The sequence below is a fragment of the Sphingobacterium deserti genome (assembly GCF_000757725.1).
GTDB classification, from domain to species: domain Bacteria; phylum Bacteroidota; class Bacteroidia; order Sphingobacteriales; family Sphingobacteriaceae; genus Sphingobacterium; species Sphingobacterium deserti.
Genome location: NZ_JJMU01000033.1, coordinates 1 through 95,403 on the forward strand (window position 1 = coordinate 1; position 95,403 = coordinate 95,403).

Sequence of the window (95,403 nt, forward strand, 5' to 3'; positions counted from 1 at the left end):
CTATCTCAATACCCACTACGCACTACGCAATACTGAAAATTGCCGCGTCGTCGTATCTCCTCCTCGCAATGATTCCGGCTCTTCTGTCAGACTTACTATCTCAATACCCACTACGCACTACGCAATACTGAAAATTGCCGCGCCGTCGTTCCTCCTCCTCGCAATGCTTCTGGCTCTTCTTTCAGACTTACTATCTCAATACGCACTACGCAATACTGAAAATTGCCGCGTCGTCGTTCCTCCTCCTCGCAAAGACGGTGATTTTCGCATTACGCAATACCTATTACCCAATTCCAAATACTAAGTACTATAATCTATCTACTACTATCTATTCTCACTACGCATTACCCCACTACGCATTTCTCCTTTTAACTAATATCAACTAATATTTATATCCACTGCCATTTTGTGTTAAGATTTTTACAAGTCGATTCGAGCAATTTGCGGTATCTTGTGCCATATTTTCAAAACCTTTTGTCCACATAAGACAGCCATGAGTAAGAAAGTTTCTATAGTGTTGATTGCCGTTCTTGTTATAATAGGAAGCTTGGTGGCGTACCGTATAATGGTCAATAATAAAAAGGCTAATAGCGGCGGCGGCGGGGGCAGATCGTCAGAATCAAAGGTTTACGGTTTCGTCGTACAGGGCAAACCTTTCTCCGATTTTCTATCATTGACCGGTTCTATAGAGCCAAATGAAATCGTCAGTTTACGTTCTGAAATTTCAGGTATTGTGGAAGAATTAAACTTTTCTGAAGGAGGTAAAGTCGGAGAAGGTCAAGTATTGATTCGTATTAATGATGGTGAGCTCCGTGCGCAATTAGCACAAGCAAAGACACAAAATATGCTTTCTGCCGAAAATGAAAGACGGGCTAAATTACTATTAGAGAAAGAAGCAATTAGTCAGGAAGAGTATGACATTGCAAGTGCCGAGTTTCGAACAGCACAATCTCAGATACAGTTGATAGAAGCCCAATTAAGACGAACGGCGATTAGAGCACCATTTTCGGGAACCATCGGATTACGAAACATTTCTAAAGGAAGCTATATAACACCTACGACAGATATTGCACAGCTTGTGAATATAAGCAAGGTAAAATTACAATTTTCCATTCCAGAGAAGTATGCCAGTAAGGTGAAGATAGGGAGTAATGTGCGGTTTACTGTTCAGGAAATTGCGAAGGAATTTTCAGCTCGGGTGTATGCAATAGAACCTATTGTAGAGTCGGCGACGCGTACGCTAAGGGTGCGAGCACTAGCAGATAATGGCGACAGCCAGTTGATTCCTGGTACATTTGCTAATGTAGTTTTTCCTTTGGAGACGATTGAAACGGGTTTATTGGTGCCAACAGAAGCATTGATCCCCATCCAAAATGGCAAGAAATTATTCGTTCAGAAGGCCGGTAAAGCTTCCGAAGTTTTGGTGGAGACTGGCGGAAGGACCGATGCAGAGGTTCTTATTTTGAAAGGTATCAGGGCAGGTGATACGGTATTGACATCAGGAGTAATGTCCTTGCGGGACGGCAGTCCGGTTACCGTTACACTTCGATAAAAAGCAGCGAAATGAGTTTATCGACACTAAGCATAAAGCGGCCGGTTCTAGCAATTGTAATGAACCTCATGCTGATTCTATTCGGAATCATAGGCTATACATTTCTGGGAATCCGAGAATATCCATCCATAGATCCTGCGCAGATATCTGTACGTACCAACTACTCCGGTGCGAATGCAGATATCATTGAATCGCAGATCACAGAGCCCTTAGAGAAGTCCATCAATTCGATAGATGGTATCCGTAATATTTCTTCCTCAAGTAATCAGGGGAGCAGCAACATCACCATCGAATTTAATTTGGGCAAAAACCTCGAAGAAGCGGCTAATGACGTTCGCGATAAAGTGTCGCAGGCATTGCGAAACTTACCACAGGATATTGATGCTGCACCTGTTGTTTCAAAAGCTGATGCGGATTCGGAACCCATTATTACTATGACGGTGCAGAGCACAACGAAAAATGTGCTTGAGCTATCTGATTACGCTGAAAATGTTATTTCCCAACGGCTACAAACTATTCCAGGGGTGAGTTCCGTGCAGATATGGGGTCAGCGAAAGTATGCCATGCGTCTATGGATCGATCCGAACCGCTTAGCAGCATATGGACTAACGGTGCTGGATGTCCGTACCGCGTTAAATAGTCAAAACGTGGAGCTGCCATCAGGCAAACTTACGGGTGCAAATACCGAATTGGCGGTGAAGACGATGGGCAACCTTGCCACTGAAGCTGAATTCAACAATATTATTATTAAATCGGATGATAACAGAATCATTCGTATGGGCGACGTGGGAACTGCTGCTTTAGAAGCAGAAAATTTCGAGACCAAGATGTCCGACTCTGGCTATCCAATGGTTAGCTTAGCGATTATCCCGCAGCCGGGAACAAACTATTTGGATATAGCAGATCAATTTTATTTGGAGTATGATAAGTTACAGAATGACCTGCCACCGGGGTTTGATTTAAACATTGCCATAGACAACACCCAGTTTGTAAAAAAAGCAGTGCTTGAGGTTTTAGAAACATTGGCGATAGCCATCGTCCTCGTTGTATTGATAATCTATTTGTTTTTCAGAAATTGGGCCATTGCGTTTCGACCGTTGATTGATATTCCAGTGTCACTGATTGCTACATTTTTCATTATGTATCTTTGCGGCTTCTCCGTCAATGTATTGACACTTTTGGCAATTGTTCTGGCGACGGGTTTGGTGGTGGATGATGGTATTGTCGTCACGGAGAACATTTTTAAAAAGGTGGAAGAAGGCATGTCGCCAATCGAAGCAGCGATAAAAGGCTCTAATGAGATTTTCTTTGCGGTAATCTCCATTTCTATTACATTGGCCGCGGTTTTCTTACCTGTTATCTTTTTAGAAGGTTTTGTAGGTCGGCTCTTTCGGGAGTTTGGCGTTGTCATCGGTGCTGCCGTACTTATCTCTGCGTTTGTGTCTCTGTCGCTCACCCCGATGCTCAATGCTTACCTCATGAAGGGTGGTGAACAACGCGTATCGAAGTTTTACGAAAAAACAGAGCGATACTTCGTCATGATGAACAAAGAATATGAGGAGTCTTTACGGGGATTTCTTCGTTTCAAATGGCTAAGTTTTGCGGTGATTGCAGGCTGTTTTGTTTTGATATATTTTTTCTATTCGGTGCTTCCGAAAGAGACGGCTCCATATGACGATCGAAGTTATTTGAGTTTACGTGTGACAGCGCCAGAGGGAGCCTCGTATGACTATATGGATCGATTTATGACGGATCTTACGCTCCTGATTAATGATTCTATTCCCGAGAAAAAAGTTAGTTTGGTCATCACATCTCCCGGCTTTGGTTCCTCATCGGTTAACAGCGGGATTGTTCGGTTGGGGCTTGTTCAGCCAGATGAGCGAGCGCGTTCGCAGGAAGAAATCAGTAACCATCTGTCTGGAATTACTAAACAATATTCCGAAGCTCGGGTGGCAGTATCGCAGCAGCCTACTATTTCAGTGAATAGGCGTGGTGGTCTTCCGATACAGTATATTATCCAGGCGCCTAATTTCCAGCAACTCGAAGAAAAGATACCTGTTTTCATGGATGAGCTAAGTAACAACAATACGTTTTCTATGGTTGATGTTAATCTGAAATTTAATAAGCCCGAAATATTTGTTACGATAGACCGTGTTAAAGCGCAATCTTTAGGCGTTTCTGTTCTTGATGTCGCTCAAACCTTGCAGATGTCTCTTTCAGGGCAACGTTTCGGCTATTTTATGATGAATGGCAAGCAGTACCAAGTGATGGGGCAGTTTGACAGGAAAGACCGTGCTACCCCAATGGACCTAGCCTCCATGTTTGTGAAAAGTCAAAGCGGGCAGTTAATACAGATGGATAACATCGTGACTATGGAGGAGCGAAGTAGCCCGCCGCAGCTTTATCATAACAACAGATATATGTCTGCAACGGTATCTGCGGGCTTGGCACCGGGCAAGAGCATGGGTGATGGCATCGAGGCGATGGACGCTACGAAGGAGAAAGTTCTGGACGCAAGTTTCACAACGGATCTAGGTGGTGAAGCACGTGATTTTGTGGAAAGTGGATCGAATACGATGTTTGCGTTTGGTTTGGCTGTATTGCTTATCTTCCTGATTCTTGCCGCGCAGTTTGAAAGCTTTATCGACCCAATTATTATTTTGCTCACGGTACCGATGGCTGTAGGTGGTGCCTTATTTTCACTGTGGCTGTTCGGACAAACTTGGAATATCTTTAGTCAGATAGGTACCATTATGCTTATCGGACTAGTAACGAAGAATGGAATCTTAATTGTTGAATTTGCGAATCAACTTCGGGATCAAGGGTTGGATAAATACCAGGCTGTGGTCACCGCCTCAGAAGCGCGTTTGCGTCCTATTCTGATGACTTCGTTGGCTATAGCCTTGGGCGCACTTCCTATCGCACTTTCCTTAGGTGCAGCATCCACAAGCCGTATAGGTATGGGGGTTGTTATCGTGGGTGGAACGATGTTTTCCCTTATATTAACCTTGTACGTTATCCCAGCTTTTTATTTAATGATGTCAAAAGCAAGGAAGAGGAGACCAGAATTTGATGAGATTGAAGCATAATGTCATGAGTAAAGTATTTTTTTTATTTTTTTTGTCGTTCGGCTTGTGTGGAAAAATGGCTTGGAGCCAAGAGATACTGCCTGTGCGTGAAGCAGTAGATATCGCTCTTGAAAACAATTACAATATCCGCCTGGCAAAAAACACGCAACGTATTGCGAAAGAGAATAATACCTATGGTACAGCCGGCATATTACCTACAGTAACCGGAAACTTAACACAGAATAATAGTATTCAAAACTCCAATCAAATTCAAAATAATGGCTTAGAGCGAGCTTTGGATAATGCAAGAAATAATAACTTAACCTACGGAGTGAACATTGGCTGGACAGTTTTTGACGGATTAGGCATGTTCGCTAGATTGGATAGACTGCAGGAACTGGAGAAGCAAGGTGACCTCGAAATGAAGCGCGCTGTGCTAACTACCGTAGGTGATGTCATTACCTTGTATTACACTATTGTCGAGCAACAGAATATGTTGTCAGCATTGGATTCCAATATCCATATATCAAATGAACGTTTGCGAACCGCACAGAATAGATTTTCAATAGGTAAAGCAGCCAAGCTCGAGGTTTTAAATGTGCAAGTAAATTTAAATGAAGACGTTTCTATGCGCTTACGCCAAGCGGAAACCGTAAAAAATTTAAAAACATCGCTAAATGGACTTTTGGCGAGGGAGTTAGACATTGATTTTTCTGTGGATACACTTGTCACTATTGATGGTGCGTTGGTATACGCGGATTTGTTGGATCAGGCCGATAGGTTTAATCCCGATTTGCAGCTTATCGTCCTTAATAAGAGATTAGCGGAGCTCGACTTAAAGAATATAAAAGCAGCTCGATATCCGGTAATACGCTTGAATACCGGCTATAACTTTTCACAGTCGGAATCCAGTTTGGGATTTGTTGCCCAATCCAATTCAAGGGGATTCAATTACGGTGTCACGGCGGCCGTGAATATCTTCGACGGCTTTAATCAAAGGCGTAACGAACGCATAGCCAAAATACAAATTGATAACGCGGGTTTATTGATTGAACAACAACGGCTTTTGGTTCAAACGAACCTTAGGACAGCTTACGAAACTTATCTCACCAACTTGGAGTTGGTAAAACTGGAAGAAAAAAACGAAGATATCGCCCGGCAAAACTTAAACATCACGCTGGCCAAATACACCATTGGCTCTATTAGTGCTGTAGAATTTCGGGACGCGCAGGAGAATTTCATTGCCGCGCTCTCTCGATTCAATACTGCACAACTGCAGGCGAAGTTATCCGAAGTACAACTAAAAGAATTGATCGGTCAGATCGATATCTGAGCAATACAAAATAGCTCCTTTTTCTCGTAAGAAAGCGCGGACGACCTGCTCAGAAAAATTGAGCAAACGTTTGCTTTACAATTTCATTTCTATTTCATTTTTAATAAAACTATACTTGTATAACAAAGCTGGTAAATAGCTTTTTACAATACCATTTATATCCCTTTTCATCGACATGTGAATAGGTTGTATTGAACTGTTTAGTTTGTTTTAAAATAGGTGATTTAAGGGGGGCGCTTATTGCCCCCTTTAATGTACATGAAATTATCAACTATGAACTCCAATAGAAGAGATTTTTTAAAGAAGGCTTCGTTACTATCTAGTGTCGCCGTTTCGTTACCTGCACTCCATCAAAATGCTTTCGGGGCGCAGGGAGGTTTTAATATGAGCGGATATGCAGCGCCAAAAATCGAGAAGGTGAGGGTTGCTGTCATCGGCTTGGGGATGCGTGGCCCAGGCGCTGTTGACCGATTATCCTATATCGAGGGCGCAGAGATCGTGGCCCTGTGCGATAAGCATGCAGATCGCGTAGCGAAAGCTCAAAAGATATTGACGAATAAGGGTCTGAAGGAAGCTCAATCATTTTCTGGTGAAGATGGCTGGCAACAGATGCTGAAAGAGGTTGAGCTGGACTTGGTATATATCTGTACACCGTGGCCTTACCATGCGCCTATGAGTATCGCCGCCATGAAATCAGGAGCGCATGCCGCATGCGAAGTGCCCATTGGCCTTACTGTAAAAGAGTGTTGGGAAGTAGTTAAAACCTCCGAGGAAACGAAGAAACATTGCATGATGCTGGAAAATTGCTGCTATGACTTCTTTGAGATGCTGACATTGAACATGGTCCGACAAGGACTATTTGGCGAATTGATTCACGCAGAGGGCGCTTATATCCATGATCTATTGGATCTTAATTTCAACAAAAATGGGTATGACAACATGTGGCGCCTTCGGGAAAATATCAAGATGAATGGTAATTTATATCCTACACATGGCTTAGGACCGATCGCGCAGTGCATGAATATCAACAGAGGAGATCGCATGGCACACCTTGTCGCTATGCAGTCGAATGACTTTATGATGGCTGATAAGGCGCGTGAACTGGCTGCGTCAGATGCTTTTTATCAGGAATTTGTTGGTAAGAAATATCGTGGAAATATGGATACCACTTTGATTAAAACGGAGAAAGGAAAAACGATGATGCTGCAACATGATGTGACATCACCAAGACCTTATTCTCGTCTTCATGTGGTCAGTGGTACCAAGGCTTTTGCCCAAAAATACCCAGAAGAACGCATTGCCTTCGGACACAGTTTTATAAAAGAAGACGAGTTAAAAGGATTGTACGAAAAGTATACGCCGGAACTGATTTCCTATATCGGTGAACAAGCTAAACAAGTAGGTGGGCATGGCGGCATGGACTTTATGATGGACTGGCGACTGATCGATTGTCTACGAAACGGCTTACCACTCGATCAAGATGTCTATGACGGGGCTTCATGGAGTGTGATCGTGCCTTTAAGTTGTGAGTCTGTTGCAAGAAATAGTAAAACAGTGGCTATTCCAGACTTTACGAAAGGAGCTTGGAAAACAAATAAACCCCACGATCTAACATTGAACGGTGGAGGCAATACGGGTATTCGACCAAAAGTCAATAAAACGCAAGATAATCAGTTAAACGTGAAGTAAGAAGGATTCACGCATTGCGCTGACTGCTATCCCCCCAGAGTGAGTGCCCTCCTGAATCGTTGTATTCTTGGAGGGCATTTGTTATTTTATTGCTTTTTATTTTCCGTGTAAATAATGGTATATTGGAAGCTATGAATCGCATAACCTACCTCGTCTTTATTTCCCTGGTTGCTTGTACGGGACGCAACTCTGGGACGAATCAGACAAGTACAACTTTTCCTTCAGACTCTGTCGCTGTTTGCCATATTGGGGGCATACCATCTCGGTTTACGTTGGCTCGACAAGATTCAATAGTGGTCAGAAAAGGTGCAGACGATGCAAATATGGTATTCATTCAAGGAGGGAAATTCCAGATGGGGTCGGCTTCTTTTCAAGATGCGCAGCCTATTCACGAGGTATCACTTCACTCATTTTATATGGATGAGCATGAAGTAACCAATGCGCAATATGCCAAATTTGTTAAGGAAACAGGCTATGTGACGGTAGCAGAGCAACCGCTGAATCCCGAAGAATTTCCCGGAGTAGATCCAGCTTTGTTAGTGCCGGGAGCCGCGGTATTTACACCCAACAAAGATATATCTGGCCTTAACGACCATTTGCAATGGTGGACTTATGTACCAGGCGCGAATTGGAAACATCCGGAAGGACCCCATAGCTCAATAAAAGGAAAAGAGAGCCATCCTGTTACGCAACTGGCCTACCAAGATGCCGAAGCTTATGCAAAATGGGCAGGAAAAAGACTTCCCACAGAGGCGGAATGGGAGTATGCCGCCAAAGCGGGAAAGCACACTAACGAACCTTATTATTGGGGAAATGAAAAAAAAGAAGATGGAAAATGGCTGGCAAATATTTTTCAAGGGACATTTCCTGCTAGCAATACTTTAGAAGACGGTTTTGAGACGACAGCGCCTGTTCGCTCATTCCCGGCCAATGCTTGGGGTTTGTACGATATGGAAGGAAATGTTTGGGAATGGTGTTCGGATTTTTACCGCGCCGACGCTTATTTTGCCAACAATAGTAAGGTCAACCCAACAGGACCGAAAGAATCTTATGATCCGCAGGAACCTGGTTTAGTAAAACGCGTGCAACGTGGCGGCTCCTTTCTGTGTAATGATGCATACTGTGAGCGATACAAAGCAGGAAGCCGAGGTAAGGGTGAAGTGAACAGCCCAACCAACAACGTAGGCTTTCGATGTGTAAAAGATATCGAGTAGGAAAGAATAGGCTATGGTGTGTCAACAAAGCTAACACACCACAGCTAATGCTACTTATTTATTAAATTCCTTCGCTCCTTCGATGATAGATTCCACCACAGTAGGGTCTTGTAAGGTAGACGTATCACCCAGATTTTGCGTTTCGCCCTCCGCTATTTTCCGTAAAATTCTACGCATAATTTTTCCGGAACGTGTTTTTGGTAGGTCAGCTACAAATTGGATAATATCAGGCTTGGCAATAGCGCCGATAAGGCGGGATATCGTTTGTAGGATATCTTTTCTGGTGCTTTCCGCATCAATATGATGATTAGCGATCACATAAGCATAAATTCCTTGTCCCTTTACCGGATGCGGATATCCTACAATTGCAGACTCCACCACATCAGCATGCATGTTGATTGCATTTTCCACTTCGGCTGTGCCAATACGGTGCCCTGAAACGTTTAATACATCATCTACACGACCGGTTATTTTATAATAGCCCTCGGGATTTCTATAACATCCATCACCCGTAAAATACTTATCTGCATAGGTTGAAAAATAGGTTTGTTTGCAGCGTTCATGGTCACCCCAAGTCGTGCGCAACATCCCCGGCCAAGGAAATTTAATACACAGATTTCCAGAAACATCATTTCCTTCAATTTCTTGTCCCTGTTCGTCCATCAAGCAAGGTTGTACTCCTGGTAATGGCAACATGGCATAGCCTGGTATGGTGGGAGAGATACCCGCCAAAGCAGAAATTAAAATACCACCATTTTCGGTTTGCCACCATGTGTCTGCGATGGGGGCCTTTCCTTTGCCCACTTTATCATGATACCAATGCCAAGCCTCCTCGTTTATTGGCTCGCCTACAGATCCTAATTTCTTGATGCTGCTTAGGTCTTTGTCTGCGATAAACTCATCGCCAAAGGCCATTAATGAGCGTATGGCGGTAGGGGCGGTGTAGAGAATGTTTACTTTATGCTTTTCTACGATATCCCAAAGACGGCCAGCATCTGGATAAGTAGGCGTGCCCTCAAAAAGTACAGAAACAGCGCCCTGTGATAGTGGGCCATAAACAATATAGCTATGGCCGGTGATCCAGCCTATATCTGCTGTACAGAAATAAACTTCCCCAGGCTGGTATTGAAATACATTGGAAAAGGTGTAACCGGTATAGACCATGTAACCACCTGTGGTATGGACCACGCCCTTAGGTTTACCAGTAGAGCCAGATGTGTAGAGGATAAACAAGGGGTCTTCAGCATCCATTTCTTCAGCTGGGCAAGGCGGATTGCCTTGTGTCTCTACCTTTTTTATTTCATCTTCCCACCACACATCGCGGCCCTTTATCATAGACACCGGCGTGCGTGTTCTTGTTAATACAATAACCCGTTCTACTGATTTACATTGCATCAAAGCATCATCGACAATAGACTTGAGCTCTAACACTTTGCCCGCCCGAAAGCCCCCATCTGAAGTCACAACAAGTTTGCACTCAGCATCGCTAATGCGGTCGGCAATAGATTGTGCGGAGAACCCGCCAAATACAACGGAATGGATAGCACCTATGCGTGCGCAGGCTAAAACGGCAATAACAAGCTCAGGCACCATCGGTAGATAGATGCATACCCTATCGCCTTTACTTATATTATTGTTTTTAAGTACATTCGCAAAAGTCTCTACTTTATCCAATAACTGCTTGTAAGTTAAAATGCGGTGTGCCTCATTTGGATCATTTGGTTCCCAGATAATGGCTGGCTTGTCACCCATATTATATATGTGACGATCCAGGCAGTTTTCAGTGATATTTACCTTTCCACCTTCAAACCATTTAATGTCAGGTTCGGAGAAGTTCCAGTTTAGGACATTCGTCCACTTCCTTTTCCAAAAGAATTTTTCTGCAATTTCTCCCCAAAATCCTTCTGGGTTTTCGACGCTATGCTTGTATGCGTCTTGATATTCCTCAAAACTTTTAATCTGTAGGTTCATATTATGTGGTGCAAAATAATTTTACTTATTCAATAAAGACATCTATTTATCTGTATATGTCTGTTATGAATACGTATAAGCTAATTTAGTTTTTTTTGCCATGAATGCCAATCTTTTTGTCGGATAATTGATGCCTGTAAAGGCACATTAGCTAACTATTGGTATATTTAGCTATGAATGCGTTGCGGCAAAGCTATTACTTCCTTATCCATACGAACTTGCTTATCGCGGGAGCAGCAATGGCCCAGTGTGCATTAACCTATCTTTTTTTTAATGTGCCGTTCGACTACGCGATGATAGCGATCGAGGGTTCCGCTACCTTGGTATTATACAACTTCAGTTTGCTCCTTTCACGACCCAAAGATCCAAGCAAGTCCATATATAAACGAACTCGCTGGGTATTTAAGAATGAATGGGTGCTATGGTTGAATAGCTTGATAGCCATCTTGATTTTGGGCTATTCGGTTTTCTATATACATTTCTACAGCCTCCTCTTTTTGGGCGCGATTGGCTTATTTAGCATCGCCTATTCTTTTCCGGTGTTTCCCTATCAGGGGAAGAAGGTAGGCCTGAGGCAGTTGCCAGCGATGAAGATATTTCATATTGCGCTCGTGTGGACATTGAGTTCAGTTTGTCTTCCAGCTTTCGAGTTATTCCTGAACGATGTACATATCGATAGCCATCGTTTGGTGCTACTGTTCGCACTTAAGTTTATTTTTCTACTTATATGTACATTGCCCTTCGATATTCGAGACATCAAACAAGATTCTTATTACCACTTAAAAACCATACCTAATATCATTGGTGCGCAACGCGCTATCCGATTGTGTTACATGTTGTTGGGTTTGCATAGCTTTTTTGTAGCGTTGACGATATTTCCACTGCCTCTTAAATTAGGAATTCTTAGCACAAATTTTTTGATAGGAATTACATTGCGCACGGTAGTTTTTCGCAATGCTGACCGGTACCACAATGCGTATCTGTTAGATTTTGCATTGGTGGTACAGTTCATTATGGTTTTCTTCGCTTTTAGACTATTTGATTAAATGCAATGATTTTATCTGCCAGGATAGCCGATAGCTTATAGTAACTTTCGAAGGTCCAGCCCGCAACATGCGGACTTAGCAATACGTTATCACGGCTGATCAGGTCGTCAAACCAAGCTTGCTCGCTCAGGGCTGGGAATTTTTCAACAGGCAAAACATCAAACGCTGCGCCCAGAATTTTTCCATTATCCAGGTAATGTAACACAGCTGAAATGTCAGCAATGCCGCCGCGCGCGCCCATCAAAAAGAATATTGGCTTTCGGAAATGGAAAAGGTATTCCCTGTCGACCATACCTTTTGTTTCGCGGGTGAGTGGAATGTGAAAACTAACTATGTCTGCAAGTTTTACTACTTCTTCCATAGAGACTTCTCGCGCGTACTGATCGGAAAATCCAGTCTTGTATTTATCATACGCAATAATTTGAACATCAAAACCGGACAGCTTTTTGGCCATAGCTTGGCCGTTATGGCCATAACCGATAAGCGCCACCGTTCGGCCTTTGAGTTCGTAACCTCTATTTTCTTCTCTAAGCCACTGCTGCTTGCAGATTTCGCGATGGCCCCGATTTAGATTGTTCATTAAACTTAAAAGCATGCCTATCATATGTTCGCCTACGGCATCTCGGTTGCCTTCATTTGCCGGGATAAGTGTTATTCCCTTCGTACGTGCATAGTCTTCATCAATATTATCCATTCCCGCACCTGCGCGTGCTATAAATTGCAGGTTTGTAGCTTTATCAATAAAGTCCTTATCGACCTGAAATTTAGAGCGTATGATGAGTCCTGTATACTTACTAACGACTTGTTCGGCTTTCGTTTTATTACATTCTGGTTGGTAGTCAAAACGGATAGCTGCGCCTTCCAATTTCTCCAGCAGTACCTCATGTACATCATCAACGATTAAAATAGATTTTTGCATTACTTTTTGTTAATAGACATAAAATCTTCCTTCAGTAATTTTTGCAACTGAATTTGTTTGATTTTTTCCGGCAGCATACGCATAGCTGTATTCCTGATCGTGATAAACAATGGGTTGTCCCATTGGGCGATCTTGCCTATTTGCCACGAGGTATTTGTGATATAGCGGGTGCGCTGCAGCCGGCGGCGGTTGAAGTTTTTAAAAGCATCCACGAAGTCGGGCTTATGGCGCAGCTCATCGACAAGAACTGCGACGTCTTCAATCGCCTGACAGGCGCCCTGCCCTAAGTTAGGCGTGGTAGCATGCCCAGCATCGCCAATATAGAGTATGCGGCCGTCAGCAAGATTGTCCAATGGCTTTATATCGATAATATCGTTCCACAGAAGGTCTTCATCTGACGTATGTGCCAATATCTCACTAACATCGGAATGGTAGGTGCTAAAGTGCTTTTGTAGATCTGCGACGCGATAGTTTCGGTAGGTATTGCTATTGGGCGCGGCATTGATACAGGCATACCAATAAAGCTTGTTATTGACTAGCGGTGTCATGCCAAAGCGGCCTTTCGCTCCCCATGTTTCCGAACCTCGTTTAATATTGACTGAGCTATTGTCTATAACAGCGCGCCAGCAGGTATAGCCAGAATACCGCGGTTTCGAGGAGGGAATCATTTGCTGACGAATAGGCGACTTAACGCCGTCGGCTACAATTAATGCGTCCGCTTCCACGCTACTTCCGTCAGTAAAATTGATGACGACTGTTCTGTCCTTTTTACGAACATGTGTAGCCTCTTTCCCTAAGTTGAGCGTGTCTGCTGGCAGCTGTGCCAATAAAAATTGATGGAGGTCGCCGCGATGGATAGAAAAGTTTTTTTGATGATAGTTTTGGGTGATATCTCCCGTTGATGGCGTTACCAAAACCCTTCCGTCTTGGTCGAGAATATTGTAGGAAGGAAGAAAGTGTCCGATCTGCTCAACGCCTTCGCGGAGGCCGAGGTAGTCAAACGCTTGCATGGCATTGGCCGCTAGTCCAAATCCAGCGCCGATCCCGCGCAATAACTGTACGCGTTCAAAGACTTGTGCGCGAATGCCAAGTTTATGCAATCCTATTGCTGCGGTCAATCCGGCAACGCCTCCGCCTATAATTGCTACCTTCGACTCCATGGATATATATTATAGCACCGCGCTGATTTCTCTTGTAAGGCTTTCAAAGTCGGCTACGGAAAGGCGCTCAGCGCGCAATTCATATAGTGGGTTATCACTCATTTTGTCCTTTGGAACAACGGCTGATAGCGAATTGCGCAGTGTTTTGCGACGCTGATTAAAGGAAGCTTTGACAACCCTCCAAAATAATTTTTCGTCGCAATCTAGCGTATCCCGTTTGTTCCTGGTCATCTGCATCACACCGGAAAGTACTTTCGGCGGCGGATTAAATGCGCCGGCTTTGACGGTGAAAAGGTATTGCACATCGTAGTAAGCTTGTAAAAAAACGCTTAAAATTCCATATTCTTTGCTTCCCGGTTTCGCCACACAACGCTCGGCGACTTCTTTTTGAAACATACCCACCATTTGCACGACGCGGTGTCGCTCGTCTAAAATCTTGAAAAGGATCTGGGAGGAAATATTATAAGGGAAATTACCAATGATAGCCATCGGAGACTCAAAATGCTGTCCGAAATCCAGATTTAGAAAGTCGCCGTGTATAAGTCGATGCGCTAACTGTGGGTATCTATCTGCCAAATAACGTATAGATTCATCATCGATATCAATAAGCCAAGTTTCGTAAGCATCCTTTTCCAACAAAAAATCAGACAAAACACCCATACCCGGACCTACCTCCAAAACTTGTCTGAAGCCTAGTGCCGGATCCAATGCTTCCACGATTTTCTGGGCTGCACCCTTGTCGTTTAGAAAATGTTGTCCGAGATGTTTTTTTGCGCGTACTGTACTCATATTCTTTGTTTGTACAAAGATACTATTTTTTACTTTCTGGTCTTAGCGGCTCCAGCGGTAACGCCTTTTGGTATTCAACTTCCTTGGCGGAGGATTACGGAGCGTCGGCATCTTTCGATTGTGGAGATTAGCGTGCAGCTGTCTACAGGAGACACTTTTTTATTAGCCTAAAATTTGTAATTTTGATTTAAAGCTTGAAAAAATGAGTGAAAAACTGAAAATTGGTATTACCATAGGGGATGTTAACGGAATAGGGTTAGAAGTGGTCATTAAATCGTTAATGGATAGCCGTGTGTTTGAATTCTTTACGCCTATTGTTTATGGTAATACAAAAGTTGCTTCTTTTCATCGCAAAGCGATTGGGATTCAGGATTTCAGCTTTAACGTCATCAATAGCGCTGATCAAGCCAATCCGAAACGTGCCAACATGATAAATTGCTGGCAAGAGGATGTAAAAATAACGCTTGGCGAGGAGAATGAGATAGGAGGGAAATATGCGTTTTTATCATTAGATAAAGCCGTGGAAGACCTTAATGCCGGTCGCATAGATGCACTTGTCACAGCACCTATTAACAAGCACAATATACAGCAAGAAGGATTTAATTTCCCAGGCCATACAGAATTTTTGCAAGCAAAGTCGGCGGCGGGCGACGTTTTAATGTTTATGATCGCGGACGAACTCCGTATTGGAGTGGTAACAGGGCATATTCCAGTAAAGGATATAGCAACGTCCGTTACGAAGGAGGCTATTGTAGCGAAATTAAAGATGATGCATGACAGTTTAAAAAAAGACTTTTGGATTCAAAAGCCGAAAATAGCGGTCTTGGGGCTTAATCCACATGCGGGAGATAATGGATTGATCGGCACGGAAGACGAAGAGATTGTTAAACCGGCCATCGAGCAAGCTAAAGCGGAAGGCGTTTTCTGTTTTGGCCCCTATCCGGCTGACGGCTTTTTTGCAAGCGAAACGTATACGAAGTTTGACGGCGTCTTGGCGATGTACCACGATCAGGGACTTATTCCATTTAAACATATAGCTTCCCGTAAGGGCGTAAATTTTACTGCTGGCCTTCCCATCGTGCGTACCTCTCCAGATCATGGAACAGGATATGACATCGCCGGGAAAAATATAGCTTCGCATGAATCTTTCTTAGAAGCAATCTTTGCAGCCGTACATATCGTTGAAAGGCGCCGGGAACAAGCGGAGCTTACGGCGAACCCACTTGCATTTCGAAGATTGTCAAAGGATCGGGATTAACGCTTTCTTTCTTCTGAATTGCTTTTTCCAACGCGCATCTCTTCCGTCCTAAGCTCGGATAGGGCGTTCCTTTTGCAGGGGTGGGAAGTGAAAAGTGAAAAGTAAAAAGTAAAAATTAAAAAGTTAGAAGTGAAAAGTGAAAAGTGAAAAGTGAAAAGTGAGAAACGAAGAATCGCGGTTTTGACTCGGTAAACCTTATTCGCACGAATTGACCTCATAAAAATCACACATCAAAAGCAAGTTATGTAGGGTATGAACCGACTGTTGGTAGGTCGGATATTTTTTATAATTGCTGCAGGTGTACGAACACGAAGGAGCCGAACTCATTCCAGATATTTTAATATATATATATATGACCATGATGGAAGCATTCTAGGAAAACTTTCTCCTTACGCATTACGCATTACACTGTACGCACTGCCCAACACGCTGCCCCTTCTTCACTTTATCGCCCATTTTCTACCAAATAATCCTTATTTTTGCTGGCTGATAGGTTCCGGCCTACGAGAAGATTGCTATGCGAGAATACTTACAACATCCTATTTTTCAAATAATCAGAGATTTAGCGGATACTGAGAAAATTGAGTGCTTTGTTATTGGCGGGTATGTGCGTGACCGGATTATGGGAAGGCCATTTAACAATGATGTGGATATTGTGGTATTGGGAAGTGGGATAGACTTCGCTACTAAGTTGGGCGAAATATTAAAAACCAAAGTTGCCGTTTATAAAAGCTTTGGTACAGCAATGCTTGTCCATGATCACATTAATATCGAGTTTGTCGGTGCTCGTAAGGAATCTTACCGCTCGAATTCTAGAAACCCGATCGTGGAAGATGGAACGTTAGAGGATGATCAGAATCGGCGGGATTTCACAATTAATGCTATGGCATTTAGTTTGAATGGCACAACCTTCGGGGAGTTGGTTGATCCATTTGATGGGGTGAAGGATATTGAGCAGCGCATCATTCGAACACCCTTAGATCCGGCCATTACCTTTTCTGATGATCCGCTCCGTATGATGCGCGCTATACGCTTTGCTACGCAACTAGGTTTTAAGATAGATGTGCAGGCCATACTTGCTATCTCAGCCTATGCGGACCGTATCAAAATAATCTCCAAAGAGCGAATTACGGACGAGCTCAACAAGATTATTCAATCGCCAAAACCTTCCATTGGCTTTCGTTACTTATTTGATACAGGCCTACTACCTCTGATTTTCCCGGCTATGCAAAATTTGCACGGCGTCGACATCATCGACGGACGTGGACACAAAGATAATTTCTACCATACACTGGAGGTGCTGGATAATGTGGCATCTTTATCAACCGATTTATGGCTGCGATGGGCAGCAATTATGCATGATATTGCCAAGCCTGCAACTAAAAGGTATGATAAAAAGGTGGGCTGGACATTCCACGGTCATGAAGATAGGGGCGCTAAAATGGTACCCAAGCTATTTGCTGAGCTCAAATTACCGCTAAACGAAAAGATGAAGTTCGTTCAAAAGCTGGTACAGCTTCACCTGCGGCCAATTGTGTTGGCGCAAGATATCGTGACGGATTCGGCAGTGAGAAGGTTACTATTTGATGCCGGCGACGACGTGGATGCATTGATGATGCTATGTCATGCAGACGTAACCACGAAAAATGAATTTAAAAAGCGGAAGTACAGGGATAACTTTGAGTTGGTTAAGCAGAAACTTAAAGACGTTGAAGAACGCGATCAGATACGAAATTGGCAGCCTCCGGTTTCTGGAGAAGACATTATGCGGCTTTTTGATCTTAACCCTGGACGAACGATTGGTATAATAAAAAATGCTATGCGGGAAGCAATCCTTGAAGGAGAGATTGCAAATAGCAGAGAAGACGCCCTCAAGTACGTTGCGCAAAAAGGAGAGAGCTTGGGATTGCAACTTAAGAACGCAGGCGTGTTATAAGTTTTTTAAAAATTATTGTATTTTTATCTTTTGATTGATGAAATACTAAAACGATAAGATTAAGAATGGCTATTTACAGATTTCGAGTAACTTTTGAGGACTACGAGGATATATATCGGGAAATTGACATGCCGTCCAGAGCGACTTTTTTAGAGCTGCACGAGGCTATACACAATTCCACCGGCTACAGATCCGATGTTTCTTCTTCATTCTATGTGAGTAATGACCAGTGGAAGAAAGGCACAGAAATATCGTTGCTACCATCGCAGCGCAAAGCAGAGACGGGTGTGCTTACTATGGAAGCTATCCGTTTAAGTAAGTTTATCGATGATCCACACCAAAAATTCTATTACGTATATAACTTCGATAGACCCTATGATTTTCACGTCGAATTAGTGAAGATTTTGAAAGAGGAAGATGGCAAAATCTACCCATTAATTTCTAAAACAGTCGGCGAAGCTCCTAAAAATGCATCAGCATCTGCCTTTCCGCTATCAACTGGAATTGATGATGAGGATGACGACGAAGATGATGTAGTGGCTGATGAAACAGAGTATGGAGTGGATGATGAAGAGGAGTTTGATATGTTTGATGACGAGGGGAGCGAAGGCGATAGTGAAGAGCAATCCCAAAAATCAAACGGTTACGAAGATGAATTTTAGGAAGTTCACAAAGCATATATGATTATAGATACCTTAAGTTAATCGCTTAAGGTATTTTTATGAGCGCATGATGGGTAATAAAAAAAAGTTAATAGTCGTTGTTGGCCCCACTGCTGTCGGTAAGACAGCGATGGCCATTCAACTGGCCCGCCATTTCAATACGGAGATACTTTCTGCAGATTCGCGTCAATTTTATACAGAGATGTCTATCGGAACTGCGAAACCTTCAGAAGAAGAGCTTGGATTAGCGAAACACCATTTTATTAATTCGCATTCCATAGTTACCGAATATTCCGCCGGTGACTATGAGCGAGATGCATTAACTCTATTAGAGAAACTGTTTGAGCATCATGATTACGTGATTATGGTCGGCGGTTCTGGCCTATTTGTTCGAGCAGTGTGTGAAGGATTGGATGATCTGCCCCGTGCACCGGCGGAAGTTAGGGAGCAGCTAAATAGGCTGCATGAGGAGGAGGGCATAGGTGTATTGCAGGAAAAGTTGCGGTCACTTGATCCGGTATATTATGAAAGCGCAGATATACAAAATCCACAACGTGTAATCCGTGCGCTCGAAGTTATTGAGGCAACTGGCCTTCCTTTCAGCTCTTTTCATAGAAGAATCCACGAAAAAAGATCATTTGATGTGCTTACAATAGGGCTTAATATGGATCGCGCGCGCCTGTATGAACGTATTAACCAGCGAGTAGATGGAATGATGGCCCAAGGGCTACTTGCTGAGGTAAAAGCTTTACAAGATTTTCGAAACAAACCGGCATTATTGACCGTAGGCTATGCCGAACTATTTGCATATTTAGATGGGGAAATAGCGCTTGATGAGGCGATAGATCGCATTAAGCAAAATTCGCGGCGATATGCGAAACGACAGATAACTTGGTTCAAGAAGTATGGTAATACCGAGTGGTTCGCGCCAGCAGAATGGGAACAGGTGGTCAGGTTTGCAGAAAAGAAATAGCGGAAAGCATTCGAAAGGTTGACACATACCAAAAAAAAGTCATTGCGAGGAAGGATGGTAACTGGCGAAGTTGACCAATCAAGATTTTTGCAACACATGATTGTTTCGCTTTTATTCCTCCGTCTCGCAATGACCTTGAAGGCATGCTTTTAGGCAGTCCTTCTGTATCTTATACTATGAAGTTCCATCCAAATGGATCTTCTATTTTACCATAACGAAGTTGATTGAGGTAGTCCAAAACTTTGTTTGAAAACTCACGGCCTTCCACGGGAGGTAGATCATAATCTTGTCCTTCAAAGCCTATCTTCGAAATATGTGTCACTGTCGCTGCAGTACCAGCAGCAAAGGCCTCAGATACGCTGCCATTTTTGATGCCATCGATTAATTCCTGTACGGAGACTTTGCGCTGTTCGGCCTTGAAACCCCATTTCTCGGCAAGCTCCATGATGGTTCGCCTCGTAACCCCATGTAAAATGGTGTCCCCGTGCGGAGTGATAATGGTATCGCCTATACGAAAAATCAAATTGGCGGTACCAGCTTCTTCAATGTATTTATGCTCGGCAGCATCAGTCCACATGATTTGATCATAGCCTTCTTGGTTCGCCAATTGCGTAGGGTACAACGACAAGGCGTAGTTGCCTGCATTTTTGGAGAAACCCACACCGCCGTCAGCAGCACGTGTGTAATATGTTTCTACTTTTAAGCTAATCGGCTTGCTGTAGTAGGCACCTACGGGGCATGTGATAATCACAAATTTATACGATGCAGATGGATGTACACCTAAGGCAGCTTCCGTAGCAAACATAAACGGACGAATATAAAGCGATGTGCCCTCAACCGAAGGAACCCAAGCCTCATCGACTTGTAGCAACTCTTTTAGGCCGCCCATGAAAATTTCCTCCGGAACTTCAGGCATCTGCAGACGTGCAGCAGATTTGTTGAATCGTTCCCAGTTTTTATCAGGTCGGAAAATACTTACCGTACCATCCGGAAACTTGTAACCTTTTACACCTTCGAAAATAGACTGCCCATAGTGTAGCGCTGACATAGAAGGGCTAATGGTCAAATCGCCATAAGGTACAATACTGACATCCGTCCATGCGCCATCCTCGTAGTTAGCCACGAGCATATGGTCTGACATAATCTGCCCAAATTTCAAATTGTTGAAATCTACCTGCGAGAGTCTTGATTGTTTTGTCGGCTCTACGCGAATTAAGTAAGTATTCGTCTCGCTCATCCCTTTAAAATTAAGAATGTGCAATTTAGAAAAAAGAATCAATAGATGAGAAACGGAAGAGTTTAAAATGTTTAGCTATGAATCATGCTAAGCAATTCTTCCAAGTAGATGCGGTCGTTAGCCAAACGAGGAACTTTATTCTGCCCGCCTAGTTTTCCCCGATTTTTCATCCATTTATAAAAAATATCTTTCTGCGCATTATGGACAATTGGAAAGCCTAAGGCCATGTTTTTGTATCGCTTTGCATCGTAATCGGAGTTGATTTCGCGCAGCGTGTTGTCGAGAATTTCGCAAAATTGTTGAAAGTCGTTTGGTTGCTTCTCGAATTCTATAATCCATTCATGAGCGCCGGCTTCCTTGTTTTTGAAATAGACGGGGCCTGCTGTGTAATCTTTAATCACTGCATATGTTTTCTTACACGCTTGTTGCAAGGCTTGGTCCGCATTATCGACAATCAGTTCTTCACCAAATGTATTAATATAGTGTTTTGTTCTGCCGGAAATTTGGAAGCGATAAGGTGAAAGAGAGGTGAAGCGTATGGTATCGCCGATTTTATAGCGCCATAACCCTGCATTGGTCGAAATGATGATTGCATAGTTTTTGTGAAGCTCTACCTCATGGAGCCCCAAGGTTTTTGGATGCTCGTCGTGAATATTTTCCATCGGTAGAAATTCATAATAGATACCATAGTCTAGCATCAGGAGTAAATCATCCGCATCTGATTGATCTTGCAAGCCGAAATACCCTTCTGACGCATTGTAGTTTTCCAGATAGTACATATTCTCCGATGGAATCAGCGCACTGAATTGCTCCCTGTAGGGCTTAAAGCTGACACCCCCATGTCCATAAAATTCCAGGTTTGGCCATACTTCCAAAAGGTTATCTTTACCTGTTATTTCCAGCACGCGTTTTGCCATAACGATGTTCCAAGTAGGCACACCGGCAAGGCTGGTCACGTTTTCTTTAATAGTGATTTCCGCTATCTGGTCGATCTTTTCTTCGAAATTTGGGTTTAAGGTGACTTCCAAATTTGGAGTACGCTTAAATTCTGCCCAGAATGGAAGGTTCCGGATGAGTATGGAGGAAAGGTCTCCATAATACGAATCGGGACTGAAATTATTGATTTGTGAAGAGCCCCCGATGATAACAGATTTGCCGGTAAAAATTTTGTTCTCAGGTTTGTTGTGGCAATAGATTGAGAGCATATCTTTACCACCTTGGTAATGGCAATCTTCCAAAGCCTCCATACTAACGGGAATAAACTTTGAGCGATCTGACGTGGTGCCTGATGATTTGGCAAACCATTTCACATCCGTAGGCCAGAGCAGGTTCTGCTCGCCTTTAATCATGCGGTCTACATACCCCTTAATATCATCATAGTCCTGTATAGGTACCCGGCTTTTGTATTCTTCTGGGGTAAGGATGCTGTGATAGTCATATTTCTTTCCCCATTCGGTAGCCTCTGCTGTTGCTATTAAACTTTGGAACCACTCTTCCTGCACATCGTGCGGATATTTCATGAAAAGCTCAATCTGATGAATGCGCTTCTTCATAATCCACGTAAATAGAGAATTGAGTAATTCCATGGTCTATAGTATCAAGTTGGCTCTGCTGTTATAGTTTTTTTCTTCGTAGCTCGAAATGGCGGCCCAAATAGAACTTCCGGGCGAGTTCATTATCAGCAATCTCTTCCGGAGTCCCCGTTAGCATAATTTTCCCTTCCGTAAGCAAGTATGCTCTATCTGTTATGGAAAGCGTTTCCTGCACATTATGGTCGGTGATGAGCACACCAATGTTTTTACGTTTCAACTTAGAAACAATTGTTTGGATCTCTTCAACAGCAATAGGGTCTACACCGGCAAAAGGTTCATCTAAAAGTATGAAATGCGGATTAGCAGCCAGTGCGCGTGCTATCTCCGTACGGCGTCTTTCACCTCCAGATAAGAGATCTCCCCGGTTTTTGCGCACACGGTGCAGACTAAATTCGGTAAGCAGTTCTTCTAACTTTGCTAAGCGCTCTTCTTTATTGGGGTAGTGAATTTCCAGAACAGCCAGGATGTTATTCTCCACGGATAATTTTCTAAAAACAGAAGCTTCCTGTGCTAGATAACCTATTCCCTTCTGCGCACGCTGGAACATAGCGTCCTGCGTAATCTCTTGATCATCGAGGAATACGTGACCATCGTTTGGTTTGATGAGGCCTACGATCATGTAAAAAGAAGTAGTCTTCCCAGCACCATTTGGGCCCAGTAAACCGACAATTTCTCCCTGTTCCACATGAAAGGATACATCATTCACAACAGTACGTTGTTTGTATTTCTTGATCAAATGTTCCGCCTTTAAAATCATCAGCTCCTTAATCGTTTGATTACAAATATATTTTAATATCGAATTGCTTTGATATTTAATTGCAAATTCTTTTTACCACGCCAAGTGTTTTCCTCGATCGTATAGCAAATATCAAATGCGTGGCCTGTATTGATGTGGCTTATATGCTCTGCTAGACCAAAACCAATACATTCGAATGCAGCACTGCCTTCTTGGCGTACAGTTATTTTGATGTGGTTGTTACCCACAATATAACCGGTTCCATATACTCTTTTCGTCAGGAGAATGGGCGCTTCGTTTTGGGGACCAAACGGTTCGAACTGTTTGAGTAATCTATGAAATTTGGCGTCAATTTCTTTGAGTTCAAGTTCTGCCTCGATCAGTACCTCCTGCTGCAACATTTCTGGTTTAATACTGTTGCTTACCACCAACTCAAACTTTTCCTGAAAGGCAGGTACGTTTTCCAAACGCATCGTCAAGCCTGCGGCATATTTATGCCCGCCATATTGTTCCAGCAATTCGCTACATTCACTTAGTGCTTCGTATAGATCAAAGCCAATGACAGAACGTGCAGAACCTGCGATATGGCCGTTGGTTTGCGTCAATATAATCGTAGGGCGGTAGTATTTTTCAGTTAGACGAGACGCGACAATGCCGATCACGCCTTTATGCCAATCTTCCTTAAAAAGCACAGTTGATTTTCTTGCCTGAAGTATTTCATCTTTCCCAATGATCGCCAAGGCTTCTTCGGTAATTTTTAAATCAAAATCTTTACGGAGATTGTTTTGGTCATCAACAGTTTCAGAATAGTCTTTCGCCTCTGGCAACGACTTAGATATTAATAATTTAACGGCATCTTTTGCATGCTCTATCCTTCCGGCAGCATTGATGCGTGGGCCTATTTGGAAAACGATGTCGTTAACAGAAAACTGTCCGGTTTTATTGGAAGAAAGGTTGATCAGTGCTTGCAACCCGCAATTTGGATTGCTATTGAGCTTGCGAAGTCCGAAATGGGTGAGGATACGATTTTCGCCCGTAATCGGGACAATGTCTGATGCAATACTTACCGCTACCAAATCTAAATATTGATAAGCAAGCTGTATGTCCATCCCATTCTTTTGTATAAACGCCTGAATGATTTTGAAGCCGATGCCACAGCCTGACAGCTCTTTGTAAGGGTAGGGGCAGTCTACACGTTTAGGATCGAGAACGGCTACCGCATCAGGAATGGTGGGACCCGGTAGATGGTGGTCGCCGATGATAAAGTCGATGCCTTTTGATTTTGCATAATTTACTTTGTCAATAGCTTTGATACCACAATCTAGCGCGATAATCAGCGAGAATCCGTTTTCGTGCGCATAGTCGATGCCTTTGGTCGAAATGCCATAGCCTTCGAGGTACCTATCCGGTATGTAAAACTCCAGTCCAGAATGAAAATCCCGAAAAAAGCTATAGACTACCGAAACAGCTGTTGTGCCGTCCACGTCGTAGTCGCCATAAATAAGAATCTTCTCTTTATTGCCAATGGCGCGCTCAATACGGGAGATCGCTTTATCCATATCACACATTAAAAATGGATCGTGGAGCATGTCTAAAGATGGGCGGAAGAAAGTTTTAGCGGATTCAAAGGTGTCGATATTGCGATGTAGAAGCAACGCCGCGATGGTAGGGCTTATACCCAGCTCATCGCGCATTTTATTGGTTTTCAGGACATCATTTTTTGGCTTTACGACCCACCTTTTTTGCATATCTTTGCAGCTGTATTAACGTGTAAATATACGTTTTGTAAATTGGTTTACCTAATAGATGCCCGTCCGGCAAGGCGAAGCCCTTGGGGCTTACGGGATTACAAAAAAATAAAAAATGATTAAAGCTTATTCACTTTATGAGGGGTCGTTTTCTGTCGATGCTTCCAAAGCATTCGTTCCATTCGATCCTGAAAAAGACGATCCACTTACGCGCAAAGGTTCTATTTTCGTGCACGTTCACCCTTTTTTGGTTGTTTCTGACGATGGACTTATTCTTTGTGACACGGGGCTAGGCTTTTCCGACGAAGGAGGACTTCTGCTACATCAAAATATCCGAAAATTAGGCTACGATCCTGATGATGTTAAATATGTGTTGATGTCCCATCTTCATAAAGATCATACGGGTGGGATGGTAGATTTTAAGGATGGCGTTGCGCGGATTGCGTTTCCTAACGCGGAGTACTTCGTTCAACGTGGCGAATGGGAGTATGCCTTCAGTGGAGAAAACTCGTCCTACCGCACGGAGATTTTTGATGTCATTCAGCGTAGCGGAAACTTGGTCTTGCTTGATGGAGATGGCCAGATCAATCCTCAAATACGCTATGAAGTTAATGGCGCTCATACACCTCATCATCAAGCATTTCATATCCATGTTGATGATGAACATTACTTTTTCGGTGGCGATGTTCTGCCAGATCCGGTAGAGATTTTTAAGAATTTTATCGCGAAGTATGATTATGATGGGCGTAAGGCTCGAGATCTACGAAATGAATATTGGGAAAAAGGACGCGCAGACAACTGGACCTACCTTTTCTATCACTCTAAAAGTATTGCCATAGGGAAGGGCGAACAGCGTGAAGATGGTTCGTACCACATTGTGGATGTTGCCAAAAAATAACAAAAGAGAGCACCTGCTCTCTTTTGTTATTTTTTGGCTTTTATTTTAACATCCAACGTAAACTCATCTTCGATAGCGCGGTTCCCTAGATCGGAGAAAAAGCTTGCCGATCGGTATTTAATATCGAAATCGAGCCTGTTTACTTTGACGCCCATTGCCTCAGCTTCCAAAGCGCCTGCTTCAGACTTCGTAACTTTTGCAGGAAAGGATATTGCTTTTGTCTTGTCTTTTATTGTAAGGTTTCCGTGCAGTACTGGCGTTACTTTGCTGTTGTCGACCTTAGTGATAACAAACTTTGCTGTACTGTATTGTGGCACGTTAAAAAAATCCTCATTCTTCAAATGACCGGTCAATTTAGGAGCATCTGTACAAACCATCGAATTCATATCGATGACAAAGTCTCCACCTACAATTTTACCTTTCTCGGTCTGTAAAGATCCACTTTTAAGATTTATTGTGCCCTCATGGCCACCTACCACTTTTTTTGCCGTCCAATGAACGGTCGATGTTTTGGTGTCTATGGGCATGTTTGTACGCTGCGCCATCGCTGCTGTCATGATGCTTAAAAAAGCCATCATTAAAATTGATTTTTTCATTGTCTGATGCGTTTGCTTTGAAAGTGATGAAGTGTTAAATCCTGTCGTTCCGCGCTGCGGTCAACAAAACGTTATTCCCATCTTGTTTACGGACTCAAACATAGGTAAAAATCAGATTCGATTATAACGGTTATATGATAAAAACGTCGGGTACTGAGCGTATTTTTACAGCTCAGGCTTTTTGGAGTATTCCCAAAAATATTTTCGCTAAATGCTAGAAGGGCATTGGCTAGGGCGGGACGGACTTAATGTGTAATATTTTTAGTAATTTTGTAGCCAAATGTTTGTAGTATTTACAGATACAAAAGCAACTAAATTTTTTTACTATGTCTATAGTTAGAGAAAGTGACTTGATTGGTATTGGGAAAAAGTACCAGATTGAGACGGAAGCGGGCGATAACATGGTTGTTGTGATACACGATGACGGCAGACGGGAACTTTACCGTTCCGAGGATGACGACAGTGAAACGCACTGTGTAATGACGTTGTCAGACGAAGAGTCTCGTCAAGTTGCCGGAATTATTGGTGGTTTGTCATACAAACCCAAAGCTCTTGAAACCATGGAAGTCGCGTTAGATGACTTGCGTATTGAATGGTACAAGGTGGGTGCATCCAGTGATGGTGTGCACAAAAGCATCGGGGAGCTAGGGGTTCGTCAGCGAACTGGCGCTTCCATCATCGCTGCCATCCAAGAAGATGAAACGATTATCAACCCAGGGCCTGAGTTTATCATTAGTGAGGGTACAACATTGGTTGTTGCGGGAAAAAAAACAAATATTAAACTATTGAAGGAAATTCTAATTTGATTCTATGCTGTCACCTACCTTAGTACTAGAAGTTGGTATTGCTGTTTTCTTGGTTGCGGTTGTTGGTTTATTGGCCAATAGATTGCGCTTTTCGGTAATTCCCTTTTTTATCATTATTGGTATGGTGGTGGGTCAGCATGCCCCGCAATTCTGGCATATAGATCTGACATTCACGGAAAGCAAGCCTTTTATTGATTTCATGGGAAGGCTGGGGGTGTTATTTCTGTTGTTTTACTTGGGGTTGGAGTTTTCCGTTGGCAGATTAATGAAATCAGGGAAGGCGATCGTCACCGGTGGTTCGATATACGTGTTCCTGAATTTTGTGTCGGGATTGCTCATCGGGTGGTTGATGGATTTGCCGTTTAAAGAGATGATGGTGTTGTGCGGTGTGATGACAAGCTCGTCTACGGCAATAGTCGCGAAAGTATTGACAGACCTGAAACGAACAGCTAATGCCGAAACAGAGATTATTATGGGAATGATTATGTTTGACGATCTTTTTATCGCCATGCATATTTCGTTTTTATCGGGGCTAATCCTAACCGGAGGCACGTCATTTTGGTCGGTTGCCGGCACCTCGCTACTGGCCTTAGGGTTTATCTTGACCTTTCTTGTGCTGGGCAGAAAACTCGTTCCAGCAATTGATAGACTATTACAGGATAAATCTTCCGAGCTATTTATCCTTATTGTGTTTAGCCTATTGTTTATTATTGCCGGTTTTTCGGAAACAATCCATGTCGCAGAAGCTATTGGTGCGCTAATGGCTGGATTAGTGTTTGCGGATTCGAAATATATCAAGAAAATTGAGGGGATGATTGCTCCATATCGTGATTTTTTTGGCGCAATGTTCTTCTTCAGCTTCGGATTGTCTATCGATATGTACACATTAAGTGGCGCTGTAGGCTGGGCCGCTCTGGCTGCATTCATAACTATTCTCGGCAATTTAGCATCGGGTTATTTTGCGGCTAAGTTTTCAGGAAGAAAGCCAAAGGCATCCTTTGATATTGGCTTCACGCTATCTGCGCGCGGTGAATTTTCGATCATTATGGCTAACATTGGAAAGGCCGGCGCATTGTTGCCGATTATTCAATCTTTCGTCGTCGTGTATGTTCTCATTCTTTCCATTATATCACCTTTGTTGACGAAGGAGTCTCGGAATCTATGGCAAGTGCTTTTTGGGAAAGATCAAGCGCCTGTCAAAGCCAAAAAGACACTTGAACAGTTGGAAGAATCCGTTAATCGATCCACTTAAGTATACAATGATTTGTTAATAAGTAAGGCGTAGCACCCGCTACGCCTTACTTATTAATTATTGATAGTCTTAAAGGAAGCCAAGCTCTAACTTCGCTTCTTCAGACATCATGTCCTTTGTCCAAGGCGGATCGAAGGTTAATTCTACCAGCGCCTCGCTGATACCAGGCACGGCGGCAACTTTTTCTTGAACTTCATTCATAATTTCACCCGCAACAGGGCAGCCTGGTGCCGTCAATGTCATAATGATTTTAGCAAGCCCACCTTCTTTTGTAATGATTTCATATACTAAGCCTAGATCCACGATGTTGGCAGGGCGTAGCTCTGGGTCATACACCGTTTCGAGTTGCGCCTGAATCTCTTTTGCCAGATTCAGCTTATCCATAATAATTATACTCATACCTTTACTTGTTTTTGTGTTCGGTTGTTACCGCGCTATAAATTGCTAATAGCCGTTCCATATTTTTTGCCAGCGTATAATGCTGCGCATATTCATTTCGGCAATTTATCCTGATTTCGTCCTTTTTGTCGGTGTTAAGCTCTTTCCATTCGCTGATGCACCGCTGTATATCCTGTTTACGAAAAGGGTTGAAATGCATACCCGTATACAAAGGTAGCACCATTTCCTTTAAAATGCCAATGTCGCTGGCGATGACCGCCGTACCCTGGGCAAAGGCTTCAATGATCGTCATCGGCATTCCCTCATAACATACAGAAGGTACAACAAGAGCATCTGCCTCAGCAATGGCTTTCGTTAAAACGTCCTGGCTTTGATAACCCTTGTATTGGATATGTGGGTGTGACGCTATCAATTGCTTTACAAGATCTAATTGCGGTCCCGTGCCATAGATATCCAAGGAGATATCCGTTTCACTGAGCGCTTTTAAAAGAGGAACAATACCTTTCTCCGCCGATAATCGACCTATATAGACCAAACGCCCATTCTTATCTGCTCCGGTTGGGTGGAGCTCAATACTGTTTGGTCTGACGACAAACTGCCCCGTATCAACCGGGAAAGTGCTGTCCGAGAACATCTTTTTTGCAAAATCAGATAGCACGATATAGCGGTCAACCTTTGCCCAGGTGCCTAGTTTTCGGTGTAGCCAATATACGAAGGCTGTGAGGAAGGTCTTTGCTAAAGAATGGTCTAGTGCGCGCTTTCTTACGGCAGTCCAGGGGAAATCTTGCCTCAAACTATCCGTAAAAATTGCACCTTCAACAAATAGGCTGGCGGAAGGGCAGAGCAAACGGAAGTTGTGCAAGGTCATCACTACTGGAAATCCCCGACGCTTTAACTGGCGTATGATCAAGGGCCCAATGCTGTAATGGAGATTATGGATATGCACGACATCGGGCTGAAAGCCGTCTACGCGTGCTACTATCTTTTGGCTTTCTTGAAAATTCCACGCATAGCTCAAAAACTGTACGAGCCCTTTTAGACCTTTGACATTTTTAACAGTGTAGGTCATTACATCATGGCTTTTTGATAGCTCGCTCACTTCCTGTGCGAAAACCTGGTCTTCACCGCCAGCATGTTGATAAAAGTTGTGAATGACGAAAATACGCATGGATGCATGGGTTTACACAAAGATACTATTTAAGTGAGAATCCGTATCTTCGCCTATCATTTTTTAGCTATGTTCCATAAATCAGTACACGCGCAAATTTTTCAGGACTATACGAATGCGGTAGAATTTCCATCCTCTCCAGCTAATCTTTACGATCCGATACGCTACATCCTTTCCCTTTCGGGGAAACGTATCCGCCCGTTGTTGGTAAATATGGGCGTGGAATTGTTTGACGCTTCACATGTGCCCGCATCACTACCAGCCAGCGCAGCCATTGAATATTTTCATAACTTCTCATTGATACATGATGATATTATGGACAAAGCGCCGCTGCGCAGAGGCATGGAAACTGTGCATCAGAAATGGAATGATAGCGTGGCTATTCTCTCTGGCGATGCATTGCTTGTGAAGGCTTATGAGGAGCTTGTGAAATGCCCGACAGATAAGTTGGCGCCGCTGCTGCGCTTGTTTAACAGGACAGCCTTAGAAGTGTGTGAAGGCCAGCAATATGATATGGATTTCGAGGAAAGGAATACGGTTACTCAAGATGAATATATCAATATGATTCGCTTGAAGACATCGGTTTTGTTAGGGTGTGCGTTGCAAATGGGCGCAATAATTGGTAACGCTGAGGAGTCAGCACAAGAACTGCTTTATGAATTCGGTGTGAACTTAGGTATTGCCTTTCAACTCCAAGATGATTTACTTGACGTTTATGGCGATCCCAAAACCTTTGGTAAACAAGTAGGTGGTGATATTATATCAAATAAGAAGACGCTCTTATTTATCAAGCTTCGGGAGTTGCTGACAGCGGACGACGAAGCTGAATTTGTGCAGCTTCAAGCTAGCAATTTGGAAAATGAACCTGATAAGGTTGCAAAAATGAAGGCGCTTTACGCTAAATACGATATTCAAGCGTTAGCAATATATCAAAAAGAGAAATTCACGGCGATAGCCTACGAAAAATTGCGGGCCATCAGGGTAGAGGAATCAAGAAAGGATGCTCTTTTTTCTTTGGCAGATGCACTTATGAACCGAGAGCAATAGTAATTTGGTCTAATCATTGCTAAACAAATAGTTTTTTAGTAATTTGTCAAAACATCAATTTTAAATTTAGAGCGATCGCGCATGGCAGGTATGGAACCGATAAAGATTACAACATTTCAAGCATATTTATTTTGGGAAAACGTGGAGAAAAATTTGCAGAATTTATCTTTACGGTTGTCAGGGTTGAAGGAAAAGACAGATTTAATCATCCTACCGGAAATGTTTAATACGGGCTTCACTATGAACGTAGAGAAGTGTGCAGAGACTATGAATGGCCGAACGATGCATTGGATGTATGAGCACGCGAAATCATATGATTGTACAGTTGCCGGGACCTTGATCATTGCCGAAAACGGGAACTATTACAACCGGTTTGTTTGGATGTCACCAGATGGTAGCTTCGTGCACTATGATAAAAGACACCTTTTTGGTATGGCGAATGAAGATCAAGTTTTTACGGCTGGCAATTCTCGTATTGTCTTAGATCTAAAAGGTTGGAGAGTGTGTCCAATGATCTGTTATGACTTACGTTTTCCGGTGTGGTCTCGCAATTTTGGTACTGCTTACGACTTATTGGTGTATACAGCAAGCTGGCCCGACAAGCGATCTGGACATTGGAGAGCGCTTATACCTGCACGTGCTATTGAAAATCAAGCTTATGTTATCGGTGTAAACCGTGTAGGCTATGATGGTAATGAAATTTACTACTCTGGTGGTTCGATGTGTATATCACCGATGGGCGACGTGGTTTACTATAAACCGGAGGATGAAGACTTATATACGTTTACATTAAACCCTGCAGATCTTATTAAATCCCGCGAACAACTTCCTTTTCTTAAAGATGCAGATCAGTTTTCTATGTAATAGCTAGAATAATCTGCGTTAACCGACCTTCCGCCTTGAGTTTTTTAATACGAGCACAATATATCCATTGAAAGCGTCACCACATTTTGTAGGTGCATGATCAGGATCAAACAACAATTGAAGTTTAGCCTCTGACCTTGGATACTTAAATTAACTTAATCCCGATATGGACGCTCCAAGATAGCGGATTGCATAACGGCTTTACGCAAATCAAAATCGATATGTTGTTCCGTAAGAATTTCCAGCTTCGGGGCTTCTATCGCTTCTATTCGTTGTTTCTCTCGCCGAACTTTCTTTTGTTCTTGAACTTTGGTGACCTCCAGTGGACGTTGTTGCATTTCCACCTTTTTTATCGCTGGCTTTGGCGGTGTTACGGACCGGGCTGGCGTTGGAAACGCGGGCACGGCAGGCTTTTTATATTGCTGTGGATTTGGAATAGGGGGGACGGTATTCGCTGGAACGGCAGGAGGAATGTTCGGTCGGCGTTTCCGCGCTTTTTCCTGCTCCTTTTGGTATTCTGTGTAAATCTTATAGATCACCCCAGCAACGATCAGTAATACAGGTAAAAAGTTTTCCATAGGAGGAAAATAGAAAAAAGTGGGTGAAAATCAAAATTTATTTGCATTGTAAAAGCTTTTTTGTTTTGTTTGCGTAAACAACTAACCTAACAACCATCCTATATGACTGGAAATTTTGAATATGCCGATGAGTTCTTTTCTTTTCTAACTGGGAAAGCCACAGCTGCCTTGGCAAGAAGACTGCAAAGAAATCTTAAGGAAGAAGGGATAAATATTACCTCGGAGCAATGGTCGCTATTATACTATCTGTGGATAGAAGAAGGACGGACGCAGCAAGAATTGGCCTGCTTAACCTTCCGAGATAAGCCTAGCGTATCTCGCCTTATCAATAATCTAGAAAAAATAAAGTTGGTCATGCGTGTGAACGACAAAGATGATAAGCGTTCTAATTTAATATTTCTGACGAAGCAGGGGCGTCAGTTACGCGAAGCTTGCATGCGGCAGGCAAAACGCACCATAGGCCAAGCCTTGGAAGGATTGGCCTATGAGGAAATGCTTCGTGCGAAAAATACGTTGGAAGTCTTGTATTGCAATTTAAAATAAGCTCTTTCGTGGATAGGATGCGGTTTTACACTCGCTAATGCTGGAGCATTATTTTAAAATTCCTGTACCTCGAATGCGCTATGGCTATTCACTAATTTTCCAGTGTCCTTAAAGTAGATCTCCTGAAAACTTAGCGTATTCACACTATCTACTTTGCGGAAGAATTTGTCTGCTGAAACATCATCCAATGTTTTAAAGCCACAGGCTTCCATAATTTCGACGGTGGCGCGCAATGTGTTGCGGTGAAACTGCGCTACGCGTATATATTTGTCCTGTACATCTAAAGCCTTGTAAAGCTGCGGTTTTTGCGTGGCAACACCGACAGGACAAACATCTTCATTGCACTTCAGCGCTTGTATACAGCCCAAGGCAAACATCATTCCACGTGCACTGTAGCATGCATCTGCTCCTAATGCAATGACTTTAAGCAAGTCAAATCCGGTGATAATACGGCTAGAAACAATGAGCTTAATGTGTTTTTTCAAACCAAATTTGATCAGTGTCGTTGTTACGAAGGTCAAAGCGTCATATAATGGCATTCCGATGTTGTCTGTGAATTCCAAGGGCGCTGCCCCCGTGCCCCCCTCGGAGCCATCAATAGAAATAAAATCTGGAAATATTTGGGTGCTTAACATCGCGTTGCAGATGTCGATGAACTCTTGCTTATCGCCAACGCACATTTTAAAACCTACTGGCTTATAGCCTGATAGCTCTCGGAGCTGCTGGATAAATTCCATCATCTCGTGGGCAGAACGGAAAGCGCTATGAGCAGGCGGCGACATGACGTCTGTGCCGGGAACAACGTGGCGGATAGCCGCTACTTCCGGTGTGTTTTTTGCCGCCGGCAGTATACCCCCATGGCCTGGCTTGGCGCCCTGCGATAGTTTCACCTCAATCATTTTTACATAAGGCCGAGTCGCCTTTTCTGCGAAGAGTGCCGCATCAAACATGCCCATATCATTTCGGCATCCAAAGTATCCGGTACCTACTTGCCAAATGAGATCGCCACCACTGATATGGTAGGGACTAATTCCTCCTTCACCAGTGTTGTGTGCAAAATTTTGTAATGCAGCTCCTTTATTCAGCGCGCGTATAGCCGTTTGGCTCAACGCCCCGTAGCTCATCGCCGAAATGTTAAATACGCTAAGGCTGTATGGCTGTTTACAAAGGTGATTCCCAACTGTGGTGCGCAAATCGTGATCCTCAATATGGCAGGGAAATACAGAGTGGGCTACCCATTCATTGCCAACGGCTTGCGGATCTGTTTGCATACCAAAAGCAACCGTCTCACGTTCGTTTTTTGCTCGCTGGTATACAATAGAGCGTTGACGACGATTGAAGGGGCGTCCGTCGGTATCAGACTCCCAAAAATATTGCCTCATTTCCGGACGTATGCTCTCAAAGAAAAAGCGGAAGTAGCCTACCACAGGGTAATTCCGAAGTATAGCATGTTTGGTTTGAAAGCTATTGATAAATGCCAGTATCATCAAGGGAAAAGGTACCAGCAAAAGCCAAAACCAACTTTTGGTAAAAATAATTCCAAAAGAAATGATGATCAGGTTGATGAGAACTATCGTTGCGAGAATTAGTTTTCTAACTGTCATATGTGTCTAAAATAGTATCGGATGTATCTGTTCATTTCCGTCGATTATCAAGTAATCATGCACCTATCGGTCAGCAAAATGCGAGCCACTATACGCTAACTTTTCGCTCGCTTAAACCTTATAATCTACGAACGATGCAAAATTAGAAACTAATTACATTATTTTGAAAAAAGAATCTTATTCGGTAAAGATTTGTTTGTTTGATAATTTATTGGTCAATTCCCCTTTTTACTCGTTATTTCTTCAGTAAGTTGTTGATAGATTTTGACCCAATTGGGCTTTTCACTAATAAAGTTCAAATGCTTTTCAATCGTCACATGGTCGCCCCGTTGCGCCGGGCCAGTCTGTACTGTACGCGGTTCATGCTGCGTCGCCTTTTGAACAGTTTCCTGCATAATGGGATGTAGTAGATCAAAAGGCAATCCCTGTGCTTGTAACAGCTCGTAACTAATCTGGAATAAGCTGTTCGTAAAGTTGTTTGCAAACACTGCAGCCGTGTGCAAGGCTAAGCGCTGTTGACTGTTGCAACGGAAAGAATTTGGGGCAAACTCGTGGACAAGCTGATGCAGCAAGTCTTCTGTTGCGCTCGGGTATCCTTCGATTCCAAAAGCGATGGCAGCCATCTGCGTATCGTTTTCTTTTTTCAGTGTCTGGGGAGGGTAGATTACGCCATATTGCTCGAAACGACCCAGCACATCTATCGATGTAGCGCCAGAGCAATGGACCGCGATGCCGCGTAAGGTACTAGGCAACTGCGAAGTTACTGTTTCGATAGCATGGTCGCTGACGGCTATAAGATAGATGTCAGCATCGTCGGCTAGCGAGGCAAGGTTGTCAATTGCTTTCGCATTTAATAGCAAAGCCAATGCTTGCGCATTGGCCAAATTTCTGCTGTACACTTCACTGATGCAGTGACCAGCCTTAAACAAAGCTTTTCCGAGATGGGTTGCTACATTTCCGCTTCCAAGTATCGTTATCTTCATTCAGTATCAAAAATCTACCTACTATTATCTACCTACTATTATCTATATACTACTATCTATCTTCTAAACCTAGCATCTTTCAGGCGTCTGTAAATAGACATTCCGAAGCCGATAGTCATGATAATTGTTCCTGCCCAGAAAAAGTTGATGAAAGGGAACTTAATTGCTTTAAATACGACCCATTTTTTTTCTGGAAGTGGCTTTTGATAAAGCATAATTTCCAGCTTATCTTCTTTAGGAAGAATATTCGTAAAACGGAACCGTAAGCCCTGCTCATTTACATCCTTATTAAAATCGTAACTGTTGCCATCTTTTATTACGAATACAGGCTCTACAGGAAACGCCTTGTTATCGCTAGAAACAACCTTGATTTTAAGACCTACGATAATATCCTCCGGACCTTTCGGAATATTGTTCAGCTTCGCATCTTTGTTTATTCCTTCAATCACGTAATAGCCGTTGCGATAGCGCAATGTATCGCCTATGCTCACTTGATAGGTCGCAGGCTCTTCGTAATCTTCATAGCCCGTTTTTTCTTCCTCCGGAACGTTAGCGGCTTTTGCCTGCGAATCCGACGCTGCTGCGGTGATGAGCGTATAAATATCGTGCGTAAACTCATGGTGTGTACCCGGCGTACCGATTAATCCGCCCATGTCTGGGTTGTTTTGTGCGTATGGACTTAGCGTAAAAGACTTCGTTACCTTTCCACTTTCTTCATCAATCCGATCATACTTGATATTGTAATATACGTTTGGCGGAGCGACACTATCACCTACGTAGGTAACGCGGTATTCGCCCATTTGCACGGGCTCGCCCTCTGTCAAAAACAAGTTCTCGCCCGGATCGGAGAACTTATCGCCCTCCTTACCAAAATTTTGAACGGCAATATACTTGCTTTCGTTTATAGACATGACTTCATTTGTTGCCGCCGCGATCAAGGCGCCCAGCAAAAGTAGGGCGAAACCAATGTGTGCTACCGCTGACCCGGCTAAGCGCCATTTGCCTTTTAATGCATCACCCAATACGCGCATATTTGCCAACAGACAGAATACGCAGGTTAATGTCAGCAAGATATACATGGCATTCGTATACACCTTTGCGAAGTACACAATGATACCTGCAATAATTAATGCGACAACGAAGCTGGCTAACGTTGCGGCCCAAAACTTGCGTGTATCTGTGCGCTTGTATTTTAAGAATTGCGTAAATGCGGTCAGTAACATGACGACAACAGCGAATGCTCCCTGATACTTGTTGTAATGCGGAATAGGATCGATCGGAGGGGCTACTTTTGTACCGAAAAGTGCGTTAAAAACCGGGATAGATGTGGTTGCGATCATCTGTACACAAGCTACTGATAGAACCAATCCGCCAATAAACAACCAAAATTCCCTTGAATAGATGTCTTCTTCTTTTTGTGTCGATGGCATTTCTTTGTTGCGTGTTACCAAAAACACAATCATCAGTATTAAAAAGCAGAGGTTGAAAGCTATTAATTGCCCAGACATACCTAAGCTGGTAAATGAGTGAACTGACGTTTCACCGAGAACACCGCTTCTTGTCAGATAGGATGCATAGATCACCAAAACGAAGCTGATGAGCGCTAAAAATGTTGCCGTGAAGAAACCATGTCCCGAGTTTTTAAAAGCAACCATAACGTGCACAGCAGCAATTAGGGTAAGCCAAGGGATAATCGACACATTTTCTACTGGGTCCCAAGCCCAAAAGCCGCCGAAGTTTAACGCTTCGTAGGCCCAAAACGAACCCATAATGATACCAGCACCTAAGACCATAACAGCAAACAATGCCCATGGCAGTCCTGGCGTAATCCATTCCTTGAAGCGCTTTGTCCATAGGCCCGCCGCGGCATACGCAAAGGGAACTATCATCGAAGCGAAACCGAGGAACAGTGTAGGGGGGTGGATGACCATCCAGTAATTTTGTAACGTGGCGTTTAATCCGCTGCCATCGGCTATCATGGATAGGTAGTTCGGATCCTTAAATATTGGTGCCTGGAGCGCATCACGAAGCAAGATAAATGGAGAGCTGCCAAATCTCGACCCTAAAATCTCTACACCGATCAGCATGGACGCTAGAAAAGTTTGGCTTAGCATCACAAATGTCATTACAGGCGCTTCCCAGCTTTTTGCTCGGAAAAGAAGAACCGTTCCCAAAAGGACTTGCCAGAACATCCAAAGCCAAAAACTACCTTCCTGGCCTTCCCAAAAAGAGGAAATTATAAAATGTGTAGGCAAAGACCGAGAGGAATGCGCCCAAGCATAGTGGTATTCAAAAAGGTGATTGTAAATAATGTAGAACAATATTGCACCAATACTAACAACCGAGATAAGATTGGTCCAAAAACCAATCCGACCCAAGATCTTCCACGATCTATTATCTGCTTCTTTGGTTGCAAAAAAGTAGCTTAAACAGGAAAGGATGGCAGAACCGAAAGAAAGGATAACAAAAAATTGTCCAATTTTTCCAGGTAAAAGATGCTCTCCAACGTAGTTAACGTCCATTGCTTAGATTAAAAAGTAAAAAGTAAAAATTAAAAAGTCAAAAGTGACAATGCAAAAGTAAAAAGTCAAAAATCAAAAGTGACAAGTCAAAGTGACAACGCAAAAGTCAAAAATCAAAAGTGACAAAGTTGAAAAAGTAAACATGCAGAAGTCGCAAGTAGAGAAAGTCAAAAGTTTAAAAATCAGAATTGACGATTCTAAAAGCGACGGCTTTGTCTTCTTGCTCGTCTGTTTACAAGGAAGCTGTCTTCTCTATCACCTCAACTTGATCCTTATTGTATTTTGACGGGCACTTCATCAATATCTTACTCGCGTGGAATATATTTCCATCCATCTTGCCGGTCAACACGATCTGTTCTGAACGCTCGATGTCCTGCGGTTTCGATCCGTTAAAGACAACTTGGCATTCTACACTATCATTATCATACATATAGAATGAAAAATGATTCGCATCTCTAACGGGATCATAATGTAATGTTTTCCCTTTATTCAACACCCCAACCACATAAAGCTCTGTGTTTTTCTCTTTTGCTTCTGTGAAAGTAGAATACGTACTGGAGTCGGTGTAGATAACCAAGATCATAGAAATCGCTACAGCGATAATAACAATTAAGATAATTGAGCTTTTCTTCATAGTGCACTATCTCTAAATAAAATACAAAATTACGAAATGCTTTTGCATGAAAGGAATTTGTCAAATATTGGCTATTATTTAGAATTGTTCTACAGAAAACCTGCGAAAGTGGCACCTTATTCATTGTCAACTATTTGCAAAGTTGAGCGAGGATGTTCGGGCTTTTTTTGGTTAATTATCGTCGCAATATTACACGAGACTAACAATCTATGTTGATGAAGGTGCAAATTTTTCATTGGATAAGCGCGTAACAAGCATCGCGGCTACGGTGTCGCCGGTAGCATTCAAAATGGTCGCCAACGGGTCAACCAATGTACCGATAATCATGACGGCGGGGACTGCTTCATTGGGCAAGCCATATACGGAAATCATCAGCATTTCGCCCATGTAACCGCCGTTCGGAATGCCTCCCGCTACAATAGTCACAAGAACGGTGATCCCTATTGCCGTGATGATGGTGTTCCAATCAAAAAAGTTCCAGCCCAGCATCGAAAAGGCAACATATATTTTAAGGATAGAGGATATCGCTGAACCGTTTTTATAAAGCGTGTTTCCTAGTGGTATCACCACATTCGCAATTGCTGGCGGTATGCCTATTTTTTTTCCAGCATCTAAATTTGCTGGCATCGTCGCTAAACTACTGCAGGTACTTAGCGCTGTCAGTGATGGTACAATATTATTTTTCCAAAACGTAGCAGGCCCTTTTCGGCCGTAAGCCAAGAAGGCGTATAAGGTAAAAAATACAAAGAAAAAGACGATCCCAAAGCCGTAGTAAAGTGCCATAGGTTTCGCGTAAAAGCCAAAAAGCTGTGGCCCTATTGTTTTGACTTGGTAAGCGAAGTAGGCTCCTAACCCGATGGGGGCTGCTTTCATCAGTAAGAGCAGTAACTGCTTCATCACTTCGTTTCCTGCGTTTAAAAACGACGTAAAAGCTGTGGCTGCCGCACCCGCTCGGCGGGCTGCGATGCCTATCAGGAAGGAGAATATCACAAATGCAAGCATGCTTTGCCGTGAAAGTAGGTTGTTAAATTCATCGACGGTTAGGAATTTCACAATACGATCGCCCCAGCTGCTGTTGTCTGCTGTCGGACTTTCCATGACACCAGCGCTAGCCATACCAGAACTAACCGGAAAAAAATACAGCACTGCGATAGTCGCTATGGACGCCAGCACGATTGTGACAAGGAATACGATGCTCATCAAACCTATAATTTTCCCCAGCTTATTTTCTCCCTGTATATTGGCAACTGATGATGAAATAGCAAAAAATAGTAGCGGGATAATGGATACAAAAAGCAGATTCAGAAAAATGTCGCCCAATGGTTTGATGTACTCGACGGCATGGGGTGTCAAGAGGCCTATCACGCTTCCCAGAGCAATGCCCAGCAGGAGCAATAATATACTTCCGTAATTTTCAATAATCTTCCGCATGCGAAGGCTAAAGTACTTGTTTTTCTTTAGTTTTGCGATAAAAAAGCCACAGTTATGGAATTTGTAATTACCGGTGATGGATCCAACACCCTTTACCATCCGGAGATAGGGGAACATTATCATTCTAAGCATGGCGCGCTTCAGGAAAGTCGGCATGTATTTATAGAAATGGGTCTGAATCATTTCTTACGAGAGGAAAATACGAATGAGGTGTCCGTTTTGGAGGTCGGATTTGGTACTGGATTAAATTTCTTATTGACGGCAGACGAAGCGATAAAGAAATCCTTGCAGCTGCGCTATTGTGGCATTGAGGCTTATCCACTAGCAACAGATGTGATTTTCGCTACGGGGTATAACCAATTTGTGCAACCCGCTACTTGGGATGCTTTTCTCCGGCAGTACTCGGCGGCATTAAAGGAGGGTGTGGAATTTTCTGCAGCTGTCTCTCTGAAAATTGCGCACGAGAAGTTGATATCCTTCCAGTCGCACGATACGTTTGATGTATTGTATTTTGACGCTTTTGCCGCAATCCATCAACCGGAGATGTGGACTGATGAGTCGTTGGCACACATCTGTTCGTTTCTAAAACCGGGGGGAGTTTTCGTTACCTACGCCATAACAGGTAATTTGAAAAGGTCCATGAAAGCGTTGGGGTTTACAGTAGAGAAAGCGCCAGGTGCCCCCGGCAAGCGGGAAATGTTACGAGCGACGAAGGTTGGTTAGAAGTGAGTAGTGCGTAGTGAGTAATGCGTAGTGAGTAGTCCGTAATGCGAAATGAGAATAGATGTTAGTAGATAGTATTTAGACAGGTGTAGTGCGTATAGCGTAGTGCGAGAAATTAAAATATCCACACTACTTTATCGCTTCCAACCAATATTCGACTGTCACATTTGAGGGGGTATTGCGTAATGCGTATAGCGTAATGCGAAGGGTATTCTATATTTTATCGCTTCCAACCATTATTAAACGAAATGTCGCATCGAAAGCTTTGCAATATGTAGACATTTGCCATTGCACCAACCCTCCCTGCAAAGGTTTCAAGCGACGGGGTTTTGGTTCCTTTTGCCCTACAAAAGGAACGCCCTGTCCTGGCTAAGGACGGAAAGGTTGAGGGTTGGACAACCTGTTTAAGAAACCATACTACCTTACAAAAGTATTTGCCCTGCCGCGGCATGCGGCGGAAGGGATGTGTGCTGGGATTGGTATTGAGTAATGTGAATTGAGATAATAGTATACAGTACTTAGTAGGTATGGAAGAAATTTTAAAAATAAATATTAATAAATCAAAAAGGCCACATCTGCATGATTCGCAGATGTGGCCTCTTAACTTATATGGAAATGGGCTACTATTCGTGTCCTGAATGACCGTCAGCACCATGAGCATGTCCATGAGACAATTCCTCTTCCGTTGCCGGGCGAACGCCTAACACTTCAATATCGAAATTCAATGTTTTTCCAGCCATTGGGTGGTTAAGATCAGCGATTACAGCTTCTGGTGTAACTTCGATCACTACTGCACGAAATTGGTTTCCTTGATTGTCTTGCAAAGGCAATACTTCACCAACTGGAGGAAGTCCTGTCTCGTTAAACATATCTGCAGGAAGTTGTGCTACCGCACGGTCATCTTTCTCGCCATATGCGTCAACCGCACTTAACGTGAATGATGTTTTATCGCCTTCGCCAAGGCCTGCAATGTTTTCTTCAAACTTAGGCAACATCATACCTACGCCATATAGAAAAGTCAAAGGGTTTTCATTTGTCGTCTCTTCCACAAAAGTTTTCTCACCGTTTTCTTCGATTGTGTGAAGTTTGTAATTCAACGTGACTACGTTGTTGTTTTCTATTGCCATCTTGTTTAATTTATTTGGGACGAATCCCTGTTATCATTTAACAACTGTAACAGGTCTACCACAGACTTTTGTGGTAAGCTACAGGTCTTATTTCGACAAAGGTATGCTTTTGATTCCAAACCTTCTTTATCCATTAACAATGGTAAGCTACTTTTTGTTCCTCCTATCGTAATTTTATTCGGGATGTAGTGTATATCTAGCTCCTCACGCCAATCCGAAGCGCTGGTTCCGGTCAAGGCAATTTCATTTGTTCCGTATATATGTTCTAGTAGCTGTATGGCCCAATTGGAATAGGCAGAGCCGTATTGTTTAATATGGGGAAAGACGTTGGCAAACACTTGATCGGCAATAGCGAGATAGTCATCGTGGTCAAAAAGTGTAGCGAATCGGTAAAGGCTGCGCACCATGCAGGAGGAAGATGCCGGGATCACGTTATCCATTATTTCACTTTTGCGGGTGATCAATTTTTCGCCCGCCGCCGCAGACGTATAGAAGAAGGTGGCTTCCTCCTTATCATAAAATAAGGCAATAGCCTGATCCGCCAACGCTCTTGCTTTAAAGAGCCAATGCTCTTCAAAGGTCGCTTCATACAAGGCTGTAAAACTTTCTATCGTAAAGGCGTAGTCGTCGAGAAAGCCCGGTATCGCTCTATTTTGGTCAGCAGGCTGATGAAGCAATGCTTCGCCGGAAAAGCAGTGGTTAATGATGAAGTCTGCCGTTTGTTTAGCAAGTGCTAAGTATTCCGCTTTTCGAAACGTGCGGTATGCATCCACAAAGCCCTTTAACAGCAACGCGTTCCAAGTCGTTAATTGTTTGTGATCTAAGCCCGGCCTGATACGGTTCTGCCGGTAGGCGTAAAGCTTTTGTTTGATCTCTTTCAGATAGCTTTGCCATTCATCCGGAGCGAAACCACTTTCCGAGGCGAGTTGGTCTGCTTCCATGTCGCAATGCAATACATTGGTATGTTCCTCTTGCCAATTTCCAGATTCGGTAATATTGTAGTACGCTAAAAACAATGGCGCATCTTCGCCAAGAACGTCTTCGATCTCGCTTTTGCTAAAACTATAAAACTTGCCTTCTACGCCTTCACTATCTGCATCAAGCGCCGCAAAGAAACCTCCGTTGTCGGCTTGCATTTCGCGTTGCGCCCAAGCAATTGTTTCGGAAACCACCCGTTCATATTTGCTGTTAGGCTTTTGTTGGTAAGCTTCTGCGTAAAGGGAAATAAGTTGACCGTTATCGTAGAGCATCTTTTCAAAGTGTGGGATGTGCCACTGTCCATCGACAGAATACCGAGCGAAGCCACCGCCGATGTGGTCATAAATCCCACCATTGGCAATCTTCTCTAGCGTGAAGTGAACATGTAGGAGAACATCTTGGTCTTTAGTAAGTGCAGCATAGCGGAGGAAAAATAGCCAATTATTTGGTAGTGGAAACTTGGGCGCCCGGTTATAGCCTCCATCTTCATCATCAAACTGCTCGACCCAGGGTTTTACAATAGCGTCCAAGTCAGCAACAGTGTACGCGGAAGGAATAGGTGTTATAGGTAGACGCTCTGCTTTATGTATCCCGGCCGTCAAGCGGACTGCATAATCAATAGCTACATCCGGCGTCTCTTCCCACATCTGAGCGATTTGAAGCAACACCTGCTGCCAGTCCTGCGGCCGAAAGTAGGTGCCGCCATAAATGGGGCGGCCATCCGGCAGGCAGATGCAATTTAGCGGCCAGCCACCTGCGTTGGTCATCAGCTGAACAGCAATCATATAGATTTGATCAATATCCGGGCGCTCTTCGCGGTCTATTTTGATGGAAACAAAGAAGCGATTCATAGTTTCGGCTATGGCCTCGTTTTCGAAGCTTTCGCGCTCCATTACATGACACCAATGGCATGCCGAGTAGCCAATGCTTACGATTATAAGCTTATTTTCTTCTTTGGCCTTATGTAGTGCCTCATCGCCCCAAGGCATCCAATTTACTGGATTGTGTGCATGTTGTTGTAGGTAAGGAGAGTTTTCTTGTTGGAGTTGATTTGCCATAGTAACGAAGTTACGTAAATTTTATACATGGAAGATTTGGGTTGTCACGAGCTGCTTTCGAAGCGCCTTTCAAGGATACATATTCCATTGGATTGAAATGCGCTTAGTCGGTATGCAACTGAAATCTTCTACGCTTGGAACGATGCTACGTAAAGTTTGTTCTGTATGGGAAGGACCCTGATCTTCCGTTTGATTGAAAAATGTTCGTGCTTAATGCCAGTAAATAAGGAAATCCAATGTCTAGATCTATTCTTCAATAACGTGCTCCAAGCGTGCTGTATTCGCGGATAAAGTCGAATAATCAAGTCCTTCTTCCAACGTCAAGCAGGCGGCGTACGACGTTTTAAGATTGATATATTCATTAGCGATGTAGTCAATTAAATCGGACAGTCCGGGGTTATGTCCAAACAATAGCACGCGATCGTAGTTTGCTGAGACTTGATTCAAACGTTTCAGTATGTGCAGGTAATGCGCCTCGTAGATCGTAGGCTCCCAAACGATCTCTTCTTCCGGATAACCTAATGATTGGGCGAAGATCCGTGCGGTTTGGGCGGCGCGGTTCGCAGTGGATGATATGATAAGGGTTCGTTTATCAATAGGTGAGATTTTGGTTTTTATTTTTTCGGCTACCGCAAGCGAACGAGCTATCCCTTTTTCTACAAGGTCACGATTAAAATCCTCTTTTGAGAATGAATGTTCCTCCGCTTTTCCGTGCCGGATGATGTATAGTTTCTTCGAGTCCATGGATAAATATAAGAATGTACATGGATAAATCGACATTTTCGGAGCCAAAATATCATCAATTTCTTTTTCATAAAAGGTTTACATAATTGTCATTTTGTATCGTTCGGCTTTTGTTAATTTTAATCTTTTAGAATGTGCACTGCATACGGTCTCAATTAAATTTATTTTAATGCGGTATTATGAGTTATTTTGATGAATTAATTGTTTCTTTTTTAGTTTTTTGTTGATTTAAATCAATAATTATATTTTTCATTTAAAATAATATTCGTTTAAATATTATTTGTTTAATTATTTTTCTTTAACTTGTGGTGGGTTTTATCCAAAGGTTATTTAACTAACGAAGACTGAAATATGAAAAGACCATTATTTTTACTGGCAATTGTTGCCCTGTTTGCCTCGTGTAACAAAGAGCAACTGAAATTGGAAGAAAAAGATGTTGCAGTGACAAAAAACTTAGCCATGACATCTGTCCGTGCAAGGTCTGCCGGAATGGGGCCTTATGACGTATTGGGGAATGGGTATGATGTAACTGGGCGATATGCAGATGCACATTCCGCGGGATTTAAGATAATCGATGTCGGCAGGTTAAAGCAAGATTTTGCTGACCGAGTTGTAGAAGAGCGCCCCCTTGCACAGAGCTATGTCGAGGAATTTGGTGAAGATGCAGAGCAATACTCTAAATCTGTCTCCAACAAAGTCTCCGCGACTGCCAGTTACAAACTTTTTGGCGCGAGCTTGACAACTTCATTCAATTATCAAAACGATCAAAGTAGTTCGTTTGATGCCAAATATATCTATGGGAGCTATAAGTTAATGGTAAAGCAAAAGAGGTATAGAATAAATGCAGATGCCAATATTTTGAGAAATTACCTGACTCCTGAATTCTTGTCTGATCTTGCTAATTATTCCAGCCAGCAATTGATCAATGCATATGGGACACATGTGATGGTAGATATTTATACTGGTGGTCGGTTAGATCTAATGTATCAATCGCAAACCAAGAATCAAAATCGAACGGAAGCGGCCCGTGTAGGAATCAAAGTTGGCGCTAGTTTCGGTTTCGATGTTTCTGTAGAAACTGCAAATAGCGTTGACGTAAGGTCTTCTCACCAAAATTTTTCTAGAAAGTTGGTTTATAATACTTTCGGCGGAGATCCTACAAGGCAATTGCGTGGTGAGTTAAATTTGGATCTCAGTGTGCCCAAAATCAGTATTACTGCTTGGCAAAACAGTGTCACACCAGAAAACGCGGTGCTGGTCGATTTCGGATACAATGGTTTAATCCCTATTTACGATCTGATAGCAGACCCATCGAAAAGAAGTGTAGTCATGGCTGCTGTTAATCAGTATATAAGTAGTGGCCAAACAAATAATTATTATTCGAAAAGTCCCGTCTATTCGCTTTATTTCGATGGAAACCGATTACTTAGGGATCCGAAAAAGGATAACCACGTTCTTAGTATGTACCCTGGAGATGAAGATCAAAGTTACTTAAACGAAGGCATAGCATTTTATGCATTCCGATATAAAAAACCTGGAACAATTCCGGTTTACAGGTATAGAAACGATTTGATCAATAATAACTTCTTTACAAAAGACTTGGGGACCTATACCAATTATAGGTATGAGGGAATAGTCTTTTATGTCTATCCAACAGCAAATGCTACGACCGAATTCAAACTCCAGCCTATTTACCGACATTGGAGCGATTACCATATGAACCATTATTTCACTGCTAAAGCTGGGAATTTTAATAGATACAGATTCGAGCGAATTGAATTTTATGTGCCGCAGTAAGTGGTTGAAATCAATTTTCGTGTCCGTAAATCTCAAAAGAAATTTTTGCTTGATTAAAGTTGTTATTTTTTTAAAATTATATCTTGCCATGTTAAAAAAATCAATATTCTTTATTATTCCTTTTCTCACCTTGTTTTGTTCATGTGAGAAAAATGTAGAATCTATAGATTCGATTGAAGATTTTATAGAAAATCTTGACGGTAACGTCGATAATCAGTTTAAAGATTTCAGTACGCCAATCCAATCATGGTCGGCAGTCAATCTTAGATCTTATAAGTCTACTTTGGTTAGATCTTCCCCAGACCCAAATGGGTGTGTAACACTTAGTCATTCTCAATCTCGAACCTTTGATAAGCTTGCGGTACTAAACCCCAATTCGGAAATGATGTATATTGGTTCGTTGCTAGACGGTGCGTCAATGCAAAATGGTGACTATACTCCTTTTTTCTTATCCCCTTCTTATGTTAGGAAACCAGTCACATTCTCCGTATCCTTACAAGGTTCCAACGGAGTTGTGAAAAAAACAATTGAGCCGAGTTTGTCTAATTTTCGCGTATCAATGCAACAAATTTTAAATGCAGATATTGTTGGGGAGCAACCGGCTAATTTCACATTCGAAATTAAACAAGCGCGATCAAAATCGGAGATACAAATGAATATTGGAGTCAATTTGAGTTTTGGCAGTATTTTCAGTTCTTTCGCCAATTTCAATGAAAGTACAGTTTCCACAAAGAAGTACTATTTATTAAAAATCTATCAAAAATTTTTTAGTGCGGATATTGATATTCCACAAAATGGTGATCTTTTTAATAAACCTATGGACTTTAATGGTTCGCTCGCTCCATTGTATGTATCTTCCATTGACTATGGACGGAGCGCTTACTTTTTACTTGAGAGTTCATATGATTCTGTGAGCGTTCACAAATCACTAAATACTACTTTTTCTTATTGGAAAGTAGGAGCAGGGTTTAATATTAGTGGAGAAGATAAGCAGGTTTTGGATGAGTTAAAAATTAGCGGGACCGTTATCGGAGGTTCGTCAAGCGATGCCGCGACTACTATACAAGGTGTTGAGGGCTTTAAAAACTACGTTATAAAGGGAGGAAGTCTTTCTGGGAACTCTAGGGGAGAGATCATCGCCTATCGATTAAGGAGTGCGCAGAACAATTCCGTATTTCGTACAGTTATTCAAGGTAATTATCAGACAAAGGAGTGTCCACAAATGATACCGAATGGCGTATTTGTGCAAAATGTTACGAACGGTCAAGTGTCCGTTATGTTCGATGGTAGGCTCAGGCATATCCAACGCCATGAAACGTTGAGAGGGTTGTTTGACTTGAAAATACCTCAAGATTTGAGGAACTTTACTGCTGAGCAATTGACAAATGTCCCTTTGGGCGTCGGTCTAGGCCCTGATAATGGTTTGATAAGAACTAGGAATAATAATATGATTTATTTTAGGGAAGGCACTTCGTTAAGGCATGTCGCTAGTTCTGACGTATTTCAAAAATACAAATTTAGAGTGGCGACTATTAAAGATGTTCCATCTATACCTGCTGGACATCGGGTAGGTGCCCCGTTATTCTAAATTTTCTATACTCGCGCTAAAATGCTAGAACCGCGGTATGTTTAAGGATAATTTGATCCTCTTGTAAGTGCATTTTTTATTGTTAAATAATAGGCCAAAAAATGATCCAAATTCAAGATTTTTCGTCACTAATTGTAACAATACTTTATTCATAAGTTTTTTGGATAAATCTATAGCTGCTCAAATTAGTTATACTATGGGCTTCCGTGCCAGCTTTTTGTCTTTTTAAATCAGCAACTTGTTATTATTACTGAAATGTTGAAGTTTTTTTTTACGGCCAAATATTTCGCTACCTAATTAGCATGGGAGTAAGCAGTGAACGTGGTTAGGTCGATTTTATTTGCCGAAATCACGGGCATCATCCGACCAAAATCATAGGTCTATTCTGTCCGTAATATCCATTATTTTAGCAATTGTAGCTGTTAGCCTACAAAATTCCTATATTTCATAAGTTTCTGTCAGATAAGTTTTTGTATCGATTTTTTTCGTAAAATGCCTGTTGATTTTTGTTGATTTACGATTAGTTTGTAATTCCCGGACTATCTCGAGAAAAGCGCTCGTAAAAGTTGGTTTGTTTCGGTCATCGATTGAAACTATATTCGTGCATAATCCAGAAAAATGAAAGATCGATTATTTACCATCAAAATAGAGACCGCTCTTATTTTATTAACCTTTGTTGTTTTAATATCCTGTAAAAAGGTCAGTAGTGAAAGCTTCTATGCAGAAGATGTCCCGATGGCAGAAATGCCAGACCTCACCGAAGAGTTCACCTTCGGGAGTGACAAAGGTTTAGTCAATATTTCTACGCAGGCGAATGGGAATAATTTTGGTACGAACAATTCGGCTCTGTATAAAAATATTTCTTCCCAAAATTTCGCATATTGCCATCCTGACGTTGAGTATTTTCCCGAAGGATTTAACGGCTACAAATATTGGATGGTTTTTACGCCCTATTTTGGCAGTGTAGGAACTGCTCAGGATGCGAAATTATATGAAAACCCAAGTGTTGTCGTATCAAATGACGGTTTGAACTGGGTAGAGCCTAAAGGCTTAAAAAATCCTATACAAGGCGCATTGTCGGCTCACGAAAGCATAACCGAAAATAAGAATGAGCGTAAACAGGGGTTCTGGTCGGATGTTGATTGGTTTAGAGAAGACGGTAAATTTTTCCTGTACTATCGAGGTAGTATGGTTTCTGCCGCGGGGTTAGGATCCAGAGGTGCGAAATCTTTGAACAACAAGTCTAAGCTAAAGGAAAATGCTCAGCGGACTATTGTTAGGCAGACATCCAGCGACGGTGTACATTGGACCCCTTTAGAGGTCGTTTATACAAGTAATCCTCCTGCGACGCCAAAAAGTGATCATTTATTGTCGCCAACCTTTATTCCTGTCGATAACATTTACATAAGTTATGAGGTTGAGCTGCATACAGGAGGGGGCAATTTCAAAGGTGACGAACAATCGTATGTGGTTCGTCGGCAATCCAAGGATGGGTTGAATTTTAGTGTATTTGATAAATCGCAGGTGATCAATTTCGTCAAAAAACCTTGGAAAAATGTTAATCAAGCCTATTCTCCGTGGCACATTCAAGCAAGCTATGTTGATGGATATTATTTTCTAGTATTAGCTATTGGCGACGTTAAGAAATATACTTCAGATCTACTTTACTTAGCGTTCTCGAAAGATGGACTAAACTATAATGTTGTTCCTAAGCCCATAGTAGAAAGCAACGCCTACAGATCTGCAATATTTAAGAAAAATGTTACATCTGATTACATTGATTTTGGTGCAATTCTGGGGTTTAAGAACGGAGCCTTCTCATACCGAGAATTCCGTTTGGAAAAATTGATACTTGATAAAGCTTGTAAATGAAGGGTTTTCCACTTGAAGTTGTTAAATTTGCTAACTAGATCAAACATATTTACGAATGATAACACCAGGGTTTCTTCCTTCTGTTTCTGTTGTTATGCCAGTTTATAACGTAGATGCTTTTTTAGAAGAAGCTATACAAAGTGTTTTGCAACAAAGTTTGCAGAATATTCAACTCATTTTAGTAAATGATGGTAGTACTGACAGTTCTGGAAAGATATGCACGCTCTATGCCCAAGCCGATGATCGTGTGCTTGTTCTAGATCAATCGAATGCGGGTGTTTCTGTGGCACGAAATCGTGGGTTAGAGCAGGCTAATGGCGAATATGTTTTCTTTATGGACGCGGATGACACGATTGATTTGAACTTTCTTAGATCATCGTATCAAATAGGAAAAAACGACGATGCTGAGTTGATTATCGTCGGTGATTACTTCGTGCAACAATTTCCACGTATTCCTGCGTTACCCACGTGCGGGCAGATGTGGAAAGTCGAATTTTTAAAAGGACATCCTACAATTCGATTTCCGAAAGGGATACAGCCTGGAGAGGACGGTTTGTTTTCTCATCAATTGTTAGCTCTTAATCCAAAAGTCGCATTTAATTCCGAAGCAATCTACTACTACAGGCAGCACGAAAATCAAAATCATAAACGTATCAATGCCGACTTTTGGAAAGTGTTAAGACAGATTCCGTATTGGTTTGATATTCTAAAGTCTTTCTATCTCGTTCACGGTAAAACCCCTGAAAGAATGCAACATTTAGCTCTTTTTATTGAACATGAACCTTTTCAGCTAAGGTATTTAGAGACCCACCTCGATGCTGAGCAAAAAGATTACCTATTTAAACTTATCGTTGCTTACTTTGAAGAAATTGGTATTGAGGGATTAACTTTAGCTGGGAGAGAGAGTTTAACTCCCGTTTTTCGAAAATTTTTGAGTGCTGGTGACTATAGAGCCTTCGATAAGTACTACATTCGTTATCTTAAGAACAGGTCATTAAAAAGGCGAGCCCTGTTTTTCCTGAGTAAGTTTATCCCGTTTTCTAATCCTAGAAGGGAGTTCAGGGAACGCCTACGTAAAATGTATCCGGCATGAAGATAGTTTTGGTACAACATACCGATTTCATTAATGGCACAGGCGGTGCGGAAAAAATGTGCTGTTTTTTAGCAAATGGCTTTCAGCGCATGGGATATGACGTTGAAATCGCGACGAATCAAAACGTACAAGGTGTAGCGATGTTTGCACTTGCGGAAGGGGTGCGTGTCACCAATATATATGATGAAGAGATTGTCCAAGAAAGTTTTAAACCAATTTTTAATTATAGAGGCTCCAACCCGCTGAAATGGTGTCGCGCAAAGTTTCGTAAGAAGCTGGCGAAGTACTACAATAATAAATTGAAGAAGAAATACGCTGCCTATGGAGGGATATATACTTTCAACTTATTACAGCGATCAAAACGGTGGTCTGCTTATCTTCGTGCAGTCGCACCAGACGTGGTTATAAGTACTTCTTTGTCATCTGCCTTAGAAATAACTTACCAAAACAAGTACGATTTTCCTGTTGTAAATTCCGTTAATGGGCGGCCCGATTACGATTACGATTCTCCTTTTGGAGAACGTGATCCCATAGAAAAGCAATTATTGATTGAGACTTTTACAAACCTAACGGCAATACAAGTACTTTTTGCCAGCTATGAGCGATTTTTGCCAACTCAATTTAAGGGGATGTGTTTTGTTATACCAAATCCTGTACCTAAAATTGGTGAGGGTCAATTAGCAAAACATGATTCTGAGAAAACCTCTTTCAGTATTGTTAATATCGCCCGTTTGGATAATGCTTGTAAGCAACAAGAAATGGCTATTCGCGTATTCCATCGTTTAGCGGATACTCATCAGTTATGGAATATGTTCATATGGGGTATAGGCCGGGATAAAGATTATTTGGAAGGTGTTATCGACGAATTGAAATTGACGGAACGTGTTATCTTAAAGGGGTTTACGGAAAAACCTTTGGAAAAATTGAAACGAGCGGATATATTTTTATTTCCTAGCAAGTTTGAGGGGTTTGGTCTAGCATTAGCCGAAGCAATGGCAGTAGGGTTGCCTGTAGTTGGCCTAAGTAATTGTTCTGGTGTTAATGAATTGATTAAGAATAACAAAAATGGCTTTCTAGTTGAGTCTGAGGAACAGATGATCGAATGTTTGGTAAAACTCATGGAATCTCCTTCGTTAAGAAAGAATATGGGGAGCGCTGGAGCAATTGATATGCGGGAGTACAATGAAAGAGCTGTGTTGTCAAGTTGGAATGAATTACTGCACGAGGTTCTTGCTCAGAAAGGCTGACAAAAATCTTGGAAGCATTCAGTCTACATTTTGAAATGCCCATTTAAAAACTTCATACTTTCGCTAATCACCAAAATCAAAGGAAAAGTTTACTTTCGATCAGCTTAATTTTTTCATTAAGTTGCTCTTTCGAAAAAGGAGATAAACTAGATAACGAGTTTTCTTTTAATTTATTCCAAAGCGCAGGATCTTGATAAAGACGAAGAGTCGCAGCAGCAAAACTTTCAGCATTTTCCGCGATAAGAACATTTTTATCCGTCTCTAGTTGCATTCCTTCCGTCCCTACACCAGTAGAGACAACCGGAAGGTAGTATTCGAATGCTTGACCTATTTTGCCTTTGACACCTGCTCCATAGCGTAATGGTGCTACCATCACTCGTTGAGTCAAGAAAAATGGAGCTATATCGGGTACAAAACCGTGAAAGAAAATGTTCGAATAGTTTCTCATCTCCGGGGGTATGTATTGATCCACATCCCCGACGATATGAAGTTCCATCACAGGTAGTGTTTCCCATATCTTGGGCATGATCTCCTCTAGCATATAATAAACTGCATCAATGTTCGGCGCGTGCCTAGAGCCGACAAATAGTAAGCCGCTGCGATCTTGAAAATCTGGGATCCTTAAAGGATCTACTTTTGGGTAATGTACGTTTGATACTACAATCATTTTTTCTTTACTACAAAAACGACGCATGTAGATCTCCTCCTGTTCGGAAATTGGAATAACTAAATCCGCTAAGTTGCTTGCTTTCTTCTCTAGTGTTAGGAATTTATCATATTCTTTTTTTAGAAATTTGTCTTCAGGAGTAAACATTAACGCCCTTTCAAAACGCAAATGATGGATGTCGACCATATCAAAAATTAGAAAGAATTTCTTCCATATTTTCTTCGCCAGTTTGTAGTATTTCATGAAGGTCACTACCGCATACATCCAAACAATAGGTCTTATAATTTGCATCCGCTTGAAATAATGCGAGATATCGTCACTTTTAAGATGTTCATACAACACAACAATACCCATTTTTTGATAATATGCATTGTATCGGTTATTGTAGGTACTTCCAGTAGCGACAAGGGTTACATGATAATTCAAGATTTTATACGCCATCATTATTTCTGTAAGCCTAAGCTCACCGGAATTATTATCATACTGCGGCATTTGATCGTTAAAAAATACAATTTGCTTATTATTACAAAATTCAATTATGCGCTTACTTACGCTAGTGGCTTGTATGGCATTTAATTCATTTTTCCACCTTTCATTAAACAAATTCCGATTCTTTTCAAGTAAGCGCGCTTTTTCTCTTTTCCTTCCTTCGTTTTGGACGTTGTAAGAAACCCCATTGAAGTGAATTATTTTGGAAAAGGGTGTATAATAAATTTTTTTACCCTGTTCATACCGTAACCTAAAACAGAGGTCTGTCTCCTCAAAATATGCGGGAGAATACAGATCATCCAAAAGATTGAGTTGTCCGTTGTTATCCAGTTTTCGAAACAGAAGGCTACATCCAGAGCAGTAATCTACCTCATAAACGTAATTTACCTCTGGGTAGTACACAGGTATTTGCGCTATTTGGACAATTACATTGTCTTTTAAAAATACAGTTCCCGCTTCTTGGAGGGTACCATCAGCGTTTAGGAGCATTGATCCTACCGCGCCGACGTCCTCATATGTCTCGAAGACCGAAACCAATTCGTCGAGAAAGCCCGGTTGAACCACCGTATCGTTGTTGAGCAAGTATATGTAATTCCCTGAAGCAAGTTTAATTCCTTCATTGACTGATTTTAAAAAGCCCAAATTCGTTTCGTTCTTCACGTATTTTATGTTTTGGATATGATCCAAATCTATACTTTCTGAACTGTTGTCATCCACGAGGATAATTTCAAAAGTCTTTCTTGGGAGGTTTTCGTAAATGGAAAGTAAGCATTGCTGCGTATAATGCTGATTATTATAGAACGGTATTATTATTGTAACCTCAGGCTTCTGCTTCAAAGGGAATGCGAAAGTAGAATACTTATTTTCTGGAATGTACTTTTCTTGAGCAAGTAACGATTCCAACTCCATTATGCGGTTTCTTTTAGCGAAAAAATTTCTTATCGGTCTTCTTAATCCCATGAATAAAGTGCTTCTCAAGTGTGAACAATACATGAATGTTCCAACTGTCTAAAATTACTAAAAATATGCAAAATAAGTAAGTTCAACATTTTTAAGGAAGCGTAATTGGAGTATGTCCTTCTAGTTGTAAGACGTATTGTAGCCAATTTTTGAAAGCATATTTCTCTCTGACGCTGGCAGGAAGTTCATGATAAGGACGATTTAAAAAGGAACGCAACTGTTGCGCGGATTGATTTTGGAAAATCAGAATGTTATCCGAATGGTAAAAATCGTATTTGCTTACCTCTTTATTTGTCGTGATCAATTTTACGCTATATCCCACGGATTCCAACACGCGAAACGACAATCCATGTTGGCTTTGGATTTGCGCATCGAATAGAACCTCCGAACCTAACACGTTTTCGACATTAGTTGTATATTTTATGCAGCTCTCAATTGTGCTCAAACCAAGGTGTTCGCAATGTTCTCTTTCCTTTTTATCTCTAGTATATACAATAAACTCACTTGGTACTTCTAGATTGTCTATGAGTTTCTTTAGTCTAACAGTGATGTCTATGCGGTCTGCTTGATAGGAATTTATCGACAGTAGTCCATGTTGTTTTCGACGTTTAGAGTGTGGCGGCGTCAAATAAAAATTTGTACAGGGCAGAACGGTTGGATACCTTTTTAGATCACTAGGATCATATGCAAAAAAATTGTTGAAATAGGGTATGTACTCTTCAACCGTCGGATAACGTGAAATAGCATCCCATTGGTATGCTGAGATAGACAGATCCTTTTTTTTTAACTTTTGAAATAGAGGAAGGGGGAATAGGTCAGGTCGGATAAACAAGCCGTGCTGTATGTTGTCAAACTGCTGAATATAAATAATCATTTTTTCGCTAACAACTTTCGAACGAAGTGCATCCTTGTAGGAACGATCCTGAAGAATAGCTTTTTGAAAAAAGTTCCTAAGCCGGTGCCACAAGCTGGGGTATTCGAAAGAAGCAACGAACCCCGACACATCAATTACGTCAAAATCTAGCAATTCCAATTCCTTTTTAATTGCTTCTGCGAATCCAAAATCTGTAGGTGCTCCAAATAAAATTTTCTTTCCAGCCATTATGTTTTACTTATTAACCTTTTTCTAATCGTGAAAATTGTACTATTACAAATCTACGTGATTTACAATTTTATAAACGTATATACTTAGCAAATTATCTATTAAGGATTACTTTAACTAGCTTTGAAATTCCATTTAAAGTAGAGAGATGATAAACAGAAATCAGCGAGTTATACTTGGGATGCCCAGGACGTTTAGCATATACAAAGTGTTGATCAGCAGAATGCAGCAGTTGGGGTTTGATATAATCGACGTAAGTTACAACAACGATATTTTTACTTATCGTAGTTTTTGGGATCGATCCGTAAACTTTTTTCGGAAGATCGTACTAAATGACAAAGGATATAAAAATAAATTAAAGTTCAAAGCTTTGGGACAGCGTGTATTACAGCAATTACAGGCGATGGATAAAAAAGCCGATTACGCGATCTTGATACGGGCGGATATTTATCCAAAAGATGTAGTCGAGCGGATTGTCGATCATGCTCACAAATCCATAGCTTATCAATGGGATGGCATTAGTCGTTATCCAGCCGTTAAGCAACTTGTATCGTTATTCGATCACTTCTACGTATTTCAAGGCGAGGGATTTACGCAGCAACAGGCCTTATATAGACCCCTTAACAATTTTTACTTTGGACATCTTTACAATCCAGAAATCAAACCACGTTTAAACACTTTTTATTTTATTGGAAGTTTTGTCAAATCGAGATGGGAAAATATTCGTAGTGCAGCTTTGCTGATAGCTGATGCCGGCGGAATTGTAGATTTCTATATATACTCTACTGACAAGCAAATTTCAACTGAGTATACAGTGGCAGGACTTAAATTTATACAGCAAAGTGTGGATTATGAAGAAGGTGTTACAAATGTGCTATACAGCGAATATCTGGTAGATTTTCTTATCGAAGGACAACAAGGGCTATCTATTCGCGTTTTCGAGTCTATTGGATATCGTCGAAAGCTGATCACAGATAATGCTTCAGTAAAAAATTATGATTTTTATCGTCCTAACAACATTTACATTTTAAATGTCGACGAAAGAAGTCTCTCTGATTTTATGATGCAGCCTTATGAAGGACTTCCTGAAGATATTTTAGCCAAATACAATTTCGACTGTTGGTTACATAATATATTAATTGCACAATAAAATGTAGTTCGTATCGAACCAAACTTATAAAGTAAATCCATTGTTAGTGGACGGTTGATAATGCAATTTTGGCTTGTTGATTACTAAGATTAAAAACTTGGGAGACCCAGTAATCTAGCGTGTATTTTTTGTAAATTTTGTCAGCGAGTGGGCGGTAGGGGGTTTCAAAAAAAGTGTTATCAATTTCGCTCAAATCATTATTTATACACAGAATATTCTGTGGGTCATAAAAATCATAATCTTTAATACGTGGATTGTCTGTAATGATCTTTTTTTCGAGCGCCATTGCCTCAAAAATACGAAAACTCAATCCTTCTTGACCTTCACGCATTAAATCGACAATGACTTTACTGTTTTTGTACTCCTCCAATACGGTATCAATATACACTGGTTTATTTTTTAGCTCGATACACGAATGTTGGGGCCGGAACAACATTGAACGAAGCTTTTCCTTCCATATTTGCTTTCCGACAACAACCATTTTGCTCTTCAAATCGAGCGATGCTAGACGTCCGGCCAATTTACGAACAATCTTATTTCGTCTTCTATCGTAAGAAGTGATATAGAAGAGATCACTCGTTGCACCTTGCGACGGCTCTGGACATTCATTTAAATAATTATAATTTGTGATCTTTTCGAAACCATGAGCTGCTACATCTCTATCTTCAAAAGAGTAGATCTTGTCAAATAGATTTAGTTTGCCTTCTACCGGAAAACGGTCTAAATTATCATACAGATAAGTGATGAGTCGATTCGTAAATTTTTTTATTGCAAGAATCGTTTGGCGGTCAAGCGTATGCGGGTTCAATATAAGGATCTGATCTTGGTGACCCAAACCCGCTAGGGATTCCAAAACATACTCTTGGCGTTTGACATGTTTGATATTTTTTCCGCGAAGGAGCTTGCTACACGCATTGAATGCTCGTTCCCTAAAGTTGCGATACTTATACGCACCCATGTTGATATGTGAAGCTTCTACTGCGTGCTCGCGCAGTTTGCTTACGATATGACAGTCGTAGTTCCAGTAATCAAAGCTTATAATACATATTTTCATTATCCTCCTTCTTTTTTCAGAGACTTGTATGTCTCGTGTACGCTAAGACTTTGTAAATAGCAAAGCTGTATGCCACGTTTTCCATCAAGTACACCCAATTTCAAAAAGTATGCCTTAAAAAATTTAAAAGCAGTTTTTGCAATGTGAGTCAGTAAATTGTACCGTTTCCCCTTCGCAGATAATTCTTGTCCTTTCAAAACGCCATAATGTACCATTTTCTTTCGATATAGTCCATAACTGGCAAATGAATAATGCAATATTTTGTTTTTTAGTATCCCAGTGTCTCCATTTACTATCAACGTCTCGTGGACTTTCTTTTTATCATCGTATTTCGCCTTGCTTTTTCGGAAAAGCCGGTAGTTTTTATCATTTTGTGTTCCGGAAAAGCGTATTTTTTCGTTGCAAAAATAGAAAGTTCGGTACATGAAATAGGCAGCTTTGCTTTCTAAAGAATTTATAGTATCTAGTATTTCTTTTTTTGCTTCTTTAGTCAGCCTTTCATCCGCGTCTAGGAACAATACCCAATCAAAATTGGCATATGAAATTGCTAAATTTCTTTGTGAAGTAAAATCTTCGAATTTATTTTGATAGACACTGACTCTTGGAAAGGCTTTTGCCAAAGTTACTGTGCTATCCGTACTAAAAGAGTCCAGGACGATTATTTCATCGGCGAAGTCTAAAGAAGATAAAACACCCGTTATATTCTTCTCTTCGTTGTATGTTATAATAAGTGCACTAAGTTTTTGCTCCACGACTTACAGCTTTAATGTCTTTCTTGTCCCTGTTTATTAGTATAACGGTACCCGTCATGAGTTCGTTACATAGGGATGTAAATAAAACGAAGGTACAATTTTAGAGCTAGTAAACAAAAGAGCGGACTACTTGCACCCCGGCATGTACAGAAGTCACTGCATTTGGATATTGCAAATAAGAAATGGAACTTTTTGCCTCATAACTTGCTACAGACTCATAGCATCAACACTACATGGGGGACGGGTAAAAGGTAAAACTTCCACCAAGTTATGATTCGGTTGAGGATTTTGACGTATATTTGGATCACCTATTTTGAGTGGTGATTTGTTATGAATTTCAAAAGGCTTTTTTTACGGAATAAGAACAACAAATTTCTATACTATTTACGCGCTATTTGCCGTGGCTTAGTGCCGGAAGGAATTGTAAGAAAGCGCCTCAAATTAAAGGTTCATAGAGACTGGGGAGACGAGTCGGCATATCTAGAATCGCGTATAAATTATTATAATAAGCTTGATGGTCTGGTAGCGCTTTCTGATGCCGCTATAGCCATTCGTAATTACACTATTCCTGAAAAAATTCGTGTTTATTATTTTGATAGCAAAGAGTATTTACGCTTTTTTGATCCCAATCTAAAATTTGAACTTTTGCCGGGCGATGTTATTCATATCCCAAAATTTCCGGCTTTGGTGAAAAGCCGACCTATAATCGGTGAAAATAGGAATTCCGTTTTGTTAAATCTGGATAAATCTCGCCACTTCAATTTTATTCAGGATGATATTCCATTTGCAAAAAAAAGGAATATTTTAGTGGGGCGTAGTGGTTTTAGTCAAGTTCACCGTCAAAAGTTCTTCGAGATGTATGCAACGCATCCCTTATGTAATTTGGCTAAAGCGACAAAATCGTCACAGAAAGATTTTCTGAGTATCACGAACCATTTAGCCTTTAAATTTATTTTAGCTTTGGAGGGAAATGATGTAGCTAGCAATTTGAAATGGATTATGTCATCAAACTCCATCGCGGTAATGCCTGAGCCTACCTACGAAACGTGGTTTATGGAAGGGCGCTTGATTCCGGACTATCACTACCTATCAATACTGCCCGATTATTCTGATCTTGAGGAGAAGTTGACGTACTATATTGCACACCCCGAAGCAGCTGAAGCCATCGCAAGACAGGCTAACGCTTACGTAGAGCAGTTTAAAAATAGTAAGAGAGAAGATGCAATTTCCCTGCTAGTATTGGATAAGTATTTCCAATCGACGAATGTAGAAAGATATTCATTTCCTTTGCTCAAGCACGCATAGTACTACGGTGCTGCGTGTGCCGACGAGATCTTAGCATCAGCGTGGGCACAGCCCCTGATACACCTTCATCCATCGTTCCGCCAGTACCTCATCATTAAATTGCTGTGCGTACTCCAGTCCTTTCGTTTTCATTTCTTCTTGCATAGAAGTGGATGAGAGCACCGTTTGTATCGCATGGCGTATTTCTTCGATGTTTTTAGGATCGACAAAATAAGAAGAAGGGCCTGCAGCCTCGGGGAAGACGCCGGAGTTTGTAGTAATCACCGGTGTTTGCGAATAAAGCGCCTCGATAATCGGAATTCCAAAGCCCTCGTAGGTTGAGGGATAGACAAACAGTTTGGCCAATTTATAGATTGCCGCAAGATCTTCCATGCTATCGACCTTTTTAAATAACACTCTGTGCTGGATCTGCTTATCGAGAATGTATTTTTTTATTTCATCAGCGTAAGCAGTCTCTTTGCCGATAATGACAAGCGGAATATCCAATTGTTCCACCGCCTTTACTATCTGGAACGCATTTTTGCGAGGTTCAACGGAGCCGACATTTAAAATAAAATCAGTCGGGAGGTCATATTTCAGTCGTATATTTTCAAGATCGTCTAAAGCTTTTTCTTGCTTGAAAGCAGGATGACAACCTTGATAGATCACGTCGATCTGCTCATCGGCCATACCAAAGAATTCCACCAGGTCTAGTTTCGTCTGCTTGCTGATGGCAATGACCTTGTGCGCATGCATAGCCGCATGTCTGAACTTCTTCGCATAGATGAAGCGGTCAAGCGGTTTGTAGAGCTCTGGGTGACGAAGGAATATAAGATCGTGAACTGTAACCACAGACTTGATCCCTTCCTTTCCGATGGTATACGGTATTTCGCCCGATAGACCGTGGAATATACTAATTTTGTCCTCTTTCAAATCACCCACAATTCCACGGCTACGCCATAAAGACGGAAGCATTTTATTGATGCCACTTTCTGGGAACCGAATATCAAAACCGCTATCTAGATATCGCGAAGGTTTCTTCGTTGTATAGAGGATATAATCGTTCGTCGGATAGTGATGCTTTAATATGCGAAGAAGGTCGCGGCTGTAATTCCCTAAGCCGGACTGATTTTGGAAATATCGTTTTGCATCATATCCTATGCGCATAATCGTCGAGGTAAATTTAAACGCTAAATTATAGAATACCTTTCAAACGCTCAATAACCATTTCTGTAGAGACAAGATCTATGGCCTCAACACCATCACAAAGACAGGATTTATTGCCGTAGATAGAGCTGGGGCGGTTGGGATGTTCCACATGGATACAATCGTTGATCGATTGGCCATAACCTAAGAAGCCTGCATACGGATGCGTAGCGCCCCAAATGGACAGGCATCTCGTGCCAACTAAAGAAGCCATGTGCATACCCGAGGAATCCATGCTCAACATATAATCTAAATTGCTAATGAGATCAAGCTCTGCGCTTACGCTAAGCTTACCAATAGTGCTATGTACATTAGGGTGAAGGCTACTCCAATCGGTGGCCGTTTCCTGCTCCTGTCTGCCGCCGCCAAAAATATAAAATTGATGCGTCGGAAAAGCGCGGAATATAATGTCCCAATTGGAAAGTTTCCAGACCTTGTAGGGATGTTGGGCGAAGGGAGCCACAGCAATATTTTTCCCGGAATGGTTGAGCAAGCTCTTGAAAGTTTCTGGAACGGGCCTATCTTTTTTCTTAAGTGCATTTCCCAGTTTGAGATGAAACCCTAAATGCCTGAACACATCTGCATAGCGCTCTACGGTAGGTCTTAGCGGCACCAGTATCTTATTCTTTCGCTTGATAAGATCTTTCTTCTGGTGTCGTCCTTTATCCAATATACCAAGCCGGTAACCGGCTGTTTTGAAAAACAACGTCAGTATCTTTGACCGGATGTTATTATGTAAATCTGCAACATAGTCGATCTTGTATTTTTTGAGTTCCTGAAACAGACGCCAAAGCCCTTTTGGTCCTTTATGTTGTTCTTCAGGAAAAATAGGGTGGAAAGTGAGGTTGGGAATATCTTCGAAAAAAGCTTCAAAATGCTGTCTGCTCACCATCACCAGTTCCACCTGTCGGTTCTGTGCCTGCAGCTCCCGCAATACCGAAGCCACCATCGCAACATCGCCCATGGCAGAAAAGCGCGTGACCAACACTCTAACTTTTTTCATGTAGTTAAAAACTATTTTTGCAAGCCGTATAATACCGGATTTAACGACGGGTCATTATACATCTTCATTTGTTTGTAGACCTTCATGAACCGATCTCCAGACTCAATATCAGCGAGCAGCTCGTCGATACTTAAGGAAAGGTCTCTACGTTGTTCCAACAAAATGGAGAGTTTAGCCTGGCAGGCCTCGATATGCGCGGTAGAGGCATCTGTACGCAATGTCTCCCGTTCCATATGGTATATCTTTAATGCCAGAATCGATAAGCGATCGATAGCCCATGCAGGGCTCTCTGTATTGATACGCGCATGCGGTTTAGGCTGTATACCATCAAATCGATTTAAAAAATATCCATCAATGTATTCTACCGTATCGGTGCGAAATTGGTTGGATTCGTCAATACGACGTTTCCAATATAAACCATCTTTCGGATCTATTGCGGGATCGCGAACCACATCCTCCATATGCCACTGTACCGTATCTATCCAGCATTTCAAGTAAAGTAAATGTTCGAGAGAGGCACTGTCGTAGGGATTTTCTATAGGATGATCGATCGTATCATGTTGATGATATCGATCAATAGCTTGCTGAAAGACTTTGTTGGCAATTTCGCTGATCATAAGCGCAAAGATAAGAATAAATTCATTCCTAGAGACCTATTTTACGATGAGGCTATGCATAGAATAAGTTACCGTCTAGCTTGCTGATTTTCTTAAGCAGTGATAAGATTCAGCAACAATCCCGGGAAAAGTCCTAACAGAATAACAAAAGCAGTCAGTAGATACCCGACCCACAACAGTATTTGCGATTTAGCAACGCCTATCTGCAGCGACTCCGTGTTTCTGAGAAATGCGTAAAAAGGGATTCGGAAATAGTAAAATAAAGAAATGACCGCCGTTAGTGCGCCCACGACAAGTAAGAGGAGTACAATGCCTTCATCTGCCATTTGATAGGTGTCAAAAACAGCGGAAAAGATCATCAGTTTTCCCATAAAGCCCATGGTTGGCGGTAGACCTATCAGCGAAACCGCTACGAGGGTGAAAGCAGTAAACAGGACAGGCATTTTTCGCCCCAATCCCGCGTATGATGAAAGTGCTGTAGATCCGGTGCGCTCTTCCAATGCATCGATAAAAATGAACGTAGCCAGATTCATCAATACATACGCTACGATGTAAAACAGCAGGTATTGGAAGGCATCCTGATAGGCAAACACAGCCATGAGTAAAAATCCGGTGTGCCCTATAGAGGAATAAGCCATTAAACGCTTGATATCTTTTTGTCGTAATGCCGCCAAGTTTCCAACCAACATGCTTGCTATGGAAACGAAAAGGAGGAATCCGGATGTTAAATCCGAAAAGTAGAAAGCGGTGGATGACCATACGGTATATAGTCGTGTAAACAAAATCAACGCACCAATTTTAGGGATTGTTGATAGGAATGCGGTGATAGCTGTTGGTGCACCCTCATACACGTCAGGGCTCCACACGTGGAATGGGACGAAGCTGAGTTTGAAACCGATGCCCACAAAGACGAAGAGCAACGCGATAGTAACGATAGGCTCGGGAGCCACCATCAGCCCCTGCAACTGCTGCGGCGATTGGAAATCCAGACTGCCCGTTAGTCCGTAGATCAACGATAAGCCATAGAGCATGATAGCAGCACATACCGATCCGAAAAGAGCATATTTCATCGCTGCTTCCGCTTGCTTTTTTTGCTTCGAAAAATAGCCAACCAGGACATATGAAGCGATAGAAACCATCTCGATCCCAATAAATGCCAGCATCCAATTGCTGCTATTGCACAACACGTTCATCCCCAGTATCGCTGCAAGTAGCACGCTGTATACGTCACCATTATTATCTTGCTTATGGCGTTGTTGAATAAACAAACCGATGATTGCAGCCGCAAACGCAATAATTAACCGAGCATAGGTACTTAGTTTGTCGACGATCCACATGCCTGAAAATCCGGTTGCTGAGGTAGTCAATTGTGCACATAAAAAGTAGATAGAAAGTACAATTGTACTAAGGTAAACCCCGGATGTGAAATTTTTTAAACGCTTCTCGACAAACAGGGCGCTGCATATCGATGCGATGAAACCGACAATAAGTAGCAATTCCGGCCTGAATAGCGGGAGGGATGCAATGATTTGATCGAGTATGTCGGTAATAGAAACGTTCACGGTATATGGTATTAAGCCTATAAGTAAGGTTTGATCGTGTTTAATAGTTGAAGTATGGATGCATTAAGATGGTGGAAGATTAACGAGGGTACGATACCTAATAGCAGTGCTAATGCCAGTGCAGGCAGCAAAACTATTTTCTCACGGGTGTCCAAATCAGTTAACGCAACACGCCATTTTTCGCCGCCCTGCAATCGCGTTTGTCCGAAGAACATCCGCTGCAAGGTCCAAAGGAAATAAGCGGCACTAAGCAATATACCTATAGAACCACCTACGGCCATCCAACGCGGAACACCTGTTAACATACTTTCTGCGTTGAATGCGCCAATGATAACAAAGGCCTCGCCGATGAAAGCCGAAAAACCAGGCAAACCAAGTGAGGCAAAAAACGCAATTGCGACATAGACCGTGTAGGTAGGCATAATCGTCGCCAAACCGCGGAAGTTGTAGATGTACCGATCGTGCACACGATCGTAAAGAACGCCTACTAAGAAAAATAAGGCCGCACTGAGAAAACCGTGTGAAATCATTTGGAACATCGCGCCCGATACGCCTTCGGCAGTAAGAGAGGCTATCCCGAGTAAAACAAATCCCATGTGCGATACGGATGAGTAAGCAATCATCCTTTTCAGGTCTTTTTGTGCCAGGGCGTTTAATGCGCCATATAAGATTGATATAACGCCAATTAGCGCCAACCACCAATTCGTATCAGCCGCTATGTCGGGGAAAATGCTATAGCATACGCGTATGATACCATAGCCACCTATCTTCAGCAAAATACCTGCAAGAATGATCGACACCGGCGTAGGCGCCTCGACGTGCGCATCGGGCAGCCAGGTATGTAACGGGACGATCGGCACTTTGATGGCAAAAGCAAAGAACAAAACGATAAAACCTATGAGTCGAGATGGCACCCCAAATACTTCATGATAGTTTCCAATGAAGCCAAAGAATGATCCATCAACGTAGTTGCCTGGATTCATCATGAGTATCATGTTGAAGGTATGCGCACCAGAAGCTGGATTTACAACCGAGAAATAAAGACCCACGATGACAAGAAGCATCAATACAGAGCCTAGTAACGTGTAAATGAAGAACTTCATTGCGGCGTATTCCCGGCGTGCACCGCCCCATATGCCGATAAGGAAGTAGAGGGGAAGCAACATCACTTCGTAGAATACATAGAAGAGAAAGAAATCCAAAGCAGCAAATATGCCCATAACAGCCATATTCAAAATCATCAACAAGGCAAAATATCCCTTTGTACTTTTTTCCACATGCCAAGACGCGCCAATGCTCATAAGCATGACCAAGGTGCTGAGTACTATCAAAGGTAGCGACACCCCGTCTATACCTACAAAATAGTCTATTTCCAGCTTTCCGATTCGCCCTAGATCAAGCCTTATCCAAGGTAGCTGTTCAACAAACTGATAGCCCTCGATAGTATTGATGCCGCTCAATGTAGGGTCAAACTGCTGATACATATAGATCGACAACGCTAATTGAAAAACCGTAAAGGTTAATGCGATATATTTATAGCTTCCTTTTAATGAGGTAGGCAATGCTAAAATCAAGAAGGCAGCGAACAGCGGTAAAAATATGAGAATGGATAGTGCGCCCATTTTTATTTAATAATCAAATAAAGAATTCCTAAAATAACAACTGTCAATGCAAACCCGAGATAGCCTTGCAACTGTCCATTTTGTACATGACGAGCCAAATGACCAATATAATAGGTCGTGTTTGCTGAAAAATTGACAATGCCGTCGACAATATTTTTATCGAACCAGTAAGCAACTACAGCAACTTGTTGCATTGTCCAAGTAACAAGTTTTGTTGCTCCATCAACCACATATCTGTCAAATGCATAAAGTGCAGCACTAAGGCGTTGCGTTCCCTTCACAAAAAGCACATCATTTACTTCGTTTAAATAGCCTTGACGATTTGAAAATCGAACCCATCTATTATTGGCATGCAATGGATATTTTTGTTTCACATACCACTGCCAACCTAGCACCCAAGCTAGGATAGCACCGATTGTCAAACCAACGGGGATAAAAAGATGCGCAGTATGTATTACTGGATAACTTAATACCACCTGAAATCCTTGGATTAGCCAGGTTTGCTGATAGGTAAGGGGCTGCAATCCGAATATGGGAAACAAGCTGCAGGCCGCTAAAAATAGCATAGGCCAGATCATCATGCCGGGCGCCTCATGGAGGCTATGTGCTGTTGATGTATGTTGCTTGAAAGAAAAAGATCCGAAGAATGTTTTAAAGATTAGCCTTCCGATATAAAATGCCGTCATCAAACTGACGACAATCAGCGTGACAGGAATGGCAAGGTAGAAATTGCCATGGAGTGAAGCCCATTCAAAAGCGCTGACAACAATGCTGTCTTTAGAAAGATAACCTGAAGTGAGCGGGAAGCCAGATAGAGCCAGCGCACCGATGACCATGCAAACAAAGGTTTTCGGCATATAATGACGAAGTCCCCCCATGTTGCGGAGATCTTGCGGGTCAAAATCCAGTCTTGCATGAGTTTTGAAATGACTCATTTCATGAATAACAGCGCCTGCGCAGAGGAATAGTAAGCATTTGAAGAAGGCATGTGTAGCGAGATGCAGCATCGCTGTATCCCAAGCGCCAATTCCGACGCCGACCATCATAAACCCAAGTTGAGATATCGTGGAAAAGGCAAGAATTTTTTTAATGTCGTACTGGCCCAATGCAAAAATTGCTGCGGAGAAAGCCGTGATCGTCCCCACGATCGCAATTACCAAGAGTACGGTCTCATTGAAAAGTGGGAACACTGTGCATAACAGAAAAACGCCTGCTGCAACCATGGTGGCCGCGTGTATTAACGACGATACAGATGTTGGTCCTTCCATCGCATCCGGTAGCCATACGTGCAAAGGAAATTGGGCAGACTTAGCCATGGCGCCTAGAAAGAATGCTAGGCCAGCAAAGGTGAGCCAAGCGCTATCTTTGTTAATCTCTTGAAGTGTAATATTTGCTGTTGTATCGTTTAAAAACCAGCCAGACTTGCCGAAAAGCTCCACTAGATCCAGTGTGCCTACCTGTGCGTACACCAGCGCAATACCGATCAAAAAGCCAAGATCCCCAATCCTATTAATTAAAAACGCTTTCTTGTTGGCTTGCACAGCGGCATCTCGCGTGAACCAAAACCCAATTAATAGGTAGGATGCAAATCCTACAAGTTCCCAGAAAATATAAAGTTGTAACAGGTTTATAGAGACTGTGAGCCCCAGCATGGCAAAGCAGAATAGACTAAGGTACATCCAGTAGCGGTGCAGTCCATCGTCGCCTTTCATGTAGGCACGCGAGTAGAAGTGTACAGGCAAGGCGATAATACAGACGAGCAATTGCATGGATACCGTTAGCTTATTGAGCAATATCCCTACGCTGAAGGATTTGGTTCCAATCGTAAACCAAGTGATCCGCTGTGTAGCATTCTCGCCATTCCAAACAACGAAAAACACACAGATGGCACTTAGTATGGTGCTTAAGATAATGGCGATCAACCCGATGTTTCCGCTAATCGAACGCCGACCGAAAGCAGCCTGTATTAGGAAAGCCACGAAAGGAAGCAATACGACGAGCAAGCTAGCGGTAATGGGTGATATGTTCAGTAGTTCAAGCACGTTAATCTTTCAATTCGTTTATGTTTGCCGGATTAATAGTCTTGTAGTATTTATAGACGTTCAGTATAATGGCCAAACCGACGGCCACCGCCGCCGCCGCAAGTACAATAGCAAAAAGCGCGAAAACCTGCCCTCCATAGTTTACCTTGTCATAGCGTGAAAAAGCCACAAAGTTTAGTATAGACGCATTGATCATCAGCTCGATCCCGACGAGGATCATGATGGCGTTCCGTTTTGCAAGCACAGCATATAGACCAATGCAAAAAATGACCGCGCTGACCACTAAAAAGTGCGTGATTGTAATCATGTATGTTGCTCCTTTCTTGATAAGTGCGCAGCACCTATAAGAGCCATCATTAGAAAAATCGAGATAATCTCAAATGGCAATACATATTGTGTCATAAATCGAAAGCCTAGGGCTTGTATATTGTTGTCTGAGGGCGAAATAACCGTTCCTGCCATTTGTGCAGATTCAATCCATTCCGGCATGGTTTGAGACCAGGATATCACACTATACAGCATGACGGATAAAAATGCTCCTGAAATAATTAACGCTTGCCAGCGCGGAATTGTAATAAAGCGATGCGATACGCTTTGCAGGTCATGCAAAAGCTCTTTATTGGAAAGCATAAAAGCAAAAATAAGTAAGATAAGCACTCCACCTACATACACCAGTATTTGTGTGATCGCAATAAAATCAGCCAATGCAAAAAGATAAAGCCCGGCCATGGCAAAAAGTACGATAAACAAGAGAAACAAAGCGCGAGCCGTATTGCGGATGTTGACGAGTAATAGCGCCGAACCAATGGCCATAGCAGCGAAAGCATAAAAAAGTAGTAAGTCTATCGTCATGGTTTTTTCTTTGCCGCCTCCTTTTCAGCTTGAAACTTAGTCCATTCCTCTTTGCGTTGCTGGACTTCATGATCAGACATCTCGGAAAATCCATAGATTAAATCCGCAAGCTGCTGGGTGCTTCGGTCGTATTGATTCGTCATCGTGATGCATTCCGTAGGGCATACCACCGTGCAGAGACCACAATACATGCATTTTGCCATATCGATATCAAACTTTGCCGGATATAAACGCTTGACACTGCCGTCTGATGTTTTTCCTATCACTTCAGGAGATTTGATAGCTTGAATATCTATACAGTCTACCGGGCAGGCTTTGGCACAAAGGTCGCAGACAATACAATCATCGATTTCCACATCCAGTTGGTAGCGTGCTACCTCAGGGATCGGCATCTTCTGCTTAGGATATTGTACAGTAGTTACACCATTTTGCTGGGTGAAGTAGTCCTCATCGCGAATGTCAAGAGAAGCGCGTGATTTTCTAGCGCCAAAGAGATGCCGAACCGTTAAAAATAATCCTTTAACAGCCGTTAAAAAGCCCTGTATAGTCGTTTTTATTACCAAAATCTACAACATTACCATGATTCTCCATAACCCCGAAATCGCCAAACAAACAAAAGCGAGTGGAATAAGCACTTTCCAGCACAACGTCATTAACTGGTCGGCTCGAAAGCGGGGCAGCGTCCATCGAATCCACATTTGAATTCCTACAATAGTAAATGACTTGAGGATAGTCCACGTTATTCCCCAGCCCAAGCCCGTCGTCCAATCTGCAAGGCGTAAGCTTCCTATGTTGGGTAGGGGTGTGTTCCATGCACCCAAAAATAATACAACACCTAATATAGCCACGAGGAACATCATGGCATACTCTGCTAAAAATAAAAATGCAAACTTGATACCACCATATTCCGTGTGAAACCCACCAATAAGTTCGGATTCAGCTTCCGGAATATCGAACGGCGCCCTATTGCATTCTGCTAATGAGGCAATGAAGAAAATGACATAGACGACCAATAGGTGTGGCGCCTGAAAGATATGCCAGGCAAATATGCCGCCGATATGTGTCACGTCCCAAAACCCCATAAAATAAATATTCTCTGGTGAATTGATTCCCTGGAGGTAAGCGATATCATTAAGGTTCAAGGTTTGGGTGATCATAACGGCCGCTATAAGCGATAACCCAACGGGTATTTCGTAGGAAACCATTTGCGCAATAGCCCGTACAGAACCTAATAGAGCATATTTATTGTTAGATCCCCAGCCCGCCATCAAAATGCCGATAGCGTCTATGGAAACCACCGCCATAATGAAAAAGAGTCCAGTGTGCGTATTTGCGGGGATGAAGTCTGGCGCCCATGGAATAACACTAAAGCCAACGAATACAGCTCCGAAGATGACGACAGGCGCTATACTAAACAATATTTTATCTGCCGCTGACGGCGTAATAAATTCTTTCTGTAGCAGTTTTAAAATGTCAGCAATGGTCTGGACTAAACCATACTTACCAGTTTCCATAGGGCCAAGCCTGTCTTGCACGAACCCAGCTATCTTGCGCTCTGCGTATACAGCAAACAACGTGAAGGCAGCAATAAATGTAAATATTGCTATCGGAACTACGATATGGACAATCAGGTCGGCCAATTTGACTTTTTTAGAATAATTCTTAATTGGATGCAAACATACATAAAATGCTTGCAAAAGCTCGTAAAAATAGCTAAAATATAGTAAACAAGTAGATAATCTCCAGGCGGTATGACATAAAAATGATCTCTCTTTTGTGACGTATTCACTACATTTTTAAATGCTGTGAACAGATGTCGCACATCGCACAAACCTTTCGTTTGTTTCCTTGTATTATAATTGATAAAGAATAAAATTTTATGAGATTTTTAAATGTATTTTTATTGGTGGCTCTTGCTGCCTTAGCTGGCGCATGTGCGGCCCGTAAAACCTCGGATTCATCGGCTGCGCCATCTTCTTTGCAGGGTATACGCTGGAAGTTGGTAGAATTGGATGGTAAATCTGTGCCAGAGACAGTAAATGGCAAGATGCCATATCTCGAATTATCTATGGAGGAAAACAGGTATTCGGCAACGGGTGGCTGCAATGGTATCGGCGGGGAATATAAACTAAGTAAAAACAATGGTATTAAGTTTACGCGCGGTATGTCTACTATGATGGCTTGCGAAAATATGGATGTTGAAAAAGGATTAGGAGGTGTATTTGAACAGGCAGACCGTTATCAGCAAGACGAGAATGGACTAACCTTGAATAAAGGAACTAAGGTATTAGCTAGATTTATTAAGGTAGATAGCCCAGCAGCGCAATCAGATGATTTAAGTGGTGATTGGGAACTCGACTACTTATTTGAACCCGGAATTTCTTTTGATTCGTTGTATGCAAATAGAAAACCAACAATTAGTTTTGATGTTGCGGAGAAAAAGGTGGCCGGAAACAGCAGTTGTAATAATTTCTTTGGCACTTTCGAAACGCAAGCAAACAAGCTAAAGTTTGGGCCGTTGGGATCTACCAAAATGGCTTGCCAGGGAAATGGCGAAAAGGTGTTTTTTGGTACGTTGGATAAGGTGGCTACTTACTCCGTAAGGGATAATAGGTTGATTATGATAATGGGCGATATCGTTGTCATGCGATGGAAGCGAAAATAGTCGAGTAGTATCTAATCGTAAAATGCGTTTTTGCGAGGAAGCATGACGAAGCAATCTGTACTTAAATAAAACATGAGATTGCTTCGTCGTCGTTCCTCCTTCTCGCGAGGACGTTTATGCCCTGGTTTTGTGAAGGTAATACTAGTTGTTATCGAAAATTAACGCTTCTCTATATCGATATACTCGCGGGTAGTCTCGCCTGTATAAACCTGACGTGGGCGGCCGATAGGCTCTTTGTTATCACGCATTTCTTTCCATTGCGCAATCCATCCCGGCAAGCGTCCAAGAGCGAATAATACGGTAAACATATCTGATTCAAAACCTAGCGCACGATAGATAATACCGGAATAAAAATCTACGTTAGGGTATAGTTTTCTATCAATGAAGTACTGATCGTTTAAAGCAGCCTCTTCCAAGCGTTTTGCGATATCCAAAACAGGGTCATTCACACCTAATTTTTCTAAAATATCGTCACATGCTTTTTTAATAATTTTAGCACGAGGATCGAAGTTTTTGTAAACGCGGTGCCCGAATCCCATCAAACGGAAAGGATCATTCTTATCTTTTGCTTTTGCTAAGTATTTTTCTGCATCTCCACCATCATTTTTAATAGCTTCAAGCATCTCAATTACGGCTTGGTTTGCACCGCCGTGTAATGGACCCCACAGGGCGTTAATACCCGCAGATATTGAAGCATATAAATTTGCGTTTGAAGAGCCTACAATACGTACGGTTGAGGTCGAACAGTTTTGTTCGTGGTCAGCGTGTAAGATAAGTAATTTGTGCATCGCGCTGATGACAACAGGATCAAAGGTTGTTTCCCCTGTTACCTCGGCAAAGATCATATTCAAGAAATTCTCTATATATCCTAAATTGTTTTTAGGATAAACCACCGGTTGGCCTAATGATTTCTTCTGAATCCATGAAACGATCGTTGGCATTTTAGCCAGTAAGTTGATGATGGTTTTGTTTTCTTCCTCGTCTGTAGGATTTGGGTTTAACGATTCCGGATAAAATGCAGATAAGGCACCTACCAAGCAGGATAACTGCCCCATAGGATGTGATTTGGAAGGAAATCCAGTGAAGAAGTTTTTCATATCTTCGTGGATTAACATCTGCTTTCTTATGTCTGTTCGGAATTTCTCCAATACATCTTTGCTCGGTAGTTCGCCGTAAATCAGTAGATAAGCAACCTCGATGAATGTTGATTTTTCAGCTAATTGTTCGATAGGATACCCACGGTAGCGTAAAACCCCTTCTTCTCCATCCAAAAAAGTAATAGCGCTTTTTGTAGCGCCTGTGTTCTTGAACCCTGGATCTAGGGTGATGTATCCCGACTGATCTCTAAGTTTCGAGATATCAACTGCTTTTTCGTTTTCAGTACCAATAATAACTGGCAGCTCGTAGGTTGAACCGTCTAAATTTATTGTTGCTTTATCCGACATATTTAATAATCTAGTTTCTACAAATATATAAACATCGCGGATATATCCGAATATGCGTTCGAATTTAAATGACACAAGTGCGTCATTTTAGACTATTTTATTCAAAAATGTATGGTCTTTAGCAAGGATTAGGAGGAGGCGCTCCCTATGCCTGTTCCCGCATTGTTCGCTGCCTGCTGCTGATAGCATTTTACCCGTTTTATTAGGATAGATACAAAGATATACTATCCATGGCTGCCAGTCCTAACAACTGAAAAAGATAAAAAAAAGTTGTTTCTTACGATTTTTTCGTAATATTGTGAAAGGTTAGTACACTGATTATGGAAAAATTAACGATACAGGAAGAGGAAGCGATGCTTTCAATTTGGCAATTGAATGGTGGCTTTGTCAAAGAGATCCTAGATAATCTGAAAGCAGAGAAACCTCCTTATACGACTTTGGCTTCGACCATCAAGAATTTGGAGAAAAAAGCTTATGTAAAAGCGGTGAAATATGCGAATGCGAAACGCTACGAACCACTAATTTCAGAGGCTGAATATAAAGCCAAGTTTATGAATAACTTCGTAGGCGACTACTTTAAAAATTCATATAAGGAAATGGTTTCTTTTTTCGTGAAGGAGGAGAAGCTATCGTCGTCGGAGTTGGAGGAGATCATGAATATGATCAAGAATAGCAAATCTTAAGTCTATGGAATCTATGCTTGCTTACATCGTTCAGGTGAACATCCTATTAGCCATACTCTATGGCGGATATATGCTGTTGCTAAAAAACCTAACGTTTTATCAATTAAACAGAGCGTACTTCCTATGCGGTGCCTTTTTTGCCTTCGCTTATCCATTTTTTGATATCAGGTCACTTTTCCAGCAGCATATTGAACCAGTTGGCGAACTCATAGCTTTTTTGCCTGATTTTTATATCGAGGAAAAGGAAGCAGTATATACCTTGGAAAACTTATTTTACGTCATTATTAGTTTGGGTATTACAATGCTAGTTTTTAAATTTTTATTGCAGTTAGGAAGTTTGTTACGCATACACGTTCATTCGGTTGATGCTACGTGGAAGCAATACCTTTATCGGAATGTTTTATTTCCCGTTGCTCCGTTTTCTTTTCTGAATAAAATTTACATAAATAGACAACAGCATGCAGATTTGGAACTTCATGATATTTTCGAGCATGAAACTATCCACGTGCGCGGCCTACACTCGGTAGATATTATCTTGTTTGAAATCGTGCTTATGCTGTGTTGGTACAATCCCTTGGTTTGGCTCATGCGCAAAACGGTGCGTCAGAATTTGGAATTTCTGACAGATCAGCAGGTGCTGAACAAAGGTATTGATCGACAAACTTACCAATACTCTTTATTGCATGTATCGAAGCAAGGTGCTTCGGTTGGTATCAGCAATCAGTTCAATTTTAAGCTGTTAAAAAAGCGTATTAGCATGATGAATAAAAAAAGGTCGTCCAAGCTCGAGCTGAGCAAGTATGCCTTCCTCTTGCCAATTCTTATTTTCGCGGCAGGAGCATTTACTGTGTCTAAAGCGGATGATCACATTATCGAAGTGGTCAATATCGTGAAGGAGACCGATATGAGCGAGTTGCGACAGGTATTAAAAGTTCATGAACACGCGCAGCCTATTGATACTTTAGAAGTGGCTGCCGAAAAAAAACCAGACACGCAGAGGTTGAACAAGACGCCTGCAGTGAAAGAAGGCCACCCTGACGAAGTCAAAAGCGTTAATGGCTTAGGCGTTTTTACCAAATTAGCCAGCGATACGAAAAGTAATGTTGCCATTCGTAGATCTGGAGATCTCGATAAAAGTCCACTTATTGTCGTCGATGGCGTGAAGCAAGGAATGGATTACGATATCAATACCCTAGATAAAAATGATATTGCGGCTATTGAAGTGTTGAAAGACGCCTCGGCATTCGCAAAATTTGGTTTGGAAGGCAAAAATGGTGTTATTAATGTTTATACGAAAAAATCAGGTATGCACGTTAAGGCTGGGCTCGTCGATACAGCTAAAACCGGAAAAATACAGACTATCGTTGTTCGAGGACGCGCAAAAAACATCGATGTAGATACTGACCATAAAGATCAAAGCCGTGGGAATGATACCGCAAGTACGACTCGAGCCATCATCATCCGTGGGAATAAATCCGGCGGTGGACTTGTAGAAGCGCTCACTGTTCAGGGGAAGAAAGCGTCGGGAAAGACGCCACTGTATATCTTGGATGGCGTGGAAAAGTCTAATCAGAGCTTGGAGGACATAGATCCCAAGGATATAGAAAGTATTAGCGTATTGAAAGATGCCTCCGCGACTTCCTTATACGGTGAGAAGGGAAGCGACGGTGCCCTTCTTATTACTACAAAAGCACGATCAAAAAAGCAGTTGGATGAGTATACCGATGATGATGTGTTTTTTATAGACGGGAAAGCGGTCTCGAAGAATGAATTTCATGCAGTGCCCAAGGCGAATGTTAAAACATTGGTCACAAAAGGCCAAAAAGGTGCTGCAGGAAGACGTTTAGAAGTTATAACAAAATAGTAGAAATCGTCCGCTGTAAGCCGTGCCCTCGATTAATAATCGAGTGTGGTGAGCCATGGCGAGCAAATGCGCGCTGCAGAGCGGACAATAGTATGTGATTTATGGCCAACGCCGCTTAAAGAACGTTGTTTAGTTAATATAGTGAAATGAATACCGTCGATGTCCCACATCGCACGGTATTCGTGTTTACTTTGTATTCAGGTTGGTCATCGTCAACCCAATTCCGATATTTACGAAGCTTTGTATCATTTTTACAGCGTGATCGATAAGCGCAGGCAGATCTTTCTGCTCATCCTTATCAAATGGCCCCAAAACGTAGTCTACTTGACGTCCCTTAGGATAATTGTCACCGATACCGAAGCGCAAGCGCGGATAGTTCTGCCCGCCGCAGGTTGCCTCAATAGAACGTAGGCCGTTGTGGCCGGCAGCAGAGCCTTTGGGTTTTACGCGAATAGAGCCGAAAGGAATTGCTAAATCATCCACCACCACAAGGACATTCTCAATGGGCACCTTCAGTTCCTGCATCCAGTAGTTCACAGCTTTACCACTTAAATTCATAAACGTAGTAGGCTTGATCATATACACATTTCTGCCGCGCTGTTTAAACTCCGTATAATAGGCTAGTTTTAATAGCGACCAAGTCGTGCCGGCCTGTTTTGCGGCTTCTTCCACCACCATAAAGCCGATATTATGGCGCGTATCTTCATACTCTTTGCCAATGTTGCCCAGACCAACAATTAAATAGTTCATAGCAGCAAAAATAGAAAATAGATGTTGCTTATTCATCTTCATATCAATTCTACTAAAAAATTTTTCAGCCCATTTTTATGTGCTACATTTGAACAAATTTCTTCAAGATGTCAAATTTGATACAAGGTATAGAGAAAATAACAACCAGCACGATGGCTGATGTTGTGGAGAAGCGTTTGCGTGAATATTTTAAGAAAAATGCATTTAGGCCGGGAGATCCCATTCCGAAAGAAATGGAGCTAGCGGAAGCGTTGCAGGTTAGTCGTAATGTGGTTCGCGAAGCATTAAGCCGTCTGAAGATGCTCGGGATGATTGAATCCAAAAAGAAACGTGGCATGATCTTGTCTGAGCCTGATATTTTTGGTGGCTTTGAGCGCGTGCTCGACCCTTTGATCTTGGAACAGCAAACCCTGAAAGACCTTTTTGAATTGCGCCTCGTGTTAGAATTGGGACTTGCCGATCTGATCTTCCTGCGAAAGACTGATAAGGATATTCAAGATTTGGAAAAGATCGTAAGTAAGAGTACCAATATCAACAAAACCTCTTTTAAAGTAAAAAATGAGATTGCTTTTCACGGGAAGTTGTATGAGATGACGGGTAACCATACTATTATGCGCTTTCAGACACTGTTGATGCCCATATTTGAATATGTAGTGGCCGAAGAGGAGAAGCAAGGCGCAGCGTACTCCATAAGTCGGATAACACACATCGATTTATTGGAAATTTTGAAAAACGGATCCGCAGGCCAGTTTAAGGAAGCGATGCGTGCACACCTCAGTCCGCATTTTGAACGCCTGATATAGGCATCACGCCTAAGGTATGTACAGCCTGTAGAACGACCGATCTGTTGACCAAATTTTATTTTCCTTTCTTCTCTTCCGCCAAATCCCTATCGGTTTGAGTTTTCCTTGTTTATGCTAAGTACATAATTTTCTTATAAAAAATTAACATAAATATTTGTTATTCTTCTTTTTGTATTTTTATATTTGTCATTATGTTCTACATAATAAAACGTTAATCAAGTAAGAAAACCAAAGAGATGAATGATCTAGTTTTGAAAAAAATCCTATTTACGCTTTTGCTGGTCTTATGCATCACAACGCTTTTTGGACAGCAGGTCGAGCTCCGGGGAGAAGTGCGCGACAATGATGGGGCGGCATTGGAAGGTGTTACCGTTTCCACGCTAAAAACCTCTACCACCACGTTGCTGAATGGTTCCTTTGTATTGCGTGGACTGCAGGTGGGCGAACAATTGCGTTTCACGGCGGTAGGCTACAGAGAATTTACCGCTGCGGTACCCGCAGATGGCGTTTTGCAAGTAGTCTTAACCAAGGCCCAGAATGATTTGGATGAGGTTGTCGTTATCGGTTACGGTGAGCAAAGCCGATCTACGGTAACCACGTCAGTGAATAAAATTGATGTGAAGGAATTTGCGAATGCTCCGGGGCAAAACCCACTTCTGCAACTACAGGGGAAAGTTGCGGGCGTGTCGCTGCAGATATCCAATGGGCAGCCAGGCGCTAATCTACAGATTTTTATCCGTGGTGGAAGTTCCACCTCGCCGGAGAGCGATGCTCCATTAATGATTGTGGATGGGGTAGTGGGTGCCATGCGTAATATCTCGGATCTCAATCCAGACGATATTGAGTCAATGCAAGTGTTGAAAGATGCTGCATCGACCGCCATATACGGCGCGCGCGCAGCCAACGGCGTAATCATTGTCAAAACGAAATCGGGAAAGCAGGGTAAGCCTGTAATCAACCTCAAGATTACACCTGCGTTGGAGCAGATCGGCAAGCGCTATGATTTTGCTACGGCAAGGGATTACATTTATATCAGTAGACTCAATACACAGAAATTTAACACGAACAATCCGGAGCTTTTCCTCTCCAGCGGAGCCTACGGCATGTCTACGGGGAATGCGCGAAATAGTCGTAACACATTGGCCTTTCTGGATACCTATTTACAGGACTATGGACAAGATTATGTGGCTGATCTGATTGAAAAACAAGGTTGGCAAACCATGGTCGACCCGGTCACGCAGCAACAGTTGATTTTTAAAGAAACGGATTACCAGGCGATGACCTTCCAGAACGCCAATGCCATACAGTATGATTTGAATATTAGCGGTGGTGGCGATGTGGGCAGTTATTACCTAGGTTTAGGGCACAACGATCAAGATGGAACCGTGGTGGGCACCAACTATAAAAATTATAGTGCCCTATTTAACGGGGAATATAATGTGCACGAAAAAGTGAAGATCCGTTCCAATTTTTCTTACCAAATGCGAAAATCCAATGCCCCCTGGAATTATCAGAATGTATTATCGCGATCGATAACCATGCCATCCACCTATCGCGACTACTACGAAGACGGGAGCCCCGCCCCAGGTGAGGGGCCAGCAAATTTTCGAAGCAGACATTACGAGGTCTTTTACAAGGAAAAATATAATGATGTTAGCGTGTATCGCACCACGATAGGTTTGGGCCTTGACTATACTATTATTCCCGGACTGAAATTTTCACCGGCCATCTACTACAATACGACCGAAGGCATAGAAAATTATTTCGAAGCCTCCAATGAAACCAATCGCAACCGCAATGCGCGTGCTGTACATGAGCAGTTTCGCAAAATTCAAGCGGATGCCCTTCTATCTTACGATAAGCGCTTCGTTGATCGTCATCATGTCAACGTATTGCTGGGTTCCAGTTATATCAACGACTATAGCTACCATATGAGCGGTAGTGGCTATAATGCGCCGACCGATTATATTCCGACGCTGAATGCTACCGCACCGGAAACTCAGCGCATTACGACGACTAAGGGAACAGATGCCATTATGAGTTATTTTGGGCGTACGGATTACGATTATAAAGCGAAGTATATGCTTTCAGCGAGCTTTCGGGTTGATGGTTCATCTCGCTTTGCAGCCAACAACCGTTGGGGCTTTTTCCCAGGCTTCTCTGCAGGATGGAACGTACACCGCGAGGATTTTTGGCAGCCCGTAAGCAATGTTGTAAACGCTTTAAAAGTGCGGAGCAGCTGGGGACAAACGGGGAATAACAACTTGTCTGTAGCTGATGCACAAGGGCAATATACCGCTGGCCTGCCCTACAACGGCGCGGTAGGCATTGGAAACTCTGTGTTGGCCAATCGTAACCTCGTATGGGAAACCACAACCTCTTTTGATGCGGGTTTAGATCTTGGTTTTCTAACCAACCGCTTGCAGGTTACGGCCGAATACTACGATAAGGTCACTAGCGATCGCCTATTTATGAAGCCCTTGTGGAGTTCCACAGGTTTTGCATCTATTCGAAGCAACTTCGGCTCAATTCGAAATAGAGGTTTCGACTTGCAATTATCTGGCGATCCTGTGAAAACGGATAATATAGGCTGGAACGTGGCCTTCACGTTTTCTTTCAATCGGGGTACGGTAATCGAGATGCCCGAAAACCAAGAAGCTAAAAATCGCAGCGGAGGCAACTTTGTGTGGGACTCGGCGCAGCAAGATTATGTTAAAGTGGGTGGCCTAGCCGAAGGAGAGCGGTTTGGCGTGCGCTATGCGTATCAAATGATCGGTGTGTACAGCACCGATACTGATGCCCTTCAAGCGGAGGAAGATGTAGAAGCCAACGGACGCCAGAAAGTTGGGGGTGACGCGATCTGGTTCGATAGAGATGGGAATAGCATCATTGATTATAGGGATATGGCCTTTATGGGCTATATACGGCCTGACCGGCAAGGTGGTATGGTCAATACCTTTCGGTATAAATCGCTCACGGCACGCTTCGTCGTTGACTATGCTATCGGCCACGTGATTGATAACTCATGGAAAGCGCGCGTCATGGGGAGTGCCCGCAACAACAACATGATCATCAACGAGGTGCTGGGAGATCGCGTATGGAATGAGCAGGGGGATATCGCGGAAATTCCACGTTATACGGTACAGAGTGATGCGGATTACAACTTTCGCAACCACTTGCGGAATGCTAATGGGATAGGGGGGACATCCGGTTACAGCAGCAACAACTCCTTGTATTATTCGAGAGGCGACTTTTTAGCATTTCGAGAGGTATCGCTTTCCTATCAGTTCCGTGGCGATTGGCTCAAACGCGTGCATTTGAAAGGCCTGAGCGTCACAGCGGCAGCGTTTAATCTAGGCTATTGGACATCCTATGACGGCCTTTCACCCGAGATCTACAGCGGCAATGACGAGGGCGAATATCCAAGACCTCGGCAGTTTAATTTATCGATATCAACTACTTTTTAAATCAATTGGATTATGCGCTTAAGAAATATTTTCATTTTGGTCTTATCCCTATGCAGCTTTTCCAGTTGTGAAAGCTTGCTGGATGTCGAGCAGGAATCTGCCATCATAGGTAATGGTTTCTGGAATACCCCTGATGATGTAAATGCCTATTTGACGGGTATCTACAACCAGTTTAGGGGCGGAAATGGCACAGGCGCTGGCGGCGTGATGAATACCACACTTTGGTTGGAAGATCGCGGCGATGCCTTTGAACAAGGTCTTGAATCTGGCGTTACCACAGCTTGGCAGCAAAACCTCAACAATGCCAATGCGCCAAATTGGCTCAGCCTATACGACGTAATTCAGCAGTGCAATCTTTTGCTGAAGTACGCTCCAGGTATTTCCTATTCGAACGAAGCGGATCGGAATCGAGCCATGGCCGAAACCCTATTCATTCGGTCCTATGTTTATTTTATCCTCATCAGGGCCTACGGAGATGTGCCTTTGGAACTGATCCCTACCGAAAGTGATGATAAGGCGCCGCTACCTAGGCTTGCTGCCGCCGCCGTAGTCGAGCGACTATCTGCCGACATTGAACAGGCTTTGCAATGGTTTCCTGAAGATAATATTGCCGATAAATCGCGTGTTTCCAAACCTGCCATTTATGCGTTGAAAGCCGATTTGTTATTGTGGTCGGTAAAAGTGCTGGGCGCCAACGTTTCCACACTTAACGAGGCATCGACGGCTATTGATTTGGCCTTAGCACCTGTTTCGCCCCTGGCTACCTTTTCAGAAATATTCGCGACCAATAACAAATCGAATAGCGAAATCCTGTTTTCGTTGCACTTCCAGCGCGACGAGAAATCAGACCATTATAGTAGCCGAATGAAACCCCGCAATATTTTTGTACAGAACGCGACCAATGCATCCGCTATTGCTTTTGCGCTCAATGGGGCCCGTAGTGTTTACGCGCCAAGTCAAAAAATCATTGCTCGTTTTGCTGAATTTCCCCAGGACCAAAGGCGTGCGGCATCGATTATCTCTGCCGTAAACCAAACTGGCAGCAGCATTGGGGTGTTCGATAATAAGTTTCGCGGCACGAGCTATGATGATGATCGGCATTACGAAAATGATATTATCCTCTACCGCTGGGGCGGCCTAAAGTTGATGCAAGCCGAGATCTTAGCTGCCTTGGGACAGCTGGAAGCGAGCATTGCCGCGCTTAATGCAGTGCGGCAACGTGCAGGGGTTGACCTTGTGGTTTCGTCTAGTTCCAAGCAAGAAGTTGAGTTGGCCATATTTCATGAATCTTTCAAAGAAACTTATTTCGAATTGAAGCGCTGGCCCGATTTGTTACGGTTTCATTTTGCGGGGACCATCGATATCTATCAAGAGGTTCCTAATCTGCAAGGTAAATCCTTACCACTTTTCTTGCCTATTCCGCAAGCGCAGATTGACTTGAATCCATTATTGATCCAAACCGAAGGCTACTAACGTTAATTATCCAAACCATGACAACACAAAAAATATATAGCAGCACATATTTTCTCGTCGTGATCTTATCCATGATCCTTTTGTTCGGTTGCGGCGGTCAACTTGGCGAACCTGTACCCGACGACTATTTTGATCGCAAACGCGATGAGTTGGTAGCACCATATATTTATCAAAAAGGTTACAAGGGTTATGCCTGTTTTCGTATTCCGGCCTTAGTTCGCTCGCCCAACGGCAGCCTGCTTGCTTTTGCCGAAGCTCGAAAAGATGATTGTGCTGACGATGGGAACATTGATCTCGTGCTGCGACGTTCGGAAGACAACGGCCTAACATGGAGTGATATGGAGGTGATCTGGGATGCGGGGGAACATACGGCAGGAAATCCGGCACCCGTAGTCGATAAAACGACAGGCGAAATACACCTGCTGATGTGCCGCAATAACGACCAGGTGTATGTTAGCCGATCGAAAGACGAAGGGAGGACTTGGTCGACACCTAGCGATATCACAGCGGCGGTCAAAAAACAAGGTTGGACCTGGTATGCCACAGGGCCTGTACATGGTATACAAATTGAAAAAGGTCCACATGCAGGGCGTTTGGTTATCCCATGCGATCATACGGGAAATGCACATACGATTTACTCCGATGATCATGGTGAAACCTGGAAGTTGGGTGGTGTAGCAACACATCCAGTCTATAAACCCAATGAATGTACCGTAGCCGAGCTTTCCAATGGCGACCTTTTACTAAATATGCGCGCGCCAAATAGCGATAAGCGACGTCTGCTGTCTACCAGCAAAGATGGCGGTTTGTCGTGGAGTAATCCAGAAGTACACCAAACCTTGATCGACCCGGTATGTCAGGGCAGCATGTTGACCTTTACCGATACGGACGGGAAGCCTATCCTCTTGTTTGCCAATGCGGCCCATGAAACCCGCCGCCGGAATATGACATTGCGGCTTAGTGGCGACGATGGAAAAACCTATCCCAAGGAAATGCTGATCTATGGAGAGTTTGCTGCTTATTCGGATATGGCGTTGATCGATAACAATACGCTAGCCATGCTTTACGAAAGAGGGGCATCCGATGCCAACGAAGGTATTGCCTTTGAACGGATCGACCTTAAAAATTTAAAATAACCTGAAAGATGATGAAAAAAATAATTGTTATCCTGTTCGCCTTGTTTGCATTGATCTCCTGCCAGAAGGAAGATGCGAATATAGCGCCGCTAAAGGCAGACTTTACCGTCGACAAAACAGAGATTGCTGCGGGAGACACGGTCGTGTTTTCGGATATATCACAGGGGATGCCCTCTCGTTTACATTGGTTGTTTGAAGGGGCATCTGTAGATACCTCCATTCTTTCAAGTCCACAAGTTATCTATGAATTGCCGGGCACTTACAGGGTGAGTCTGCGCATTTCGCGCGCAGGGCAAAGCGACGAGTTGCTGCGAGAAAACTATATTACGGTTGGCTATGGTCCTTTACAAGCTGATTTTAGCACGGTAAACACTGTAGTATATATCAATGAGGAAATTCCTTTCAGTGATTTGACCAAAGGTGTAGCTACTGGGTGGAGCTGGCGTTTTAAAAGTGAAACCACCGAGGTCGAGTCCACTGATCAAAACCCCAATGTTACCTTTCATACAGCAGGAGTTTATACCGTTAGCCTAACGAGTAGTAACCCTGAATATAGCTCTACTTCGGAAAAAGTAAACTACTTTACGGTTTTAGATCCGCTGGATCTAGTTGCGGATTTCGCAGTGCAGCATGCTACCGTACCAACAGGTCGATCTGTGCAGTTCACAGATGCATCCATTGGCCTTGCTGAGGCTTGGCAATGGGAGTTTGAAGGCGCTTCGGTAGCGACCTCTGACGAGAAAAATCCAAGTGTAAGCTATGCTCAGCCAGGCAAGTATCGCGTGAAGCTTACCGTGTCAAACCCGTTTACCAGCAAAGTAATCGAGAAGGAAACTGCAATTACCGTGCTGCAAGCCGAAAATTTGGCCTTGCTTGTTCCTTTTGATCAGGGCCTAGCCGATGTTTCTGCAAATAATTTACCGATCGATGTCCAAGGATCCGCGCCTACGTTCACAAGCGGAAACAGGTTCGGCGTCATTGGTCATACTGCAAGCTTTGGCGGAGCCGGTGGCTTAGTAATACCCGATCATGCCGCTCTCAATTTCGGTAGTGGAAATTTTTCCGTTTCCCTGTGGGTGAAAACATCGAGCAGTAACCGGATGATGTTGTGGCAGGAAAGCGGAAGAAATGGAGCCGGCGATAACCAAACATGGCTGCGCTTAGGTGATAATACCAGCGATCGAAAAATACGTTTCGCCGCCGAAGATGCAACGGGAGGTTTTATCCTGAATTCGGAACGGTCGGTGGCCAATGGCGCTTGGCAGCATGTGGTTTGCGTGCGCGAGGGTACGCGTTCTTTGCTCTATGTGAACGGTGTCTTAGCGCGTGAGGGTACAACAAATTCCGTTAAGGTAGTCTCCAATGCAGGACAATTTAAGATTGCCCTCCAAGAGAGTGCCACCGGCTTTAACAACTATTTTACAGGCGAGCTGGACGACTTGGCGGTATACCGCAAAGCCTTGTCAGCCGCCGAAGTACGTGCGCTTTTTGAACTTTAATAAATATACATCGCTATGAATCCCATAACACTTATTCTTAATGGTATCTTGCTCTTTTGTTTGCTCCTACCTTACACGGGGCATACCCAATCGTCTGTTCCTACGGTAAGTGCAACGCAGCTCCGTGTACCGGTGCTTATTGGTAAGGAAACCGTCGTTTCAAAAATTAAAGTCGATAAGGCTCAGGGTGCACGCTTACAGGAAGTGTGTCTTGAAGTGGATCCGTTACTGTTAAAGACAGAAGGGTTGCATATCAAGGTCTATTATGCTAGTTCAGATAAAGATTTTAAGGAAGTCGTGCAATCTAATTGGATACGCTTTGCCGATACATTTACAGCAAATAAAGGAAGGGCAATATTGAAAGGCAATTTACCTTTAGCGGATAAGAATGCCTATCTCTATGTCACCTGTACGTTGCCCAGTCGTTGGCCCCTACAAGATAGTTTCACGTTACGGAGCGCGGAAATACGGATAGACGGCAAACGTTTGCCCATTGAGGGCAAACAAGACAAGCTTTTTTTTCCTGGTGTTGCCGTGCGTAGCCATATGCAAGATAGCGTGCACACTTCTCGTATCCCGGGCTTGGCATGTTCCAATGATGGTACTTTACTTGCTATTTTCGATGCGCGCTATGAGAGTGCCCGGGACTTGCAAGGGCATATCGATATAGGATTGCACCGCAGTACCGATGGCGGACAAACGTGGCAGCCGATGCAGATCGCCATGGATATGGGGACTTGGGGTGGCTTGCCGCAGAAATACAATGGCGTCTCGGATGCGGGTATCTTGGTTGACAGGAAATCTGGTGCTATTTACATTGCGGCTACCTGGATGCATGGACTCTTGGACGATAACGGGCAATGGATGAACAACCTCTCGGATACGAGTAACGCCTGGAACCACCAGTGGCGCAAAAAAGGATCGCAACCGGGCTACGACGTTAAGCAGTCATCGCAATTTATGCTGGTGAAAAGTATCGACGATGGTGTAACCTGGAGTGAACCGGTGAATATTACCGCTATGGGTAAGCCTGCCGATTTTTGGTTGTGGGCTCCCGCTCCCGGTAATGGGATTACCCTAAAAGATGGAACGTTGGTCTTTCCCACGCAGGGGCGAGATCATACCGGCAAACCCTTTTCTAATATTGCCTATAGCAAAGATGGCGGTGAAACATGGCATGCCTCCAAAGCAGCAATAGACACCGAAGGAGGAACTACCGAATGTGCGGTAGTGGAGCTTCCTGATGGACGCCTGATGTTGAATATGCGCGCGAACAAGAATAAGGGCAATCTGAAAGCCGATAATGGTCGTGCGGTGAGTACCACCGTCAACCTTGGCGCTTCGTGGACCGAACATCCAAGTTCATTCAACGCCCTGCCAGAGCCCACATGTATGGCCAGCTTGTTTCGACATGATGTCCATACGGATGACGACCAAACCTTGTTGTTGTTTTTTAATCCCGACGATAAGGAGAAACGCAGAAACTTGACCTTGAAAGTAAGCGTGGATGACGGGCAAAGCTGGCCTCGATACTTACAATTGCTTTTGGATGAAGGCAGTAGTAGGGGGTATTCTTGCATAACTTCCGTAGACAAGGATCACATTGGCATCCTTTACGAGAGTAGCCAAGCCAACATGGTTTTTCAAAAAATTCCTGTGCGCCAACTTTTGAAAGGGCAGTACAGAACGGTAGGTAAGTAATAACAGCACATACATAAATACAATTCTATATATTAAAAATTGAATGGAAAAAATTAACGGATTGATTGCGGCAAACTTCGCACCTTACAATACGGATGGTTCCGTAAACTATGCCTTGATACCCGCTATCGTCGAGGAAATGCTACAGCAGGGGGTAAAAGGTGTTTTTATATGTGGCACTAATGGCGAGGGGCCTAGTCTATCGACTGAGGAGCGCATGCAATTGGCAGAAGCTTATGTCAACATCGTGAACAAGCGTTTGTTGGTCTTTGTGCATGTGGGGCATAGCTCCATTACCGAGGCTAAACGACTTGCCGCCCATGCAGCGGAAATCGGAGCCGACTATATATCGGCCGTTTCGGCATTTTATTTCAAACCCAGCTCCGTAGATAATCTGGTAAGCTGCATGGCCGCGATTGCCTCCGCCGCGCCAAAAACCCCTTTCTTTTACTACCACATCCCTACCGTAACCGGTATCAGTATTGATCTGTTGGCATTTTTGGAATTGGCGGAACAGGCTATTCCCAGCTTTGCCGGTATAAAGTATACGGCTTCTACGATCCACGAATATCAGGCATGCCTGCATTATAAAGATGGGAAATATGACATCCTATTTGGCTTTGACGAGCTCCTGTTGCCGGCCTTGGCGGTAGGTGCGAAAGGTGCTATCGGTAGTACGTACAACTACGCTGGAAGATTGTACAATCAAGTGATAGCTTTATTTGAGGCAGGTAAGCTTGCCGAAGCAGAGCTGTTGCATTTTGAAGCGGTTAAGATGATACGGCTGCTCGTCAAATATGGGCCTATTCCCACACAGCGTTCGATTATGAAAAAAATTGGGCTCGATCTTGGGATACCCCGTCTGCCTTTACGGTCTCTTTCGGCCGAGGTTGAACAAGCACTTTATGCGGATCTAACTGCCTCAGGTTTTATTGCATTAACTAAGGACGAGCAATAACGATGAGGAAACATCTGTTTTTACTGATCTATTTAACAAGCACTATGGTAGGGCTACAAAGCTGTAATACACAATATGCTCCAGGCAACTGGAGTTGGGAGGAACTGCCTGCTGTGCCCGATGATATTGGGTTTGCCGGCGCTTTTGCTGGCACTGTTGATGGAGGCCTAGTGGTGGCGGGTGGTGCAAATTTTCCGGATGGAAAATTGCCGGCAGCGGGCGGCGTCAAACAGTGGACAGATCGGGTATTTCGTTGGGAGGAACAAAAACAGCGTTGGACAGTGTTGGGCCGCTTGCCTATGGCTTTGGGCTATGGGGCCTCTGCGTCCTTTGACGGCAAGCTCTATATCGCAGGAGGGAGCCATGGGGGCGGGCATACGGACAAGGTCTATTGTCTTCGTTTTTCAAATACGGGTGTAACGTCGGAAGAGCTTCCCCAGCTTCCGCAGACTTTGGCCAATACGGGCAGTGTGCTTGTTGGCGCTGTGTGGTATGTGCTGGGAGGGATCGGGACGGCCGATGCGCAGTACGCCAGTAACGGTTGCTATGCCCTAGACTTGCTGCAGCCAAACAAAGGTTGGCAGGTTTGTCCGCCAGTGCCCGGTAAAGGGCGCATGTTGGCCGTGGTGGGCACTGATGGCGAAGCACTGTACGTGTTTTCTGGCGTTGCACTCGTTGCCGGACAGCGTGAATATCTGCGTGATGCTTACCGTTACAGTAGCGTAGACGGCTGGCAGCCGCTTCCTGATTTGAAGAGTGCGGTTGCCGCGGCACCCAGTCCGGCTTATTATGGTCAAGGGCGCTTTTATATCTTCGGTGGTGATGATGGCGCGCTGGTTAACATGTCCTCTGGACGAGATCATCCGGGTTTTTCGAAGTTGATCCGTGTGTTCGATCCTACGGTATCGCGTTGGTCGGTAGCCGGTGAGATGACGCTTTCTACACAAGGTGCAACGCCGCATAGCAGCGGAAAGTTGGAAGCACCCGTAACGACTACTGGCGTGCTATCGGCAACAGGTGTGACGTTGGTCATGGGCGAGGTACGTCCTGGCATTCGTACTACACGGGTTTTAAAAGGGAGTATGGCTAAAGATTGAACTACATGAAAAAACATGCTACATTTTACACTTGGTTTGTCGTTGCGGTATTGTGGATTGTTGCCTTCCTCAATTACTTCGATCGCATATTGATTACCTCCATGCGCGATCCTATTGTACAGGAGTTTGAACTTAGTGATGCACAATTTGGTTTGTTGACCACTATATTTCTGGTTGCTTATGGGCTGTTTAGTCCTCTAGGCGGCTTCTTGGCCGATCGATATTCCCGAAAAGGGCTGATTGTCTTCTCGGTACTAGTGTGGTCGGCCATGACGATATGGACCGGCTATTGCCGTTCTTTGGAAGAACTACTGTTGGCCCGGTTTTTAATGGGTGTCAGTGAGGCCTGTTATATTCCGGCAGGCTTGGCCATGATCACCGATTATCACCGCGGTCGTAGCCGCTCGTTGGCTACCGGCCTGCACATGAGCGGCCTTTATGCTGGTATGGCCTTAGGTGGTGTAGGTGGATATATGGCCGATTTATGGGGCTGGCGATTTGGTTTCCATTTGTTTGGTTTTATAGGCGTAGCATACGCTATTTTCCTATTTTTTGTACTAAAGGAGTTTCAAGAAGATCCACAGCCATTGCCGGAAAGTAGGGAAGTTGTGCCACAGAAGATACAACTGCGTGAAACGTTGCACGGTATTTTTCAGTTGCGTTCTTTTTGGTATTTGCTGTTTTATTTTGCTATTCTAGGTATGGCCAATTGGATCGTCAACGGCTGGATGCCTACTTTCCTTCGTCAGCAATTTGATCTCAACTTGGGCGAAGCCGGCCTATCGGCAACGGGCTATATTCAAATCGGTTCTTTGGTAGGCGTAGTAGTCGGTGGAATTCTAGCTGATTATTGGAGTGGCCGATCAGCGCGCGGTCGTCTTTATGCCATCGTGATCGGCTTTGTGCTGGGGGCGCCCGCTTTGTTTCTGCTGTCTTCTAGTACTTTGTTTGGAGCCGCTATCTTAGGTATGTTGCTTTTTGGCCTCGGTCGAGGTTTTAATGATGCGAACTTGATGCCGCTGCTACGGCAGATTGTAGATTCTCGGCATGTCGCCACTGCGTACGGTTTCTTAAACTGTTTAAGCACCATTATCGGAGGTGTTATGGTGTATATTGGGGGTGCTTTAATGGATATGCAAATAGGCCTTTCCCTTATTTATCAGGTGGTGGCGGTGCTACTGCTGTTCGGTACGCTTCTCCTGCTATTCGTGCGTATCCGCAAAGCAGTTTGTTGAGGCGAATTAGCTTAATCGGTTAGCGATGTGCTCCGCTGTAGGGTGGGGAGCTGTGGAGGATATGATACAATTAATATCAACGAAAGTTCGCAATTTAATTTTGCAGTGTTTTTTATGACAATAGGTACGCTACATAGCGCAATTTAAAATCATCTCTTTTTCAAAATAAAAGTGCCTCCAAAAGTATGAAACTTTTGAAGGCACTTTCTTTACGGCATCCCTTTTTAGATAACTAAAAAAGATTAACTTATTTTTTACCGCCTTTTGCTGCTTTCGCTGCTTCTTGCTCTGCTTGACGTAGGGCACGAGACATGATTACAGATACGATAGTATCGTCAGAGTTGTTAAGGATTTTTGCATTTTCTAATGCAATTTGTCTTACACGTACAGATTTACCAACTTCCAAAGATTCCATAGGAACTTCGATTTCTTGCGGAAGATTGTTAGGTAACGCTTTAACCCGTAATCCACGTAACTTCTGTACTAATTTACCACCCATTTTAACACCAGGTGAAGTACCTGTTAATTGGATTGGAATATTTACAGAAACTTCTTTATCGTCGAATAACTCTAAAAAGTCAACATGCGTAACCACATCAGTTAATGGGTGGAATTGTGCATCTTGAACGATAGCTTTAGTTTTTTTGCCATCTAAATCCAACTCTACGAATACTACATCTGGAGTATAAAGAACCGGTTTTAAATCAGCTGCGGATACCGAAAAGTGCGTTTGCTCTTTACCACCGTAAAGTACTGCTGGAATATTTCCTTCGTAACGTAACTCTTTCGAACCTCTTTTCCCTACGCTCTGTCTTACAGAACCGCTAATAGCAATTGATTTCATTGTCTTAATATTATTTTGAGGTGCAAAAATACAGTAAACTTTTTATTAATAAAAGAGTTAGCAAAAATAAAAGGTGGATCAGCTCGATCCACCTTTCATTATAAAGGATAGTGCTCGTTGATGTTTTTACTTAATGTCAAAAAGATCAGATATAGATCCGTGCTCATTGACATTTTTTATTGCATGGGCAAATAGATCTGCTGTCGACAATACGTTGATTTTACTGCAGTTTCCTATTTTCTCCTCGTTCAATCGAATCGTGTCCGTTACAATCATCTCTGTCAAGACGGAGTTTTCAATCGTTTCATACGCTTTTCCCGAAAGGACAGCATGCGTACATACCGCGCGTACAGAATTCGCCCCATTTTCCATAATTAGCGCCGCAGCTTTGGAAAGGGTTCCTGCCGTGTCGCAAATGTCATCAATCAAAACAACATCTTGTCCCTTTACGTCGCCGATGATCGACATCGATTCGATTTCGTTGGCGCGCTTGCGACGTTTATCACAGATAATGACTTCCGCGTTGAAGAATTTTGCAAATGTCCGCGCACGGTACGACCCACCCATGTCTGGGGAAGCGATTGTCAAATTAGGTAAATTCAATGATTTGATGTAAGGAACGAATATGATCGATCCATCTAGGTGATCCATAGGGATATCAAAGAAACCTTGAATTTGCGCTGCATGCAAGTCCATCGTCATGATGCGGTGTGCACCTGCAGCCGTTATCAAGTTTGCCATGAGTTTGGCGCCAATTGCCACGCGAGGCTTGTCTTTTCTGTCCTGACGAGCGAAGCCGAAGTAAGGAACCACTGCAGTTATGTAATGTGCAGATGCCCGTTTAGCGGCGTCAATCATTAGTAAAAGTTCGAAAAGATTGTCGGTAGGTTGGTTGGTGGATTGGATAAGGAAGACGTCGCTTCCGCGAACAGACTCATTATAGAAGGGTTGAATCTCTCCGTCGCTGAATTTAGACAAGGTCTTGTCGCCAAGTGGTTTGCCATAAGATTTGGAGATTTTTTCTGCTAACTCCACTGTTCCCGACCCTGCGAACAGCTTCACCGTGTTAAATTGCAAAGGCATTATGCGTGATTTTATGTTGGATTAACTCAATATTTTCACTGTATCTACCAAATAATGTTCGAGAAAGTTGTCCGACCTGGATTCGAACCAAGACTAAATGAACCAAAATCACTTGTACTACCCTTATACTATCGGACAAAACTTTTCCAAAAGATTCCTTTTGGTATTGGGGGACAAAGTTAGCCAAATGTTTGTGAAAACAAAATACTTTTTAAAGCTATAAAAACGTTGACGCCGAATGGTTTACAACAAAAAAGGAGAACATTTTCATGCTCTCCTTTTTGTTGTCCGACCTGGATTCGAACCAAGACTAAATGAACCAAAATCACTTGTACTACCCTTATACTATCGGACAATCATTTTGTCAACACATATATTGTTCTGTTTTGACGATGCAAATATACGCCTGTTTTTATTTTTTGCAAAACTTTTTTTGCTAAATACACTATCAGGGCTGATTTTCAGGCGGATATTTTTTGTGTTTCCACAATCAGAATCCATTGCACCGATGCACGCCATGTTTGTGATTTTAAAAACTTTCGTTAAAATGTGTAAATAATATTTAATACTCGCTTAGTATTCCTTAATTTCGAACCGTAAAAAAGCATTACCTTATCAAAATAGAATGAATTATAATAAGATTAACAACCTTTTGGGATGGATTTGCGCTGCGATAGCAACGATTGTCTATGTCATGACCGTTGAACGCACGGTTAGTTGGTGGGACTGTGGGGAATTTATTGCTTCGGCTTTAAAAATGCAGATTGTACACCAGCCGGGCGCCCCGCTGTTTCTCATGCTGCAAAATGTGTTTTCAAATTTAGCGATGGGTGATGGAGCTAAAATTGCTTTTTGGATGAATATGGGCTCGGCAATATGCAGCGGGCTGACTATCTTATTCCTATTCTGGACGATCACGGCATTAGGTAGAAAAGTATTTACAGGGTATGCTAGTCATGCTCCTTTGAGCGCTACACAGATGTTTTTGGTGATGGCATCTGGCGTTGTTGGCGCTCTTGCTTATGCTTTTACCGATACATTTTGGTTTTCAGCCGTTGAATCTGAAGTTTACGCCATGTCTTCCCTTTGTACGGCTGTCGTTTTTTGGGGTATTTTGAAATGGGAAGCAAGAGCTGAGGATTTACAGGCAGATAGGTGGTTGATTTTTATAGCGTACGTTATGGGATTATCCATAGGAGTCCACTTGCTGAACCTACTCGTTATTCCGGCTATAGCATTGGTCGTTTATTTCAGAAAGACGAAAGAAAGCACAAGTGCTGGTATTATAAAATCTTTGGCGATTGGGGTTGTGATATTAGGCGTTATCTTATGGGGCGTAATTCAGTTTTCCATTAAGTTTGCCGCATATTTCGACCTATTTTTTGTGAATTCGCTAGGCACTGGTTTCGGTCTTGGCGCAGCGTTTTTCGCAATTTTAGTTATTGGCGGGTTGGTATACGGCATTCTCTATTCAATTAAACAAGGGAAACGCCTATTAAATATCGCGTTGATCAGTACGGTTTTCATTTTATTGGGATATAGCTCTTTTGCCATGATTATGATCCGCGCAAAGGCGAATCCTACATTGAACAACAGTGATCCTGATAATGCTTTTAGCTTTTTGAGTTATTTAAACCGGGAACAGTATGGTGATGAACCTTTGTTTAAGGGGCGCTTCTTTGATTCACGTCCCACGGGCATGGAAGAAGGCAAAAAGGTTTACCGAAAAGATGGTAGTAAATATGTTGTCGCTAAGCGGAACCCTGTTTATACCTACGATAAAGAAACATTGTTCCCACGGATATATAGCGAGAAAGGGGGGCATCCAGAATACTACCGGGAGTATCTCGGCTTGGGACCAAACGAGGCTCCAACTTTTGGGGACAATCTTAAGTTCTTCTTTGGCTACCAGATTGGCCACATGTATGGACGATATTTTCTTTGGAACTTTGCCGGTCGCCAAAACGATCAACAAGGTCACGGTTCTTTTACCGAGGGTAATTGGATAAGCGGTATCAAACCTCTTGATAACGCTTTGTTGGGCGGGCAAGATAAATTACCTACCTCCGCAAAGACAGATCCTTCTAGAAATACCTATTTCTTTTTACCACTTATTATTGGCTTGTTAGGCGCATTTTGGCACTTTGGTAAGCGGCAGCGCGATGCTGGCGTCGTAGGTTTGCTTTTCTTTTTTACAGGAATAGCCATCGTCCTTTACCTGAATCAAACGCCTATGCAACCGCGGGAGCGGGATTATGCCTATGCGGGCTCTTTTTATGCGTTCAGCATTTGGATCGGCTTGGGCGTTTTAGCCATTGCGGAATTCCTTTCCAGAAAAGTAAATGCTAAGGTTGCAGGTTATGCCGCTGCGGCCATTGGGGTCGTGGCAGGGCCGGTAATTTTAATTGCTCAAAATTACGATGACCATAACCGTTCAGAGAAGACATTGGCGCGAGATATGGCGCGGAATTACCTGGAGTCCTGCGCGCCGAATGCAATACTGTTTAGCTATGGTGATAATGACACCTATCCATTATGGTACGTGCAAGAGGTGGAGGGCTTCCGTACGGATGTACGTGTAGTAAACTTAAGTTTGCTAAGTGCAGATTGGTACATGAGGCAAATGATGGAGAAAGTGAATGATGCAGATGCGCTGCCAATCAACATTAACCCCGAGCTGGTAAAAGACGGTGTGCGTGATGTTATTTATTACCAAGACTATAATATTCCCGGCTATGTGCCTGTGAAGACGTTGGTTCAGGTGATGCTGTCTGACAATGCGGATAACAAAGCACAATTGCAAAGCGGCGAGTATGTCAATTTATTGCCGACTAAAAAAATGGAACTGGCGGTAAATAAACAGGACGTTATAGCGAATAAAGTGGTGCCGAAAGATTGGGAATCAGCGATCGTGGACACCATGCGGTGGAACTACAGCCAAAATTACGTAAGTCGTGCCGAATTGTCTATGCTTTCGATTCTCGCCAATAATAATTGGAAACGACCAGTTTATTTTACCATCACAACACCGGAAGATAACTACATGGGACTTGATCGGTATTTGGTAAGCGAAGGCTTTGCATACCGTTTAATGCCAGTAGACTTTGGTCTGAAGGAAGGTGATCCGGCGACTATTCAAAATGTTGATCAAACTTACGACAACATCATGAATAAGTTTACCTGGGGTAATATTGGTAAAGCTTCTTACGTGGATCCAGATTCGTACCGTTACATCAGCATGTATGTGGGCACTATATATGGCGAAACAGCACAACAATTGCTTGCCTCTGGCGAGAATGATAAGGCTAAAAAGCTTGTCATAAATGCATACGACAATATGCCTAAGCGTACCTACCTGATGGGCGAGGCAATGAGTTATGTGCCGTTATTGGAGGTGATGTATAAAGTTGGTGAGACTGCAAAGGCAAATGAAATTGCCAAACGCAACCTTCAATTTATTCGTGAAAATATGGCTTATTATGAAGCGGTGTCTGAAGCGAAATCAAATCTTGAATACCGAAACATGCGGTTCGGGCTCGCTGCTATCCAGCGATATAAACAATTGATGGATCAAATCAATCAGCCAGACCTGAAAAAGCAGTCTGATGAACTGTTTAATGTTTATAGACACTATTTTGAGCAAGGAGCTCAATAGCGAAATAATTTAATGAGAATTTTTGTGATGAGCCCGGTACTGTATCGGGCTCATTGCATTTACATAACTCCTTCCGCATTACGCACTACTCAATACTCAATACCAATCCCCCCCCCCACATCCCTTCCGCCGCATGGCGCAGCAAATTTAGATTTCTGTTTATAGAACAGTTTGTCCATCGCTCAAACCCTTCCGCCGCATGCCGCGGCAGGGCAAATACTTTTGTAAGGGTAAAGTTTTGCATTTTG

Annotated in this window: 75 protein-coding genes; 37 read left to right on the forward strand and 38 right to left on the reverse strand. The window is 42.8% G+C overall.

Annotated features, from left to right (window positions below; genetic code table 11):
* Positions 1-493: 493 nt before the first annotated feature.
* From DI53_RS11125 to DI53_RS11145, 5 genes are all read left to right on the forward strand, one after another.
* Positions 494-1,552, forward strand: a complete 1,059-nt coding sequence (locus DI53_RS11125; protein ID WP_037499204.1) for an efflux RND transporter periplasmic adaptor subunit — start codon at positions 494-496, stop codon at positions 1,550-1,552.
* Positions 1,553-1,563: 11 nt separating this feature from the next.
* Positions 1,564-4,641, forward strand: coding sequence for an efflux RND transporter permease subunit (locus tag DI53_RS11130; RefSeq protein ID WP_037499206.1), 3,078 nt, complete (start codon positions 1,564-1,566; stop codon positions 4,639-4,641).
* 4 nt (positions 4,642-4,645) lie between these two features.
* On the forward strand, positions 4,646-5,953 hold the full coding sequence (locus tag DI53_RS11135) for a TolC family protein (protein WP_241462408.1): 1,308 nt from the start codon (positions 4,646-4,648) through the stop codon (positions 5,951-5,953).
* A 273-nt stretch (positions 5,954-6,226) separates the two neighbouring features.
* Positions 6,227-7,642 carry a Gfo/Idh/MocA family protein gene (locus DI53_RS11140; RefSeq protein ID WP_052072347.1) on the forward strand — a complete coding sequence of 472 codons (1,416 nt, stop codon included), beginning with the start codon at positions 6,227-6,229 and terminating at the stop codon, positions 7,640-7,642.
* 131 nt (positions 7,643-7,773) lie between these two features.
* A complete protein-coding gene (locus DI53_RS11145) occupies positions 7,774-8,856 on the forward strand; it encodes a formylglycine-generating enzyme family protein (protein ID WP_037499376.1) in 1,083 nt (360 codons plus the stop codon).
* A gap of 54 nt (positions 8,857-8,910) precedes the next feature.
* On the opposite strand, the gene acs is transcribed toward DI53_RS11145, so the two are convergent.
* Positions 8,911-10,827, reverse strand: a complete 1,917-nt coding sequence (acs, locus tag DI53_RS11150) for an acetate--CoA ligase (protein ID WP_037499208.1) — start codon at positions 10,825-10,827, stop codon at positions 8,911-8,913.
* A gap of 173 nt (positions 10,828-11,000) precedes the next feature.
* Here acs and DI53_RS11155 point away from each other — a divergent pair, with 173 nt between their 5' ends.
* Positions 11,001-11,873, forward strand: coding sequence for a UbiA prenyltransferase family protein (locus DI53_RS11155; RefSeq protein ID WP_037499211.1), 873 nt, complete (start codon positions 11,001-11,003; stop codon positions 11,871-11,873).
* On the opposite strand, the gene DI53_RS11160 is transcribed toward DI53_RS11155, so the two are convergent.
* From DI53_RS11160 to rsmA, 3 genes are read right to left on the reverse strand one after another with little or no spacing between them, the layout of a single operon-like run.
* Positions 11,857-12,792: an NAD(P)-dependent oxidoreductase gene (locus DI53_RS11160; protein WP_037499214.1), complete on the reverse strand. Its 936-nt coding sequence runs from the start codon at positions 12,790-12,792 to the stop codon at positions 11,857-11,859. The two genes, DI53_RS11155 and DI53_RS11160, sit on opposite strands and share 17 nt — an antisense overlap.
* The gene (locus DI53_RS11165; protein WP_037499216.1) at positions 12,792-13,952 is read right to left on the reverse strand and encodes an FAD-dependent monooxygenase; all 1,161 of its coding nucleotides are present in this window, start codon (positions 13,950-13,952) and stop codon (positions 12,792-12,794) included. The genes DI53_RS11160 and DI53_RS11165 overlap by 1 nt, the downstream gene beginning before the upstream one ends.
* Positions 13,953-13,961: 9 nt before the next feature.
* Positions 13,962-14,741 carry a 16S rRNA (adenine(1518)-N(6)/adenine(1519)-N(6))-dimethyltransferase RsmA gene (gene rsmA, locus DI53_RS11170; RefSeq protein WP_037499219.1) on the reverse strand — a complete coding sequence of 260 codons (780 nt, stop codon included), beginning with the start codon at positions 14,739-14,741 and terminating at the stop codon, positions 13,962-13,964.
* A gap of 202 nt (positions 14,742-14,943) precedes the next feature.
* Here rsmA and pdxA point away from each other — a divergent pair, with 202 nt between their 5' ends.
* From pdxA to miaA, 4 genes are all read left to right on the forward strand, one after another.
* Positions 14,944-15,999, forward strand: a complete 1,056-nt coding sequence (gene pdxA, locus DI53_RS11175) for a 4-hydroxythreonine-4-phosphate dehydrogenase PdxA (RefSeq protein WP_037499222.1) — start codon at positions 14,944-14,946, stop codon at positions 15,997-15,999.
* A gap of 517 nt (positions 16,000-16,516) precedes the next feature.
* A complete protein-coding gene (locus DI53_RS11180) occupies positions 16,517-17,935 on the forward strand; it encodes a CCA tRNA nucleotidyltransferase (protein ID WP_037499225.1) in 1,419 nt (472 codons plus the stop codon).
* Between the two features lie 65 nt (positions 17,936-18,000).
* Complete coding sequence (locus DI53_RS11185) at positions 18,001-18,597, forward strand: IS1096 element passenger TnpR family protein (protein ID WP_037499227.1); 597 nt, start codon at positions 18,001-18,003, stop codon at positions 18,595-18,597.
* A gap of 67 nt (positions 18,598-18,664) precedes the next feature.
* Positions 18,665-19,570: a tRNA (adenosine(37)-N6)-dimethylallyltransferase MiaA gene (gene miaA, locus DI53_RS11190; RefSeq protein ID WP_037499230.1), complete on the forward strand. Its 906-nt coding sequence runs from the start codon at positions 18,665-18,667 to the stop codon at positions 19,568-19,570.
* A gap of 169 nt (positions 19,571-19,739) precedes the next feature.
* Here miaA and DI53_RS11195 read toward each other — a convergent pair whose 3' ends face one another.
* The 4 genes from DI53_RS11195 to recJ form a co-directional block, all read right to left on the reverse strand.
* Complete coding sequence (locus DI53_RS11195; protein ID WP_037499232.1) at positions 19,740-20,807, reverse strand: branched-chain amino acid aminotransferase; 1,068 nt, start codon at positions 20,805-20,807, stop codon at positions 19,740-19,742.
* Between the two features lie 71 nt (positions 20,808-20,878).
* Positions 20,879-22,393, reverse strand: a complete 1,515-nt coding sequence (locus tag DI53_RS11200) for a GH3 auxin-responsive promoter family protein (protein ID WP_037499235.1) — start codon at positions 22,391-22,393, stop codon at positions 20,879-20,881.
* 28 nt (positions 22,394-22,421) lie between these two features.
* A complete protein-coding gene (gene lptB, locus DI53_RS11205) occupies positions 22,422-23,156 on the reverse strand; it encodes an LPS export ABC transporter ATP-binding protein (RefSeq protein ID WP_037499238.1) in 735 nt (244 codons plus the stop codon).
* A gap of 32 nt (positions 23,157-23,188) precedes the next feature.
* Positions 23,189-24,883, reverse strand: coding sequence for a single-stranded-DNA-specific exonuclease RecJ (gene recJ / locus DI53_RS11210; protein ID WP_037499240.1), 1,695 nt, complete (start codon positions 24,881-24,883; stop codon positions 23,189-23,191).
* A gap of 115 nt (positions 24,884-24,998) precedes the next feature.
* Here recJ and DI53_RS11215 point away from each other — a divergent pair, with 115 nt between their 5' ends.
* Positions 24,999-25,781 carry an MBL fold metallo-hydrolase gene (locus DI53_RS11215; RefSeq protein ID WP_037499243.1) on the forward strand — a complete coding sequence of 261 codons (783 nt, stop codon included), beginning with the start codon at positions 24,999-25,001 and terminating at the stop codon, positions 25,779-25,781.
* A gap of 26 nt (positions 25,782-25,807) precedes the next feature.
* On the opposite strand, the gene DI53_RS11220 is transcribed toward DI53_RS11215, so the two are convergent.
* On the reverse strand, positions 25,808-26,377 hold the full coding sequence (locus DI53_RS11220; RefSeq protein ID WP_037499246.1) for a YceI family protein: 570 nt from the start codon (positions 26,375-26,377) through the stop codon (positions 25,808-25,810).
* 326 nt (positions 26,378-26,703) lie between these two features.
* On the opposite strand from DI53_RS11220, the gene DI53_RS11225 reads away from it, so the two are divergent.
* Both DI53_RS11225 and DI53_RS11230 read left to right on the forward strand, forming a co-directional pair.
* Positions 26,704-27,183 (forward strand): cation:proton antiporter regulatory subunit, encoded by a 480-nt coding sequence (locus tag DI53_RS11225; protein ID WP_037499249.1) that lies wholly within the window; start codon positions 26,704-26,706, stop codon positions 27,181-27,183.
* A gap of 4 nt (positions 27,184-27,187) precedes the next feature.
* The gene (locus DI53_RS11230) at positions 27,188-28,435 is read left to right on the forward strand and encodes a cation:proton antiporter (RefSeq protein WP_037499251.1); all 1,248 of its coding nucleotides are present in this window, start codon (positions 27,188-27,190) and stop codon (positions 28,433-28,435) included.
* 69 nt (positions 28,436-28,504) lie between these two features.
* Here the strand turns inward: DI53_RS11230 and DI53_RS11235 are convergent, their stop codons facing one another.
* Together DI53_RS11235 and DI53_RS11240 are read right to left on the reverse strand one after the other, a co-directional pair.
* The gene (locus DI53_RS11235; protein ID WP_081939436.1) at positions 28,505-28,834 is read right to left on the reverse strand and encodes a metal-sulfur cluster assembly factor; all 330 of its coding nucleotides are present in this window, start codon (positions 28,832-28,834) and stop codon (positions 28,505-28,507) included.
* Positions 28,835-28,838: 4 nt separating this feature from the next.
* Complete coding sequence (locus DI53_RS11240; RefSeq protein WP_037499257.1) at positions 28,839-30,002, reverse strand: glycosyltransferase family 4 protein; 1,164 nt, start codon at positions 30,000-30,002, stop codon at positions 28,839-28,841.
* Positions 30,003-30,071: 69 nt separating this feature from the next.
* Between DI53_RS11240 and DI53_RS11245 the strand changes: the two genes are divergently transcribed.
* Positions 30,072-31,049 carry a polyprenyl synthetase family protein gene (locus DI53_RS11245; RefSeq protein WP_037499260.1) on the forward strand — a complete coding sequence of 326 codons (978 nt, stop codon included), beginning with the start codon at positions 30,072-30,074 and terminating at the stop codon, positions 31,047-31,049.
* Positions 31,050-31,139: 90 nt separating this feature from the next.
* The gene (locus DI53_RS11250; RefSeq protein ID WP_037499379.1) at positions 31,140-31,913 is read left to right on the forward strand and encodes an amidohydrolase; all 774 of its coding nucleotides are present in this window, start codon (positions 31,140-31,142) and stop codon (positions 31,911-31,913) included.
* 155 nt (positions 31,914-32,068) lie between these two features.
* Here the strand turns inward: DI53_RS11250 and DI53_RS11255 are convergent, their stop codons facing one another.
* A complete protein-coding gene (locus tag DI53_RS11255) occupies positions 32,069-32,491 on the reverse strand; it encodes a hypothetical protein (RefSeq protein ID WP_037499261.1) in 423 nt (140 codons plus the stop codon).
* Positions 32,492-32,593: 102 nt separating this feature from the next.
* Between DI53_RS11255 and DI53_RS11260 the strand changes: the two genes are divergently transcribed.
* A complete protein-coding gene (locus DI53_RS11260) occupies positions 32,594-33,034 on the forward strand; it encodes a MarR family winged helix-turn-helix transcriptional regulator (protein WP_037499263.1) in 441 nt (146 codons plus the stop codon).
* A 53-nt stretch (positions 33,035-33,087) separates the two neighbouring features.
* Here DI53_RS11260 and DI53_RS11265 read toward each other — a convergent pair whose 3' ends face one another.
* From DI53_RS11265 to DI53_RS11285, 5 genes are all read right to left on the reverse strand, one after another.
* On the reverse strand, positions 33,088-34,638 hold the full coding sequence (locus tag DI53_RS11265; protein WP_037499266.1) for an FMN-binding glutamate synthase family protein: 1,551 nt from the start codon (positions 34,636-34,638) through the stop codon (positions 33,088-33,090).
* Between the two features lie 215 nt (positions 34,639-34,853).
* Positions 34,854-35,621 (reverse strand): Rossmann-like and DUF2520 domain-containing protein, encoded by a 768-nt coding sequence (locus DI53_RS11270; protein ID WP_037499269.1) that lies wholly within the window; start codon positions 35,619-35,621, stop codon positions 34,854-34,856.
* Positions 35,622-35,677: 56 nt separating this feature from the next.
* Positions 35,678-38,143 (reverse strand): cytochrome c biogenesis protein CcsA, encoded by a 2,466-nt coding sequence (gene ccsA, locus DI53_RS11275; protein WP_037499273.1) that lies wholly within the window; start codon positions 38,141-38,143, stop codon positions 35,678-35,680.
* 232 nt (positions 38,144-38,375) lie between these two features.
* The gene (locus DI53_RS11280; RefSeq protein WP_037499275.1) at positions 38,376-38,777 is read right to left on the reverse strand and encodes a cytochrome c maturation protein CcmE domain-containing protein; all 402 of its coding nucleotides are present in this window, start codon (positions 38,775-38,777) and stop codon (positions 38,376-38,378) included.
* A gap of 207 nt (positions 38,778-38,984) precedes the next feature.
* Positions 38,985-40,208, reverse strand: a complete 1,224-nt coding sequence (locus DI53_RS11285) for a dicarboxylate/amino acid:cation symporter (RefSeq protein ID WP_037499382.1) — start codon at positions 40,206-40,208, stop codon at positions 38,985-38,987.
* Between the two features lie 54 nt (positions 40,209-40,262).
* Here DI53_RS11285 and mnmC2 point away from each other — a divergent pair, with 54 nt between their 5' ends.
* Positions 40,263-40,931 carry a tRNA (5-methylaminomethyl-2-thiouridine)(34)-methyltransferase MnmC2 gene (gene mnmC2 / locus DI53_RS11290; RefSeq protein ID WP_037499278.1) on the forward strand — a complete coding sequence of 223 codons (669 nt, stop codon included), beginning with the start codon at positions 40,263-40,265 and terminating at the stop codon, positions 40,929-40,931.
* A gap of 623 nt (positions 40,932-41,554) precedes the next feature.
* On the opposite strand, the gene DI53_RS11295 is transcribed toward mnmC2, so the two are convergent.
* From DI53_RS11295 to DI53_RS11305, 3 genes are all read right to left on the reverse strand, one after another.
* On the reverse strand, positions 41,555-42,058 hold the full coding sequence (locus DI53_RS11295) for an FKBP-type peptidyl-prolyl cis-trans isomerase (protein ID WP_037499280.1): 504 nt from the start codon (positions 42,056-42,058) through the stop codon (positions 41,555-41,557).
* Between the two features lie 5 nt (positions 42,059-42,063).
* Positions 42,064-44,094: a thioredoxin domain-containing protein gene (locus DI53_RS11300; protein WP_037499283.1), complete on the reverse strand. Its 2,031-nt coding sequence runs from the start codon at positions 44,092-44,094 to the stop codon at positions 42,064-42,066.
* 246 nt (positions 44,095-44,340) lie between these two features.
* A complete protein-coding gene (locus DI53_RS11305; RefSeq protein WP_037499286.1) occupies positions 44,341-44,838 on the reverse strand; it encodes a SixA phosphatase family protein in 498 nt (165 codons plus the stop codon).
* Positions 44,839-45,189: 351 nt separating this feature from the next.
* Here DI53_RS11305 and DI53_RS11310 point away from each other — a divergent pair, with 351 nt between their 5' ends.
* The 5 genes from DI53_RS11310 (at position 45,190) to DI53_RS11330 (ending at position 52,435) form a co-directional block, all read left to right on the forward strand.
* Positions 45,190-46,635, forward strand: a complete 1,446-nt coding sequence (locus DI53_RS11310; protein WP_037499288.1) for an MAC/perforin domain-containing protein — start codon at positions 45,190-45,192, stop codon at positions 46,633-46,635.
* A gap of 49 nt (positions 46,636-46,684) precedes the next feature.
* Positions 46,685-48,223: a thiol-activated cytolysin family protein gene (locus DI53_RS11315; protein ID WP_157836773.1), complete on the forward strand. Its 1,539-nt coding sequence runs from the start codon at positions 46,685-46,687 to the stop codon at positions 48,221-48,223.
* 618 nt (positions 48,224-48,841) lie between these two features.
* Entirely contained in the window at positions 48,842-50,095 is a 1,254-nt protein-coding gene (locus DI53_RS11320) for a hypothetical protein (protein WP_052072348.1), read from the forward strand.
* Positions 50,096-50,150: 55 nt separating this feature from the next.
* A complete protein-coding gene (locus DI53_RS11325) occupies positions 50,151-51,188 on the forward strand; it encodes a glycosyltransferase family 2 protein (protein ID WP_037499294.1) in 1,038 nt (345 codons plus the stop codon).
* The gene (locus DI53_RS11330; RefSeq protein WP_037499297.1) at positions 51,185-52,435 is read left to right on the forward strand and encodes a glycosyltransferase; all 1,251 of its coding nucleotides are present in this window, start codon (positions 51,185-51,187) and stop codon (positions 52,433-52,435) included. Before DI53_RS11325 ends, DI53_RS11330 begins: the two co-directional genes overlap by 4 nt.
* Positions 52,436-52,511: 76 nt before the next feature.
* Here the strand turns inward: DI53_RS11330 and DI53_RS11335 are convergent, their stop codons facing one another.
* Positions 52,512-54,551 (reverse strand): glycosyltransferase, encoded by a 2,040-nt coding sequence (locus tag DI53_RS11335; RefSeq protein WP_169741993.1) that lies wholly within the window; start codon positions 54,549-54,551, stop codon positions 52,512-52,514.
* Between the two features lie 91 nt (positions 54,552-54,642).
* Positions 54,643-55,653, reverse strand: coding sequence for a WaaS/CpsH family glycosyltransferase (locus tag DI53_RS19615; RefSeq protein ID WP_052072349.1), 1,011 nt, complete (start codon positions 55,651-55,653; stop codon positions 54,643-54,645).
* A gap of 148 nt (positions 55,654-55,801) precedes the next feature.
* Here DI53_RS19615 and DI53_RS11345 point away from each other — a divergent pair, with 148 nt between their 5' ends.
* The gene (locus DI53_RS11345; RefSeq protein ID WP_131555240.1) at positions 55,802-56,803 is read left to right on the forward strand and encodes a WaaS/CpsH family glycosyltransferase; all 1,002 of its coding nucleotides are present in this window, start codon (positions 55,802-55,804) and stop codon (positions 56,801-56,803) included.
* A 43-nt stretch (positions 56,804-56,846) separates the two neighbouring features.
* Here the strand turns inward: DI53_RS11345 and DI53_RS11350 are convergent, their stop codons facing one another.
* Together DI53_RS11350 and DI53_RS11355 are read right to left on the reverse strand one after the other, a co-directional pair.
* Positions 56,847-57,857 (reverse strand): WaaS/CpsH family glycosyltransferase, encoded by a 1,011-nt coding sequence (locus DI53_RS11350; RefSeq protein WP_052072350.1) that lies wholly within the window; start codon positions 57,855-57,857, stop codon positions 56,847-56,849.
* The gene (locus tag DI53_RS11355) at positions 57,857-58,609 is read right to left on the reverse strand and encodes a glycosyltransferase family 2 protein (protein WP_037499304.1); all 753 of its coding nucleotides are present in this window, start codon (positions 58,607-58,609) and stop codon (positions 57,857-57,859) included. The genes DI53_RS11350 and DI53_RS11355 overlap by 1 nt, the downstream gene beginning before the upstream one ends.
* A 330-nt stretch (positions 58,610-58,939) precedes the next feature.
* Between DI53_RS11355 and DI53_RS11360 the strand changes: the two genes are divergently transcribed.
* Positions 58,940-59,914: a glycosyl transferase family 90 gene (locus tag DI53_RS11360; RefSeq protein WP_037499306.1), complete on the forward strand. Its 975-nt coding sequence runs from the start codon at positions 58,940-58,942 to the stop codon at positions 59,912-59,914.
* Between the two features lie 36 nt (positions 59,915-59,950).
* Here the strand turns inward: DI53_RS11360 and DI53_RS11365 are convergent, their stop codons facing one another.
* From DI53_RS11365 to DI53_RS11410, 10 genes are all read right to left on the reverse strand, one after another.
* Entirely contained in the window at positions 59,951-61,060 is a 1,110-nt protein-coding gene (locus DI53_RS11365; protein WP_037499308.1) for a glycosyltransferase family 4 protein, read from the reverse strand.
* Positions 61,061-61,088: 28 nt separating this feature from the next.
* Positions 61,089-62,102, reverse strand: a complete 1,014-nt coding sequence (locus DI53_RS11370) for a glycosyltransferase family 9 protein (protein WP_037499310.1) — start codon at positions 62,100-62,102, stop codon at positions 61,089-61,091.
* A gap of 11 nt (positions 62,103-62,113) precedes the next feature.
* On the reverse strand, positions 62,114-62,719 hold the full coding sequence (locus DI53_RS11375; protein ID WP_037499312.1) for a DUF4254 domain-containing protein: 606 nt from the start codon (positions 62,717-62,719) through the stop codon (positions 62,114-62,116).
* A 92-nt stretch (positions 62,720-62,811) separates the two neighbouring features.
* The gene (locus DI53_RS11380; protein WP_037499315.1) at positions 62,812-64,281 is read right to left on the reverse strand and encodes an NADH-quinone oxidoreductase subunit N; all 1,470 of its coding nucleotides are present in this window, start codon (positions 64,279-64,281) and stop codon (positions 62,812-62,814) included.
* 17 nt (positions 64,282-64,298) lie between these two features.
* Positions 64,299-65,903: a complex I subunit 4 family protein gene (locus DI53_RS11385; RefSeq protein WP_037499320.1), complete on the reverse strand. Its 1,605-nt coding sequence runs from the start codon at positions 65,901-65,903 to the stop codon at positions 64,299-64,301.
* Between the two features lie 2 nt (positions 65,904-65,905).
* Complete coding sequence (locus DI53_RS11390; protein WP_052072351.1) at positions 65,906-67,945, reverse strand: NADH-quinone oxidoreductase subunit 5 family protein; 2,040 nt, start codon at positions 67,943-67,945, stop codon at positions 65,906-65,908.
* 1 nt (position 67,946) lies between these two features.
* Positions 67,947-68,252, reverse strand: a complete 306-nt coding sequence (gene nuoK, locus DI53_RS11395) for an NADH-quinone oxidoreductase subunit NuoK (RefSeq protein ID WP_037499323.1) — start codon at positions 68,250-68,252, stop codon at positions 67,947-67,949.
* Positions 68,249-68,797, reverse strand: coding sequence for an NADH-quinone oxidoreductase subunit J family protein (locus DI53_RS11400; protein ID WP_037499326.1), 549 nt, complete (start codon positions 68,795-68,797; stop codon positions 68,249-68,251). Before DI53_RS11400 ends, nuoK begins: the two co-directional genes overlap by 4 nt.
* Positions 68,794-69,363: a NuoI/complex I 23 kDa subunit family protein gene (locus DI53_RS11405; RefSeq protein ID WP_037499328.1), complete on the reverse strand. Its 570-nt coding sequence runs from the start codon at positions 69,361-69,363 to the stop codon at positions 68,794-68,796. Before DI53_RS11405 ends, DI53_RS11400 begins: the two co-directional genes overlap by 4 nt.
* Positions 69,364-70,437, reverse strand: coding sequence for a complex I subunit 1/NuoH family protein (locus DI53_RS11410; protein ID WP_037499396.1), 1,074 nt, complete (start codon positions 70,435-70,437; stop codon positions 69,364-69,366).
* 239 nt (positions 70,438-70,676) lie between these two features.
* On the opposite strand from DI53_RS11410, the gene DI53_RS11415 reads away from it, so the two are divergent.
* A complete protein-coding gene (locus DI53_RS11415) occupies positions 70,677-71,462 on the forward strand; it encodes an META domain-containing protein (RefSeq protein WP_052072352.1) in 786 nt (261 codons plus the stop codon).
* A 158-nt stretch (positions 71,463-71,620) separates the two neighbouring features.
* On the opposite strand, the gene DI53_RS11420 is transcribed toward DI53_RS11415, so the two are convergent.
* Positions 71,621-72,907 carry a citrate synthase gene (locus tag DI53_RS11420; protein ID WP_037499331.1) on the reverse strand — a complete coding sequence of 429 codons (1,287 nt, stop codon included), beginning with the start codon at positions 72,905-72,907 and terminating at the stop codon, positions 71,621-71,623.
* Between the two features lie 320 nt (positions 72,908-73,227).
* On the opposite strand from DI53_RS11420, the gene DI53_RS11425 reads away from it, so the two are divergent.
* A complete protein-coding gene (locus DI53_RS11425; protein ID WP_037499334.1) occupies positions 73,228-73,590 on the forward strand; it encodes a BlaI/MecI/CopY family transcriptional regulator in 363 nt (120 codons plus the stop codon).
* A 4-nt stretch (positions 73,591-73,594) separates the two neighbouring features.
* Positions 73,595-75,454: a M56 family metallopeptidase gene (locus DI53_RS11430; RefSeq protein ID WP_037499337.1), complete on the forward strand. Its 1,860-nt coding sequence runs from the start codon at positions 73,595-73,597 to the stop codon at positions 75,452-75,454.
* A gap of 186 nt (positions 75,455-75,640) precedes the next feature.
* Here the strand turns inward: DI53_RS11430 and pth are convergent, their stop codons facing one another.
* Positions 75,641-76,204, reverse strand: coding sequence for an aminoacyl-tRNA hydrolase (gene pth, locus DI53_RS11435; protein ID WP_037499402.1), 564 nt, complete (start codon positions 76,202-76,204; stop codon positions 75,641-75,643).
* A 107-nt stretch (positions 76,205-76,311) separates the two neighbouring features.
* Here pth and DI53_RS11440 point away from each other — a divergent pair, with 107 nt between their 5' ends.
* The 9 genes from DI53_RS11440 to DI53_RS11480 all read left to right on the forward strand — a co-directional run bounded on the left by DI53_RS11440 (position 76,312) and on the right by DI53_RS11480 (position 89,573).
* Positions 76,312-77,007 carry a FadR/GntR family transcriptional regulator gene (locus DI53_RS11440; protein ID WP_037499340.1) on the forward strand — a complete coding sequence of 232 codons (696 nt, stop codon included), beginning with the start codon at positions 76,312-76,314 and terminating at the stop codon, positions 77,005-77,007.
* Positions 77,008-77,243: 236 nt separating this feature from the next.
* A complete protein-coding gene (locus DI53_RS11445) occupies positions 77,244-80,474 on the forward strand; it encodes a SusC/RagA family TonB-linked outer membrane protein (RefSeq protein WP_037499343.1) in 3,231 nt (1,076 codons plus the stop codon).
* A gap of 12 nt (positions 80,475-80,486) precedes the next feature.
* The gene (locus DI53_RS11450) at positions 80,487-81,947 is read left to right on the forward strand and encodes a RagB/SusD family nutrient uptake outer membrane protein (protein ID WP_037499347.1); all 1,461 of its coding nucleotides are present in this window, start codon (positions 80,487-80,489) and stop codon (positions 81,945-81,947) included.
* A gap of 17 nt (positions 81,948-81,964) precedes the next feature.
* Positions 81,965-83,083 (forward strand): sialidase family protein, encoded by a 1,119-nt coding sequence (locus DI53_RS11455; protein ID WP_081939438.1) that lies wholly within the window; start codon positions 81,965-81,967, stop codon positions 83,081-83,083.
* A gap of 8 nt (positions 83,084-83,091) precedes the next feature.
* Positions 83,092-84,582 carry a LamG-like jellyroll fold domain-containing protein gene (locus tag DI53_RS11460; RefSeq protein ID WP_081939439.1) on the forward strand — a complete coding sequence of 497 codons (1,491 nt, stop codon included), beginning with the start codon at positions 83,092-83,094 and terminating at the stop codon, positions 84,580-84,582.
* A 15-nt stretch (positions 84,583-84,597) separates the two neighbouring features.
* Positions 84,598-86,283 (forward strand): sialidase family protein, encoded by a 1,686-nt coding sequence (locus DI53_RS11465; RefSeq protein ID WP_037499353.1) that lies wholly within the window; start codon positions 84,598-84,600, stop codon positions 86,281-86,283.
* 43 nt (positions 86,284-86,326) lie between these two features.
* A complete protein-coding gene (locus DI53_RS11470) occupies positions 86,327-87,241 on the forward strand; it encodes a dihydrodipicolinate synthase family protein (RefSeq protein WP_037499356.1) in 915 nt (304 codons plus the stop codon).
* 2 nt (positions 87,242-87,243) lie between these two features.
* On the forward strand, positions 87,244-88,338 hold the full coding sequence (locus tag DI53_RS11475; RefSeq protein WP_037499359.1) for a hypothetical protein: 1,095 nt from the start codon (positions 87,244-87,246) through the stop codon (positions 88,336-88,338).
* A 5-nt stretch (positions 88,339-88,343) separates the two neighbouring features.
* A complete protein-coding gene (locus DI53_RS11480) occupies positions 88,344-89,573 on the forward strand; it encodes an MFS transporter (protein WP_037499360.1) in 1,230 nt (409 codons plus the stop codon).
* A gap of 247 nt (positions 89,574-89,820) precedes the next feature.
* Here DI53_RS11480 and DI53_RS11485 read toward each other — a convergent pair whose 3' ends face one another.
* Both DI53_RS11485 and DI53_RS11490 read right to left on the reverse strand, forming a co-directional pair.
* Positions 89,821-90,417 (reverse strand): 50S ribosomal protein L25/general stress protein Ctc, encoded by a 597-nt coding sequence (locus DI53_RS11485; protein ID WP_037499362.1) that lies wholly within the window; start codon positions 90,415-90,417, stop codon positions 89,821-89,823.
* A gap of 126 nt (positions 90,418-90,543) precedes the next feature.
* Positions 90,544-91,500 (reverse strand): ribose-phosphate pyrophosphokinase, encoded by a 957-nt coding sequence (locus DI53_RS11490; protein ID WP_037499365.1) that lies wholly within the window; start codon positions 91,498-91,500, stop codon positions 90,544-90,546.
* A gap of 625 nt (positions 91,501-92,125) precedes the next feature.
* On the opposite strand from DI53_RS11490, the gene DI53_RS11505 reads away from it, so the two are divergent.
* Entirely contained in the window at positions 92,126-95,155 is a 3,030-nt protein-coding gene (locus tag DI53_RS11505; RefSeq protein ID WP_037499368.1) for a DUF2723 domain-containing protein, read from the forward strand.
* Positions 95,156-95,403 lie beyond the last annotated feature (248 nt).

Bases quoted from the DNA above. Each gene is read 5' to 3' on its own strand.
- DI53_RS11125 (WP_037499204.1), top strand. From the start codon at position 494: ATGAGTAAGAAAGTTTCTATAGTGTTGATTGCCGTTCTTGTTATAATA.
- DI53_RS11130 (WP_037499206.1), top strand. From the start codon at position 1,564: ATGAGTTTATCGACACTAAGCATAAAGCGGCCGGTTCTAGCAATTGTA.
- DI53_RS11135 (WP_241462408.1), top strand. From the start codon at position 4,646: ATGAGTAAAGTATTTTTTTTATTTTTTTTGTCGTTCGGCTTGTGTGGA.
- DI53_RS11140 (WP_052072347.1), top strand. From the start codon at position 6,227: ATGAACTCCAATAGAAGAGATTTTTTAAAGAAGGCTTCGTTACTATCT.
- DI53_RS11145 (WP_037499376.1), top strand. From the start codon at position 7,774: ATGAATCGCATAACCTACCTCGTCTTTATTTCCCTGGTTGCTTGTACG.
- acs (WP_037499208.1), bottom strand. From the start codon at position 10,827: ATGAACCTACAGATTAAAAGTTTTGAGGAATATCAAGACGCATACAAG.
- DI53_RS11155 (WP_037499211.1), top strand. From the start codon at position 11,001: ATGAATGCGTTGCGGCAAAGCTATTACTTCCTTATCCATACGAACTTG.
- DI53_RS11160 (WP_037499214.1), bottom strand. From the start codon at position 12,792: ATGCAAAAATCTATTTTAATCGTTGATGATGTACATGAGGTACTGCTG.
- DI53_RS11165 (WP_037499216.1), bottom strand. From the start codon at position 13,952: ATGGAGTCGAAGGTAGCAATTATAGGCGGAGGCGTTGCCGGATTGACC.
- rsmA (WP_037499219.1), bottom strand. From the start codon at position 14,741: ATGAGTACAGTACGCGCAAAAAAACATCTCGGACAACATTTTCTAAAC.
- pdxA (WP_037499222.1), top strand. From the start codon at position 14,944: ATGAGTGAAAAACTGAAAATTGGTATTACCATAGGGGATGTTAACGGA.
- DI53_RS11180 (WP_037499225.1), top strand. From the start codon at position 16,517: ATGCGAGAATACTTACAACATCCTATTTTTCAAATAATCAGAGATTTA.
- DI53_RS11185 (WP_037499227.1), top strand. From the start codon at position 18,001: ATGGCTATTTACAGATTTCGAGTAACTTTTGAGGACTACGAGGATATA.
- miaA (WP_037499230.1), top strand. From the start codon at position 18,665: ATGATGGGTAATAAAAAAAAGTTAATAGTCGTTGTTGGCCCCACTGCT.
- DI53_RS11195 (WP_037499232.1), bottom strand. From the start codon at position 20,807: ATGAGCGAGACGAATACTTACTTAATTCGCGTAGAGCCGACAAAACAA.
- DI53_RS11200 (WP_037499235.1), bottom strand. From the start codon at position 22,393: ATGGAATTACTCAATTCTCTATTTACGTGGATTATGAAGAAGCGCATT.
- lptB (WP_037499238.1), bottom strand. From the start codon at position 23,156: ATGATTTTAAAGGCGGAACATTTGATCAAGAAATACAAACAACGTACT.
- recJ (WP_037499240.1), bottom strand. From the start codon at position 24,883: ATGCAAAAAAGGTGGGTCGTAAAGCCAAAAAATGATGTCCTGAAAACC.
- DI53_RS11215 (WP_037499243.1), top strand. From the start codon at position 24,999: ATGATTAAAGCTTATTCACTTTATGAGGGGTCGTTTTCTGTCGATGCT.
- DI53_RS11220 (WP_037499246.1), bottom strand. From the start codon at position 26,377: ATGAAAAAATCAATTTTAATGATGGCTTTTTTAAGCATCATGACAGCA.
- DI53_RS11225 (WP_037499249.1), top strand. From the start codon at position 26,704: ATGTCTATAGTTAGAGAAAGTGACTTGATTGGTATTGGGAAAAAGTAC.
- DI53_RS11230 (WP_037499251.1), top strand. From the start codon at position 27,188: ATGCTGTCACCTACCTTAGTACTAGAAGTTGGTATTGCTGTTTTCTTG.
- DI53_RS11235 (WP_081939436.1), bottom strand. From the start codon at position 28,834: ATGAGTATAATTATTATGGATAAGCTGAATCTGGCAAAAGAGATTCAG.
- DI53_RS11240 (WP_037499257.1), bottom strand. From the start codon at position 30,002: ATGCGTATTTTCGTCATTCACAACTTTTATCAACATGCTGGCGGTGAA.
- DI53_RS11245 (WP_037499260.1), top strand. From the start codon at position 30,072: ATGTTCCATAAATCAGTACACGCGCAAATTTTTCAGGACTATACGAAT.
- DI53_RS11250 (WP_037499379.1), top strand. From the start codon at position 31,140: ATGGAACCGATAAAGATTACAACATTTCAAGCATATTTATTTTGGGAA.
- DI53_RS11255 (WP_037499261.1), bottom strand. From the start codon at position 32,491: ATGGAAAACTTTTTACCTGTATTACTGATCGTTGCTGGGGTGATCTAT.
- DI53_RS11260 (WP_037499263.1), top strand. From the start codon at position 32,594: ATGACTGGAAATTTTGAATATGCCGATGAGTTCTTTTCTTTTCTAACT.
- DI53_RS11265 (WP_037499266.1), bottom strand. From the start codon at position 34,638: ATGACAGTTAGAAAACTAATTCTCGCAACGATAGTTCTCATCAACCTG.
- DI53_RS11270 (WP_037499269.1), bottom strand. From the start codon at position 35,621: ATGAAGATAACGATACTTGGAAGCGGAAATGTAGCAACCCATCTCGGA.
- ccsA (WP_037499273.1), bottom strand. From the start codon at position 38,143: ATGGACGTTAACTACGTTGGAGAGCATCTTTTACCTGGAAAAATTGGA.
- DI53_RS11280 (WP_037499275.1), bottom strand. From the start codon at position 38,777: ATGAAGAAAAGCTCAATTATCTTAATTGTTATTATCGCTGTAGCGATT.
- DI53_RS11285 (WP_037499382.1), bottom strand. From the start codon at position 40,208: ATGCGGAAGATTATTGAAAATTACGGAAGTATATTATTGCTCCTGCTG.
- mnmC2 (WP_037499278.1), top strand. From the start codon at position 40,263: ATGGAATTTGTAATTACCGGTGATGGATCCAACACCCTTTACCATCCG.
- DI53_RS11295 (WP_037499280.1), bottom strand. From the start codon at position 42,058: ATGGCAATAGAAAACAACAACGTAGTCACGTTGAATTACAAACTTCAC.
- DI53_RS11300 (WP_037499283.1), bottom strand. From the start codon at position 44,094: ATGGCAAATCAACTCCAACAAGAAAACTCTCCTTACCTACAACAACAT.
- DI53_RS11305 (WP_037499286.1), bottom strand. From the start codon at position 44,838: ATGGACTCGAAGAAACTATACATCATCCGGCACGGAAAAGCGGAGGAA.
- DI53_RS11310 (WP_037499288.1), top strand. From the start codon at position 45,190: ATGAAAAGACCATTATTTTTACTGGCAATTGTTGCCCTGTTTGCCTCG.
- DI53_RS11320 (WP_052072348.1), top strand. From the start codon at position 48,842: ATGAAAGATCGATTATTTACCATCAAAATAGAGACCGCTCTTATTTTA.
- DI53_RS11325 (WP_037499294.1), top strand. From the start codon at position 50,151: ATGATAACACCAGGGTTTCTTCCTTCTGTTTCTGTTGTTATGCCAGTT.
- DI53_RS11330 (WP_037499297.1), top strand. From the start codon at position 51,185: ATGAAGATAGTTTTGGTACAACATACCGATTTCATTAATGGCACAGGC.
- DI53_RS11335 (WP_169741993.1), bottom strand. From the start codon at position 54,551: ATGGGATTAAGAAGACCGATAAGAAATTTTTTCGCTAAAAGAAACCGC.
- DI53_RS19615 (WP_052072349.1), bottom strand. From the start codon at position 55,653: ATGGCTGGAAAGAAAATTTTATTTGGAGCACCTACAGATTTTGGATTC.
- DI53_RS11345 (WP_131555240.1), top strand. From the start codon at position 55,802: ATGATAAACAGAAATCAGCGAGTTATACTTGGGATGCCCAGGACGTTT.
- DI53_RS11350 (WP_052072350.1), bottom strand. From the start codon at position 57,857: ATGAAAATATGTATTATAAGCTTTGATTACTGGAACTACGACTGTCAT.
- DI53_RS11360 (WP_037499306.1), top strand. From the start codon at position 58,940: ATGAATTTCAAAAGGCTTTTTTTACGGAATAAGAACAACAAATTTCTA.
- DI53_RS11365 (WP_037499308.1), bottom strand. From the start codon at position 61,060: ATGCGCATAGGATATGATGCAAAACGATATTTCCAAAATCAGTCCGGC.
- DI53_RS11370 (WP_037499310.1), bottom strand. From the start codon at position 62,102: ATGAAAAAAGTTAGAGTGTTGGTCACGCGCTTTTCTGCCATGGGCGAT.
- DI53_RS11375 (WP_037499312.1), bottom strand. From the start codon at position 62,719: ATGATCAGCGAAATTGCCAACAAAGTCTTTCAGCAAGCTATTGATCGA.
- DI53_RS11385 (WP_037499320.1), bottom strand. From the start codon at position 65,903: ATGGGCGCACTATCCATTCTCATATTTTTACCGCTGTTCGCTGCCTTC.
- nuoK (WP_037499323.1), bottom strand. From the start codon at position 68,252: ATGATTACAATCACGCACTTTTTAGTGGTCAGCGCGGTCATTTTTTGC.
- DI53_RS11400 (WP_037499326.1), bottom strand. From the start codon at position 68,797: ATGACGATAGACTTACTACTTTTTTATGCTTTCGCTGCTATGGCCATT.
- DI53_RS11415 (WP_052072352.1), top strand. From the start codon at position 70,677: ATGAGATTTTTAAATGTATTTTTATTGGTGGCTCTTGCTGCCTTAGCT.
- DI53_RS11420 (WP_037499331.1), bottom strand. From the start codon at position 72,907: ATGTCGGATAAAGCAACAATAAATTTAGACGGTTCAACCTACGAGCTG.
- DI53_RS11425 (WP_037499334.1), top strand. From the start codon at position 73,228: ATGGAAAAATTAACGATACAGGAAGAGGAAGCGATGCTTTCAATTTGG.
- DI53_RS11430 (WP_037499337.1), top strand. From the start codon at position 73,595: ATGGAATCTATGCTTGCTTACATCGTTCAGGTGAACATCCTATTAGCC.
- pth (WP_037499402.1), bottom strand. From the start codon at position 76,204: ATGAACTATTTAATTGTTGGTCTGGGCAACATTGGCAAAGAGTATGAA.
- DI53_RS11440 (WP_037499340.1), top strand. From the start codon at position 76,312: ATGTCAAATTTGATACAAGGTATAGAGAAAATAACAACCAGCACGATG.
- DI53_RS11445 (WP_037499343.1), top strand. From the start codon at position 77,244: ATGAATGATCTAGTTTTGAAAAAAATCCTATTTACGCTTTTGCTGGTC.
- DI53_RS11450 (WP_037499347.1), top strand. From the start codon at position 80,487: ATGCGCTTAAGAAATATTTTCATTTTGGTCTTATCCCTATGCAGCTTT.
- DI53_RS11455 (WP_081939438.1), top strand. From the start codon at position 81,965: ATGACAACACAAAAAATATATAGCAGCACATATTTTCTCGTCGTGATC.
- DI53_RS11460 (WP_081939439.1), top strand. From the start codon at position 83,092: ATGATGAAAAAAATAATTGTTATCCTGTTCGCCTTGTTTGCATTGATC.
- DI53_RS11465 (WP_037499353.1), top strand. From the start codon at position 84,598: ATGAATCCCATAACACTTATTCTTAATGGTATCTTGCTCTTTTGTTTG.
- DI53_RS11470 (WP_037499356.1), top strand. From the start codon at position 86,327: ATGGAAAAAATTAACGGATTGATTGCGGCAAACTTCGCACCTTACAAT.
- DI53_RS11475 (WP_037499359.1), top strand. From the start codon at position 87,244: ATGAGGAAACATCTGTTTTTACTGATCTATTTAACAAGCACTATGGTA.
- DI53_RS11480 (WP_037499360.1), top strand. From the start codon at position 88,344: ATGAAAAAACATGCTACATTTTACACTTGGTTTGTCGTTGCGGTATTG.
- DI53_RS11485 (WP_037499362.1), bottom strand. From the start codon at position 90,417: ATGAAATCAATTGCTATTAGCGGTTCTGTAAGACAGAGCGTAGGGAAA.
- DI53_RS11490 (WP_037499365.1), bottom strand. From the start codon at position 91,500: ATGCCTTTGCAATTTAACACGGTGAAGCTGTTCGCAGGGTCGGGAACA.
- DI53_RS11505 (WP_037499368.1), top strand. From the start codon at position 92,126: ATGAATTATAATAAGATTAACAACCTTTTGGGATGGATTTGCGCTGCG.